This is a genomic window from Pseudomonas sp. AC355, from assembly GCF_979258205.1.
Window position 1 is genome coordinate 1,301,385 of sequence record NZ_OZ409843.1, and the last position, 113,480, is coordinate 1,414,864.

The window sequence follows — 113,480 nt, forward strand, 5'->3', positions numbered from 1 at the left end:
CTGTACCTATTGGCATCAAAGGGAAAAGCCAGCCAAACGGATGCATCGCGCAGCCAATCGCCAGTTCCCGGACAAGCCAATGTCCCTCGACGGTGTACTCAGCTCAAGCTCCATCAGCATGCACCCACTCGTATAGCAAAAGGCTTACACGGTGTTGTGTAAGGTGGCTCTGGTGACAACCCAAGCGGCGCCTTAATCTATGCCTACCTTGCAGCACAGGACGTGCTCAGGGTCATGGATGATGTGACCACAGTCAGGATGGTGAGCCAACAGGATGTTGGCGTTGGTCAGTAAAGGCCCGCTTCGGCGGGTTTTTTATTGCCTGAAGTAAAGTGCGGCAGTCAGAAGACTCCCCATTTAACTCACCTTAAAGGCGTCATTCCCCCCCCTACTTTTCCGTCTCGCTCACAACGTTGTAATCGTCGGCATTGAGCGGTTTTACGCCGCCAGCACGTGTGATGCCATATACGACGACTCCCACAAACAGCAGCGTCCCCGCTCGAAACCAAGTTTCCAGATCTTGTTGCGACATTAGCAGCAGGCACGAGGCAATGCCCAAAACCGGAACCCAGGTGGGCACACGGAAATGGTCGGTTGAAACCTTGTCACGCCTGAGAACGAGAACGGCGAGGTTAGTACTGATGAATACGAATAACAGCAGTAAAACGACTGTCTTCGCCAACGTCGCCAGCGAACCGGTGAGCGTGAGCGCGATGGCCACCAACGTCGTAATCACGATGGCCACGCCTGGTGTACGACGTTTTGACAATACATTGGCGAGAGCGCTTGGCAGCAGCCCTTGCTGGGCCATGCCATATGCCAGACGGCTGGCCATGATCATCGTCAGCAGCGCGCCATTGGCAACGGCGATCAGAGCGATAAAGGCGAACAGTTGCGGTGGGATCCCGAGGCCCGAGGCTTTTACTACTTCTAACAGTGGCGCTGAGGAATTCACCATGTTTTCGACTGGCATCACCACCGCCGCGGCGATGGCGACGGCCATGTAAATCGCCCCGGCAGCGATCAGCGCCCCGAACAGCGCACGGGGATACGTTTTGCGCACATCTCGAATTTCTTCAGCGAGGTTGGCCGATGTTTCAAAGCCGACGAATGAGTAGAACGCTAGCAGCGCTGCAGCGAGCACCGCAAAAGCCGGACTGACCCCCGCTTTGAATTCGATGACTCGGCTGAAATCCGCTTCTCCAGTACGGAAAAACCAGGCAGCGGCGAATATGACCAGCAGCAGCCCTGACAGCTCAACCATGGTCATGACCACGTTCGCCGACAACGACTCCTTGATACCCCGTGCATTGAGCAACGCGATAAAGATCAGAAATATCGTCGCGGCGATGTACGGCGAGATGTCGACGAAGGCAGCCAGATAGTCCCCCGCGAATGCCAGCGATAGCCCTGCCGCGCTTGTAACCGCAGCAGCAAGCATGCAGAAGCCCACCAGGAATGAAACCAGCGGTGACCTGTAGGCCTTAGCCGCGAATACAGCCGAGGCACCTGCATGTGGATACTTGGTTACCAGTTCTGCATAGGATCCAGCAGTCAGCAGCGCGAACCCCAGGGCGACCAGCAGTGCCACCCAGATCACCCCACCTACCTCCCCGGCAATAGTGCCAACCAGGGCGTAAACACCAGCTCCCAGAACGTCCCCGAGAATAAAAAGCATCAACATTGGTCCCGTCACGGCGCGCTTTAACGTGGAGGTGGGCTGTTTCTTCGGCACAGGCATGCTCGTTACCTTGTATGTCTGAATACGATTAGCTCCCGGCTTAGAAGCCTGGATCTTCTCGGCCACTTCTTTGCATCAGGGGCCAACTGCTTGAGCTCTGGCTCGCCAGAGGCGTCCAGGCCGAAATAAGTAGATGGTGCTGTGCGGCCAGATGCCACTGAGGATGGTGCACAACAGTCGCTCTAACCAAGCCACTCATCCTGCCAACGGCCGCCCTCAGTGCTCGCCATGGGCATTGGTCGGATCGTCAATCTGGAATGCCCGGCCTTTCTGCCAAGCATCGGCTCCAGGATCAACTGCAGGTGTTTCGATATCGGCACGATCAAGGCGTTTTTGCTTACTGTCGATGCCAAAACGCTGATCGCGCTCGTTAACTATTTTGGGATCTGCCTGGCCGTCGGCAGTGAACCCCATCATCAACTGAGGTACGCCCAACGGCAGGCTCTTGTGCTGGTCGGTGTGCCAGGTATGCCAGGTTTTACCGTAGGTACGCACCAGCTTACGCATCAGCGCATGTTCCGCCGTCTGCGCAATGCCAGGTGCGATCAGTTGACCTGATTTCACCTCATGCACGTGGCTGTGCCACAGCGCCTTTTCCTTTTCGGGCAAGGTTTTGAACAGCTGTTCGCTGATGATGTATTCGACGCCCATGAGTTTGGCGTCCTCGACATTGCCATCGTAAATCACGCACTGAATCAACTCTTCGCTGAGTATTGAACAGTAATGATGCGCTTCCATCTGCGCGTCGGGTCGACCGCTGTAGAAATGGAACCCGTCCAGATAAGCGTTCAACGCAGCGACAGGCGGACGGGATTGCAGCAGTGCAGCACCAGCGTCAAGCAACTGCGTATCGACTTCGGTAGGCCTACCCTCAACGCCAACATTTGAGGGGCTCTCACCGCCGGCGCAGGCGCTGAGTGCTAACGCTGCCAATAAGGGTTGCAGAACGCTGATGCGACTGTTCATCGGGGTCTCCTGTTACTGAGGAACGAACTCTCTTTGGAGCGGCGCCTACTGGACACTCTGCGCTGGAGGAGTACGTTGATGAGTCAGCTCTCGCAGGTCACGAGCCATTTCCAGATGGTGTTTAAGCTTCGGCAGCACCTCCTTGGCCCAAGCGCTGAGCTCGGCATCCTCAGAGGCTGCAGCTTTTTCATAAAGCTCGATCGCCTGCTCGTGAGCTTCTACTTGATTGTTGGCGTAAGCATCATCAAAGCTCTCACCTTCACGCACCTGCAGAATCTTTGCTTTTGCCTGGTTCATCAGGTCGGCATCAGTAGAGATCTTTAGCTGTTTTTTCTCGGCCAGAGCCTTGAGCTCTTCATTCGCGCGGGTATGGTCATCGACCATGGTTTGCGCAAATTTCTTTACTTCGTCGCGGGTGCCCTTTTCGAGTGCCAGCTTGCCGGTCTCGATCTCAGCAATGCCTTTTGCCGAGGCCTCTTCGGTAAAATCTTCAGGAGTTATCTGGGAGGCCGCATGAGTGGCGTTGCTAAGCCCCAGCAACAAAGCCAAGGCTGTACCAAGCAATACAGCGGACTGTTTCATATCGAAATCTCCTATGGAGCGTTGGTTTGAGGATGTTCGTCTGCAAAATGATTTCCAACTAATCAAAAATGCAGCGATCTCGGTGGCTGAAAAGAGCTTCAGCATTCGAACTGCCATACCTTAGGGTCAATGCGAAATGACAGATTAGGGCGATCTGGGCATTAGGCTTCCTCTCTATTCGCCTGCTCTTAGTGGCAGCTAAATCTATGAGAGGAAGAGCGCTCTGAATGTTCTGGTCAAAAATTCGCTCTACCGATAAGCGGTATTTTGATATCGCAGTGCAATCATTTTTTTGGCCGCAAGACTATCGATATCTACCGTCCGTAAGATCGTGGAAACTGTCAGCTAACGTTAACGCTCTTAGCCTAACTGCCGCTCGAGCATTTCCTATGAACTCCCAGATAAAGCAATTTGAGTCTTTAGTCGCTCGCGATTACGTGATTTATACTCAGTCCGGCCCTAACGGCATGACTCTGCTTTGCAATGACCTCGCAGGCAACTTAGTCGGCTCAAGGATATTTACAGCAAGGCAGTTGAAGAACACCGCGCTGGTCAGCCTTGTGCTCACAGATCTCAGAACAACGCTATCCAGGAGCACTAATCAGACAGCTTTGCCAAGCAGCTAAAGCGTGTTGAGGCATTTCTAGCCAAACGAAGGGTTGGCTTTGCCGTTTCGATTCGCATGACACCGATTTCATACCTGGAAAATCCCTGAACCTTCTTCCGTAGGCACTCCCTAAATACCAAGTGCATACGTTGCGCTTGGCACTACTGCCCTTAAAGCCCCCTTTGGGCTTACCGTCTGGAGATACAGGAAATGACTGACATCCATAAAGAAACCATCAAGATTCTCAACGACCTGATCGAGACTTCCAAGGATGGCGAGGCTGGCTTTAAAGACCTGGCCGAAAACACTAACAACGAACAGCTTCGCGGTGTCTTCACTAAGCGCGCCGCTGACACCTCCGGCGCTGCCGCCGAACTGCAAGCCCTCGTGCGTACCCTTGGCGGTGATCCGGAAACTACTACCAGCGTGAGCGGTGACTTGCACCGCCGTTGGGTTGATCTGAAGTCTGCCATCACCGGTAAAGATGATGCTGCATTGCTGAATGAAGCCGAGCGCGGTGAAGACGTAGCCAAGAAGAGCTACTCCAAAGCGCTGGAGAATAATGATCTGACTCCGGACGTGCGTGCAGTCATTCAACGACAGTACGACGGTGTGCTGCGCAACCACGATCAGATCAAAGCACTTCGCGATCAGGCCCGTGCTCAGAAGTAAACTGATTCAGTAGCGAGAAAGCCCGGCCGCAGCGCCGGGCTTTTTATAACTTAATCGGCTTAATCTGACTTATTTTTACGAACATGTCGATTTTCGATTACATGAATAAAGCCTGGAGACTTCCCCAGGCTTTTTAAATCATTTGTGAAGCTCGAATATTTGCCGAATAGTTCTAGTGACATGCTGCACATATATTTTCTTGATTGTAATGCGAACTTGACCCTCGCGCACCACTCGCTTTTTTGCAGTTGGCAGCCAATTGCTTCGTACGCAATAAATCCCCAATTTGGCTGATGTTACCTATTCTGTCACGCGAATGAGCTTCGTCCATCCGCCGAGCGCAGTCATCTACTCAGATCAGCAAAGCCCTAGCACGGTTCTGAATTCTCAACGGATTCCATAGTCGTATCGCACGATGGATACCCGAACTTTATCTATACCGGAACAATTTATGAAGCTACCTGAGATCAGTACCTTTATAGCAAAGTGGCCCTCGCTAGGTTTGGCCCTCTCCTCCGCCTGGCTCGTTTCTGAAGACTGCGAAAACCAAGTCTTAGCCTTGATGGCTGGCCTTGGAGCGGGTTACCGACGCCATGGAAACTGTGCCATACACGAGACTGCCGTTGTAGAGCAAGGGGCTGTACTGAAGGGCGCAATCATCATCGGTGAGGGATCATTTGTGGCGGCGGGAGCTTATCTGCGTGGCGGAGTTTACCTGGGAAGCAACTGCATTGTTGGCCCTAGCTGCGAAGTCAAAAGCAGCTTCATGCTCGCTGGAAGCAAGCTTGCACATTTTAACTTTGTCGGCGATTCACTGATTGGCGAGAACGTAAATATTGAAGCAGGTGCAATCATTGCCAACTACCGTAACGAATTGGATGGTGCGGATATTAAAATCCGTTATTTAGACAGCGTGATCGAGACGGGTATCAAAAAATTCGGTGCTTTAGTAGGCGACCGCTGCAAAATTGGGGCAAATGCAGTGATTGCTCCCGGTGCGATACTGGCGCCTGACACCCATGTTCCACGTCTGGGTTTAATTGACCAGTTTGAACACGATTAAGCAATTTCAATTGTAGTACTGGCCAGGCTTAGTACCGTGAGTGCTGTTTGGCCATCATGCCTTGCGGATCGCGCATCGCTATTTGGCTACATCTGCCGCTGATAACTCAGAGGGGTGCGCTGCAGCACAGCCAGATCCTGGCGAATCTGTAGGACAACCTTGGATATTGCCCGTGATGAGCCCAGTTCGGAACGCTTCAGGCCCGCGACATTCAGCAGCACAGCCTCTGTAGCAGGATCCCGAATTTGAATCGTCACTGAATCATCAGGCGCTAAGCTGCAGGTGCACTTCATCGGTAGGAACGCCGACTCAACAATTTGGCGAAATTCAAGCGGTGACATCATTCGTTAGGAGTCCTTTCCAAAAGTAGGGTTTTCTGTCGAGATCGTAGCAGTGGCATCAACAAATGCAACGACGATTTACGATCTGTACTCATTTGCATCCGACAGTCCAAAGCTGATCAAGACGCGTCGTATAGCTCGGGCTGAGCATCTCTCGTTTCATCTCCCATTCAGGTTGTAGCTCCACACGTCCAGGACGTAGCGTTCCCCTGCCCCACTTTCCGTTGATCTCATCGAGTACGGCCATCACCTTCGTTGACTCAACGGGTTGTTGAGGTGCGAACAGGTCGCCTGTGATTTCGGTGCGCTGGCATAGATCAAGCAGCATTACCTCGGCCTTGCTGTACGAATACCCGGCGCGATACGCCTGCTCCAGCGCATGTATGGCGTAGTGAGTAATCATCCTCGTGTCGTCTGTCGCCCGGGGCAGCTGCACTGCAACGCCCTTGGCGTACTTCGCCTCGTCAGGATTGTGCATGCCAGTGCGCACACCAACGCGGATCTGGCGGCACACGGACTGTTGCGCCCTCAGTTTCTCGCACGCGATTGCGGTATAGGTGGCCACGGCCTGGCGAATCGATTCGATGTCCTGCAGGCGCTTGCCAAACATTCTGCTTGAGCAGATCTCCTGTTTCGGCGGCGCTGCCTCCTCAAGCTCCAGGCATGGCGTGCCGCGCAGCTCGCGGGCAGTCTTCTCGATCACGACACTGAACTGCTTGCGTAACGTCCAGGCGTCGGCCTGAGCGAGATCCCATGCCGTGTTGATACCTTGGGCATTGAGGTGCTCGGTCATGCGGTGGCCGACACCCCAGACCTCGCTCACAGGCAGAACCCGCAGAACCTTGTCGCGCCGTACCGGATCGCGCAGGTCGACCACACCGCCGGTTTGCTTATGCCACTTCTTCGCCGAGTGATTGGCCAGCTTTGCCAAGGTTTTCGTATTGGCGATCCCGACCCCTGTAGGTATACCCGTCCATTTCAGGACGCGTGTGCGGATATCGCGGCCGAGCTGCTCAAGGTTTCCAGGCATCCCGGTCAGTTCAGCAAAGGCCTCGTCAATTTAAAGGAAAGATGCAGGGGTATGGACATCGCCAAGCTTCATGCTACGTAGCGCTCTCAACGGAGCTCCCAATGTCCATACATTCGTCTATTTTTTTGCGCAACGTCCATGTGATGTCCATAGCTAGGACGAGCTAGCCACAGTCGGTAATTGGCCAGCAGCAGCGAGTCGTGACCGGCAGCATCCGGCCAAAAGCTGCCTTTCGTTTCATTCACGAGCTATCCAACAGGTCGTGCTGTAGATCATCGCCCGAGCGTAAGTATTTAATCGAATTTTTGCCGCATGGTGTTGAGCTCTAGGATCACTCGTTCTGGCTCCTCTTCCAATGGCAGATTGGGCTTATCGCCGATGGCGTCGTGGTCGCTCGCGATGTCACTTGGAAGTGCCGAGAAAAGCGGATCTAAATCTGACTGTGCTGCACCCTGTTCTGCGACGAGCTCAAATGTTTTTCGACTTGCGCCGGGTGACGTCAATGACGCGACGAGTACTTCTGCTATCTGGGCCCTAGAGACCACTCCATCTGCCGGAGAGCCGGCCCAATGCGTATCACCCTGACGCATTACCAAGCGGTGCTGGCCTGCAGAGTTGTAGTCAAACCAGCCAGGTCTAACGACGGTATAGGGTAGCCCGCTTGCTCGAACCAATCGCTCCCCCCTGCGTTTCCAATCATGGCCCACCGTGGGCTTCGTAACTCCAACCGTTGTCATCAGTGCGATATGAGCAGGTTCTTTCAGTACGCTCAGAACATTCCTCACCGCACCGTAGTTCACGTCTTCTGCGCCGCGCGCGTTATTGCCACTTATGCCATGGGTAAAGATGATTCCTGTCGCCCCACCTACCGCTTCAGACAGCGTCTCCGCACGCGTCAGGTCACCAACGACTGTCGTCACGCCTTCTGGAAATAATGTGGCCTGATCTGGATCTCGCACCAGTGCCCGCGTCTCATAACCTCTTCTGAGCGATTCTGCTACCGCAAGGCGCCCAACACTGCCGCTGGCACCGACGACTAAAACGACAGGATTCTCTCTGTCAATGTCTGTTACTGGAGCGTCATGCTCGGTAGCTGCGCTGCTAAAGACTGGTTTGCTCGTCGCCTTCGGCTCAGCGGTAGACGCATGTACGGCCTCGGCCACCACAGCCAGCAGCGCTGTAATTAGGTAATTGATGGTCAAGCGGTTCATATGGCGTGTCCTCTGAGGGCGACAGCTACGCAACATCTCTTGGCGCGATCAACCGATCGCACATTCTGGTGCGCTCCGCAGTGGAATACTGGGGCGATAGATCACTGCGCGAACAAGAGCTGCACATCTTAAAAAAACCAGGCATGTCACCACGAGTGGTGATGCCTGGATGCGCTAAGAAGCACCAAAGGAGTTTCTCAAGCGAAGACCTCTGGTGAATTACTTCAGGTTTTTGCCATAAAACTGATCGAGCTTATCCATCGCCTGATTCACGTATTGAGGCTTCCAGTACGTATCGATATGGGTAGCCCCATCGATCAGAAACAGTTCTTTATCTTTCGCTTTGGTGGCCAGCTCAAAAGCGCTCTTCGACATGTACAACGAATCCGCCTTGCTGCCAGCCATCATGAGAAGCGGCTGCTCAATCAATTCCATATTGGTCGCGGCATCGAAGTTCATCAGCTCAAGCAAGCTGCTCATCGTGTAACGGAAAGTCGAGTTGGGGTGAGCGTGAGTCTTGCCGTAATACTCGAAACCCTGGCGATACAGGTCGAATGGGAGTGCAGCGATTTGCTCATCAGTGAGCTTAGCGTCTCCCGTATAAATCACGTCGCCACCAGCCGCTTCTTGAGCGCGGGCGTCTGACGCCTTCTTAAGGCGCTCCTGAATAGTCGACAGCTGCGAATCCATGTAGCCATTGCGGCGAACCAAGCCCGAATTGAACATGCTGAGCGTTGCGACTGCTTTGAAACGCTTATCGGTCTGGGCAGCTTTCAGGGAATAGCCACCGCCGCCGCAAATGCCAAGCAGTCCTAGGTTGCTATTATCGACCCCGCTGTACTGGCTGATGTAATCAGCCATACCGTGGATGTCTTCGATGCGATGGGACGGCTTATCGACGCTACGTGGCTCGCCACCGCTTGCTCCCTGATAGGCAGCATCTGCAGTGATGGTGATATATCCCTGTTCCGCCAGGCGCTGGGCATAGAGACCCGCCACTTGCTCTTTGACACCACCATTAGGGTGGGCAACCACGACTGTTGGATACTTCTTGCTTGGGTCGAAATTGGCCGGTGTATAGACGTTCGCAGCAATATCGAGCGAATTGAGCTTGTAGGTAACTGGGTGGATATTTACCTTGCCTTCTTCGTTTTTGCTGATAGCGCCTTCATAGACCAGTGTGAATGGATTGGCTTTCGGGTCAGCAGCCGTTGCGCCGCCTGAAAAGCTCATAACAGCTGCCATTACCGTAGTACCGAAAATGTGTGACTTCATCTGGATTTCCTATACAAGCGCTGCCGCTTAATCGCTGCAGCCCGCTTTATTGGGTTGATTCTTAAAGGGTGCAGAGCGTGTTGGGCAGGACACGCTTCACGGACGTGCCCCCGAATACACGGCATCCGAGACTTTCTCTGCCCAGGTGACGGTCGTCCCGCCCTCAGCCTCAGATACTGCAATGTGGGTCATGCCGGAGCTTGCTGTAGCCCCATGCCAGTGGCGAACGTTCGGCGGAATCCAAACGACGTCACCCGATCGAATCTCCTGACGCTCACCGCTCTCTTGCTGCACGTAACCAACCCCGGCGGTGACGATTAGCGTCTGACCAAGTGGGTGGGTATGCCAGGCTGTACGAGCTCCCGGCTCGAAGGTCACGGTGCCACCGCTGATACGCGCAGGGGCTTCGCCCTTGAATAGGCCGTCGACTCGAACCGAACCGGTGAAATTCGTTTCTGCGCCCGATATTGACGGCTGGCTGCCGGCCCGGTTGATGAGCACTTGTTCCGATGCCTGAGCGTTGGTTTCAGCGGATAAGAGCGATAGCGCAATAATCGGGGCGATCAAGGATTTCATGGGTGACACTCCTGTGAGAATGCAGGCTTTGTAGGCCTGCGCCGGTGTACAAGGTTGAGTCAGAGGCCCGTCATTTTCAGGGCGGCATCGGGCAAACGTTCCCCCGCTAACTGAATCCCGGAGATCTGTTTGGTGATTTCCTGCACGTCACCTGCGCTGAGATTCAGCTCGATGGAACCGAGGTTTTCATCCAGACGATGCGCCTTGGTGGTACCTGGAATCGGAACTATCCAGGGTTTCTGGGCTAGCAGCCAGGCCAAAGCGACCTGCGCCGCCGTTGCGGACTTACGCTCAGCAACGGCCTGAATCACCTCGACCAGCGCGAGGTTAGACTTGCGTGCCTCCGGGGAAAAACGCGGCACTGCGTTACGAAAGTCGCCAGCCTCGAACTGGGTCGACTCATCTATCTTGCCGGTTAGAAAGCCTGCGCCGAGTGGACTGAACGGGACGAAGCCAATTCCCAATTCTTCGAGCACAGGGAGCAGTTCCTGCTCGGGGCCGCGCCAGAACAGCGAATACTCGCTTTGCACAGCTGTGATCGGCTGAACCGAGTGAGCGCGCCGAATCGTTTCAACGCCAGCCTCCGACAAACCGAAATGCTTGACCTTTCCCTCGGCAATCAAATCCTTGATAGTTCCAGCCACATCCTCGATCGGCACCAGAGGATCCACCCTGTGCTGATAGAACAGATCAATGCAGTCCGTACGCAGGCGTTTCAGCGAGGCTTCCGCTACAGCGCGTATACGTTCAGGGCGGCTGTTGGTTCCGGCCCCACGTGCCCCCGTGATGAGGTCGATGTCGAATCCAAACTTAGTCGCCACGACGACCTGATCACGTATGGGCTGCAACGCTTCCCCCAGCAACTCTTCATTACTGAAGGGGCCATAAGCCTCCGCCGTATCGAAAAGCGTCACGCCACGATCATGGGCGGTGCGGATTAGTTTGATCATGTCCTGTTTATTGGCGGCGGGGCCGTACACAGAAGTCATACTCATGCAGCCAAGGCCGAGTGCGGACACTTCGAGGCCGCGACCCAATGTGCGAATTTTCATTGCGCTACTCCGTTGATAGGTGGGATGAAGGTCGAGGGTTAGTCAGGTGATGAGGTTGCTGTCGCTCAACCATGCATTCACGCGTTCCATCGTTTTGCGCTCTTGCTCACCTTCCATGACCAAACCGTCTGCGACCTTTGATTGGGGCGCATGGGTGACAAGCACCGACCGGCTACTACCCAAGCCGTACCCGCCATGAGTGTTAAAGGGAATGATGGTTTTGCCGCTGAGGTCGTGTGCCGAGAGAAAGGAGCGCACTAGCGGAGGCATCGTCCCGCCCCAGATGGGAAACCCCAAGAACACAACCTCGTAGTCGGCTAGGTCGCGAACCCCGCTTTTCAGCGGTGGCTCTATGCGCGCGTCTCTTTCCTGGCGAGCCTGTTCCACTGTCTGCAAGTAGTCCTCTGGATATGGTGTTTGCGGACATATCTCGAACAGATCCGATTCCATCGCCCTATGGATGAGGCCTGCAACGACACGGGTGTTTCCAGAACGTGAAAAATAGGCCACCAATGTGCGCGCCCCAGAACCATGGAAGGCCTGATCGCTGGAACTCGTCTGTGCTACTGCCAGGAGCGGCGTACTCGCCAGAGCGGCGATCAGCGCGCGACGAAGAGGATCGTGCTGGTCACTCATCTCAATTGCTCCTTAGCGACCTACGCGTGCTTTAAGAGAATCGGGATAGCGGTCTCCCTGGATTTTGATCTGAGCCAGAGCTGTATTGATGGCATTCAGCTCCGGATCAGCCAGAGCGATGTCGGCAGCACCAATATTCTCCTTAAGACGGTGCAGTTTGGTCGTTCCCGGAATCGGCACGATGCAAGGCGCCTGAGCCAGCAACCACGCAAGTGCGATCTGAGCCGGTGTGGCGCCTTTCTCATCAGCAATTTTTTTCAGGGCACTTACCAACCCCTGGTTGGCTCGCAGCGCTTCGGTAGAAAAACGCGGCACGATGCTGCGAAAGTCGTCAGCTGCGAATGCTGCATCCGCCGTGATGGCGCCCGTCAGAAAGCCCTTACCCAGTGGACTGAACGGTATAAAGCCGATCCCTAACTCTGCGAGCGTCGGAATGATCTCTTTCTCGGGCTCCCGCCACCACAGGGAATACTCGCTTTGTAGAGCAGTTACCGGCTGTACGGCGTGAGCACGGCGAATGGTCTGCGCGCCGGCCTCCGATAAACCAAAGTGCTTCACTTTCCCCTCGGCAATAAGCGCTTTCACCGTACCGGCAACGTCCTCAATGGGCACATCTGGATCCACCCTGTGCTGGTAGAGCAGATCGATAACGTCTGTTCTCAAGCGCCTCAACGAACCTTCTACTGCTGTTCGAATGTGCTCTGGACGGCTGTTGAGAATCTGCTGTTTGTTGTCGTCACCGAACGTGAAGCCGAACTTTGTAGCAATCACCACCTTGTCGCGTATCGGTGCCAGGGCTTCGCCTACAACCTCCTCATTCAGATAGGGGCCGTACACCTCGGCGGTGTCGAAGAATGTCACTCCTTGTTCGGCAGCGGCGCGTATCAGTGCAACGGCCTCGGATCGGTCAGTGGCCGGGCCATAACCATGGCTCAGCCCCATGCAGCCCAGCCCCAAAGCAGACACTTCAAGAGATGCGCTACCCAGTTTGCGATGTTGCATGCCAATTCTCCTGCTGAAGAAGACCCAATACTCCGCCGGCACCTGAATTGAGATGAGCGACCGTGCGACGTCGTTGATAGGAAAAGTAAGCCAGCAGGGGTATCTCGACTAGACGGTTAAATCAGCAAGGACTTATGAGGGAGGCTAATCAATAAAAATGTAAGGCTGAGTGTCAGGCGTCATTCCGGGAAGCAGAAACAAATGCCTTAACTCATGAATTTTACTCACATGGATATGCTGATTTATTGGCTTAATCGATAAGAAATCAGCCTCTACGATATCTCGCCTGTCGAACCGGAGAACATTCGTGCTATGTCATTAGTAAACTCAGCAACGACCGAGACTCGGCCACGCGTCGGTAATCTGCGGCTGATGCTCAACCTCAGCGCACTGATGTCATTCGCGTCGATCTCGACCGACATGTATCTCCCGGCATTGCCGACAATCAGCCAGGCACTCCATACCGACGCAGCAAGCATCGAGCTGACTTTCTCCGCTTTTCTAGTGGGATTTAGCATCGGCCAATTAATTTGGGGGCCCCTCAGCGACCGTTACGGGAGAAAGTTGCCCATAGCACTCGGGATGATTCTGTTCATCATCGGCTCTGTAGGTTGTGCGCTCTCGATGACCGTGACCCAAATGATGGTGTGGCGCGTGATTCAGGCACTGGGCGCCTGTGTCGGCCCCGTTCTGTCTCGCGCCATGGTGCGCGATCTTTATGGCCGCGAGCGATCAGCCAAGATGCTTTCGACTCTGATCCTGATCATGGCTGCCGCACCGTTGGCGGGCCCATTGATAGGAGGCCAAATCCTGCTGTGGTGGTCATGGCAGGGGATCTTCTGGTTGCTCGCGGGAGTAGGCCTGATCACTCTGCTTTCGTTCAGGACGCTGCCTGAAAGCCTGCCATTGGAGCAACGGGTGCAGGAGCCGCTGATTCAATCGTTCAAGACCTATCTGCAGTTGGTGCGAGACCCGCGCCTAATCGGCTATGCCGTGTCAGGCGGCTTTTTCTACGCAGGCGTATATGCGTTCATCGTAGGGACGCCTTTCGCCTACATCGATTATTACCACGTTTCCCCACAAGCCTATGGTTGGCTGTTCGCTATCAATATCCTCGGGATGATGATGGCCAACTTCGTAAACGGGCGGTTACTCAATCGCGTCGATAGTGAACGGATTTTCCACCTGGGTACCTGGGCTCTGGCCTTTGTTGGCGTAGCACTCAGCGTGTGCGTCTGGTTCGGCTGGGGTGGCATCTGGGGAGTGGTAGTGCCTGTGCTGTTCTATGTGTCGTTGAACGGCTTTATCGTCGCCAACTCAGTGGCCGGCGCGCTGGCATTTTTCCCACAGCGAGCGGGAGCTGCCTCCTCCTTGATTGGCGCAATGCACTATGGCAGTGGCATTTTCAGCGCTGCACTCGTCAGTTGGCTTTCCGATGGAACGCCACGTGCGATGGCACTGGTGATGGGGGCCGCTGGTGTCGGCAGCTTGGTAACGGCCCTATGGTCTGGCCGTGCTCGGCGCCGCTTTCTAACGGCGCATCAGTAACTCGGTGATCGGCTGGTTAGGGCTGATGCCTAAGGGCATCGACCACTACCCCGAAAGCCGACGAGCGCGCCCGCCGGTTCGGGTAATACAGATGGTAGCCGGCAAACGGCTGACACCAGTCTTCGAGCACGCGTATCAGAGAGCCATCGGCGAGCTGTTTATGCACCATGTCATCCGGGAGAAATGCCAACCCAACGCCAGCAATCGCCGCTTTCAAAATCGGCAGGCTGCTGTTGAATGTCCACTGACCATCAACCCTCGCTTTCAATTCGTGGCCGTCTTTTTCGAAGTCCCATTGCAGCAAACTGCCGTAGGTGGGCAGTCGCAGGTTGATACAGCTGTGACTAGCCAAATCACCAGGAACTATCGGTGGTTTGCAGCGCCGGAAATACTCTGGGGAGGCCACCACCGCCATGCGAAGTTGGGGGCCAATTGGTACCGCGATCATATCTTTCGCGACCTGATCCCCGAGACGTACCCCGGCGTCGTAACGCTGCGCCACGATGTCGGACAGGGCATAGTCGACCGTTATCTCGACCTTGATATCGGGGTAGTCCGGCAAAACCTGATGAAGTTTTGGCCAAAGGATGTTGTTCGCGGCGTGCTCTGACGCAGTTATACGCACATTGCCCACAGGCTTGTCCCTGAACTCACCGACTGCCGCCAGCTCCAGCTCGATCTCTTCGAAGCGAGGCGCCATCGAGTCGAAAAGCCGCTGCCCTGCTTCTGTAGCCGAAACACTTCGTGTGGTACGTGTTAGCAGGCGAACGCCTAGACGTTCCTCTAACGAGCGCATGGTATGACTCAAAGCAGACTGAGAAACCCCCAGTTGCGCCGCAGCGCGGGTAAAGCTGCCCTCGCGAGCGATGGCCACGAAGGCTTGAAGATCGTTGAGGTTCGCTCGGGACATTGATGAGTAGCTCTCATGTAGGCATGCGGATTCAGCTATCTAATCATGCTCCGTTGTACTCGGTACATTTCACTTTCTCCACGAAACATTTCATATCCATCCGGCGGCTCGGTGAGCTTGGAGAGTAAAGCGCAGCGCTCTAGCCAGGAAATTGGAAATGGATCTAGACCAAAAAAGGAGATCTTGAGCGTGCCATCAAAAAATGAATTTCCAATCAGCCGGCGCAAGTTGCTAGGTGTAGCTGGTGGGCTGGCGGCGATGCCACTGGTAGCTAGCACCGGGGCTTTTGCTTCTACCTCTCTGTCCAGCAGCGCGATCCCAGCTGCCAGCGACAAGCCCATCTCCGCAGGCAAGCGGCATCTCGGTTCTCTGGCGGTTTCCAGTGTTGGCCTTGGTGTTCAAAACATGAGCCGCACCTATCAAACCACTATTCCCAGCCGCCCTGAGATGCTCAATATCATCCGCAGGGCGTTCGATCAGGGCATCACATTTTACGACGCAGCGGAGGCCTATGGCCCCCACGAGGTTGAGCGAATCCTCGGGGAAGGAGTCGCGCCGATTCGAGACAACGTTGTTATCGCCAGCAAGTTTGGCTGGAACATCGATCTAGAGACCGGACAGCGCCTGCCAGGACTAAACAGCCGCCCCGAGCACATCAAACTCGCCGTGGAAGGCATGCTCAAGAGGCTGAAAACCGATCGAATCGATCTGCTTTACCAACACCGTGTCGACCCGCAAGTACCGATCGAAGACGTCGCTGGAGCCGTCCAACGTTTGATGTCAGAGGGAAAAGTTCTGCATTGGGGCCTTAGCGAAATGGGGCCTCAAACCTTACGTCGCGCCCACGTAGCGCTGCCGTTGAGCGCGGTGCAGAACGAGTACTCAATGCTATGGCGCGGGCCCGACAAAGAGATCATTCCACTGTGCGAAGAGCTGGGAATTGGCTTTGTCCCATGGAGTCCAATGGGCGTTGGTTTCCTCACTGGCGCAATCGATGCCAGGACGCGCTTCGCCGAAGGCGATATCCGCCAGGTCGAGTCGAGATTCTCGCCAGAGAACGTCCCCCACAATCTTGGTTACGTGGAGCTGCTCAAGCGTTGGTCTGAACGCAAAGGATCAACGCCAGCACAGATTGCACTCGCGTGGCTTATGGCTCAGAAGCCATGGATTGTTCCCATTCCCGGCACTACTCAGATGGCGCACATGCTCGAAAACCTCGGCGCATCTGCCGTCACCTTCACCAGCGGTGAAATCACTGAACTGAACCAGTCTGTGGCCGCGATTGAGACACATGGTGCTCGTCTTCCCGACCAAGTATTGGTGTTTTCTGGAGTAGAGGCGCCAACGAAGTAGAACGCGTTTCTTGATGTTGGGGCAGGAGATGCGTTCCAGGGGGCATCAATGCTCTGGCCCTTAAGATTCTCATCACGCACTAAGAACCGTCTAAAGGCGAAGGAGAGACTGAATGAAAAAGTGCATACCTACCGTACTCGTAACGCGGAATCTTTTGATGATCGTTGGTGCATTGGTTGCGTTTAACTCCAATGCGCAGACAAAGCCAACAGAGCCTCAAGCCAATCAAACGCGAGCACAACAGCTCATGGGTGATATTGCCCCCAAGATGGCTGAGCTGACTGACGAGGTATTGTTCGGCGATGTGTGGGAGCGCCCCGAACTGTCGAAGCGCGATCGCAGCTTGGTCACGGTAAGTGCTCTTATTGCGATGAATCGACCAGAGCAGCTCCGATCTCATCTGGCTCTTGCGAAAAAGAACGGGCTGACCGAGAAGGAATTGGTCGAGGCAATGACTCATTTGGCGTTCTACACCGGATGGCCAAATGCAGTAAGCGCAATATCGGTGGCGAAGGAGGTTTTCGCGCAGGAATGAGCCGGCCAGCCGTGCCGAGACAGCCACCTATCTAAGATGAGGATCCGACCAATGATCGATCTTTCTTCAGCGCGCCTTTCCCGTCGCGGCTTCCTGATCCTGGGTACCGTCTCAGCTTCAGCGTTGATACTGCCTCCGTTCCTAACAGCCGAAGCAACTGCTGCAAATCGATATCAACCATTTTCATCGAGGCTGTCACTGACCATCAATGGTCGGCAGCGTCAGCTCGACGTAGATACCCGAACGACTCTGCTGGACACATTGCGCGAAAACCTTGGGTTAACGGGCACTAAGAAGGGTTGTGATCATGGCCAGTGTGGCGCCTGTACTGTCATCGTCGATGATCAGCGCATCAATTCCTGCCTGACGCTCGCGGTCATGCATGAGGGAGCGTCCATCACCACCATTGAGGGATTGGGTACCCCTGATGCATTGCATCCCTTACAGGCGGCCTTCATCAAGCATGACGGTTATCAATGTGGTTATTGCACGCCAGGACAGATCTGCTCTGCAGTAGCAGTGATGAAGGAGATCAAGGCCGGGGTACCTAGCCATGCAAGCTCATCACTGATCGATGCACCTACATTCGAGCCACGAGAAATTCGCGAGCGTATGAGTGGCAATATCTGCCGCTGTGGCGCCTACCCCAACATCATTGATGCAATCACCGAAGTTGCGGAGGCCAGCGCATGAGACCATTCAGCTATGAGCGCGCAGGTTCTCCAGCGGAGGCAGCTGCTGCGGTTGCAAACATGGTCGGTGCAAGATTCATCGCCGGCGGTACCAATCTGCTTGACTTGATGAAGTCTGGGATCGAGGCGCCGACCCACCTGGTCGACATCAACGGTATCGGTCTCGATTCGATCGAGGATACCCCTGAAGGCGGGCTGCGAATTGGCGCGCTCGTACGCAACACCGACCTAGCAGCTGATATTCGAGTAAGGCGCGATTACAGCGTGCTTTCTCGGGCTCTGCTCGCAGGTGCATCGGGGCAACTACGCAACAAAGCCACCACTGCCGGGAATCTGCTGCAGAGAACCCGGTGCCCCTATTTTTATGACACCAACATGCCCTGCAACAAGAGGAGCCCAGGCAGTGGATGCGCTGCGATAGGAGGTTTCACTCGGCAGCTGGGAGTGATTGGTACCAGCGAAGCGTGCATCGCCACCAACCCAAGTGACATGGCGGTCGCCATGCGCCTACTCGACGCCCAGGTCGAAACCGTTCGCCCAGATGGATCAACACGTTCTATCCCAATGGCTAATTTCCATCGTCTGCCTGGCGCTACCCCAAACATCGAGACAGCGCTTACGCCTAGCGAACTCATCACTCACGTGACATTGCCTCGGCCATTGGGCGGTACTCATATCTACCAGAAGGTACGAGACCGGGCTTCGTACGCTTTCGCTTTGGTGTCGATTGCGGCAGTGCTGCAGCGCGACGGGACTGGACGAGTAGCAGTCGGAGGCGTTGCTCATAAGCCATGGCGGATTGAGCCCGCAGAAGCGGAACTGCCGAACGGGGCGAAAGCGGTGTCAGCTCGGCTCTTCGCCAGCGCTGTGCCGACCCATGAAAACGAATTCAAAATCACGTTGGCTGAACGCACACTGGCCGGAGTGCTGGCAACTGGGAGGGCTTCGGCATGAACTTCGATTCTCCCGCGTCCAAAAACCCTATTGATCAGCTGAAGGTGGTCGGACAGCCAGTTGATCGAATCGACGGCCCTCTGAAGACTACCGGGCAAGCTAAATACGCCTACGAACAACAAGATGTCGTGGCCAATCAGGCTTACGGCGTAATTGTCGGTTCATCAATTGCTAAAGGCAGCATCCTGTCGATCGATACCGAGCAGGCACGGCAAGTGCCTGGTGTACTTACCATCGTCACCTTTCAAACCGTACCCTCTCTGAAACCCGGCGACTTTTACTCCGCCATGGCGTTGGCGGGCCCGAAGGTCGAGCATTATCACCAGGCGGTAGCCGTCGCCGTGGCCGATTCGCTTGAGCAAGCGCAGGCCGCTGCAGAACTGATTCGAGTGACGTACCAGCGAGTGCCGGGTCAATACGAACTGTCAAAGGTTCTAGATACAGCTGATGTCGCATCTGGTAGCCCAGATACAGATATCGGTGATTTCCAAGCGGCGTTTCGAACCAGTGCTTTTCAGGTCGACCAACGCTATAGAACCCCTGATCAATCCCACGCGATGATGGAGCCGCACGCGACAGTTGCTGCTTGGGACGGTGACCGGGTAACCCTGTGGACATCGATCCAGATCATTCAGTGGGGTATGAGGGATCTGTCCAAGGTATTGGGGATATCAAGGGAGAATATCCGCATCGTTTCACCTTATATCGGGGGCGGATTTGGCGGTAAGGCAAGTGTTCTGGCGGATGCGGTATTGGCTGCAGTCGCCTCGCGCCAAGCCAAGCGTCCGGTGAAGATCAGTCTTTCTCGATCGATGATGTTCAACAACACCACTCACCGCCCCGCAACCATTCAGCGAGTGCGACTCGGGGCCGACGGTAACGGCGTTCTGCAGGCGATTGGTCACGAGACATGGTCGGGAAACCTTCCGGGTGGCCCAGCCGAAAAGTCAGCTCTGCCAACGGCGTCTCTCTACTTTGGCGAAAATCGCATGACGCGCACGCGCCTGGCGATACTGGATCTTCCCGAAGGGAACGCAATGCGGGCTCCCGGAGAAGCACCAGGGCTCATGGCCTTGGAAATTGCCATGGACGAGCTGGCCGAAAAGGTCGGGATCGATCCTGTCATTCTGCGACTTAGGAATGACACACCTATCGATCCTACATCCGGGAAACGTTTCAGTACTCGTCGTTTCGCCGACTGTCTTCGTATCGGAGCAGAGAGGTTTGGTTGGTCTGCGAGAGCTTCGATACCAGGAAGTAAATCCGACGGTGACTGGCTTGTTGGATACGGTGTCGCAGGTGCTGTTCGCGGCAACAACGTGACCAACTCCGGAGCAAGAGCCAGGCTGGGTTCGGATGGAATTCTCACCATCGAAACGGATATGACCGACATAGGAACCGGGAGCTATACGATCATTGGGCAAACAGCTGCCGAAATGCTCGGTATTCCATTGGAAAATGTCCGGGTCAAACTCGGGGATTCTAATTTCCCGAAAGCGTCAGGCTCTCTTGGCCAGCGTGGCGCGAACAGTTCGACGTCAGGTACTTATGCCGCTTGTGCAATGTTGCGTGACCGCATCGCCCAAGTAGCAGGCTTCCAAGCTGGCGAGGTCAGCTTTCAAGATGGGCAGGTAATACAGGGAGATCGGCGCGTATCGCTATCGGAGATCGCTAGCAAAGGAGAACTGGTTGCTGACGACACCATGATATTCACCGAAAAGCGCGACGAACTAGAGCACCAGACATTCGGCGCTCATTTCTGCGAGCTACGAGTGCACCGCTATACCGGCGAGGTGCGGGTAGATCGTATGCTCGCAGTCTGCGACTGCGGCAGGATTCTCAACCCCAAAACTGCACGTAGCCAGGTCATTGGTGCTATGACGATGGGGCTGGGGGCAGCGCTGATGGAAGATCTCGTTGTCGATCACCGGATGGGTTTTTTCGTCAATCACGACCTAGCGAGCTATGAGGTGCCTGTTCATGCAGACATTCCCGATCAAGAGGTCATCTTCATTGACGAGGTTGACGAAAACTCGTCCCCGATGAAGGCGAAGGGTGTCAGTGAGCTAGGTATCTCGGGGGTAGCCGCTGCAGTTGCTAATGCCATCTATAACGCCACCGGCATACGCACGCGCAATTACCCGATCACGCTGGACAAACTAATCCAGCATCTGCCACCTATCACATAGATGCAGCGGCCATATATCGCGCAGAAAACGCCTACACGGGAAAGGAGTACAAGAATACCTTGAGCCGCAGCGATAGCGACGTTGCGGCTATATGGCCAAGAGAGTATTTGTCATCGGTTAGTAATGACCGTTTTTGGCCGAAAGCTGCCTGCCGTCACTGGCTGCAACCGGCTACGAAGCTGCCCTTAGCGACCGGCAGAGGCGGACGCTCAAGAATGCAGCAACCGACGTCCAGCCCTTCGTTGCGCAAACTGGCTACTGCCAGCCCACCACAGATTCGGTCGCGACCGACTACCCACACGGAAAAGCGCAATTCTGCTAGCCCCTAAGGGAATTAAGAACAATGCCCGTCAGGCGGTCTGCGCTACCACATCCCTCTGGGCCCCTTTGACATGATGTTGAAGGCCCCCTGCAAAACGCAGCGTGACCTCCCGCCGGGTGAAGCGCCATTCCCCGTCAATCCGCTCAAACTGATCAAGGTACTTGCCAGTGCAGATAGGCTGTAACGGGAAGTCATCGACCTGCTGATGAACTGTATAGTAACTGTCCGAACTCGCCCTTTCATCGGATGGGTCCACATCAATGAGCTGGTTAGTAATGGAGTGCCACGTACGCGGAGTGCCATCCCCATGGACGAGAAGACCTGCGTTGAAAAACGCCAGCAGTCCTTCGACAGTCGATGCCTCGTTGCCTAGCACATGAATAACGGCATGTTTTAGAACCTCTGCCACGCCCTCAAAGTCACCGTTGTCGAGACGATGGATATAGGTGGCGTGGAGGCGATGGATCGCGCTCTCGGCATCCAGGCGTGCCACGAGATCCCGTTGGTTGATGCTGTCAGTCATACCAATTGCTCCAAGGATAATGTCGGTAAACAAGAGCCATTTTGGAGCCCCCTCGGCGAATAGCTCGACGCGATGATATGGCTGGTCGCATCGCTGGCTAAGAACGACGCCAGTTAAACACCCGTTGTGGGCTCTGGCGCTTAAGTCGTCAGCTGGCAAACAGCCTCCAGATTCGCTCCGTCAGGTCCAATTACATAGGCCGCGTAATAATCAGAGTGGTACTCAAGCCTGATCCCTGGTGCGCCGTTGTCCTTTCCGTTAGCCGCCATGGCAGCCGCATGGAACGCATCGACCTCCTCATGAGTCTGCGCGATCAGCGCGATATGGGCCCCGTGGCTGGGGACAGGAGCGTGGTGCAGCCAGAGGAATGGCTTTCCTGCGAAACCGAACCCCAGTCGCCGTGGCGTCGATTGCGGAGGGTCGGTCTCGATGCTCATCATCAACGTGATCCCCAGCGGCTTGAGCGCCTGTTCGTAGAAATCACGTGCATACAGAATGTCCGACACACCGATGCCCATATGATCGATTGCCGACCCAGCAAACTTACTCATCAGGTAACTCCTTAAGGCGCCGATTGTTCGGCAGATTCGTAAATTCGCTACCTAAGGCGAGCATCGCCGACAGCACGGCGCGGCTGTATTAGGAGCAGGTTAGGTTTTCCTAGGGTTTTATGGAGAACAGCGAGGGTCAAAGCGGCTACTCCTAGCCGATCAGACCTGGGAGGCGCCGCCGTCGGCGAACAGCTCGGCCCCGTTGATGTAGCTCGACGCATCGCTCGCCAGAAAGAGCGCGGCTTGGCCGATCTCATGCGCCTGGCCGATCCTGCCGAGCGTGCTCTTCTCCTTGAATACATCGATCACCTGCTGCGCGTTTTCGCCAAGCACGTCGCGCAGTGATGGGGTGTCCACCGGCCCCGGGCTGAGCAGGTTGATGCGTACGCCTGAGCCTTTGATGTCAAGAATCCAGCTCCTCACCATCGCGCGTAATGCCGCCTTGGTGGCTCCGTAGACGCTCATGCCAGGCCCAGGATTGATCGAAGAAGTCGAGCCGATGATGACGATGCTACTGCCCTCGCCCATCAACGGCAGCGCCCCCTGAACGGTGAATGTGGTGCCTTTGACGTTGGTCGCGAACACCCGATCGAAACCCGCTTCAGTGATTGCCCCCAGAGGCTCGACTTCACCCATCCCGGCATTGGCGATCAACACATCGATACGGCCATGGACTGCGCTTATGTGCGTGAACAGCTCGTCAAGGTCGGCAGGGTTAGAAATGTCAGTCCGCACGGCAGAGGCATTCCCACCGAGGCGGCTCACGGCTTCGTCGAGCTGAGGCTGGCGGCGACCGGTGATGATCACCTCGGCACCTTGACTGACGAACACTTCGGCGATCGCGAAGCCTAGGCCCGAAGAACCGCCAGTGATCAGCACAACCTTGTTTTTTAACTGCATGAAAAATACCTCAATGATTGAATATGTAGCGAACACTACATAAACCCTGGACTGCTCGCAAGCTATTTAGCGATCACTAAATTAACGTTCAAAGCATCGCGATTGAACATGGATGTAGCGATCGCTAGAGTTGTCGTATTGAGATGAGAGATATCCATGAACGAAAAACCCAGGCAGCGCCGCCCCGCCTTTGACCGGGAGCAAGGGATAGCCATCGCACAGGCACTGTTTCATCAGCGCGGTTTCGACGCGGTCAGCCTGGCCGACCTGACCGAGGCCATGAACATCAAGCCGCCGAGCTTTTACGCCGCCTATGGGAGCAAGGCCGAGCTGTTCGAACGTGCGATGCATCGCTACGCCGGCGAAAACGCGCTACCGATGGACAGACTGCTGGCACCGGATCGACATCCCGCCGAAGCGCTGACCGCGCTGCTTGTCGCCGCTGCCCAGCAGTACGGACGAGATAGTGCTTTGCGGGGCTGCCTGATCACCGAAGGCTTGCGCGCGGACGATCCAATCGCTCGAAACATGGCTGAAAAATTGGGCGACGCCGGAATCCAGGCGATCCGCCGTTACTTGAACCAGGTCCGCCCGGACGCTGCGCAGACCCTGGCTGACTACATGCTGATCACCCTGCGGGGGCTGTCTGCGGCGGCATGCAGCGGCATGCCCGGCGAGCGTCTGGTAAACGTGGCACGGATTGCAGGAAGATTTATTGCCCATGAGTTCGAGGTAAACGACAGCGCTGTGGAATCCTGAGCAAACTGCATTGCCGCTATCGCCCGATCGATTCAGCGATCAGTGATGGTCGTACCGGCAATGCGCTCGGCGAATCCAATTCCCAGCAGCTTTGCCGGTGTCTGGAAACCTGGTCGTCGCTCGCCACCCAATACGCAGCGTGCAGCCTCCATGGCAGCGATCGGCGTGTAGGTGTAGCCGTTGACGGTCTCGATAACTGAACGCGCCATGGTGCCGTCAGCGCCGGTTACTTCGGCCACTGCCCGGGCGCGATGAGCTTCACGCTGGCGCGCGTCTGGGCCGTCGGGAAGCTGTGAAAGGTCTCCTTCGGGAAAGGGATCACCGGAAAAATGCACAAACATTGAAATGTTGGGAATGCCGGTCGAATGCCAACCGGTGACCAGATCACCAAACGACAGCGGTGCACAGAGTTCTTGGCCTCCGCCAAAATCGAAGTGTCGCGGTTGCGCATCAGGAGTTGGCACGAGCTGTCCGTCAATCCGGGCCAGCAGCCCCGCTCCAACAATTTCGCCCACGCTCAGTGCCGAGCCACGTGACATGGAACCCGCGACCCGCAGGGCCATGTTCAGCGACTGCGGATTCTTCACCCGACGAGCGACATGCACCGCCAGGCAGTCTGTCGGCACCACGTCCCAGCCGACGCCAGGCAGAAGCATGACCCCTGACTCAGCCGCCTCAGCGCCTAATCGCTCGGCCAACCGATATACATTGATCTCGGCTGTGATATCCAGATAGTCGACTCCGGCCTTGATACAGGACCGCATCAAGGCATCGGCCGTACTCGCGAAGGGTCCGGCGAAGTTCACCAGAACGCCGATGCCTTCCAGAGACCCAGCCGTCAGTGAACCAGTCGCGAACACGCGATAGGGAACGTCCAGCTGTGCAGCCAGATCGCGCAGCTTTTCGTCGCTACGCCCGGCAAGGACAACGTCCAGCCCTTGTGCCTTGGCATACTCCGCCGCCATGCGCCCCATGTAGCCGGTTGCGCCATAGATCATTAATGTCTTCATTGGATGTGCTGCCAGTTCTTGTAGACGAATTCCAGGCTGTATCCGTCAGGATCCAGAACATTGGCCGCGTAGTAGTTGGGGTCGTAGTGCAGACGCGCCGCCGGTGCGCCGTTATCGACCGCTCCATGAGCCATCGCGGCCGCATAGGCCGCTTCAACTTGAGCTTTGCTGTATGCGACAAAACCGACATGCACCGCTCGGCCTTCGACATCACCCTGGCGTAGCCAGAAAAACATCCGGCCATTGGCGCCGAACCCTTTCAGGTCCGGGTGCCCAGGCGGGCCATCCTTGCCGTCGTAGTCCAGGCGCGCGGTGATACCAAGCGGCACCAAGGCCGCCTCGTAGAAACGGATGGAGCGCTCAATGTCACTCACAGACAGAAAAATATGATCCAGCATGGCACGTCTCCCGATCGTTCAGATTATGTAGCCGCCCGCGACTTCAATGGTCTGGGCGTTGATCCAAGCCCCCTCCTCGGACAGCAACGTGGCGATGACACGGGCCACATCTTCGGGCTCACCAACTCTGCCCAGCGCCGTTTGCGCAGCCAGCATCGCCTCGAACTCGTCATTAAGCCCGCCACCCAACTCGGTTCGAATCGCCCCAGGTGAAACCGCATTGGCACGGATATGCCGATCGCCGAACTCCTTGGCCATATAGCGCGTGAGCACTTCCAGCCCACCTTTGAACGCCGCGTAAGGTGCCACTCCTGCGGTGGCCACACGCGTGGTGGCGCTGGTCAGGTTGACGATGCTGGCGTTTTCTTCCAGTAGTGGCAGCAAGGTCTGCGTCAGGAAGAAAGGGCCCTTGAGATGAACATTAAACAGACCATCGAACTGCGCCTCGCTGACCGATGCCAACGGGTTGAACAGGCCGTAACCGGCGTTATTCACTAGGCCTGCTAGGGTGCTTGCGCCCCATGTCTTCTGGAGCGCCACCAAGACGGCCTCGCGGAACGATTCGAAACTTCCGACATCCGCCACGTCGAGTTTGAGCGCAACGGCCCTGCTGCCCGCTTGTTCGATGCGCCGCACCACCTCGTTCGCATCGTCCGGATGCTGGTTGTAGGTAAGGATGATGCCCATACCGCGCCGGGCGGCGTGCTCTGCTGCACTGGCGCCAATCCCTCGACTGCCTCCGGTAATGACGATTATGCCCATGACGTGTTCCTTGGCCGATGAATGAGCCTCCACGTTAAGGGACCTCGTCATCGCGAACGCAGCAGTTCCTACTCGAAACCTGCCTGTTTCTGCTTTTTGCTTGCGCCACTCCCGTTCTGCCCTTCAGCATGGGCAGCATGAACGATCAGCTTAAAGAACTCCGTATCCTCGCCGCCAAGGCTGAAAACCGCCGCACAGAGACGGGCATTCCACGCGTCGCTATGGTTCAGGGCAAAATCCCTGAGCATATGCTGGCGGCTGTCTATGACCCTATGATCAACCTGATTCTGCAGGGCAGCAAAACCATGACTGTGGGCGACAGCACGCTGCGGTACGACCCGGCGACCTATTTCGTCATGTCCATTGAGCTGCCCGCGGTGGGCACGGTGCATCCTGCGCCGACTGGCGAACCCTATCTAGCAATAAGCCTGACGCTTGACCCCACCGTGTTATCTGCACTGCTGGCTGACCTGCCCAAACCTGTCGATCGCCATGAAAGCGATCCTGGCTTCTCAGTGGCAGCCGTAACGCCCGAACTGATGGACGCATGGGTTCGCATGTTGCGATTGATGGGCAATCCGGACGCCATCGCAGCCCTGGCACCTGCTTATGAGCGCGAGATTCTGTTTCGCGTACTGCAAGGCCCCAACGGCTGGATGCTGCGGGAAATCGCAGCGCCGGATACCGCCATGGCCAGAGTGAACATGGCCATCCAGTGGATTCGTCGAGATTTTGCTGAGCCCATCAGGGTTGAAATTCTGGCGCAGAAAGCAGCGATGAGTGTCTCCGCTTTTCATCGTCACTTCAAAGCTGTGACGACCTTAAGTCCTTTGCAGTATCAAAAGCGCGTGCGTCTGCTACAGGCGCGGATGCTCATGGTTGCCAGCGGCAAAAGCGTTACAGCCGCAGCTTTCGAGGTGGGCTATGAAAGCCCGACGCAATTCAGCCGGGATTACGCTCGGGTATTTGGCCTTCCTCCTGCCAGGGATGCAGGAAGAATTCTCGCTGAAACGAAGGCATTCAGAAACTAACTTGTAGAAGGAGACGCACATTCCTGGGGCTTTTGCCTAAGCGAACAGTGATAGGCAGCAAAGGCAGCAATCGGCCAAAAGCGGACTTATAGAGGCTCGGATGCCTTCGAGGTCGGAGTCAATGGATCGCACAAGCCTATGGCCGCCATCATTGGCCAGTTTGACCAACCCATCCTGTGCCCGATGTAGCAAGCCGGCGCGCCATTGCCGAAGCAGTCGTAAGCAGGGGAGTCTCCAAGGAAGAGGTCAGCGAGATTGTCGAGAAGGCACCTCGTGAGGACCGCAAGGCCCATAAGAAAAAACCGACCACCTCAGCTGCTAGGCGAGGCATCTCCACCCCTGGGCATTCCCGGCTGTATCTGCCGAGTGATTGTCGTTCTGGCGGCTGCTGTAGAATCCACGATCTGGGGATTCCCAAACAATGCATACGTCGAGTCACAAGGAATTTTTGATGCTGAGCAAAGGGCAAAGGCTTGAACTCTTTTATGAGGCGCTGGAGAAGGCACCTCGTCCATCCAGCCCTCAGGAGTCGAGGGCTACTGCTGCGAGGGTCTTGGAGCAGATAGAGAATGAACACGCTCCCGACGGCCAGGAGAAAATGACGGTTCCGGAGTTGGAGCACAGGTTTAATGTTCCGTATGGCAGAGGTGGCGTCTACATCCCGCTCATCAACGGCGAGATCCACATCAACGCCACTGGCGCGACCGGCTATCACGACTCCAACAAGGGTATACCCTTGTATCGACTGGTGCTGGAGTCTGCCGACGGCACTCCTTTCGAGCCGATCCCTGACTTCAAATATCCACTCCGCTCTTGAAGTCTGAGTCCTCCTGCCGCACGGCGGCGCCTATCTGATCAACGCCACAGGCCAGCCCCCAGGCTCACCTCGAAGGCCTTACGGCTTCACGACATTCACCGTGGTCATGCGTTTCCGGCGCTTCTCGTTACCAGCACTACGCCCGGCAAGCTCCTGCAGCGCCTGAGGTTCCAGCAGTTCCCGCAACGGGGTCAGATCGTAGAGATTGGGTTCGCTTCGATCGTGAGTGCGATGCGCTGTTGAGTGCATGCATGGCAATTGACGAGTCTCTGGCCCTGCTGTCGGGTCTCTACGCCTAGGGGCTGGTCCCTGTCTTTACGGCCTGATAACCAAAGGTGCTCAGTTGCTGCGCCTCCGCGAAACCGTCAGGTGAAGTTGAAATACTTTGGGTAGACGGTGTTCAGATAGCCCTTGCACCGGCCGGTGATGAAGGCGTGAGCCTCCTGCAGGCTCATGGCCGTTTCAGTGTTCTCACGTTCGCTCAGCGCCTTCAGACCGTGGCGCGCGTCGTAGCCCACGAGCGAGAAGTTGTTGGCGTTGTTGGTGAATCTGCCTCTTTCGGCCTTTGTTCCAGGGATCTCCTTCCCCTTCAGCTTTGCATGGGTTTCCATCGTTTCAAGCAACTTGTAGTAGTTGGACCAGCTCGCCTCGAATCCGAGGTACTTCAGCATCATGTAGATGTCCTCATTTTCGGTGGCGAGGATCAGCAACCCCAGGCGAGGTGACATCTGCAGGGCCTTGCCCAGCTGTTCTTCCCACTTGTGCTGATGCATGCGTGGCCGGCCCAACAGTGCAATCACCCGTGCCTGCTGCCTACGACTTACCCTCTTTCCGAGAAAGTAGATCTCACGAATAGACTGCTTCCTTGCCTGGAAGGAGAACAGCTCGCTGGCACCGTTGAAGATGTTCACTAGCTCATAGGCCAGCTGCCAAATCACCTCTGGGTCCCGCTGATCATTGAAGTACAGCGAGTTGAAGCTGTAGTCATTGCTTGGGCAGTCATTTACGTGATCTATCCCACCCCAGATTCTGAAGTAGTCCGGTGAACCACCACGGCCAGTCATGCCGTAGAGATCCTGGCCATCACCGGTTAACTCAACCTCCCAGTCTTCTTGCTTGAAAAGCGCTTCGTAGCCAGCCTTGGCATCGGCAAAGTCATCACTTGTAGCATCCAACTGGGGAAGCGGCGTCCCGTGCACTGCTGACTCCTGACCACGCAGAAACATCTTTGCAGCCGCGTCCGTTGCATCACACACAGTCATTCGCACACCGTCACGAACAACGAAGTCTTCTTGGCTATCGGTCGCCCCGTGTGGGTTTTCGATCATTCAGTCACCAGTCTTGCGGCATCTGTCATTGAGTTAGGGAAAAGGGCCATATGCTGCAGGTAACGTTCCTGCTGGGACGGCCGACTTAGCTGAGTATGATGGCATCTTTGAACGTACTCACGCGACGCTTCCACCTACCCACGCAATTACTGGTGGGCCACCGATCCAAGCTTCGGAGCTTTCGACGCGGGAGACGATCAACATCATATTCAGGGCCCGCGGGGCAAATTCGTCATGGCCGGCACAAAAACTCCAAACTCAGTAGGGATCAAACCGCGACTCGTGAGCCTAGCGACCAAGTCACCGGCCGACGGGGCGTGGCGCTGGGAGATCAAAATCGATGTTTTTCGATTTTTGGCACGCATCGATGGCCGGGTCGTGCAGTTGTTCACCAAGAATGGCCATGATTGGACGAACAACGTGCCCCGCCTCGCACGTAGCCTTGCCCGGCTGGCTGGCTGGCTGTGCACTCAGTATGCTTGGACGGCGAAATTGTGTTTCAGCAAGAGGATGGTCGGCCAGTTTTCCACGCGCTTAGACCGGCCTTCGATTCCGGCCAGACGCTCTATTGGTTCTGGCCGATTGCTGCTGGTCACGACGGGCAGCGACCGGCCGAGGCTGTGTAAAAACTTTTTTGAGCGCGACAGGTACTCAAAACCGGACTGGAAATCGCGCATCTGGGCGAAATCCACATCTGCTGACGCGCCGATAAATTTCAGATTTCACGTAGAGATGCGCACTTCAATTTTGACGAAGCGTTTTTACACACTCTGGGCCAGAAGCAGTCGCTCAAAAGTGTTTAGGAAGACAGGGCGAATAAGGGAGCAGCTAGAAGCCCCCCAATCGCTGCTATCTAATGGGCGATCGCGGCAGAGAAGCACGTTATGTACAGCGTCGATCAGTCAACGATCTCAAAGCCCAAACCAGCTATCCGATCTCGCTCGTCTGGCTTCAATGCTTTGACCCCCCAAATGAGTAAGTGTCGGGGTCTCGAGCTGGCGACGTAAGCGAATCGTGCAGCTTCCGAAAGCGGATCTTGCAGCCAGTCCTTCCAGTTTCCCTGGGAGCCAGCCTTGAGCGAAGAGAGGAGCACTGTAGCGTCATGGGATTCGCCTTTAACCTGGTGGATGGTGGCGACCCTATGGTTGGAGATGGATTGCTGCCCTACTTGAAGTAGTTGTTTGGCGAGCGCGTCAGCTCCTTTACCTGCGGGGGCAGACAGACTCATGCCCCTAAGTCCCTCTAGCAGCGGCACAATAGCTCGCGGTACGAACAGCTGATCAGGGAGCGACTGTATCACCCGCTTTGTTTGAGCTGCCCACTCTTTCCAAGTGAGCTCAAGATTCGAGGCGCCGCAACTGCTCAGGAACTTGAGACATTGGAAGATGAACTGGCGCCATTCCAGATTCGACTCGACCTGTATGGGGCATGAGAGACTGCCCGGCGAAACGTCAAAGCTCAGCTTGGAAGCCAACCATTCCGCAAATAATTTTAGCGCCTGCCGTACCTCCTCAAGGTTTTGGCTCTCGATCAAGACGCATGACAGGGCCAATTCTTCTATGGCCGCAAGCTCAGATGTTCCGCGGGTGAAGCGCTGGAGCGTTGTGTACCCTCGAGCAACAACGACGACGTTTTGGTAAGCATGTGTGAGCTCGGTTATCTTCGGAGTGAGTTCCGATGGACATTCTTGGTACTGAATCAGTAGGGGCTTCAAGGGTTCGATGCCTGGATTCCCCGCGCTTCTTGCTACACGCAGCAGATCACTGCAGAGATCTACGATGGCTTGGCCGCTTCTCCAGTTAGCTGTCAGCGCGTACTCAGTAAAATTGAGCTCCTCAAGCAGTATGCGAACCCTGGCAGGATCTGACTTTCGGAATCCATAGATGGATTGGTTCAGATCACCCACGAAGTGAAATTTCATGCCTCTTCGGGCCAGCTGCCGGACAATCGATAGCTGCTCAGCAGACAAGTCTTGGCACTCATCAATGACCACTATGGGGAATCTGCGAACCACCTTCGCAAAATAGCCCTCGAAAGCAGCGTCTCTCAGGGCTTTGAGCGCAAGCATGTCTATGTCGCGATATGTGGCAAATCCCCCACGCCAAAATCGTCGCTTGGTCTCGGTTAGGTCATCAATCATTTCAGGGCTTTGTTCAACGGCGTTCAGCTTGACCTCGGTCAGATCCCCCGTCGTGAATTCGAAGCGCCTAGTCACAATGTCATAGTCGTACTTGCAGGCAGATATCCTCCTTTCACCGATCTTGGTACGGGTCAGGTAAATGTTGGAGCTCTTATCGAGTAGCCTGATCCTGTAATCGCCATCACGACCCGGATACCCTGTCAGGTGGGTAGCGATATTCCCTACGACGTGGTTCAGCAGAAAACTGTCAAAAGTTGAAACGCGGTGCGGATGCGGTAGCGCTTCGCCCAGGTGCTCATGCAGCCGATCCTTCAGCTCATCGGTCGCGCTGTTGCTGAAGGTCAGAACCGCAATGCCCGATGGTGACCGCTGCCATACCCGAGAGGCGTTCGCGATCATCGCGGCGACTACCTCGGTTTTCCCACTCCCAGGGCAAGCTCGCAGGTATACATGCTCACTCAGCGATGCCCTGATATAGGCCCGCTGTTCCGGGGTGAGAGGCGTCATTCGTGTTTCTCTAGCGTGAGCTCACAGGCCCACAGTACGGCATCACGAATGTAGTTGGGAACGAGGAACTCACCCTCCTGGTTCGCCGCCAGTTCATCTGCCAGGATCTGTGCGTAGAGCCCCTTGCCCATGTCATCTGAGTCGATGCGCTCTAAGAGCTCCCACGCGTAATTCGCCCGTTCCTGATTCCCCATCTCTGCAAACTTGAGCTCTGATCTGGCGTGAAGCCCCTTTTTCACTGGCCCCTGAGTAGGCCAGTAGCTGGATGCAGCTTTAAACATTCGGGCGAGATTGTTCCCCTCAAGTGCGAGGTCATACTCGAACGTCTTGTAGCTTCCGGCAAACAGCCTTCCATGCTCAGATTCCGCAATCAGTGGAACGAGCTTGAGGGCGTGGTTTTCACCCGCCATGAAGCTATCGGCGTGTGGAAGATAAGGGACTGCAGTCTTCTTGCCCTCGGCATCCTCAACTGTCTCTACGGATTTCGGTGGATCGTTATCAGTTAGCCCCGCACATCGAACCGGAATGTTTAGGCTTTTCGGCTCCCCATCGACATCGCAAAACAGCTGCATGAAGTGCTTGAAGTAGATGCCGTTCAGGTTAATCACCGAGACACCAAAGTCCTCTAGGGTGTTGCGCCCCTCCCCATTTTCTTTCAGGACAATTCGCGCAAGCTCAGGAACAACAATGGCCTCAGCGATGCCTTCGACGAGGATTACCCCCCTCGAGAAAAGCAGGTTAGATTTGGTTACGTCGAGCCAGCGATCAATGAATTTCCTGCTGGGATCTGAGAGGCCACAGCTGCGCAACGGTACTGCTACCGGTGCGTCCTTCCGCGACAGATGAATGATGTTCTCCACCGATACAGCAGAGGATATGACTGTCGAGTGAGTGGTCACGATGACCTGGATCCCTTGCTTCTCCGCGACAGTTTTCAGATGTTTGAGCAGGCGAATCTGAAGCTGCGGGTGCAGATGTGCTTCCGGCTCCTCGATCAGCAGTAGCCGTAGGTAAGTATCTTCTCCGCGATCCTCGTCAGCCTCCAGGATCAACTCGGCCAAGATCGAGGCGATGTATAAGAGGTTGTTGTAACCCAGGCTATTTTCTTCAAGCGACCTGAACTGGGTCGCGGCCGCCTCACTCAGGTCGGGGTAATACAGGAGCCTCAGACCTTCGACGATTTTGGAAAAGTTGACCTCAGAAAACTGAATGAGAGTGCCCTGGGATAAGTTCATGCCCAGCGCTTGCTTGAGGTTGTCCCCAATTCGCTTATTGGCCTGCTTGATAGCGTACTTATCGCTCTCAGAAAGCTCTTTGTTGAAGTCGCCAACATACTGCTCCAATGGATGGGCAGTGCCTTCCTTTCGACAGGCGTCCAGCTCCTTGCGACACAGAGCCTTCAATAGCCGGGCAAGGCGAGATTGCCTCCCTTCACGAAGCTTTATCTCAGCATCGCGTAGTGGTGGAAGGTAGATGCAATGAATTAGGTCGAGCGTTTCTGGATCGACCGGTTTCACGCGCTGATGCCCCCCCAAAATCTGATGCCGGTAACGGCCGCGGGACTCTCGGTTGATTGCGTCGAAATTGAGTTTGGCTTCCGGATCCTTGCCGCACCAATCTATGAAAGCGGTGCTTTCCTCCTGGTTTAGATCGCTGAAGGTAGCCGCAATACGCATGGTCTCGGTAGGCACCGCGTCCGCTTCAAAGCCGCGATAGAAATCTCGCTCGTGGATCGAGCGCTTGCCTGACTCCGAGTCATTGAACAACTGGCGTATTGCGCTGACGACGCCAGTCTTACCGGCTCCGTTCTCTCCAACTAGCACGTTCAGTCCATTGTGGAATTCGATAGAGAAACCAGCGTTGAAGCACTTGAAGCCATCGATCTCTAACGCTCGCAGAAACATGAAAATCCCTTCACACAGAGTCAAACGGAGGTAATGCTGACTTAGCTTCTACACAACCTAGATCGTGCACAATAGCGCGGAAAAAGCCCTCGTGGATTGCCCTGGCGCAAGGGAGTGCGGATAGCAGCTTCAGCAGCCGGCGCCAGTGGCTAGCGAAATTACGGATAGGTGCCTGTCTGGCGCCTTCTTGTGGGACATGCCGATGGGCAGCCGTTCCCTTGTAGGCAGCAGGTGCATGAGCCAACGAGGCGGAGGTATAGTCGAAGCGACTGATAAGCGGATGGTCGGAATGGAAGACCTAGCCACAAAAATAATACCTCTCGTGCAATTCCTTATCCCCGGATTTGTAACCACGGTGATCTTCTATTGGCTTTCTGAGTCACCAAAGCCAAGCCAATTTGAAAGGACGATTCAGGCTCTAATAGGCACTGGCCTGATAAGCATCCTGGTGCTCGGCATTGAGCTGTTCGCAAAGTGGATAGGGACTAACTGGCAGGTTTTGGGGCCGTGGAATGACTACGTCGCCACCATTTGGTCGGTTGTATGCGCGATTCTCCTAGGTCTGTCCTTGGCGTTTGCTGCCAACAACGACACGTTGTATGCGCTGGCACGAAAGCTTCGCTTCACCTCCCGTGCTTCGTACTCCGAATGGTGCCTCGTCTTCAGGAAGTACCCTAAACGTTGCCTAGTGCTACATTTGCTGGATGGGCGGCGGCTATGCGGGTATCCAAGAGTTTGGCCAACGGATCCAAGCACAGGGCATTTTTTGCTCGAACAGGCAGCGTGGATTGTTGATGACACTTACTATGAGTGTTCGGGTGAGTTCGTTCTGATTGGAAATAGTGACATCCATTTCGTTGAGGTTCTGAAGTAGGAGTAAGCCTGTGAGCGATTCAGAGAAGATGGTCAGTTCGCCTGGCTCAGGTGTACAGACTAATGGAGCAAATCCCCCAGCCCCAGCAAATGTCCGCCCTGCGATGGCGCCGACAGCCCCGCCGCCGCCTAAGAAATGAGTGGTGAACTGTATGGCTAGCAGAACTGATCAGGGGAAGTCTGGTTGGGTGGGTACTCAGGATGGCATTAATGTAAATCCGCCTGCTCCGACAAACATTCGACCGGCTCAGCCTCCGAAAGCACCGCCCCCGCCACCGAAACGAGATTCGAAATGACGAAGAAGATTGGTGGCAACCCTGGCTCCCCGGTTCAGGGTGGGGTCAATAAAGAGACGACAAGCCAAAGGCCTTCTGCGCCGCCTTCAGCACCGCCGCCACCGCCTAAAAAAGGTGGGTGACAACCCACGCCTGAACCACGTTGGTTTGCTAAGTATTGTTCTTGACCCATATGGGGTAGCCAGTGTCCGCTTATGGCCGAGGCTGTGTAAAAACTTTTTTGAGCGCGACAGGTACTCAAAACCGGACTGGAAATCGCGCATCTGGGCGAAATCCACATCTGCTGACGCGCCGATAAATTTCAGATTTCACGTAGAGATGCGCACTTCAATTTTGACGAAGCGTTTTTACACACTCTGGGCCGGTAGCTGCATGTCGCCACCGGCTGCAATCGGCCAAAAGCAGCACTACGATGTGGATATCTAGTTCGGGAGGGTCCCAAGCAACTCACAGAGTGTATGGGCGCTTGAAAGTAAGCAGCTCTAACGTGGTAAAGTCACTCATTCCCTGGAAAATCCACCTTCACAAATCATCAAATAAATGACAAATACTTAGATATTGCGTCAAGCTTATGATTGGGCTTGAGCTTTCGGCCCAAATAGCAAAACTCCATTAGCGAGTTAAATTCATCAGCTTCGGTTGAGCTTTCATGGATGTGCCCCTTACGCTTGAATAAATCCATGGCGCTTTCAAAATCATTGTAGAGCAGTCCATTCTCTTCAAGAGTAGACGCGACCTCTGTCAGTCTGTCCATACAGCAATCAAACATATTGGGCGCATTATTCATAACATCGCGCGCTACCGCTGCGCCAAGATTTTTTTTGATTTCCTCTATACCCTTCTCGGTAAAAGCTGGCATTTCAATCAAAGATTCTTTCTGTTCTTCAACCCACTTCTGGGCCTGCGCAAGGTCAAAAGCTTTTAGTATAACCAGGGAGTATTTGTCAATAACCGAAATATTGTGCGAATCAAGGTGGTTTAATTCCTTTAGCGCTTTATAACGAATGATTGGTGGCAGTATAGAGAACGCTGAAACTATTTCTTCATGATGTCCGAACGTGTGTTTGGTGAAGAAATCCACAAACAGATAAGCATACATATCAAACAAAGCATCAAATGCCTGTTCTACGTCACAATCTGTTATTGGGCCGAGTTCTTGAGTGTGAGTGCACTTGTTTCCCATGCTTCGAATTTTTTCAATTGCCAAGCTCAGTGACTCGTTTCCGCGGCTAGCACTCTTCAATCCTGATTTTACTGCCTCATCACCTAGCATCATGCGTTTGTTTGTAGGCAGGTCCAGAATCCGGCGCACTATGACTTCAGCATATTGCCTGATGGTTGATATAACTCCTCTGTTAGATCTACCATCTATGTAGAGTGCATCATTGAGCAAGTCGGCAACCAAGTCGCTATAAGCTTTGTTGTCAAAATTGTGCATCGAAAGTCCCTCTCTCATTATTGTGTCGTGATTTGATGGGTGGTAAATTATTTGGTGTGGCTTTAAATGGCCTGATTTTTATTCCTGGGGTTTATTTTCTTGCTTGTCCAGAAATGCGGACAGATGCTCACTCTTTACTAAATTGCTTGCCTTGCTGAATTCTTCAAATTTTTGTGCGGGCAGGACAATGTAAGGTAGATCGGTTTTACCGCGTATTGACCCTAATTGGTAAGCATGGGTTTTTGGTATCTGCTTATCAATCTTTATGAAGATAAACATGCCTCCAACAAGTAGCCGGTAACCATTCATACCTTCCTGTCGATCTGGTTTTGGTGTGCGATATGCAAAAACTCCGTCATCCTTATCGTGGCTCTTCAGGCGAAACAGCAGAGCATCAATACTCGCTGGTATTGGGCTTTGGTTGAATGCGATATTTCTTAATATTTCACCATAGGGGCCTAAATCAATTCGGCCATTCTGCTCGGAAGCAACGCTATATTTCCACAGGATGCCTGCAGCAAATCGCAATATATCATCCCCCGCCGAACCTGGCAGCGCGTAGCTGCCAATAGCAGCACCTATTGCAGAACTTCTTATTTTTCGGAATGTTTGAGCAGCAATGTTTTCAAGTTTGCCCAAGCTGTTGTCGCAGTCTTTGCAGAGTATGTCTTTCTCGAAAATCCCAGACTGGGTATGATCAAAATCCTCAGGGCTTCTGACTAAGGCGTGAGCTTTTCCTACTTGCACCTCTCGGGCAAAAGTTTTTGGTAGAAGGTGGGATTTTATTGTGGGTGTGATTCCGCAAATAAGACAGCTCATCAGAGGGTTCCGTTTCTGGGGTAATAGAGCAGGGCTAATCGGGTATTTCGAGAAGAATCAGTCTTAGATAATGTATCTTCGGCCCTTGCGGCAGATAGTAGCATTTTGCTTTCATGAAAAAAATTCAGGGTTCGGTACGGAGAGATCGTATCTGCCGAAAGTTTCACTCTCTGACGGTTCAAATAGGTTATCCAAGGATCAGCTCAGTCATCTGGTTCCCTGCTCGGCCTACCTAATCAGTGGCTGCATTTGGCCGATCGCTGCCCGTCGTCGTGCAGTTTCGCGCGCCATAAAAAAACCCGCCATCAAGGCGGGCTTTCAGGTGTCTCCAAGGGGAGGCTGGTGCCAACTAATTCTCGGAGCAAGCAAGGTAAGGCTACTCGCTTTCTCGACTAGGTGCTAACAGCAAAATTGCTGGGTTACCGACCAAGGATGATGTAGGACTTATCGAAACAGCCGCCCCCAATCCCTAGATACAAGCTGCCGACAGGCATCGAGAGCTCCCCCAAAACATCGAGATGAGGCGAGCTTCATTCTAGACTCCGACTCGTAACAAACGGGGCTACCATCTTGATCGAGTAGCACGCCGCAGGCGCCGATCAACAACGCATGGCCTCCCACAACATCATGTGCAGATACAGCAACCAGAGAGACACCAGCTACCGCATCTCCTACGGCAACACGAGCAAGACGGTAGGCGATACTTGGCATAGGAACAAAGCCGGCTGGATCGCAAAGCTCAGCATTAAGAGCAGGCTGTTTCAATGCGCCAATACTTACTAATACAGCGCTCCCAGGCTGCAATCGCAGTTGCGATAGGACGTTCGCTACGGCTCGTCCATTGCGAATGAGGCTAGGCATTCCCTGTGCCCATGACACGCAATCTCTTCCGCGATCCGACGTAATAGGCGCATAAACCACTCCGAGCACAGGGGTGGCGTTGCACAAAAGACCTACGGAGACGGCTGACCCTGGACGTCCTTGCAGGAAGTCAGCGGTTCCGTCGTTTGGATCAACCACCCAGCAGTATTTATTGCCGGTCATACGGGGCGCCGTCTCTTCACCCCAGAAGTCACAATCAAGAATTTCTAGTAGCCCCGCACGCAACACCTCTTCGATCTCGATATCAATAAGCGCTTTGTCGCCCACGCCTCGCGGCCCATCTACACGTGACCACTCTGCAGATAGAAGCTCGCCCGCCATCAGAACTCTGTCGACCACTGAAGGCAATACTTCCATAAATTTCATAGCTCTCCTGTCGAACTGATCAAGGTGAAACGACGAAGTTGCATAGTTGGATCAGCAATTCTTAGCAACGCTGTAAACCGTCATCCATGCATCGGAGCAGTAACGTGCGGCTTCCGGGCGCTCAAAGTAAACGTTCCCAGATTTCACGGTGTATGAGTAGGTAGTACGGTTTCCTAGCGCCGTCGTCTGGATAGCGCTAAGCCCTTCCATGAGCCATCGCCCCTCACCGTTGATCTGTCCAGAGCTAACTAACTGAATCTCCTGGATCTCCCAACCTCTGGATTCCTGAATCAGCTCTAGCAAGTCATGAACGGTGTTGATAAGCAGCACCGTTGGCCTTCCAATGTCTTCGTCCAAGTCCAAAACAGTGACGTGGAAATAGGGAAATGAGGGCAAGTACTCAACGTAACGCCAAGTCCGGCCACCACGAATTAAGGCGCCGACGGGTATTTCTGCGTGATCAAAAGTCAGAAACATAACGCCACCCCTCAAAATGCACATTATAACGTGTAGCGTTATAAGGCGCACTACCGCTTCATCGTTCCTTTTGTGAGAGAAGCAAATGGAACTGAATGAAGGATTTGGGAAAGCTCTGCGTCTACTACGAAAAGACGCAGGTCTAACCCAGGAGGGCTTCGTGAGAGTCAGTGGGCGGACGTATCTGAGCGCACTGGAGCGAGGACTACAGTCTCCAACGCTTGAGAAGGTCCAAGCACTGAGCGAAACCATTGGTGTTCACCCTCTCACTCTGCTTACAGCAAGCTTCGTCCTCAGTGAAGAAGTCGAGGTAGATGACCTCTTCGCTACGGTTAAACGCGAGCTGGGCGCCCTAGACCTGGGCGTCGGCGTCGGCGTCGGCGTCGGCGGGGGGAATTAGCGCCCACGCGACTTGCTGTATGTGAGCTGCAATCTCAAAGCTTTCTCGGCCCACGCGGATCCAACGAAATTATGTTGGACGCAGGCAACTGCTCCTCAAGCTGAGCGATACGGTCATACAGCTCTAGGATTTTCGCATCCGCTTCACTCAATAAGCTTGCGAGCTGGTCGCGCTGCCGGGCAACGTGCTCAATCCGATCACGCAAGGCGCGACTTTTCTGACGGGCAAGAATATTTACCTGATTCAACGACGGAGGTCGCTCCTCCGCATGTTGCTCTACGTACTTTTTTATCTCTGCGATGAGACTCGGGAAACGCGATTTCTTCAGTGCCGACGGATCGCTCCCAGCCTCTCTCGCCACGTTGTTCTGGGTGACCGGAGCCCCCTTCGCCAGAATTCGTGGCCTATCAAGCTTCAGGCGCTCAAAAGCGTCCCTGTATTGATCAGCCGCGCTGCGACGAGCAGTGGGTTCAATGTCCATTTCCGTCCCTTATGGCACGACGGAAGCTCTGCACGCTTCGCTGTTGAGCCATTAAAGACTCCATGAGCGGGCTTCCATCCTGAGCAGTAGCAAGCCGTTCCTGGAGGATATGTTCAAGATCATCTACCGAATCCAATCGTTCTGAGTCATACAGCACATCGGGGCAAGGTTTTGCGTCCTTTGAGTCGCCGCCCCCGCAGTGGGCAATGTTGTCGATTCCTCCATATGGACAAGGCGCGCGACTCGAACAGACCCCAAGAAGGATCTGGCGACATGCGACCGAGCCCGTCTTCGCCAAACCGATCACCTTCTTTGCATCCTCGGGCGAGATCAGTCGAACGATCTCAGCCTTACGTTTATCCCCATGGGGACTGACAAAACGCTCACTCGCAAGCTGCTGTAGCTCTCTTCCAAGCGTCTCGTACATTGTGCGAACGTAGAGAGTGTGAGCCTTCTCCTCCAAACGCACCCGCGAGTGATTTTGTCCGTAGTAAAGGCTCATCGCGCGTGTGATGTGCTTGAGCTGGTACTGAAGCGAAGCATCACTTACTAGCCCGGAAGCCTGCATGTTTACTGCCCCGGTTCTACGCAACTGATGCCATGCCAACGGCCATACAGCGCCTACCTGATAGTCCTCCGGCAGCGTTGGGGTAGCTAGCCTGGCTAACTTCAGATCCTCAGCCGTAATACGCAAGCGGTCCAAGTCAAAGAGCTTGTCGTATTGCCGCAAAAGTTCAGAATATGACGGAATGCTCGGTCTCAGCGAGTGGTCATCTTTTTTGCGCACTGAGAGCCACGGCTCATGATAAGAATCGGTCAAATAACGCCCAGCAAGACCTCTCGCTTCTAAGGCAGATGAGTGTAATGAGCGAAACAGAGAGATCACCTCCATCGCCGTCACTGCGACCTCTGCAGATGGGGACGTGACCCACAGGGCGTCGCTATCAGACAGCGTTTTTGTCGTCTGCCCACGTAACAAAAAAATATCGCCGAAACTCTTGTCGTGCTCGACGTCAAGGCACCCGGCTCGAAGATTCCAAGCTTCTTCGACCCGCATGAGACTGAAGTTAAGGATGTAAGCTAAACCAACGCGGTTGACCAATTTCAGATAGCTAGTCAGCTCACGTATTTGCAAGGCACCATCATGCCCGACCCAACGTTCAAGTAACTCACAGATGCCGAAGCGCTTCGCGGTATCCGCAAACGATCCGTGAAACCGAAGCCCCGTCTTAGCGCCCGATAACTGGTTGCCATGGCCGCAAAAAGGCGGTGCGTTTGAGCACTCCCATCTTCCCGAAACTCTCTGGTTATGTTCGTAAGCCGCGACACTGAACCGATAACAAGCTTCAATCTGTTCTCGATGGGATAAGAAGCCATCAAGACACTCTCGTAGCCTCGTGACTTGGTAGTGCCAGATACGTGGAGGTATGTACGGCGTTTGAGATATTTGGTGAACTGGAAACAGCGCAGCCAGACGAGTTAGCGAGCGTGAATCCAGCAACGTAAACCCTACGGATCTCCGTGACGCGTAAAGCTCATGCATTAATGACAGAAACTCGGTCTTTCTTGAGGCATGAAGAAAATTAGGAATTCGTTCGCATACACGTGGAAATTGGCTCAATTCGCTGGCAAGTATTCCGGCCTCTTCGCAAAGCACAAAAAGCCGCCGGACCTGGTCGAAGCGTGTCTTAAGGGATCTGCAACTTCGAGCGCCATAAGGTCCGTATAGCCACCAGCCTGTGACTACCCTAAGAAGATTAGCGTTCTCAGGACTAATAGGCGCCACCGACTTTCTCTCTGGCCCGTCTCCAAAGTTGAGAGTCATCGCTTTTTTCGCCCATGGGTCGAGCCTCCAAATCGGATCGGCCCAACGACTGACCACATTACCTTGCGCATCGATAACAACAGGCCAATCAGGTGATGGCGGCCAGCTTTCGGGACGATAATTTGGTCCTTCAGGAGCAGCAAGAGGCGACTCGATTGAGAGTCCAAATGAGGTCAGCATATTCATATCGAAGACCTAGTTCTAAGTTCCGCGAGGCGGATGAACCCGTCCCATGCCGGGTGGTAGTTTTCCTCGGCAATACGCGCTCGCGCCTCATCTACCCAGAGTCGACGTACCTCGCCGCTTTCTTGAAAGAACCGCAACTTGGCACTTAAACGCTCTACAGCAAGCATCGCAGGATGCTCAGCAACAGTCCCCTCTCCATTTGCCGTTGGGCGATACCTTGCAAGCTCCAAGCTTTTGAGCACCCGCAAGCTGCTTAGAGACCAAACGTGATCTTCGCTTTCAATATCTCGGTGATTCACGCAGAAAAGACAGCCGGACGCATTGATGCAATCTGGCACAGGGGCACTGGTCGGAGCATCTAAAACCGATTTGGGTAAGGGTGTCACACAAGTACCTGGGGCAGGTGAACAGATGGCTGGATCGGCTTGTTGGTGGAATCGACTGATTTCAACCATAGCGATTTGCGGATTTGGTTCAGCGTAAACCCTAATGAGAGTTTCGGCCGTGTGCTGCGCAATGTCAGCCACTTGGTGCGGGTTATGCGATTCTCGTAAGAGCCAATTGATGCGGGCACCGCGTAATTTCCGAGGCTTGATCATCTTAACGCCAAGTTCAGCACAAATCCGCCCTAGTGCTGTGAATTGTGGGGCCTCCAAAGCAAGGCGTCCACCAAGACGAACGAGAGGGAAAAGTAGACCGTCGATATCATCTGGGAACCATGCATTCCGCCATTTGATGTAACGCTCGAACCAATCCCTGTAGCTGGAAAAAATTTCAAATAGAACCTCACCGCCACGTCGGTTTTTATAAGTCCGAACTTGGTAACCATCAAGGTGACTGGTGTAGTTGAATTGATCCAATCGTAGTTTGTGCGCCTGTGAAAGATTCAGTCCGGTTTGAGCAATGAACATCAGAAGCTCGGCTTCGATTCGTAGGTTTACAACAGAGTGACGGGTACCGATTGAGGTATCGGAACTCCGAAGCTCCACGTTCCGGGCAATCGCCTCGATCTCACGCGGGCATCTGGGAGTTTTCTTGTGCGTGCTCTGTTTCGATTTACACCAAAACTCCTGCTGTTGACCGCTTCGCAGTGTGACCAATACAGGCAGTCTCCCAGTAGTAGCCTCGTAGCTTAGGGACTCGCAGATATCAGTGAGAAAATGGCCAAATGCAAAACTATCTTCCAGGCTTTGCTTGTCCGCACACCCGCTGTTCAACTTTCCCTTACCTCTGGGCTTGCGAATCCGTGTGCTGTACAGGACGGTTGAACTTCGGCCTAACACTCGATCAAGCATCGTCGCTGTCAAACTGGCTACGTCGTATAACGATTGGGCAGTCATGTATCCGGCTACGCGGTGACGCTGAAGAAGATGCTCAGTCCACCTCAAGTATGCTTCCACGACAGTATCAATACTCAATGGATGTTCGAACTGATCCACCCACTGAAAAAAATTCCTCAACGCACCGATCTTGTTAGCCGCCGAAAACCGGCTTCCTCCGCCGGAAAGGTCATCGGTCAGACAATCATGTAGCCTTTTCACAAGCTCCGACCGCTCCAGTAAAGGATCCCCTAAAGCACCTGAGGCGATTTTACTGCGTACTGCCTTCACTTTTTCCGCAGCACCACCGCTGTATAAAAGCGGTGCAAGATCCCAAGGCGTCTCGTTTTTCCCGTACTCAAGCATCGGAAACGTCAGGTATGACGACGTCAGCTTACTCATCTCTCGCCTTTTGCCTCGAAGTAATCCCTGTAAACGCAGTCATGAAGGTGTTCGCAATGGCCTGCTTAGCGGGGGCGGCCTGCACAAACTTGATGTATTTGAAGGTGGTGGCCTCCGAGTTTCGACCGTGAAGCAATGCATTGCTGACGATTGCTATCACTATCGCTACATCAGCGCAATTTGCTAAAGCTAGCTTAGCTAGCTCGGACCCAAAAGTGCATCGGGACTGGTGGAAGCGAAACTTCCTGAGCGCCTTGATCCCAGCTGCGGTACCTGATTTCCTGAGCGATGACATTTCAACGTTTATGGCCGAAGACTGATCGCTGTTGCGACGTCCGAATGGATTTCCGAAACGAGTCAAGAACACTAGGTCTTGATTCTCACGCGCAGCAAATGTTTCGCGAGTCAACCTGCGAAGATTCTTGGCGTATTCCAAGACTTCTGAACACAAAGATTCGGGAATCCATACCTGGCCATTCACTCCAAATTTTGTATGCACCGCCGGGGACGCTCCTGGTCCTACCGATATCCGAAGCAGACCTTTAGCTGCCGGATCAGGTATAGCACGCTCCAAAGTATCGATACGAAGATCGCAGATTGTCCCCAGCCGCATACCCGTGAAAAAGCCTAGAGCTAGCATCAGGTAAAGCTCGGGTGAGGCATTACGCTTTGCGAAGTCGAGAATGGTGTCGCGATCAGATGACGACACAGGAAACAGCCCACCTTCCAAAGTGATCCCAATGCGTTTGCGATTGGGAATACCCAAATCGGTAGTAGTACCACGCAGGGTTCGCTCAAAGCCGACCTGATCGAAGTATTTGATGAGAAAGCGCTTGTCCTGCCACAGCGGCAAACGTGGGGATAGGAGACCACGCCTCTTAACCCATCTGTAGAAGCTGATGCAGTTACGCATGTACTCAGAAGCCGTAGCAGGGCTGATATGACCAGCATCTCGAGCCTTGATGAGAGACCCACGATACTGGACGAGACACCGATCAGCCTTCCGAGACGGAAACTCAAACCATTGAAGCCCGCGACTCTCCAAAAACTTCGCATAGTTCAACAGCCCGTTCAGGTTGCTCGAAACGGTCTTAAGGAGTGCCTCACCACTGGTAACTCTCTCCATAGCCCAAAGATTGGCTTCTCTCCAAGGCAAGCAATCTTCCCAGAATATTTGTGGTAGTCCTTCGATCACTACACGGGAGTTATTCGCCGAGTAGGTAGTCAGGCGGTCTGTGACAGAAAGGTCATGCGGACTGAAGTGAATGTGCTCGACGGTAGCCACGAGATATCCCTGTAAGAAAACGCGTCAATGTCCATGGTTGCCCTATTTCACTTTAGGCGTCCACAGTATGCAACTTACTCTTATCAATGCTGTAAACCTCCACACCGGGAACCATGCCCTCTATCACCGCCATCACCCGCTCCGACATATCGCCGTACAACGCATAGTTCGAGCTGAAAGCCAAAATGCCATGCTCTCGCAACACCTTTTCCACCAGGTGGTACGGTTCACCCATTTTCACAAAGGGCTTGGCATCGGCAGACCTGGCGATCACACAGCCGTCATTGTTGCTGAGTACCACCAGCGGGACTCGGCGAAGATCGGGGCGGAATACACGCTCACAACTGCAATAGAACGAGTTGCAGTCAATCAGCGCGACGACAGGCTCAAGCATGACCGCGGAACATGCGCAGCCCACCTTTTACTACGCCCCACACCTCGAACTGCTCACCCTCAAGCACGTACCGCGGCGCATAAGCTGGATTCTCTGATCGGAGAATCACCTGGTTGCCTTCACGGGTGTAGGTCTTTACCAGTGGGTCGTTGTCGATCGCGCCGATGATGACGTCGCCGGAAACCGCTTCGAGCGAGCGATCGACGATCACCACATCATCATCGAATAGGCCGACGCCGATCATGCTGTCGCCCACGACACGTACGTAGTAGGACTGAGGCGCAAAGACGTTGAGAAGCTCATCCAGCGAGATCTTCTTCTCGATGTGATCTTGCGCGGGGCTCGGAAAGCCGGCAGGAACCCGGAAAGAAAAAAAGGGCAGCTCGATATCGGAGCTGCCCAGCGGGCCAAGAATAGTTGCGTTGCCCATGAGAGAGACCTGAAAGAATACTGTATATATATACAGATACCAAATCAGTTAGCTCGCGGTCAAAGGATCATGATGGCCATCTGACGACCGGAGGGTTTTATGTGTGGACGATTCACCCAGTACCGAACCGTTGATGAGTACGCAAAGGCCCTGCAGCTCGGCCTGCTTGAGGGGGATTGGTCGGACCATCCCCTAGAGCGCTACAACGTGGCACCGCGCTCTCGGGTGCTGATCCTTCACCAAAACGATCAAGGGGCGCACGCCCTACCCGTTCGCTGGGGCTACGCGCCACACTGGGCAGATGGTAAGCGTCCAGCAGCGACCTGCGCCAGGATCGAGACAGCCAGCACGAGTAGGTTCTGGGGAGCGATCTGGAAAAAGGGCCGTGTGCTAGTGCCCTCAGATGGTTGGTACGAATGGAAGAAGCACCCTACTGATAAGAAGCTGAAACAGCCCTACCTAATCCGGTTGAAGAGCAAGGAACCGATGTTCTTTGCAGCGATAGCCGACCTCCCCTCGGCAGCGCATGAGGACGGTGGATTTGCCTTGATCACAGCTGCGAGTGATGTGGGCATGATCGACATCCACGACCGTCGGCCCGTTGTGCTTCGTCCTGATGTCGCGAGGGAATGGCTTGAGCATGGGCTACTGCCAGAGCTCGCAGAGGATTTGGCAAGACACCACGAGACGCCGGTCACTGAGTTCGAGTGGTTTCCGGTTGGCAAGGCAGTTGGCAACGTGAACAACCACGGCGTGGAGCTCATACAGGAGATCAGCAACCCGCTGCTTTAACGCTGCTGAATTGTGTGAGTCGCGGGTGATCGCCAAGTGCGCTGCAGGCGCCTGTTCAAAGGCGTTTGCCCCCTTACTCAATCAGCCATTTTGCCAGCATCCGCTGGTCGCTACTTTCGAACCACGGATGGCACCGCCTCTTCCAATATCTGCATCGCAACCTTTTATTTCGCATCCATCGAGGGGATAGGGAAATGGCTAGTACCAACTCTGGCAACTTTGCAAATGACCGTGAACGAGCCTCTGCCGCGGGCAAAAAAGGCGGATCTAACAGCGGGGGTAACTTCGCCAATAATCGGGAGAAAGCCAGAGAGGCTGGGCGAAAAGGCGGTATGCACAGTCCTAAACGAAAGCCTGCAGAAACGCCGGATTAGATAAATTTCAAGCCAGATGAAAGGTGCGAAATTGCTTGTTTAGGACATATTGCATCCTGCAAGGCAAACTCGCACCCACCCTTGCATCATGCAAGATCTAAAACATAGAAAAGCTGTTTGTTTACTTATAAATCAACAGGTTGGAATAATAATATTTTTGGCATGCTCTCTGCTAAATAGGTGATACATCATCAACCTTACAGAGGGAATCGGACATGGATCACGCCGCTCAATTTCTGACTGACAATCTGCCTGGACATGACGTGAAAATCGCTAAGCGCCCCGACGGCAAGCTATTGGTGACGTTGAGCAGGAATGGCGAAGCCGTTTTTATGAAAGCTGTTGAGCCGCAGTCTGTTATTGAGGAAGGGCTGAGAAGTCTACTGCGTGAAATCCAACGTGATCGCAAGCTGGTGAGTGGCGAGGTCAGTTGGAAGGGGGCTGGAGCGCAATGGGTTCACCGCAGTCTTCCAACCTTCACCGGCGCGCCGGTCAATCCGACCGCAGCTAAAACCATGTGGAAACGGCGTCAGGCCAATTCCTACAGATCATCAGCCGTCAGTTTCTGACAACTACTGCTGGCGTCCGAAACTCGGTACGGCAATTTACCTGAACATTTCTCGCTCCTGAGCCTTCTATCTCATACATGCCCTTTCGGGCTTCTCTGAGAAGAAGGCTCAGTCGATGTTCACATCCATGTTGTTCCTCGCTTTCGCATTATTGATCATGATCACTGTCGGCTTTTGTTCTGGTATAGCGATTCTCCATCAAATGGATTGAGACCCTTACAACGTCTCAGCATCTCATCGGACTTGTGGCGCGTGACTGACCTACCCTGTGGAAGAGTCATGGCGGATGAGTAGCAATTCTAGGTTCGCCTACCTTTCTAGTACCGCTTGCTGCGACCCTGCCAGAGTCAACTCCCGCAACGCCCAAACATGCGTTTCTGAAACTCTCGTTGATTGCTTAAAAAATTTGGCACCGCCTCTTGAAACCCAGTGAGCCGCACCTAAATACGCCTTACGCGATGCCGAAATCGGGTCGTGTGTAAATCACTTGGAGAAATCTCAGGAGATTACGCAATGGCTAATACCCTTTCGCTGGCCCCGCTGTTCCGCCAGTCTGTAGGCTTTGATCGTTTTAACGACCTTTTCGAATCGGCGCTCCGTACTGAGGCCGGGAATGCCTATCCTCCTCACAACGTCGAAAAGCATGGCGATGACGAATACCGAATTGTCATTGCTGCCGCTGGTTTGACTGAGGCTGATATGGATATTCAAGTTGAGAAAGGCGTTTTAACCGTCGCCGGCGGTAAGCGCGAAAGCGAGACGAATGTGACCTACCTCTATCAGGGAATCGCACAGAGGGCGTTCCAGTTGTCTTTCCGCCTGGCGGATCACATCGAAGTCCAGGGCGCGTCACTCAGCAACGGATTGCTCAGCGTTAACCTGTTGCGTGTTGTGCCGGAGGAGGCCAAGCCTCGGCGCATCGAGATTGGTGATGCGACCAAGCCAGAGCTCAAAGCAATAAGTTCGCAGTAAGACAGTAAAGAGGCGCTCTTAGGAGCGCCTCTTTCATCAGGCATCGCATGTAAGTAATCAGCTTGTAGCAGGGGCAGTCAGCATGGTCTAGATTGCTATTTTACCGATTGGATCAGAGATGCATCGTGGATAATCCGAAGATTCAAGCCTTCGCGAGCAGGTATGCAGCTGCGCTGATTAATAGCGCCCCACCGAGCGAAGCAGATCTCTCACATGAGGGGTTTTCCCATGATGAGCGTGAGGCCGTTTACCGGGTGCTCAATCAGATCCGCGAGCGACTAATTACCGAGGCCAAGGTTCTGGAATCGCTTTAAGCGAGCGAGTCAGAATCATCCATGGAGTCAGCTGCTACACGTGTTGGCTTCAGGGCAAATGGTGAGCAGGTGCGCGCCTCTAGAGCGGCACCACCAGCGCGGCGCGGGCTATAACACCCTCGGTTCAGAACTCGAGAACGAAGGCCCCCTCACCTACCACCCAGCGACTGAACCATCAGCCGTGATGACGCGCGGGCAGTGGAGCAGCTCAATATTGCTAGCCCTTTGAGGCGGTCAACTGTAATGCGCCGTACGGTCTATATCAAAGCGGCCCATGGCCTTCGAGGCTATGGCAGTTCGGAGCACATCCAGTAAGTACCGTGTTCGAGCGATACCTGCCTCGCCCATCCAGCAGCTGGATGGCGAGGCGGGGTTTTCGTCAATCCAACACATGCATTTTCAGCCCAGAACTCAGGGAATGCCGTATCCGTGTAAGAGAGTGCAAGGTGTAGTTAAGGAAGAGGATTGCCGCCCGTTACACCAAATACCTCGCCAGTGATGTAGCTCGATTCCTGTGAAGCGAGCAGGACATACAAGGAGGCGCACTCCGCAGGCTGGCCAGGTCGCTTCATGGGCGTCTGCGAACCAAACGTGGGAATCTTCTCGGCGGGTTGACCTGCGGTTGGCTGCAACACTGTCCAGATAGGCCCCGGGGCTACGGCATTGACCCGAATGCCCTGGTCGATCACCTGGCCGGCCAGGGCTTTTGTGAATGCGACGATAGCGGCCTTGGTGGATGCGTAGTCGAGCAGCGTTTTGGAAGGGTCGTAGGACTGAATCGAGGCGGTGTTGATGATCGTGGCGCCGGCGGGCATATGCGGGACGGCAGCCTTGCACAGCCAGAACATCGCATAGACGTTGGTCTTGAAGGTGTCATCGAACTGCTGCGTGGTCAGGTCTTTAATATGATGCTGGGCTATCTGCTTGCCTGCGACGTTGACGAGAATGTCCAAACCGCCAAGGGCCTCAACCGCATTCGCGACCAATGAAGTGCAGAAGGCCTCGTCCTTGAGATCCCCGGGTAAAGCAACGGCGCGCCGCCCTTCCGCCTCGATGAGTTCCACAACCTGCAAGGCATCAGCCTCTTCCTCCGGCAGATAATTCAACACAATATCTGCACCCTCACGGGCATAGGCGATGGCAGCAGCGCGCCCGATTCCGGAATCCGCCCCAGTGATCAGTGCCTTGCGACCAACCAAACGACCAAAGCCGACGTAGCTCTGCTCACCGTGGTCTGGCTCCGGCACCATCCGTTGGCCGAGGCCTGGCTCTGGTTGTTTCTGGGAGGGGAACTCGGGTTGTGGGTATTGAGTGAGGGGGTTTTGCATAGCGTATTGATTTTGCTGGTTGCGAGTCATTACATACTCCTTCGAGCGGGTTCATCATTGAGCCGTCAGGTGCCACCGCGATCACTTGAGCCATCGCTGCGGAGCGCCGACGTTAAAATTAGGAAGCAGCTCGCCGAGATGAAGTTCAACCCATTGGAGTAGCGGTAGTACTGCTTGCGAGAGCTCAGCAAAACCATTCCGAGAAAACGCTCACTGGAATCGTTGAAGGAGGCCCCACCGACTGTTCGATGAGTTTTTTCGGCCAGAGCTAAGCCGGTTATGGATGCCTGACGAGGCATCAATCAAGCAGCCAGGCTGCAATGTAATCTGCACGTCGACTTATTCGCCGGCTTTGCACTTGCTCAAGGATGCCACCGGAGAATTCCCTCGAGCGCGTAAAGGGCGCTGTTTAGTTGAACCTCTTTACGACTGCCGAAAAAGCGATGTTGTCGGGTGACGAACCGGGTGTTGCCTTCATATTGAAACGCCCAGGCGAACCAAACCGTACCAGGCGACACACCGTCCATCGCTTCGTCACCAATGACCCCGGTAGTGGCTACAGCAATATTGGCAACGCTGTTCATCAGCGCCCCCTTCGCCATTTCCACTACCACCTCTTCGCTGGTCAGCCCAAACGTTTCGATGGTTACTTGGCTGACCCCGAGCTCCCGCGCTTTTGCACAGGGTGAATACACCACATAGCCGCAATCTAGACAGGTTCCGCAGCCAGACGCTTCAGTAAGCAGAGCGGCAATGCGCCCTCCCGTACATGACTCAGCGGTTGTTAATATGCTGTTGCGTTCTAGTAAAAATTCGACGACTAACTGCGGGACGTCCATTTTTACTGCCTCTTTGTTACTACTGATTACATAAAGGCATCCCAAACATGGTTTTGTTTCGGTCTGATGGATCAACGGTGCGAGGCATGACCGCTTGAACCACTACGGAATACCCGGAGGTGTTCAGACACTCAATCAGAGAGGCCCACTCGAACCAAAGCGGGGAGCGTGCGAGATGAAGAAGGTAGGAAGAATCGGGCTTAGCTGGAGATCCAAGACAGGCAGGCGGAGGCCGATTATCACACCGATGAAACCCCGCCCTAATGGACTGAGTGCGTGTATTTCAGTACTGGGATTTCCCAATTTACTCCGCGACGTTGCCTGAAGCGATGTCGGTATGAGGATATGCTGTTCCAACTCTGACTGAGTAGTGAGCGTCCTGTAATCACACCCTGCCGCCTTGTGCATAGCGGACGCTACAGCAGGCGTTTGGTGACCATCGACACTGCTTGCACCGGTGAAGTCATCGCCGTGTCTATCGAAAACGGGGCTTCGGCCCACGCTTCATATTCGTGATCCAAGACAGATTGCCAGGTTGGTGGAGTGAGCCCAGGAACATCACTCAGCCTTGTTTCTACACGACGCTGATGTTCATCTTTATCCGAGCAAATTACTTCAATATTTATCAACCGAGCGCCGGCCCTTGAGGCGATTTCGCTCCAGGCCATTCGGCTTTCGATCACTGGATTTACACAATCAACGATGACTGTACGCCCGAGATTAAGATTACTCAGCGCAAGCTCATTAGCGACCATGTAACCACTGCGCCCCACATCTTGCGCAAGCGCGCCGGAGTTTCGTATCGCTTGCTCAATCGTATCGATCCGCAGGTAAAGAGCACCTATCTGATCGACGAGCCCCTTGGCGATCGTGGTCTTTCCGGTGCCAGGAAGGCCGCTGAATACGATAAGCATTGTCCGTCCGTTGAAGTGTGTTACTCAGCATTGGCCTTGGCCGGGCGCTCACCCTGGGCACGCCGTGCCTGCACTCGCTGCTTCTTGGCTTGCTGCTTTGCATGCAGCGCCTGGATCGCTGTTACCGCACCGACGGCTTGTCCATTCAGATCCAGGCGCGGCGCATTCTCCGTCATGCTCGCCCAGTAGCGACTTCCGCGGCACCAGGAAGCGAGACCCAGTTTGAGCTGTTCGCTGGAGACGCCCAGCAACTCAAGGTGTTGTTCCGCGTCCTTGAGGATGCCTTCTTTCAGCGGAACCTTGGGGGCCGGATTGACCGGAAACGCCAATGGAAAATGCTTCTGCAGTCGCCAGATCGCCTCTACTGCAGGATCTTGCTCACGAGGCTTCGCTTGCGCGGAAGGCGCCCGCTTGCGCTGCTTGGCGCCATCCGTCTTCGGCTCTTTTTCAGCCCGCAGACGGTCACGCAGCTCAGCTAATTGCTCAAAACCCATCGTTCATTTCACCGCTTCATGGTTGATACGAACGGAAGCTTATCCTACGTAGTCCTTTAGAGCAGCCTGTAGGTGCATCTACTGCTGGGTTTCGCCGCTAGCGATTCAGGATATGGCTGCTCACCTCCCGGCATCATCTCGTGTGATGGTGAGGTACGACCGTTTCAAGCAGCGCTAAGAACATGGGCTGAAGCCAAAGCTGCAGCCCATGTACCATCTCTTCAGAGTTTAAGCCCGCATCATCTCGGCCGCTTGTTCGGTGGCCTCTGTAGTCCTGGTGGCCAGCTTACGAACTTCGTCCGCAACGACTGCAAATCCCCTCCCCGCTTCACCTGCACGGGCGGCCTCGATGGCGGCGTTCAACGCCAGCAGGTTGGTCTGGCTGGCAATGCTTTGGATGGTGCCCACGATCTGGGTGAGCTTGACGATATTCGCTTCCAAGGTGCGTTGGTGCACTGCCTCCGCCTCACGCATGGCGTTCTGCTGATGCTCAAGGTCAACGTCGACCAGTGCCCCTACTACGCGCAGCGGTGCGCCAGAGGCGTCGCGCTTGGTCTGCCCGCGCGCCCTGAACCATCGGTACTCGCCACTTTTCATTTTCAGCCGATACTCGATATCGAACGGGGTTTTGCCAGATCGGTCAGTCAAGTGCGCTTGGAAAGCATTGAGGCTGTATGCCTTGTCATCCGGGTGCAGGCGCGATGCCCAGCTATCGAGCACGTCAGGAAACTCCTCAACCGTCTCGAATCCCAGCAAACGGCGGAATTGCGGAGACCACCAGAACGGATTTTTAGGATTGACCGGATCGCCCGCAATCACCTCCATGTCCCACAGGCCGTCCGACAGCATTTCGCGGGCCAGCTCGAAGCGGGTGATGATCACGTCATGATGCTGCTCCCTCTCGAGTTCATCGTGGATATCACGCAGTGCGCCGGCCACGCGCAGCGGGACACCGCGACTATCACGAAGGGTTTCACCTTGGGCAAAAAACCACCGATAGCTGCCGTCCTTCATCGCTAGGCGGTTTCTGACTCTGTAAGGGGTCATACCAGACTTGTCGTTCAGATGACGGGCAAAAGCGTCGAGCGTGGCGGCTTTATCGGCGGGGTGCAGGCGATCAGCCCAGCTGGCCAGGACGTTGGGGAAGTCCTGCTCATTGCGAAAGCCGAGCATCTCCCTGAACTGCTGCGACCACCAGAATCGGTTGCGCGGATTTACCGGATCTCCAGCAACAACCTCCATGTCCCAGAGGCCTTCGCTTGATGCGCGGTTGACCAAGTCGAAGCGAGTTTCTGAAGCTCTGGCGCTGGCATCGGCCTCAGCTAGCAATAAACGTGCTGACTCCAGTTCGCGCTCAAGCTCTGCAACACGTGCATCGCTGTGCACGGCCTTCTGTTCGCGTGAGGTTCCGATTCACGAAGCACGACTGCCCACTTGGCTGCACCTCTGCCAGCAGCATCTTGGGAAGAGTTCGGGAGTGAGGCGAACAATTGATTGAGAGCTTGAAGCTCACTGCGCTTGCGAAATAGATGCAGCATGGTCGGTACTCGAGGGAAGACGAAAGATGCCGAATCCATGGCTCAAATTGCGGTGCAGGAAGCTGATGACGCGAGACCCTTGACGAGTCATTTCTCAGCGCCCAGTTCGACAGGTGTGATCTGCGAAAGGTTGCGTCTTTTTGCCATCATTATGATATCGAGCTGGAGAGGGTTTTACTCTGGCGTTTTTGCTAAGGCGATCAGCGGCTTTTGCCACTCGATTGGCAGGCGGCTGAGGTGTCGCTCTGATGCCAGTCGTAATGTTCGGCGGAGTGCTTGGGCGTCAGGTGCTCGAGCACAGGCTGGTAGCCTCACGCTGCCGCTACAATTTCAGAAACTGCAGAATACTGGTGGCTTCTGTAATTATCGAAATGTACCGATCCTCGCCTCGGCGATAATCTGTCGCCTCACCACGAGAACCCTTACACAGACGCTGAATGCGTTGGGTGTGGAGATTCCTTAAGGGTAAGAAAAGTCCTCTATCGGCCGATTCTGTTGAAAAAGTCGGCCCTGGTTACCACGGCGGAAAAGTTGGCGCCTGAGATTGAAATCCTAAAATTCGGCAAAGGTTTGTAGGCTCAGATTTAACGTAGCGACGCGCAGAAAAGGCATTTTTCATCGGTCACTATTGGGGCCGTTTAGGCAACGCGACTTTTTCAACAGAATCGGCCAGAAGCAGCCACTCGCGAACGATATCTTTCGACCTATAGCTGCCTTAAGCAAAAGAACCTAAAAGGCCAGGGGAGGACGAGATCTAATCTGGCTTGGAAGGCTTATCACTTTTAGCTAGATTATTCATCATGTTTGGAATCAGCCGCTCAATAAATCCAGACATCATTGCAATCATATAAATCCCATAGTGATCTGGGGATTTCGCTATGAACGTGAATGCTATTTCGGATTTAATCGCAAAGTACGAAAACACTGCCGCTGTAATTGCGATCAATATACGGGACTGCCCAATCAGGCTATTAGTTTTTCCGTCAGCATCCAAGTCTATCTCCAGAGTTGAAAACCCAATAGATGTGGACAGCAATCCACCTAAGCTTCCGCACAGAATGACATAGAGAAAGGTTTTTGCGTCTTCGGACTCGATATTATGAATTGCAGAAAGTAGTAGCACCACAATTATAATAACTAATTTCAGTGCGCTGACTGTATATTCTAAGCGCCCTTTCAGCGTTTTTGTTTTTAATATCCGCTCTTCAGCATGCTTGAGTAGCTGTTGTGCTTTTTCATGATGACCACAAGCATTGGCCGTCATCGCTCTAGCAATCTGCTTATTGACCGGCTCTGAGTTTATGAGTTGCTCTGGGAGCCAAGAATAAATTCGCCCTAAGTCAACTGAGATCCCCATATGGAGCGACATGATTTTCTTGGCATCTTCATGATTATCATCAATGTCAATACGGATCGCGTTTTTTGTTCTATACACTACAAACTCTGGAAGCTTGGAGTAAATTCTTTCTATGTTCTCTCCATCATTGTCTTTTTCATTAACGACATAATCATATGGTTTTTTCTGAGCTTTTTGGATTGCTGTGACACATTCAAGTGAGTTTGTAGGCTCTGCATCGAATGGCGGGTCGATTGAGGTTACTGTATTCATCTGATCACAAAGGGAGTGTCGGAACGGATGGGGCACTGAGCAAATTGCTAGGCCAGGATTTTTATCGATGATAGCTCTTGGCCATACGAAAATCTAGCTCGTAATTTGCTCGTTGGAGGCTGCCTACCCGTTTGTCGTGGTACAGACCGTCAGGTGATTTGAGCGATTGCCTGCTATCGACCCAAACCTGCCTGTCATTTGTGCGCAGCTTTTCGAAATCACCGGGCCAGTATTGCGCTTTCTAAAACTATGGCATTAGGGGCATAGCGCTGGACGGCCTGCAGTACAGCTTCGCGATCTCTATCGCTAATGCCTGATCCCAACGTTACTTTCATGTGATCAAGCATTGAGGCGTCTATCGGCAGATCGATAAAAGTCAGCTCTGGCGGTAGTGCTCCTGTTCCCGAGGAATACCACTTCTCCATTAGATTGAGGAGTTGATGCTCATACTCATCAGGATTATCTTCATAAGTTAGCTCTGGCCCTCGAATAGCCATTAGCGTGTACCGAAACTCAGATTGGTCTTCCCAGTGCGCGGCCTTTATCCGGCATAACCTAGAGCCTCCAGTAATTTCAGTTATCTCTGGAGTTGAGCGAACGAACTGCTTCACATAGGCAGTAGGATCTTCCACATATAGAACGTCGCCACCGAAGGATTCCTCGTCTGCCCATGGCATAAGCACAAAGCCTTTACCAAACATTGTTTTTTTTATAAATGGTGCTGGCGTATCATTGAGTCTAAGTCCCACCGTTTTTAACTCGTCGCCCTTGGTTTTATATGGGCGACTAAGTTCAAGTTGCAATTTATTCATCGGAAACGGTGAGCTTTTGAAACTCAAGCGAACGCCTCGGTGCTGATCTGCGTATCGGTACCACTGCCCTGATTTCTCAACACCTGATTTCACCCAGGAGTTTATAAAGTAAGCCTGCCGCGAAAGGTGAAATGTTTCAAAAGGGAGCTCCGCGAGGTCATCCAAATGATCAGATCTTGTGAACCGGATCTTGCCACTTTGAAGGATTAACGGAAGGGTAGAGGCTCGCGTGTAGTGGTGAATTTCCATTTTTCAGCTCCTAGACAGATTTTTAGACGTCAATACATCCCAAGTATGAAAAAATGATTGCGCTTTGCCACAGTTGTACGAGGTTGATGAAAACCAGCTCGGGCTTAAGCAGCTATCTCCAGATGTCTTCTTTTGGCCGATTTCAGTTGGTGACCGCGGGCATTTTCGGCAAAAATCAGTCATTCGGTTTGTCTACAAAACAAGAGGCGATTCACAGAGCCATTTGTGAGGGGCTACCGAGCCCGTCCTGATCGGCGCCGGCAGGTACTTGAAGCTCCACATTTGCGACACCTAAAGCAGGATCCTGTGGCTGGTTGGCAGAGATGCATTGCTCGATGTATAGCAACTCCTGAGTAACCTCTGTCACACGGTCTTTAAGCTCCTGCAGTAGTCGGGCATGTTGCTGTTGCACTTCTGTCGGGGCACCGCCGAGCCCCGCGATTTTTCGAGTTCCACGCTCTATGCGCTGATTCAGCTCGATGAGAAGCTTCTCACTAGAGGCCTTCTTCGAATCAGGATAAAGCTGGCACTGGAGCAGTCGGAGCGCGTCGTAGATCTTGACGACCTCTTTGCTGGTTTTTGAATGGACGAAGTTCAGACTGCCCTCTTCAAACGCATGATGTTCCTGATTCTGCCCGCGCCAATTCACCAAATCGCTTTTGATCAAGCCGAAGTGAGTAAGGTCATAGGAAATACGCTGCTCGACTAGTCTGAAGGTTTCCTCGAGGCTGAGCTGTAGGTACATATTCTGCTTGAGCTGTGACTTTCCAAATCTGGCAGTTACAGGCAAACCGCTTTCCACGCAGTACTCCAGCACCATCGACTCAAACCAAATGCGGCAGTACACCAAGGCTTGCCTGATATCGTATACAGCCAGTGCCCGGTAGACCTTTTCCTGAAAGCCCCCGGCATGATCTACCAGGACGATGCCTTTATTCGTGTAACTCATTACGCTACTGGCGTGTTGATCTGCCTGCCGGCGCCGTTCAGCGATGATGCAGAAACGCTCCCAGAAAAGACGATCATGTGTCGTCACAACCATCTGAGTACGGCGCAGGTAGGGGTCTGAAAAAATCAGGTCGATGATGTTTGACCTGTGGTCACTATCGATGGCATTGACCACATCGTCAAAAACAATCAGCGGAAATTTGTTCTTCTCTGCCACAGCCAAAAGAAGCGAAAGGCCGAGCGCTCGCAAATGGCCTTCGCTCAAAACCGAGAAGGCGTCAATTGAAGTACCGTCACTGTTGGAGATCTTTATCCGGTAGCTGTCACTGGCCTTTTCAAAGCAAAGAGTATCAATGCGTTCGTGCTCATCATCGTGATTGTTGATTGCTTTGTAGTACTCGGCAGCTTTCGCCTCTATACCTGAGAGGCGGGCTCTCTCAAGTGACAGCTTGTAGCTGATCAGATCCTGATAGAGATTTCCGTACTCGACCTGAAGTGCCTGGATGAATGAATTGAAACGCACATTGTCCGCATCACTGGCAATAAGCTCAGCTAGTTGGCGGGCGATATCGGCCATTTGAGCTCCTGTCGGAGCCAAGTCTCGTTGTGCTATTTTTTTCTGATCAAAAAGCCCTCGAAGAGACTCCTCGGTTAGCTTGATTGCTTTGACCTCGGCATCGAGCTCAGCAATAACGGCATCAGCTTGGGAGACTTCGGTGAACTTACGGCCACACGCACTGATATACTGTCTTAGCTTGTCGTCGCTTCCTGCCATGAGCTGATTGAACGACTCCAAAACCAGCAACGCTGGATCTGTCCTCACGGTGGAGTTTTGAAAGGCTGCAGCCCTTACTCGTAATGCTTCAAGAGAGAGAGTGCATGGCACGCCCTGCCTGGTATTGGAGTCCACTCCGAGCAGTCCAACCGAAATTCTGTTGGCCAGTTGGACGATACGAACCTGATTTTGTCGATTAGCCTCTTGCAATCTCGTTAGATCGTTGAGGGCCTGCAACTCTCGCCGAGCCTTTTCGAATGGATTCTCGGTAACGTTGCGCAATGGCGTCGCACAGGCGGGACAGGTATCACCGGCATCAGCGTGTTCTATTGCCTGTATGGCCTCGAAGACCGCTCTGTAGTTCAGCGCCGAGGCGTTCCGAAGGAGTGCCGCCTCAATCTTAGCTTTGCGTTCCAGCAAACGTGTTGAGACGGAGGTCGCACGGCACAACTGCTTCAAAGAAAATTGGACGGGTGACTCTGAATTCTTGAGTCTCTCGGCTGCTTTGACTTTCAGTTCCCTGAGGGTTTCAAGGCGTTCAAATCTCGCCTTAACTGCGTGATGGTGACGAATCGCCAAACCAAGTACCTGGCAGACTCTAGAATTGAGCGCAGAAATTGACTCAAAGATCGCACTGCGTTTGTCGATAAGTGCGGCCCTTCGCTGCGTCAATGCGGCCATAGCCACTGTATTGTCGGGTCGCAGGTATGTATTCAAGTTGAAGCTTTCTGGCCTAACGAAGCGAGAGATGACTTCCTGAAACTCTTCCAATCCGAACAGGGTGGCAAGGACATCGCTTTCTGCGCTGCCGGTATCCTTGGAGCCCAGTAAGGAAAACTCCTGTAAGCGATTGCGATCAATGAAGCAGCTTGACCAGGTGATGCTTTGTACAACGCTCTTCTTGTTAGTACCCGTAAGAATTAGGTTCGGCCTGGCCGAACCTCGCGCAATATATGCACGTATCCTCGTTTTGCGACGATCTGCCTCTTTGATATGTCCCGTTGTGCCGTACTCCAGCACCTCGCACAGGGACGTCTTACCACCGCCATTAGGGGCGTAGAAGATATTTTTGCTCTTACTAAATCGCAGGAGCGTTCCTTTGTCGTCGTGCCCAAGGTCGCCAAACCCTCTGAAGTTCTTGACCTGCAAACTCGCCAATGGCGTAAGACCCGAAGGCGCGACCCGATCCAATTCGGGCTTTGCATCAAGGATGGTCTTTATTCGACGGGCGAGTTTCTGGTAGTCGGTGGCAAGCAAGCGCTCGGACGCTGCACTCAGGTGCGATTTGATGTGGTCTGAATACCGGCCCCGAGAGCCATTTACTTTGTAAATGCACCACAGCAATGCCATATAGGCATCCGGCTTATCGCTAAGTTTTTCCCTGGCGAAGCTCAACAGGTACTGGCTCATCCCTGCTCCTCCTTGATGGCGATATCGAGCCTACTTGGCCCGACATCATAATGCCACCAATCATCGCCCCTCTGTAGCGGTTACGCTTTTTGCGCCGAAAGCGGCCACTTTTGATGTGGGGGGCGCCACCGCTTCTACTACGGCTTATGCCCTGCTAATCCACAGTATGTTGCCATCCTCAAACCCTCGGGCTAGAGTGCTCCCGTCGTGGTAAATCCCACGACCGGGTGTGGTAGCCCGATTCACACGAGGACGCGGCAGCGTCATAACGAGAGCCAGACTTCTACGTCTGCGATTTCTTGTGCAGTTATGGCGGGCCGTGTGAGGCAGGCTTCGGCCTGGCCGGCATTCCTTCGTGGGTCGGTCTACCACCCTTGCACGGCTCGCCTCCATTCGTGTGGTAGCGAATGGTAAGCGGCTCCTTAACTTCACGAAGGAGCATAAGGAAAATGCACTACCCCCTTTTTACCCAAGAGCTCCGCCTTAGGCTTTCGGTCTTGCTGTTCGCCTCTGATCAGGAGGTGCGCCATGGCTGAGCTCGAACCCTGTGTAATCCCCTTTCCGCTGCGGCCCAGTCCGCTGCATGAATCTGAACGCTCTCCCCTACCCTCTGAAGCCGCTGCCGAGACGCGAGCAGTCATGCTCGGTAATCTGCTTGATCAACTGGCTGAGCCCGAAGGGCTGCAGCCGGAGAATCTGCGCGTGCGCATCACTGCTTACTCCGCTCTGGATCTGCTGGACGAGATGGTCGTTCTGTATCGCCGCGCGCTTTCTGAAGCGCGAGGAGGTGCGAGATGAGCAAGGGCGTCACTACGTGTCTGCCGCCTCACGATGGTCACCCGGGCACGGAGATCCTCTGGGCAGCTGAATGCAGGGAGGCATTCGATCAGGGCGTTAAGCTCGCTCAGACCTGGCTCGACGGCTCCCGTAGCGGCTGGCTCTGGGCAGCGATGATCGCGGAGCGCGATCTGCTGCCGCGGGCCATTGAGAGGCGCGCGTTTGAGGTGGGCTTCCTGAGTCGCATCCATCAGCGCCTGCGGTCGAACCAAGACAGCAATCCGCCGGAAATCCGATGTACGTCTGGTGACTACATCGTTCGAAGGAAGGCAGAGCCAGTGCTCGAGGTGTGCTGTCACGGCTGACCCTCAGTCGATGTCAGATGACTGTTCGATCGATCTGTTCTCACGCCGGAAAGGCAGGTTCTGGGCTAGCGGAGTGTGTGGCATGGGCACCGGACATGCCCGCGCTTCGTTAGCTCAGCGCTGGACGTTTGCTGGCAACGACCTGCCGCCCGCAGTGGGCTGTGGGCAAGTCGCGTGCGCTCGCTTGTCGCCTTCGGGACTTTGTGGATGCATGCCGTGGGGCATGCCTGCTGCTCGCCAATACGCCTTATGCGTTTTGGCTGGGTAAAACCTGCGCGCTGCGCTTGCTGGTGGCGCCTGTGAGATCGGTGGAATAACGGTCTTGCTGTTTCCTCTGACCCTATCACGGCGTTCTCGCCGTCAAGGGCTGCACGCGCTTCGCGCGCTTGCGGCTGGGCCGGCTGTCGCCCCCTGACTGCTGCGCTGCACCGTGCTTGTGCCGGTTCCGGGCAATTCCGCCCGTGCAACTGGAGAACGATCATGTCGCAGCTTACTCTCGCCTTTGACTCCTCCCTGCTGGTTCGCGACGAGCAGGGTCGCTACGCGCCAGCCACTGCCGAGCAGATCCTGGCAGCAGCTCGCAAAGTCATCGATCAGAAAATTCAACGAGGTGAGGCCTTCACTTCGCCAGAGCTGGTCAAGGAGTACCTGATCACCAAGCTGGCAGGTTTCGAACACGAGGTATTTGCGGCACTGTTCTTGGATGCCAAGCACCGGCTGATCCAGTACGTCGAGATGTTCCGGGGCACCATCGATAGCGCTTCGGTCTATCCGCGGGAAGTGGTCAAGGAGGCACTGCGATTGAATGCTGCTGCAGTGATTTACGCGCACAACCACCCCAGCGGTAACCCAGAGCCGAGTCAGGCAGATCGGACGCTCACACAGCGGCTGAAAGAGGCGCTAGCACTGGTCGAAGTTCGATCACTGGATCACATCATCGTGGCAGGCCAACGTACAGTGTCGTTCGCTGAAGAGGGCTTACTGTGAACCTAAGGGGGCTTAGCCCCCTTTTTGCTGCGCCGCGTGGAACTTGGTATTTCTCTGCATCAGCATGCTTCCCTTTCACGGGCTGCTGATGGTCTGCGTTTCCACTGTTGAGAGCACGAGCGGAGACGCACCGCGCACCGCAGCAGGAGCAAAGCCTGACCGAAAGCCCCCTGCTCCGAACTGATTGCGCGTTTTGCAGACAAAGGTATCTGCCGCGAGCGGTGTGATGAAATTTATACCGCTGTACTCGATTGGATCTGCTCGCCTCGATGGGTTGCCCACTCAAAGCCCCGAGCAGGTCAGGTCGACCCACTTAGGCGTCCTCGCTAACCGACGCCCCGATCAAAGGACTGATTATGTTCCGTTACATTGCCATCGCATCGGCTGCTCTGCTTCTCACCGCCTGCAATATCCAACATAAAACTCCTGAAGCTCGGCAGCAGATCCAGCACGATCTCAAGCTGGCAAACATAACCGACACGGCTCAAACGAGCTTCTGTTGGTTACAGATTGGGGGACAGGCTAATTGCAAGTACACCTCCGCGATCAGCGTCCTGACTTCTGATAGCCTGATTCTCGTGGACTATGAGAGCGGTGCCTACGTGCAAAAGGACATCATCAAAACCGAGGATGTCAGATGCATCAGTGATCACGACGGGCAGAACTTCTATATCTTCAAAGATCAGTTGGCCGTGTCCGTGATCCCCTACACCGAAGTGCACAGATCGCTGCCAGTGAACAATCCCGAGTACCGGGCCAAGGCTCTCAAAATGCTGTTGAGCAACGGCCAGCCCTACCTGACCGGTGATGCTGCCACCTTCACCCGGGAGACCGGCAGGAAGGATTACAGCGTTCATAACATCTCCGCTCCGAGCGGCCCGATTCCCATCGTGGTAGGCACGGAAATGCGAGAAGTGTTTAGTCCATGCTCTGAGGGCAAGCCATGATGCGAGCATTGATATCGCTGATGGTTGCCACACTCGTGACTGCTTGCGCCAGCGTGCGTCACGATACGCCGGAGGCACAGGAAAAGATCAGGCAAGACTTGAAGCTGACGACCATCGTGGACTCCTCCCGCATGAACTGGTGTATCCACTCCTACGGTAGCGTCCCTGGTTGCCAGCCTGAAAAAGGAGTTGGCGTCGTGACCCCTGACGGCTTGGTCATGGCTCACTTGGTCGAGGGAAGATACGTCGAAGCGCGCACCCTCAAGTCTGACGATGTGGTCTGTTCGACCGTCCCGGGAGGCGGAGCTGCGGACGGCATTTTCTTCGCTTTCACCAAGAACGAAGCTTTAATGCTGGGTCCACTGCAGGCCGACCGAGACGAAATTAATACTGGTTTCAAAGCGCGGCTTTTCGATTACCTACACAGTAACGGTCAACAAAGCTTCGATGGCCCTGACGTGAATTTCCAGCGCCCAACCGGTGAAACGGTCGAGAAGACGACTGTAATTCAGGCGGGTTATGCCACTCGAGTCATCAAGGAAGAAGTCGATGTGCTCGAGATTTACAGTCCTTGCTCAACGCCTAGGTGATCATCGGCTGTGCGAATTATGCTGCGCTTAATGGGGCGGCAGCGAGCTACGTCTGGAAGTCGAGTCAGGCTGAAATAACGGTCTAGCGATCATCGAACGAGGGGCTTGAGCGCCTGGATGCACGCTCACCAGATCGCATCAGCTTGGTCGTCTACGCACGGTTTCGTTCGCTGAGGAGGAATTGATCTAAACGCAGGTCTTTCTAATGAGCTAGTGGGTAGTCCATCATCGTTACCCGCAAGCTCAGTACCCAATTCTGCCCATGACGATAGCTTAGGAGCTGAGCACTCAAACGTCGGGTCAGATGGGCCTCAATTGGATTGGCACATTAAACTCCTTCCACAGTCGTCTTGGTGGGTTGAAGGCCAGTGGCCTAGGCAACAGCTCTCCCGTGCAAGGTGGCGTCAGACATGAGCAAAGCACACAAGAGCACTGCAGCAGCGCTGCAACTAACCATCCTGACCGCACCAACAAATCTTTTGGCTGCCCATCCTCAGAGTAAGTGAATGCATACAATCTGGTTTCTCCTCCTTCCAGGAACGCACATCCTAGACCTTGGAGGCCCACTCCAGACGATGACTAGCATTGCCGAGCTCGAGCTAGCACCCATCGAGGTGCGTTGTATTTCACTTGAGAAAGAGGTTACGAGCTTCCAGGGGCTCACCTTGAGCGGGCTGGAAACGCTACCTCAGCAGTTAGAGCCCGACGACGTGTTGTTTGTAGTGGGGAACAAACTCTCTCTATCTCCTGCTGAAAACCTCATCTTCGCGAAGACGGCAAAATGGTTATCGAAGATTACGGAAATATCGGACGGTGCTCTGATCTGCTCCATCTGTACCGGTGCGTTTTTGCTAGGTGAGGCGGGCTTGCTCGATGATCGCCAGTGCACCACTCACCACCGCTATGTTTCTCTTCTGCAAGAACGCTACCCGAAGGCGAACGTTCTTGATAATCGCCTGTTTATTGAGGACGGCCGTATATTCTCGTCTGCTGGTGTTTCGAGCGGTACTGACTTGGCATTACACCTGGTCACCCGCTTATTTGGCCAAGATACCGCCAACCGGATAGCTCGAGAGCTGGTTATCTATCGTAGGCGCGCAGGTGAAGACTCTCAGCTAAAAACAGTAGATCTGACAAGAAATCATCTACACCCAATAGTGCATGCCATCCAAGACTATATTGACGCTAACCTGAGTTCGGACTTCAAGTTCGAGTCACTCGCAAGCCAATTCAACATCAGCTATCGCCATGTAGCGCGTTTGTTTAGAGAGAACACCGGCCACACGCTGCACGCTTACCAGCGCCTACAGCGCATGGAACATGCCCGCAACCTCCTCTGTACCACCAACCTTAATGTCGAGCAGATCGCTGAGCATTGTGGCTACAGCAGCAGCCATGCATTCCGTTTGGCGTGGCGACAGGAGATGCAGGATACGCCGTCACAGTTTCGTAATGCCGCCGGCATGACGTCCAGCTAGAACACCAATGGATCCCGGCGTTGAGTTGTAGACATGAATTGACTATGAGCGACACTGGTATCTTTTTGCTCGAAAGCGTCAGTGAAGAAATCTCTAACAGCCTGACGTGATGTCTCTCGCGCTATCGCATGTGGGGCCGAGGTTCCTACGCCGCCCTTACCTCTATGTAAAAAGGGATCTTCATACTGCTGAGCAGCTTCAAAGCCATTGAAGCCATGCTGGGCCCCCTCGTAGACATGAATATCAATTTTGATTCGCTCCGAATGCGGTAGTGCCGAAATAAGCGATGGGCAGGCCGCAGGATCGTCGTCGTATTGATCGTCCCCGCCGGTGAGCACGATTAATCGCACTGGGGCTAACATCTTGAATTCGTATCCGGGTACTCGATTGTACCCCCAGCACACGGGATAAAACGCTGCCAACGCGGTGACACGAACCCCAGTCTTCTTGACCAGTTCCGCGCTGACAGTAGCGGTTGATGCAAGCATGGCCTGTACCCCTCCCCAAGAAAACCCCACTACCCCAATGCGAGCCGGATCAATGCCTGGGTATTTCGCTAGATAACTCAACGCGCCAGCCAAGTCAGGGAGTGTGTCGTGGACTCTGGTAGGCCTTCCACTTGCACCGCCCTCGATCCCACGCGCGCCCCACATGTCGAGCTCCAAGGTTGCTATCCCAAGCTGATTGAGATCACGACTGTGCAGCTCCCCTCTGGAGTCCATACCCGCCGAGCCATGAAGAATGATGACTGCCGGTACTGAGTTGTTACGCCGAGCGGGGATGGAAAGCACCGCAGGAATACTAAGGTCGCCCTGGGCATCGAATAAGGGTAGTGGCTGAGAATTAAAACTTACCAAACGCTTGCTCACAGGCGCCAGACTTTCATCCTCAGCCGACCAGGACGGCAGTGGTCCATATGCGAACATCAAAACGCCGGCCAAGATGCCCCTCAAAACCAATACCTTTGCCATTACCTACTCCCTAGACTTATACGAGTAAAACAATCATGACCTTTGGACTAAGCCACCAACAAACCGATTCGTTATTTGGAGCCGCGCTGACAAGAAACTTCTTACCCGCAAAAAGAAGAAAAATATATGTCGTACATGCTCCACGCAATGCTGGAAAACGGTGAAAAGATCCCAAGCCATAGTAAAAACAAAACAGAAAATACAATGGCTACTGCAAAAGGTAGGGAAAACAAAACATCTTTTCTATACACTGCAACCAACGCAAGCATCTGAACTACAACAGCAGATGCTCCGACACCTGCACTAAAAACTATAACCTCATGCATCACTGGCAGCTCTCGGCATGAGTGTGATTTTCTGAGTTCGAAGGGTATTGACGCTCAATCACATCAAACGCTTGGCGTAAGTCTTTTTTAAGATCCTTAAGGCTCTCCAGCCCGACGGACATCCGAATCATGCCATCGGAGATACCCGCCATCTGTCTTTCAATCTCACTCAAGCGGCAATGGGTAGTGGTGGCCGGATGGGTCACCATACTTCTCGTATCTCCAATGTTGGTACAACGCGCAACCAACAACAGAGCATCGATCCATCGCCATGCCGCCTCTTGCCCGCCCTTAACCTCAAAACATATTAGCCCCCCATGACCCTGCTGCTGGCGACTGGCAAGCGCAAACTGAGGATGATCGGTCAGGCCAGTGTAGTGAACTGAGCGCACACACCCTTGGCCCGAGACCCAGTTTGAAAGCTCGATCGCGCTGTCCTGCACGCGGAGCATTCTCACTTCAAGCGTTTCAAGTCCTTTGAGTATTAACCAAGCGTTGAAGGGACTACACGAAATTCCGAGGGTTCTGAGAACACCCCGTAGTTCTCTGGTCATGACTGTCGAGCCGGTCACTATGCCAGCCAAAACTCTGCCTTGACCATCCATGTATTTACCGGCCGAATGGATCACCAAATCAGCCCCGAACGTATGGGGCTGTTGAAAAACAGGGGTCAGCATTGTGTTATCGACTACAAGTAACGCCCCCTTGGCGTGGGCAAATCGGCTGATAGCCTGAATATCACCGATTTTGAGAGTGGGATTTGAGGGTGACTCCATAACGACTAGACGGGTATTGCCATCTATGGCGGCATCCCACTGGCTCAGATCAGTTAAATCGACAAACCGCGACTCGATGCCAAAACGCCCCATGTAATTGCGAAAAGCGTTTACAGTCGTTCCAAACACGTCACGACTGCAGACAATGTTATTGCCCTGTTGCAGAAACGCGTGGCATAGGCCCGCAAATGCGCCCATACCGGAGGCAAATGCAACGGCGTCTTCTGCTGACTCCATCGCGGCCACACGACGTTCCAAGGCTGTGACCGTCGGGTTGGTGAACCGTGAATACACGTTCCCTTCTTTCTGACCACTAAAGCGCTCCCATGCATCCTGAGCTGATGTGAAGGTGTAGGCAGACGTCATTGCCAGCGGCTCGCAAAACACGTCTGATACGTCAATCTCGCGTCCTCGATGCAAGGCAGCTGTACTATCGAAACCAGCCAAGTCGACCATGTCCTTATCCATCGATCCCCTACTCCTTTCCCACCACGTGCTCATATAAATTTCCAAAGCATGGTCGCTCAGTCAACTTTGGCTGCGGCTGCCCCGCAGTCATTCTCTCCCTGCCTGACTGATATCAGCGTCAAGGAAAGAATGGCTGCCGCCACAGTCGACAGAACCAAGGCCATAATCGTGAATTCATAAGTCTGGCTTCTGTCGTACTCCATCGCACCCAACTGCGTGGCAGCCAGCGCACCCAGTTGATGCACAAGAAACAACATCCCAAAAACCTTACCTTTTTCTTCACTGCCATAAATGGAGAAGCAAAAGGCGGATGTGAGCACCACAGTGCCGAGATAACTGGCACCAAAAAGTGCAGCAAATACGTACGTAGTTAGAGGTCCTGGATCCGTTAGCAATACCGCCACTGCCCCGGCTCGTAACAAGTAGAAGCCCGCGAGGAGCATGCCCTTGTTGTAGCGCGTGGCCAGCCATCCAGCCAGCAGACCACTCACCAACTCCAAGATGCCAAGAAGGCTCAGGCCACTGGCTTGAATTGAAACGGGTAACTCAGCCTCCTGCCAGTACGGAACCAAGTGAACATCAATGAATGCCATCGTCGCGCCACAACTGGCAAAGCTCAGCGCGAGTACAAAGAAACGGGGGTCGCGAAGGAGGAAACTCAGCGATCGCTTGGCCTGCGCAATCTTTGGCTCAGGCAACAGCGGAACAACACGGGAAACGAGAAACAATGAAAGGCTCAAAGGAATCAGGTATATCAGGCCGACCGAAAAGAACACCTCCTGCCATTCCACAGATTGCTCAAGAAATATCCACAGCGGTGAGAGAACAATGAAGCCAATTGCAGTGCCATTGGTGACGAAAGCAAATGCAAATGCCTTTGAATTTTCAGCAACCAGACGATCGACAAGAATGCCCATAGGCACGTATGTCATCGCAGCGAGCGCGAAAGCACCAAGCAAGCCGTAAAGCAGCGTGAACAGCATCAGGTCGCTACCGATGAAGGTTGCCCCCGCCAGCACGACGCCACCACATAGGCTTCCAATCGTCACCGTTCGCAATGGACCTACACTGTCACTCAACCAACCAACCACTGGTGATACCAAGCCAATGGTCAAGACGAAGATTGATCCTGCAGTTGCCAAAGCTGCTCGACTGCCTCCAAAGTGAACAGCCAAGTCCACAAAGTACACTTGGTATAATCCCTTCAGTGCACTGGCGAAAAACATCACCAGAAACCCGACTGTCAGTACCGAACCAATTACCACTGGGCTGAACTGTCGATTCATGCGCTATTCCCTCTATCAACAAAAACCACAACAAGCTGAGTTAGCAGTAGGAGCGGTACATATCTTCATACATTGCATAAAACAGCCTGCATGTATGATCCACCGCTTCCAACGCCTCGCGCTGCATGTCTTCTGTTGTGCAAAGCTCAGAAACCAAGTCCAACCCTTCGTTTACATGACCCACATCCTCTTTCTGATGTACAGAAAAAAACAGCAGATCATTTTCCGTCAAACCGTATGCACGGCCTAACAGAACATGGCGTGCATCCCCTGCCACCGTCTCAAGATTTTGGCCCTCGCTGGCAATCATTACTGCGGCGGCACCAATGTGGTACTTGGCGGGATTTTTTACCGCATTTAGCCGGTATTCGATGAGTTCCTTCGTTGCAGGCAGCGGTTTTTCCAACTCCCTTTCAGAATCACTGATTCCAAGCGCCCGTAGAAAATTCTGCATTAACACAACGTGATTATCGGTTCGAGACAAACGTCCCGTTTCTTCTTCGAAGCAATTGGTTATTAATGCCCGCTTGTGGGAAGGCAGGGGACAATAGAAAAAAAGATTTTCAACATAACTCAGGAAATACTTTGTCAACTGGTAACCTTGAAGCGCCACCTTCCGAAGCAACTCAATATTTCCTTCAGGCGACAACAGTTCTCGAAATATCGGGTGAGAAAGCGTCAGATGGTGATGTAACTTTTGCTCCAGCGCATCCCTGAAATCTTTCGTATCCATAGCCATAAAGAACTCTCTGCAAAACGTCCGCGCAGCCGCACTCAAAAGCGCTTCATTGCGATTTGATTAGAATAAATAATTAATGTATCTTTTGGTCAGACTCAGTTCGCTAACCGTAGTCTTTTTGCCAGATTTTCAACCGATTGCGACATGTAATGTCCTCGATACTTCACACCGTTTACTCGTGCATAATCATCAAGCACGCCAAACGATCTAAATCCTAGCGTCTCCCAAAGAAGATGAGCTCGCGTCCCTTCTCGAACATCAAGCGTAAGCAATTCGATATCGTGTGCTTCAGAAAAATCGACAATTTCCCGAAATACCTTTGCAACCAACCCCATACCGCGGTGACTAGGGTGCACAACCCCCTTGCTCAAATTTGCGATGTGGCGGCAGTTCGGCATTCGGCTTTGCATGATTACCGCAAAGCAGGCCGGGCCGACGGGGCTGCTGCCCAAAATGGCGTAAGAATCGCCTTTCTGTATTTCATCCTGAAGAGATAGGCTGAATTCGGCACACTGATCGGGCGTCATCGGCTTGTCGTAACCAAGTGTGCCGCCATCCTTAGTTGTACTGTTGATCAGTTCCATAACTTGCAATGCAATAGTGCTGTCAATCTTCTTAAGCCAAGTCAGGCTTACTACGGTTTCTTCTCTCAACTTAGCCTCACCAACTCGTCCCATCCTAAGCCTGCACATGCAGCACGTGCCTTGATTAGACTGCTTTCGTCATCAAGGTCGAAAGGTAGGAACATGCCAAGAAGCGTAAGAATAGTGCCTTTGATAAGATGAATAAGACCATCGAGGTGTTGAACGTGTAAGCGTACCCGGCTCAGTGCTACCGCGACTCAGTCATCCCAGAAAAAGTCGACGTGCTTGAAATTCACAGCCCCTGCTCAATTCCCAAATGATCATCGGCTGTTGTGAATGAGGCTGAGCTTGATTTGGCCGCAGCGGACGATGGCTGGGGGCTTGGACAGACGTAAAGAATGCTTTAAAGCAGTAGCTGAAAGAGGCTCTTGCAGCCGCTTGCTGCATCACAACACCATGGCAGGCCAACGAACGGTGTCTTTTGCCGAGCAGGGCTTGCTCTGAACCGCAGGGGGCTTCGGCCCCCTTTTTTGCTTCGCTGTAGGTCAGGTGTGCGCCGCGCCTTTCAGTTGCTGCCTGACGGCGAGTTCCACGCCGCGCAGTTCTGCCAGACCCTTGAGGCGACCGATGAGCGAATAGCCGGGGTTGCTCTTGCGGTGCTGGTCGTCGAGTAGCTGATGACCATGGTCGGGACGCAGCGGCAGGAGCGGGCCACCGTCCCGTTCACGGCGACGCTCTTCCTCGACCAGGGCCGTGATGACCCCGACCATGTCGACGTCGCCGTCCAGATGATGGGCCTCGTGAAAGCTGCGCGGGTCGGCCTCACGGCGAGTGGAGCGCAGGTGGGTGAAGTAGATGGAGGGGGCGAACTGCCTGGCCATGGCCACCAGATCGTTGTCCTCACGCACGCCATAAGAGCCGGTGCAGAAGGTCAGGCCATTGGCCGGACTCGGCGCGGCGTCCAGCAACCACTGCGCATCGGCTGCGGTGGACAGGATGCGCGGCAGCCCCAGCAAGGCGCGGGGCGGATCGTCCGGGTGGATCGCCATACGCACACCCACCTCCTCTGCAACCGGTATAACGGCGCGCAGGAAATACGCGAGGTGCTCGCGCAACCGGCTCTCGTCGATATTGGCGTAGGTGCGCAGCAAGGCGCGGAAATCATCGAGGCTGTAGTGCTCCTCTGCACCAGGCAGGCCGGCGATCAGCGTGTTGACCAGAGTTTCGGTGCGCGCTGGCGTCAGTTGCTCGAAGTAGGTCTTGGCCTGGTCAATGTCCTCGCCGCTGTACTCGGCCTCGGCGCTCGGACGTTGGAGGATGAACAGGTCGAAGGCGGCAAACGCGGTCTGGTCGAAGCGCAGAGCCCACCCACCGTCGGCCAGCTCCCAGGCCAGGTCGGTGCGGGTCCAGTCGAGCACCGGCATGAAGTTGTAGCAGACGATATCGATGCCACAGCTGGCCAGGTTGCGCACGCTTTGCTGGTAGTTGGCAATGTACTCGTCGCGCCGACCGCAGCCGCGTTTGATGTCCTCATGCACCGGAATACTTTCCACCACCGACCAGCTCAGGCCGGCGGCTTCGATCATCTGCTTGCGCCCGGCTATGGCCTCGACCGGCCAGACAGCGCCGTTGGGGATGTCATGCAAGGCGGTGACGATACCGGTTGCACCGGTCTGGCGTACGTCCGCCAGCGAGATGGGATCCTTGGGGCCAAACCAGCGCCATGTATGTTCCATGATGATCTCCTCTTATTGTGGGGTAGCTACGGCAAAGGCGCGCAATACGGGGCCCATGCCATCACGCAACAGGGCGCTGTAAGCCGTTTGTACCGACTGGCGAAACTCGGTTCTGCCGGACAAGGCGGAGGGAAACACTTCTTGCAGGTCAAGAAAGGCATCTACCAGGGCTGGCCCTTTGAAGCATTCGGCAAGCGCGGCAAAGGTGTCACGCAGCGGATCGTCGATCACCGGCGCAGCAGCGCCAGGCAACGGCCGCGAGCAGTAATGAATCCAGGCAGCGATGCCTAACGCGGTACAGCTCAGGTCGCGGCCGTCGTCGAGCAATTGCTGCGCACCAAGCAGCCAGCGCTGCGGCAGTTTCTGCGAGCCGTCCATGGCGATCTGGCGCAGGCGGTGTTGCAGGCTGTCATTGGCAAAGCGTGCAGTCAGGGCGCGGGCATACACGGTCAGGTCAATGCCTTCCGGCATGTCCAGCGTCGGCGCCGCTTCCTGGGTCATGTAACGCGCGATGAAGCCCGCCATGTCCGCATCGGTGATCGCATCGAACACGGTCTCGTGTCCGGCCAGCAAGCCGACGTAAGCCAGCAGCGAATGGCTACCGTTGAGCATGCGCAGCTTCATGGTTTCGAACGGGCGAACGTCGTCCACCATCTGCACGCCCTCCACTTCCCAGTCCGGACGCCCAAGGGGGAACTGATCCTCGATCACCCACTGGCTGAACTGCTCGCAAACCACTGCAGCCGGGTCTGTACAGTCCAGGTGCTGGGCCAGCCGGGAGAAGGATGCGTCATCCATGGCTGGGACAATGCGATCGACCATGGAGCTGGGGAACGCGACGTGATCGCTGATCCATTGCGTCAACCCGGTGGCCTGCCCTTCCTCCTGTAACGCGGCCAGGGCACTCACTGCCTGGCGGGTGCGCTGACCGTTATCGGGCATGTTGTCACAGCACAGGACAGTGAAGGCCGGGATGCCGGCGGCGTGGCGGCGGCGTAAGGCTTCCAGGACGATACCTGGCGCCGAACGCGGTGCCCGGGGATGGGCGATATCATGGGCGATCACCGGATCGTCCACGCGCAGCTGCCCCGTAGTGGGGCTCAGGCAGTAGCCCTTTTCGGTGACGGTCAGGGTGACAATTCGGGTTTGCGGCGCAGCCATGCGCTGCAGCAGAACCTCCAGGTCATGGCCACCCTCGCCCACGTAAAGCGCCTGGCGTAACACGCTAACTTCGCGCAGCGTGACATGCTCGCTGTCGCGGTATTCGGCTACATGATAGCGGCCGCCCTGCTCGCTCAACTGGTCAACCAGGTGGCGATTGGAGCGCAGGTTCGCGCTGCACAGCCCCCAAGAACTTTCGCCGACACGTTCGAGGTGGCGTTGCAGGTAGACCGCCTGGTGGGCGCGGTGAAACGCCCCCAGGCCAAGGTGCACGATACCGATCTCGGGAGCGGAACCGATAAAGGGCACATGGTTAATGGCAGGCATCGACAGGTTCCTTGTGTGGGTGGCCGCTCATGGCCGACTCAAGGCCGAATTCGGGTTGGTGCTGGGTACTGCAGCCTTGCCGCTATCAGCTGCCGAAAGCGGTTTGACGTAGCGTGCCACGCACACCGCACCGATCACAGTCAGCAACCCGGCGAGCAGGAACGCCGTGGTGAACGAGCCGGTGAACTGCACCAGAAAGCCGGTCAGGGTCGGGCCGATGATGCCCGAGGTGTTGGCCAGAAAATGCATGAAGCCGCTGACCCCGCCGACCCGCGCCGCAGGCACGGTGTCCTGGATGATCGCCCAGTAGATCGCCCCGGTCAGGTACAGGAAGAACACTGCACAGGCGACGAGGATCACCGCCGGATACAGCGTCTTGACCAGACCGGCAAAGGCGATGCAAACGGCGCAGAGCAACAGGCAGGTCACCAGCACCACTTTGCGCGAGAACATAACCCGCCCGGTTTTCTTGAACACGAAGTCGGAGATGAATCCGCCTAGGGCTAGGCCCAGGAACCCGAGCAACCAGGGGATGACCGTGGCGATGCTCATGTCCTTGACGTTCAGGCCGTGGGCCATGGTCAGGTAGCTGGGGAACCAGGTGAGGAAAAAGAACAGCGTGTAGTTGTAGGAGAAGAACGCCAGGGCGGTGAACAGCACGGTCGGTTGCTTGAGGTAGTAGCGCAGCGGATGGACTGGCAGCGAGGAGACTTCGCTTTTTTCCTCGGCGCGGCGGATTTCCTCGGCGACCTTGCCGTCAGGCTTGTCCTTGACGAACTTGAACCAGACAACCGCCCACACGAGCCCCATCAGCATGATGATGATGAACGACACCTTCCAGCCGTAGCTGACGGCGATAAAACCCACCACCGGCCCGGAGATGGCGCCGCCCAGCGGGGTGCCGGACATCGAGGTGCCCAGCGCTCGCGCACGTTGCTTGGGTGTGTACCAGTTATTGACCATTTTGCTGGTGGTGACACTCAACGGCCCCTCACCCATACCGAACAGGATGCGGATGATCACCAGCGAGACCAAGCCGACGGTGAGCACCGTCAGCCCGCTGAACAGCGACCACAACACCATCGCCAGCAACAGCGTGGTCTTGGCTCCATATCGGTCGGCGGCCCAGCCACCGATGAAATTGAACGCCGCATAGCCGACGAAGAAACTGCTGAAAATGATGCCCATTTCACCCGTGGTCAGACCGAAGTCCTCCTGGATGAACGGGGCCGCCACGGACAATGCTGAGCGATCCAGGTAGTTGATGACGCCTGCCAGGAACAGCATGATGATGATTAACGTGCGACCTTGACCAAACATTGGAACCTCCCGCTTTTTGTGTTTATTCGGTGAGGGGTGCCCCGAGGGGGCACGAATCTCTGCACAGCGTTATGAGTGGGCCCTGCCCACCTCGACGAGCACCTTGCGGGTCTGTTCGGGGTGGTTTTCGATTAGCCCGATGGCAGCCGGCATGTCGTCGAAGCTCACCTGATGGCTGATCAGTTCCTGTACCTGCAGCTTGCCGCTGGCGATCAGCTCGATGACTTTCGGGAATTTGCGGTTGTTTAGGCGCGAGCCGACCAGCGTCAGCTCTTTCTTGATCATTTCCAGCTGCACCAGGTCGCTGGGTTCGGCGTTGAACCCCAGCAGGCCGATACGCCCAGCCGGTGCCGCCAAACGCACCATCTGTGGCATCAGCGCCGGAATGCAGGCCGCATCTACGATCAGCGGCACGCCCTCACCCTGGGTCACTTCGCGCATGTGCGCCTCGACATCGACCGCCTTGCCGTTGAGGACACGACTGGCGCCCAGCGACTTGGCCGTTTCCAGGCGCGTGTCGATGACGTCGGTCACTGTGATGTCGGTAAGCCCCAGGGCCCGGGCCATCTGCACCAGGGTCAGGCCGATCACGCCAGCGCCGTAGATCAGCAAGCTGTCGCCCGGATGGGGCTGCATCCGATCCAGCACGTTGAGAGCGATGGTGTAAGGCTCCACGAGCGCGGCGTGGCTGAGCGGCAGCGTGTCTGGCAGGCGATGGGCATTCTCGGCCGGCACGCAGACGTGCTCACTGAACCCGCCGTCGCGGTGTACGCCAATCACCTGAAGGTGCGTGCACACGTTCGGCCGGTCGATGCGGCATGGGTAGCAGGTGCCGCAGCTGATGACCGGGTCTATGCACACGCGGTCGCCCGCCTTGAGGTGCTCGACTCCCGGGCCTACTTCACGCACCACGCCGGAGAACTCATGGCCGGTGATGCGTGGAAAACGCACAAAGGCGTTCTGCCCGTGGATGATGTGCATGTCCGAGCCACAGATCCCGGCGTAGGCCACATCGATCTTGACCTCACCCGGCGCTACCTGCGGCACTTCGACATGGGCCAGCGCGAACTCAAAGGGTGCATTTACCTGAAAAGCTTTCATGGACAACTCCTGACAGGGCGGACGCCGCCCTGTGTGCTTGTTGTTATGGATCCGCCGCGGTTACCAGTGCCAGAGAGTGCCGTCTTCCAGGCGATTGACCGGTAGGCTTGCGCGCTTGTAGGGATATTTCGCCGCCAGCTCTTCGTTGATGTCGACGCCGTGTCCCGGGGTTTTGCCAGGGGTGAAGTGGCCATCATCGAAGCGGTAGGCGTGAGGGAAGACTTCGTCGATGCGCTCGTCGTGAGGCATGTGTTCCTGAATGCCGAAGTTGGGCACCCAGGTGTCGAAATGCAGCGCCGCGCCCATGCACACTGGCGACAGGTCGGTGGCGCCATGAAAGCCGGTGCGCACCTGATAGAGCGCGGCAAAGTCGGCGATGCGCCGCACGTGGGTGATGCCGCCGGCATGCACCAGCGTGGCGCGGATGTAATCGATCAACTGTTCCTGGATCAGCTCGCGGCAGTCATGGATCGAGTTGAACACCTCACCTACCGCCAGCGGTGTGGTGGTGTGCTGGCGAATGAGGCGGAAGGCTTCCTGGTTTTCGGCCGGGGTACAGTCTTCGAGCCAGAACAGGTTGAAGGGCTCGACCGACTTGCCCAGGCGGCCTGCTTCTATGGGCGTCAGGCGGTGATGCACGTCATGAAGAATGTGCAGGTCGTCACCGAATCGCTCGCGCACGGCGGCAAACAGCTTGGGCACATGGTTCAGGTATTTGGCGGTGTCCCACACGTGTTCGGCGGGCAGGTCACTGTCGGCGGGCTCATAGCGCTCCCCGCTGCGCTTGGCCACGCCATATGTGGTGGCAATGCCCGGAATCCCGCACTGCACGCGCACCGCCTTGTAGCCCAGTTCGACATGCCGGGCGACTTCGTCCAGGCAGCCTTCGATGTCCTTGCCGGTGGCATGTCCATAGACCATCACCCGCTCGCGGCTCTTGCCCCCGAGCAACTGGTACAACGGCATCTGCGCGGCCTTGGCCTTGATGTCCCACAGGGCGACGTCCACGGCGGCAATCGCGGTCATGGTGACCGGGCCGCGACGCCAGTAGGCCCCGCGGTACAGGTACTGCCAGATATCTTCGATACGATGTGCGTCGCGGCCAATCAGTGCCGGCAGCACATGCTCTTCCAGATAGGCGACCACCGCCAGTTCCCGGCCGTTCAGGGTCGCGTCGCCGATCCCGTAGATACCGGAATCTGTGACGATTTTCAGGGTGATCAGGTTGCGCCCCGGGCAGGTGACGATGACGCGGGCTTCGGTGATTTTCATGGGGTCAGGCCTCTACGGCAGAAGAGAATGAAGACAGATCCAAAACGGGCATGGCATCTCGAGGGATCAGGGCCCCGCGGTGCTGGACGACCTGGGAGGCCAGTCGATGGCCCCAGCGCGCCGCCAGTTGCGGATTGCCACCCTGCAGGCGGCACGCCAGATAGGCCGCGCTGAACGAATCGCCCGCCGCCGTGGTATCGACGATCTGGCCCACCTGCTCCGCGGGTACTTCGAAACGGCCCGTGTCGCACTGGATCAGACACGATGCCTCACCGCGCTTGAGGGCGATTTCAGCTACGCCGAATGCGGCATAGGCCTGGAACAACGCGTCCGTATCGGCATACCCGAACAGCGCGGCATCATCTTCCCAGGTGATCAGGGCCAGATCTGTCAGGCGCAGTACATCGCCATAGGCGTCGCGCGCAGCTTGAGCGTCGGGCCATAGATGGGGGCGGTAATTGTTGTCGAAGACGATGCGGGTACCCGACTCACGGGCGTGGCGCAGAGCGTGCAGCAGGCGCTCACGGCCTGTGGCCGTAAGAATCGCTAGGCTGATGCCGCTAAGGTAGAGATAGTCGTAACCGGCGAGCGCCCGGAGCAGGTCATCGGCGGCGTCACCGTCGAACATCTGCCGTGCGGCGGCTTCACCACGCCAGTACAGAAAGCGTCGCTCGCCTTGGGCGTCGGTCTGAATGAAATACAGCCCCGGCAGCGCACCCTTGATTTCACGCACATGCTGGTCGCCGACACCCTCGTCGCGCCACAGCTGACGCATGGCGTCACTGAAGCTGTCGTCGCCAAGGGCGGTGACGTAATCCGCGCTTACCTGCCCCACAGGACTCAGCCGGGAGAGGTAGACCGCTGCGTTGAGCGTGTCGCCGCCGAAGGTCTGGCTGAACGCTGAAGCGTTGTCTCCACGCATCTCGATCATGCACTCGCCGATAAGCGCGACCTTGAGCCGGCGAGATGAATCGGTATTCGGGCATCGCCCGGTTATTGCATTCATGGCTACGCGCCTTTGTTATTTTTAAAACGGCGTTTCATTTCTAGCTTGTGAGGGCGAGTTTAATCCGAATTCTTGCCTCGTCAAGAAAAATGAAACAGCGTTTTGATTCGCTAGCGTATATCCTCTGGTTTTAGTTTCCGTTGGAGCCTTCATGGACAACAGCACCCTCCAGAACAACGAACTGGTCTCTGCCGTGGGCCGCACCATGGCTGTCCTTGAGGCGCTGGCCGAGCATCCCGAGGAAAGCGGCGTATCGGAACTCGCCCAGAAACTGGATATGTCCAAAAGCACGGTCTACCGCTTCCTGCAGTCGCTCAAGGCGCGTGGCTATGTGGTTCAGGACGCCGAGGATCGCTATAGACTCAGCGTCAGACTGTTTGAATTAGGCGCGCAGGCCCTGCCCCATCTGGACATCATCCGGGAGGCGGAACCGGGCATGCGGCGCATCAATGAATTGACCAGTGAGACTGTGCACCTGGGGATCCTTGACGAAGGCAGCATCGTCTACGTCCACAAGATCGACTCCAAATACAACCTGCGCATGTATTCGCGCATCGGTCGGCGGGCGCCGCTCTACTGCACCGGGATTGGCAAGGTGCTGATGGCTTGGCTTGAGCAACCGGAGTTGCTGGCCCACCTGCAGGAAGAGAGTTTCGAGCGCCGCACAGCCAACACCTTGACCAGCATCGAGGCCTACCTGCAGGAACTGGAGGTGGTTCGCGCCCAGGGCTACGCGGAGGATCATGAGGAGTTCGAGGACAACATGCGCTGCCTGGCAGCACCGATACGCGACCGCTTTGGCCATGTGATCGGCGGGCTGAGCGTGTCCTTCCCGTGCTTTCGCTTCCGCGAAGAACTCAAGGAGGATTACGTCAAACGGCTGATGGAAACCGCGCAACAGGTTTCTGCGCAGTTGGGCTGGAATAGGAAGTAGCTCATGCAAACCATAGCAACGGCTGCTTTAAGATAAATCGGTCAGCGCGGCGGCGTCAGTAGAGCGTGAGTGGTGTCACCGCCCTTTTTGCTATGCCGCCGTCACGCATGGGCCGTATTTTCCGCATTATCTTCGTCCTTGGCAGCCAACCCGACATTCCAATGCCCACCGTGCTCCTGAACCAAGTGCAGCAGATCATAGGTTCTGGTCATATCGAGTAGGCCTGAGTGGCCGTAGGCATTTGGCGAGAACGCCGGATCCGTCCGTTTGAGGTACTGGCCGAGGGCGCTCAAGCTCACCTTCCCTTCACTGGTTCCGCCTGCCAATAGCGACACGGCATCCACGACAAACTTGGGTCGCCGTTTGACCACCGGCTTGCTGGAGTCAAGCTTGATCGCCTCATGCTTGGCGCAGGCTTCAGTTTTTGTCAGTTTGTCGACCTGCTCCCCTGCAGCGTCCAAAAGGTGTTCTTCGCGACGCCATTCAAAAAATTGGTCGCTGGCGTTGCGTAGCGCATCCGGCGTCTTGGCCTCCCCAACTATGCACACAGTGGCGCCACGCTCCCTGAGTTTGCGGCACAAGTAGGCGAAGTCAGAGTCGCTGGTGACCAGACAGAACGTGTCTGCCCGGTGGTCAAACAGCGCCTCCATTGCATCCAGGGCCAAGGCGATATCGGACGTATTCTTGCCAGCAGCGTATTGGTACTGCAGGCAGGGCGTGAAGGCCAGGCGCACTAAAGCCTCCTGCCACTTGTTGGCCAAGGTGCCGTGATTGCCGTAACCACGCCTCAGAACAACACGTCCGAACTGGGCGACTACACGCAAAGCGTGTTCCAAGATTTCTGGTGACACGTTGTCGCAATCAACCAGAACAGCTACGCGCGTTTCTCCAGCTGGAGTGAAAACTCCCATCCTTGGCTCCTACTAACCCGAACAAGCTTCGTGATCGCTAACATAACGGCAGGTCTGACGAAGTCACTCTCTCCCATATGGTGCCACGTATCCCGCCGGGCTAAGAAATCCCCAGAGAGGGGTTACGTCTGTTCTCTCGTCTAACGTACTCCATTGATTGCGAAATGGTCGTCTGCAGCAGATCTACTCACCGACATTGACCCCCGCGCAATTGTGTCCAGACAGATCGAGGTTGGTGATCGTCTTCTGCTTGTTGACGAAGATCGAGACCCTGCACCCGGAGTCTTGAATGTAGTCTTCGTAATACGTGGTGTTTACTCGCACGCCGCCCTGAACATCAGTGGTACGTCCGGTTTGGCGAGTGCGCCAGTATGAAGTGTCCCTGCTCCAGATCAGAACTGCCTGCCCTTCGCCTACTGGCTTCATTTCGTCAGGTGCGCCGAAGAACTCGATGGCTTCAGCCGCACTACGTCCATTCCATTTACTGCGTGCGCCGTATTCGGGAACACTGGGTATCTGACCGCATCCAGCTATGATTACCGCAACCAGAGCGCCGACAAGTACGTTACGCATGCTTTCTGCTCCGCTACTGTTTAGGGCTTGGTATTGCCAAGCATTTCATCGAGATCTTTTAGCGTCTGATCCCTTTGCTCCAGCGGAGCCTGCTGAATGAACATCTGTTGGGCGAGGTTGATCATCTGACCAGCGTCCATCTTGCCAGCAGATAACATCTGGTTATTTGTTCGGTTGCCAGGCGCGCAGGCAAACGCGAACGTCCTTTGCAGCCAGTACTCTTCGACACCGCGCCATCCGGGCGAGAACGGAGCTTCTCGTACTCCGAGGTCAATACGATTGAAAACCTTGGCGCTGGTTAAGCGTGTCTGCCGTTGTGAGCACTTAACCTCGACCTCATAAGCCGCGAATGCCGGCATCGTAACGTCTTGGAAGATGTGCAAGATCAGGAGAGACAGGACATCCCCCGGTTTCTGCAAGATGCCCGTAGCATCGGCTACGTACATCTCATTTTTCCGACCCTCACCCTGACCGTAGATGATCCAGTAATCACCGTGGGCGGTCTGGGCATAAGCCATTGGGGCGCAAACGACCAGGGCAGCAGAGAGCAATAGGTACCGAAAATGCGTTGAAAGCAGCATTGAGATCTTCCTTGAATTTGGCACTGCACCATCATCTGCAAGTTTGCAGCCTTACAGACTGAGGATGAAGCTCGACCCAGCAGGCTAGGACTCAGAGACCGGCAGCTCAATAGCACACATGAGCTATGGCGGTTCAGCGCCCCGCTCAGCACCCTCTCCCACACCTTTTGCGTGAGCCGGACAGTTGCCAAGAGCGTAAGACGGATTCTGGCTTTCGAATACCAAGCAACCATATCTTTAAGAACAGACGGAGTGTTTTCGGCGTTTTTTGCCGAGATGGCGGCAGTCTGAAGTGCAAGGAGATCAACAATGCTGCGATTGGCCATGATGGGATGTTCTGCACTGCTAGTTACGGGTTGCGGATACCCAGATTTCGAATGCACCCAAGAACAAGCCTACAAAGTCGCGACCGAATACATAACCGAAAATCTGGAAGCACCAAAGTCGTTGGTGTTCCCCGCTTTTGGTGCTGACGGGATCCAGATTACTCAAGTCGAAAGCTGCAAATTCGACGTGTCGGCGTATGTAGAGATGGTGGATGCTGAAGGGGCCAAGGTACGCCGACAGTTCTCCGCACAGCTCCTCGGTGTGAGGGCAGATCAAGACTGGATAAGGCAGCGGCTGAAAATCGAAAAGTGATGCACTTTCCGCGTGACCTTCACTCTAGGAGATCACGCAACAAGCCCATGTCCGCTGAGCTGTTGCATTTGCCCGGATAGCACTACTGGAAACCTACTGCAGCTTTCCAGTTACCGAGACCGGCCGACCCTGCGCAGTCTGATGACGAGACTTCCCTGTAGAAGTCGAATTCTTTGTCAATCAACCCATACATCAAAACGCAATCCCGGGTTTTCTCACCGTCCTCTAAGTCTGTTGATAGAAAGTCCGTTCTCGCAACAACGGCCGGCAGCGTACGTCCGCTAGAGGGCTAAATCGCGGGCTCTGCCGACAATGCCATAGCGGGCTGCCTGACGGCGGATCATGGCCCCAATCTCCCCGATCTAGATCAGCGCCTGGCTGCTCAGCAGTCAAAAATCCACCCTACGAAACCCGGCGCAAGCTCGCAATTCCCAGTCTCTCCCTAGCTGTGCGAAGCCCAATTAATAAGGAGAACTTTTCGTTAAATTCGCCTACAAATTTGTATCAGTACTCAACCTGCAGGAGCACAAAATGGCTGCACGGAAATACCCAAGTGGCTTAAAGGATAAGTTCGTGGTGCGCATGCCTGATGGGATGCGTGCAAAGGTCGCTCAACTCGCTGGCGAAAGCGAAGTAAGCATGAACAGCGAAATCGTCGAAGCCATTGAGGCGCACCTTGAAATCCACGCAAGGCAGAATTTGCTGATAGACGCACTGCAAGCACAGCAGATCCAGCCTCAGCCAAAACAACCCAAGCCGAGCATGAAGCCAGCGACTGAAGACCTCGACTACCTCGACGGGCTGAAAAAAACCAAACGCTGAGCCGACGAATTGCCCTCGACCCATTTCATGGCCGGACTTAGAATAACTGTATATACATACAGACTAGCTATGGTGCGGCCATGCATTATGAAGTCCTCTCTCTGTTCGAACGCGGCAAGCGCAAGCCTAAGAAAGCCTACAGCTCCGAACCCCGGTTGAGGGCTGATGTACGAATTGAGGAAGCGCTGGAGACGCCTTTCGGGCGCCGGTCAAGCATTGCCATTACCGTCCCATCTGCTCAAGGTGGTAATCCCTTACCCCAGCTCTATGAGGCTCGTATCGGCGGCATGGCGATACTCGCCCTCACCATTGAGGGCGTGGAGTTCGTTGATGGCGTTATGTACCAGCAGGAATGGCACTGCCGAGAACCTGAACACAAGATCCAGGTGCCCTGGACACTCTGCCCCCGCGGCCCGCTGGACGAACTGCTCTGAACAACCCGCTCTATCAACCAGAATCACGCAGCGCATATAGGACATGACGCGGCCGCGTCTAGGATTGTCATGAGGGCTGCCTGTGCCCTTTTCGTTTCGCCAGCGACATCTTCCGCGCCACACATCGCGTGCGGAGCCTTAGATAAGGCCAGCCGGGCTCTTGTGGCCATTCAACCAGGCCACCAACTCGGCCGGCGATAATGGCTTGGCAAAATAGTATCCCTGGCCCTGCTGACACCCCCAGCCGCGCAGCAGGTGGTAGTGCAGTTCGGTTTCAATGCCTTCGGCCACGACCGTCAGACGCAGATCCTTCACCAGACTGATCAGGCCGCGGATAATGTGCCAGTCGCTGTTACCCGGTTGGAGGTCGGCCAGCAGCGAGCGGTCGAGCTTTACGCTGGTGGCAGGAATCTGCCGTAGATAGGCCCAGTTGCTGTAGCCGCTGCCGAAGTCATCGATGCCAATGGCCACCCCCAGGTCACGAAAGCGTTGCAATTGTGCTTGCACGGCTGGGAAATCGGTTACCAATACGCTTTCAGTGAACTCGAGTTCGATGTGCTGAGGCGCCACATCGAAGTCGTGTAGCGCCTGAACCAGCTCATCGAACAGCAGGCCATCGGTCAAGTCCAGGGCCGACACGTTCAGCGATGTGGTCATTTCCAGCCCTTCGCTTGCCCACTGCGCCAACTGCTCGCAGACACGTCGAACGACCCACCGCGTGATGTGCCGGATCGAAGCGGTGGTTTCAGCAAGAGGAATGAATTCGGCGGGACTGATTTCCCCCAGCGTTGGATGCGTCCAGCGCAACAGTGCTTCAACGGCCACGCAACGATTGCTCGCCAGATCGACCCGTGGCTGGTACACCAGCCTGAACTGATCCGCAGAGATAAGGGCTGATTCGATGGCGTTGAGCAGCTCGGTGCTGCGCCTCAGACTTGAATCGATCGCGGGGTCGTAATCGAGCCAGCGACGTTCACTTGCGCGCGCAGCATCAGTGATGCTGGCCATCAGGCGCAGGATATCCATTGGTGCAGCAGCCTCACGATCCAGCTGCAGCACGCTGATCCCCACATCGGGGAACACAGGCACGTCCGCGCTATACAGAGGTCGAGCGAGAGCGTCCACGATGCCACTGAGCAGGCTCTGCAATGACAGCTCCTGCGAGGGCGCAAAGAGGGTTACGAAACCTAATGTGCCTGAGCGGTATAGGCGTCCGCGCTCAGGCAACACCGCCAGCAAGACCTCCTTGACTGCCAGCATGAAGTTAACGAAGAACTCCATTCCCAACGCCTTGACCAATCGATCCATACCGGACGCGGATAGCGGCTCCACCAGAATGGCAACCCGGCCATCCCTCGCCGATTCGGTCAGAAGATCTGCTTCGAAGCGTTGCCGATTTGGCAGGCCTGTTGTCAGGTCATAGAAGTGCTGACGATGGATCGACTCAAGGCGTGCCACGACCACCTTGGCAGCGTCTCGCAACAGAGCCTGGCCCTGCTCGTCCATCGGGCGGTGGGTTTCTCTGTCGATGATGCACAACCTGCCAAGGCTCAGCCCGGGCTGGATAACCAGGGGCGCGCCTGCGTAATAGCGGATGAAAGGGTCACCATTGACCAGCGGGTTACTCGAAAAACGCGGGTCACTGAGAGGGTCGCAGACTTCCAGCACGGCCCCTTCGTCGAGGTTGTGGGCGCAGAACGACATCTCACGCGGTGTGCGCTCGGGCTCCATGCCAACCCGGGCCTTGAATACCTGGTAGTCGCGCTCGATGATGCTCACGAGCGCAGTAGGTACCCCGAAGTACGCGGAAATCATTGCGACGACGCTGTTGAGCACTGGATCCGAGCCGATTTCCAGCTCCGACGTCAAACGATCCACTTCGGCCAAGCGTGCGAGTTCTTCTTGCGGGGTAAGGATGTTGCACGAGGTCATGTTGGCTACTATCGGGAAAGGCGTAAGGGGAAATATAGCGCTGGGTTGTCTAATGTTGCATGGCCGATCCTATCGATGACGCGTCCGGTTGGACAATTGGGCTTTGCTCACATGCCAGATAGATCAAAGCTATAGGCCGCACCTGCATGTTTCCCGCGCAGGCTGAAGCAGGTTGTACAATTAGTCGAAAGGGCCTGTACTGACGTATCGATTGCCCTCGCGCGTTGTCACTCATCCCTGTTGCACATCCGAAATTCCGGATCTGGCCCCTGGAGCCCTATTTGATCAGTATTTTGTCACGGGGCCTGCAGTTGGTCCGCCGCTTGGCGCGCACTCAGCCAAGCAAGCCGAGCCGTTATGCGGGCGCAGTCCTAGTCGTGGCGTTCTGCTGCGCGCTGCGTGCACAACTTCCTTTTGCAGCACTACCGTACCTGTTTTTCATTCCCGGCTTGATGTTCATCGGTTTCTGTTTCGGCGTTGGCCCTTCACTGCTAGGTTGCATGTTGTCGGTACTGGCGGCGCACTACTTCTTCATCGGGGCGATCGGCTTCCAGGACGGTTTGACCGCATGGATCAGTAGCGCGAGTTTTGCTCTGGTCACCTTCGGTATGGCTGTCGTCTGCACGCTTTTCCGCCGAAGCTTGAACGCACTCTCTGACATCAACGAGCGCCTTGAGCATGAGGTCGAACGGCGCACCCTAGAGCGCGATGGCATCTGGAATGTCTCCCCAGACCTGATCTGCACCCTGTCCGAGGGCGGTGAGGTGGTGGCGATGAATCCGGCCTGGCAAACCGAGACCGGCCACACTGAGCAGGTTCTCAAGGATGGAGCTTTTTCCGCGTTCATCTCTCCTTCCCAATTGTTCGACGCCCTGCGCAGCCTAGATCAGCGGCCGATCGCAGAACTCGACACCCAGGGGACTCGCAGCAATGGTCAGCCGCTGCACCTGAACTGGCGAATCGCACGTCGTCAGGGCCACTACTTCGCGGTCGCCCGGGATATCACCCAACACAAAAAGCGCCAGGAAGCCTTGGAGCAAGTCAGGGCACAGTTGCAGCAAAGTCAGAAGATGGAAGCGGTGGGTCAGTTAACGGGCGGACTGGCGCACGACTTCAACAACCTGCTCACGGTGATCACCAGTAGCCTGGACTTGCTCGACCAGCGTATCGCTCAAGGGCGGCACAGCGAGCTCGCGCGATACGTTGCGCTGGCCCGCAACGCCTCCGCCCGGGCGGGCTCCCTCACCCACCGCCTACTCGCCTACGCCAGGCGTCAGACATTGGCGAGTACGGTGGTCGACCCAGGATTGCTGATCCAGGACATGAAAGAGCTGATCAGCAGAACGCTGACACCGCGTGTCGAGCTGGAGGTCGCGACACCAAAGGAATCCATCTTGTGCTTGTGCGACGCTCATCAGCTTGAAAATGCGCTACTGAACCTGTGCATCAACGCACGCGACGCCATGCCCCAAGGCGGACGATTACGGATAGAGGTCAGCAAGCAGCGCATCGAGCCGGCGCAAGCCACCGAGACGCTAAAAGCGGGTGAATATGCTCGCTTCCAGGTAACCGATACCGGCATGGGTATGCCACAGAGCGTGGTGGAGCGCGCGTTCGATCCATTCTTCACTACCAAGCCATTGGGCTCAGGTACCGGTCTTGGCCTCTCCATGGTGTACGGTTTTACTCGGCAGTCATCCGGCGACGCCCAGATCGAATCGGAGGTGGGAAAAGGCACCACGGTGAACCTGTTTCTGCCACTTCACTCCGGCACGCCGACCACTGCCAGCCTCGCCGCGCCATCCACTTCGGAAGATGCGTCTCACACGCCGAGCGGTCTAATTCTCGTGGTCGACGATGAGGACGCAATCCGGGATCTCGTCGGCGAAACACTGGAAGACATTGGCTATGAGGTCGCCAAGGCAGCGACTGCTGCCGAGGCGCTGCAACTGCTTGAGCAACTGCCTGAGATGGGTCTGATGATTACAGACATCGGCCTGCCGGGCGGCATGAGCGGCGATGAGTTAGCCGTAGCCGCGCTGAATGCACGTCCAGCGCTCAAGGTGTTGTTCATTTCCGGCTACGCCGAGAACGCCGTACCCGCGATTGCCATGAAAAGCGGCCAGACCGAATTGCTACTCAAACCATTTGAAGTCAAGCAGTTCAAGGTGACGGTTCAGAAACTGCTTGCTCCGCGCTGAAATCACTCATTAGCCTTCCCACCATCCGCGCTTAGGTTAGGCATCATGGTTACAGCGTCCCATGCGACCACCGCAAGGCGGCATCAAGCCGAAACGCAGCACGACGATAAACTACTCTATGGCTATCCACTCTGAGTCGGTCAGACGGTCTCGGGTAACGAGGATGTATGCCAGCGCCTGAGCGGAATCATGTGGGCCGCGCTCTTAACGCGCTTTGAATACTCCGCTCACGACAAAAGCGTAACGCTCTGGACGGATGAAGAAGGTGGTGCGGTCACAGCAGGTGCTGTCTTCGAACCACGAGGTGCGCTCCATGACCAGCAGCGCCGTGCCGCGTTTGACGTGCAGATGCCGGGCCAGCACGGTATCAGCCTCACGGGCACGAATGCCCATGTCCGCCCGCACCACCGGGCGGCCTGTCACCCGTTCGAGCACCGAGTAGAGCGGTACCGATTGCATCGCTTGCCAATCCACCTCGGCCAGGTCGCCGATCAGGTGGCTCACCGCGAAAGCGATGGGCTCGTCATCGACGAAATGCAGGCGCTCGACCCGCACGTTCTGCCCGCTGAACAACCCCTCCAGCTCCGCCGGCACGGCCTGCAACTGATGGCCGAGCAGGCGCATGCTCGGCTTGAGGCCCTGCAGTAACAGCGACTCGTGGAAGCTGCGCAATGCGTCCAGATCATGCCGCACCTGCTGAGCCGCCACGTAAGTGCCCTTGCCCTGCTTGCGCTCCACCACGCCCTCATCGCCCAACTTACCCAGCGCCAAGCGGATGGTCACCCGGCTGACCGCGAAGCGCGCCACCAGCTCGGCCTCGGAAGGCAGCTTGCCCGTAGGGCCGAACGCCCCCTGCTGGATCTCCTGCAGCAGCTGTTGGGCAATCTGTTCGTAGAGAGAGGTCGAGCTTTCACGCTGAAGATTCACGAATCGCGCATCCCTGTGGGCGAAGCATGGGAGATGGCCCTTTGCTTCTAAGGTTATGAATATTCAATATTGGGACAGCTTGTATTAATACGTATTATACCAACCACACCTATTGTAAATGACCTGACGCGACTTTCCATGCCCTCTATCGCCGCCACAACCTCACCCGCCAGCGACGCCCTCAGCGTACAGGCCGTGGACTTCACCTACGGCAACGGCCATAGCGTATTCCGCAACCTGAGCCTAAGCGCACGACAGGGCGAGTTCGTGGCTATTCTCGGCCCGTCCGGGTGTGGCAAGACCACCCTGCTCAATCTGCTCTCGGGCTTTCAGCAGCCGCAGGCCGGGCAGGTTCTGGTCAATGGTGCGGCGACCCGGCCCGAGCGGCCGGAACTGGGCTATGTGTTCCAGAGCCCGCAGCTGTTTCCCTGGCTGAGCGCGCTGGAAAATGTCCGCTTCGGCCTGCGCATCGCCGATAAATACGATGAACGTCAGCAACGTGAACAGGCCCTGCGCTATCTGCGCCTGGTTGGCCTGGAGAGCGCTGCCGAGCGCCTGCCCCGGCAACTTTCCGGCGGCATGCAGCAGCGCGTGTCCCTGGCCCGAGCCCTGGCTCTGGAGCCCAACGTGCTGCTGATGGACGAACCCTTCGCCGCCCTCGACGCGATCAGCCGCGCCAGCATGAACGAAGAAACCCTGCGGCTGTGGGCCGAGCTGGGCCAGACCGTGCTGTTCATCACCCACGACATCGACGAAGCGGTGTTCCTCGCTGACCGCGTGGTGGTGCTGAACATCGCGCCCGGTGGCATCCATAGCGAGCTGGCCATCGACCTGCCGCGCCCGCGCAACAACCTGGAAACCCGCCGCCTGCCGGTCTTCCTCGATTACCGCAACGAACTGATGCAGCGCATCGCCGAGGTTATGGCGCGCTCGCCGTTCGCACTCGATTCCACCACCTGACAACGAGCCTCACATGATCAAGAAACTGCTTGTGCCTGTCGCCCTGGCGGCAACCTCCTGGCTGGGTGCAGCCAACGCGGCGGAACCGCTGCGCATCGGTTACGTGTTCGCCATGGCCAACGCGCCGGTGCTGATCGCCGAGAAACAGGGCTACTACAAGGACGAAGGCCTCGACGTGGACATCAAGGCCCTCGGCGATGGCCCGGTGATTCAGCAAGCACTGGCTGCCCACGAGCTGGACGTCGCCTACGTCGGCACCCCGCCGGTTTACCAGTGGTACGCACGCGGCCTGAAGAGCGTGATCCTGGCCAAGGTCAACTACGGCCAGGCGGCCGTGGTCGCCGGCAGCCAGACCGACATCAAGCAGCTCAGCGATCTCAAGGGCCACAAGCTGGCCGGCGTGAAGAAAGGCAGCGGCATGGACGTGCTGCTGCGCGGCTACGTGCTCAAGGAGCACGCCGGCCTCGACCCGGACAAGGATCTCGACATCATCGACCTGCCGCCCGGCAACATGAACGCGGCGCTGGATCGCGGCATCGTCGACGCGGCCTTCTCCTGGGAGCCCTTTGTCAGCCAGGCGCTGCTGCGTGGCTCGGCGCGCCTACTGCTGGACGTCAACCAGGCTCTGCCGCAATACCCCTGGTACGTGGTGATCGGCCTGCCAGAAACCCTGCGTGAGCGGCCTGACGATGTGGTCAAGCTGCTGCGCGCCCATCGTCGCGCCATCGATTTTCTCAACGAACAACCGGAGCAGGCCAACAGGATCATCGCCGAAGCCTTCAAGCTGGAAACCATCCAGCGCCCCGACGGCAGCCAGGCCAGCGGTGAACAGATCGTCGCCGAGGCACGCAAGCGCCTGGGCTGGTCGGCCGAACTCAAGGAGCAGGATCTGCAGTTCATCCAGCGCCTGATGGATTACTCCAACGCACTGAAATTCATGGACACCAAAGTGCCCCTGAACGACCTGGTCGACACCTCCTACCTGCAGAAGTCTGCGCACTGAGTCGATGATGAGATTGCCAACACCCAACTGCGGCTGGGCCTCGCTGCCATTTTTGCTGCTGGTCTGGATCGCCCTGGCCAGCCGCTTCCCCAGCTACGTGCTGCCGCAGCCCTGGGTGGTTGCGGCCGAAGCCCTGCGCTGGCTCGAGGACGGCTCGCTGTGGAAGCAGTTCAGGGCCAGCGCCCTGGAAGAGCTGGCTGGCTTCACCAGCGCCGTGTTGGTGGCCGTGCTGCTCGGCACCACGGCCGGCATATCGCGGCGCTTTCGCGACTTCATCGCGCCGCTTAACAGCCTGTTCATGGCCATCCCGCCGATTGCCTGGGCGCCGCTGATCCTGATCATCTTCGGCTTCGGGTTCTTCTCCATCGTGCTGGTGATCTTCATCGCCGCGGTGTTTCCCATGGCGGTGACCATTCAGGAGGGCGTGCTGGGCATTCGCGATGGCGAAGTGCGTGCCGCGCGAACCCTGGGTGCCAACCGCCGGCAGTTGCTCTGGTACGTCTACCTGCCGGCGTCCCTACCGTTTCTCACCGCAGCCCTGCGCATTGGTTTCAGCCAGGGCTGGCGGGCGCTGGTAGCCGCAGAAATGATCGGCGCCTCCCAGGGCATCGGCTGGATGGTTTCCATGGGCGGGCAAATCGGCAACGCCAGCCAGGTACTGCTCGGCATCGCCATCATCGGCCTGCTCGCCTGGCTGATGGAGAGTCTGGTGTTCCGCCGCATCGAGCGTCACTACCAATCCTGGCGCGCGGCCTGAGCGGCGCGCCCCTTCACTTTCTTCACCTTGCCATGCATGAGGTAGCACCGTGACCCAGACCTTCGACCCCAAGGATGCCGGCCACTACATCGCCCCGATCGGCCTGTACGAACGCAACAAGGCGCGCCCGTTCCTGGGTAGCACCCGCTGCGACCGGCAGACCCTGACTGCCGGGCAGTGGGATGAAATCACCTTCGTCTACGAGGTGGGTGCCAGCGGCCTGGCCGACGGTGCCTGGCTCAAGCTGGCGTTCAAGTTCTACTCGGACTGGGCGCTGTTCCAGACCAGCGACCCGAGCGCCGCCAACTACGTCAGCGTCGAATACCAGGCCGGCGAGCTGGTGCCCGGCCAGAGCCCGGCGACCGTCCAGCACCTCAAGGCCCGTTTCGACCAGAAAGGCCACGAGCGCCCGTTTCAGAAGGCCATCCTGATCGACATCGTCGACGGCTACATCAACCCCGGCGACCGCATCATCATCCGCCTCGGCGATCGTCGCCAGGGCGGCCCGGGCACGCGGGTGCAGAGCTTCGTCGAAAAGGACTTCCGCCTGCGCCTGTTCGTCGATCCGCTGGGCAGCTCGAAATTCGCCGAAGTACCGGGCGACCTGCTGCTCGACATCGTGCCTGGCATTCCCGAGCGCCTGCTGGCGATCGCCCCCCGCCTGGTCGGCGAAGCGCAGCCGTTCGATGTGCTGGTGCGTGCCGACGACGCCTGGGGCAATACCTGCCGTGGCCTCGCCCTGCACGGCGAGCTGCTGCTCGACGGCCCCGATGGCAACAACCTGCGACTGCCCTTCGAGCTGGCCAATGAGGGCTGGGCAGTGGTGCGCCTGCCAGCGATCACCCTGACCGAACGCGGTGAGTGGTCGATCCGCGCCTTGGCGAACGACGCCGGCATCCAGCCGGCACAAGCCTACGTCAACGTCGATGCCGCGCTGACCGGCCTGCGCCCGCTGTACGCCGACCTGCACGTGCATTCCGATGACACCGTCGGCACCAACGACACTATCTACAACCTCAGCTATGGCCGCGATGTCGCCGGCCTAGACGTGCTGGGCTACACCGCCAACGATTTCAACATCACCGAAAAGCGCTGGGACGCCGCCGTGGCACTGATCCACGCGCTCAACGAGCCCGGCCGTTTCGTCTGCTACCCCGGTACGGAATGGTGCGGCAACTCCTGCGCCGGCGGTGATCGCAACGTGGTGTTCCTGCATGAAGGCAAGCCGGAGTTTCCCTTCGACAATCAGGGCCGCCTGGTGCGCTCCTTCGAGTGGAACGAGTTCACCGCGGGCACCATCAAGCCCGGCGCCTGGCCCGTCGACGAACTCTACGCCGCCTACGCCAAGAACCCCGAAGGCCACCTGATGATGCCCCACGTGGGCGGCCGCCGCTGCAACCTCGACTGGCACCACCCCGAGCTGGAGCGCCTGGTGGAAGTCGGCTCGGCCTGGGGCCAGTTCCACTGGGTCTATGCCGAAGCCCTGCAGCGCGGCTACCGGGTCGGCGCCGCTGCCAACAGCGACGAGCATCAGGGCCGCTGTGGCGGCGGCGTACCTGCCACTGCCGTGTTCGGCTCCCGTGGCGGCCTGACCGGGGTGATCGCCGAGGCTTTCGACCGCGCCGCCGTGGGCAAGGCCCTGCGCGCCCGGCACACCTTCGCCACCACGGGCGAGCGCAGCTATGCCCTGCTGCGCCTCGGCGAGCATCTGATGGGAGATGTGGTCACAGCCCAGGCCGGCGCCCCACTCGAGTACCGCCTACTGGGCGACAGCGGCTGGGAGCAGATCGACCTCTTCAGGGGCGAGCAGCGCATCTGGTCGCGCAACCTGCATCAGGAAGCCGGTCTGTCTTCACGGCACATCCGTTTGCGCCTCGGTGGCGCGCGTATCAAGGATCGCTATCGTGGCGCCTACTGGAGCGGTGAAATCAGCATCACCGGCGCGGTGATCAACGGCTTCCACTTCCTCGGTGCCGACCACCCGGAGCAGACCGTGTGGCGCAAGAACGCCACCACTCTGGCCTTCCGCACCGACACCAATGGCGACATCGACAGCCTGGAAATCGAGCTATCGGAACTGGCCGGGGCGCGTATCAGCCTGACCAGCCGCGTCGACAGTTACATCAAGGTCGGCGACCCGCTGACGCCACAACCCCACGTTCATGGCCCAACAGTGAACCTGGAGGTAACCGGCGCCCAGCTCCTGGAGCGCAGCGAGGTGGTCGAGCAATTGGCCGGCGCAGAGCTGCAAGTATCGCTGGAGCAGGTCACCGACCAGACGCTACCCCGTGACGTGCAAGGCCACATCGAACTGGCTGATCTGGCGCTGGAACAGGGCCGTGAACACCCACTGTTCATCTGCGCCCGGCAACGTGATCAGTCCCGCGTGTGGACGTCTGCCCTGTTCGTAACCCTATAAACCAATTGGGTCTCTAATGGAGGAGTCGTTGATCGACTGCTCCGTTAGAGGCCCGTACCGTCGCCCCCGGCGGCGGATATATTTCATACCTCAGCTCCCCGGCAGCACAACGAAGCACTTCACTCCTCTGGTTGCGTGCTTTCCTCGAGCTGCTTGAGCGCATGGGACAGACTCGCATGCGACAACTCGCCGAGGTGGCTGCCCACCTGGCGACCCTCGGCATCGAAAAACAGCGTGGTCGGCAGCGCGCTTGATCCAACGTGTTGGCCCAGCTGGCCGCCCGGATCCAGCAGTACATTGGCCAAGCCTAGCCCTTCAGTAGCAAAGAACCTGGCAACAACCGCGTCACTCTCGCCCTGATTGACGAAGAGAAACGTGACACCTGACAGCTCACTTTGGGCTTTCGCCATGACCGGCATCTCGCGGCGACAGGGCGGACACCAGGTTGCCCAGAGATTGACCACCAGCGGTTTGCCTGCGAAGTCACGCAGCGTTACCCGCTCACCTTGCTCATCGTGAAAACTCAGATCGGGCAGACGATTGGATTGTTCGACGGTGTGTAGTAGGAACGAGCCCGATACCCAGGTCAGCATCCCTACCGTAATCGCCCAACCAAGTGGCTTGCGCAGCTTGCCGTCGCGCCAGCACATCCACGTGCCGAGACCCAGCGCCGCTAGCAGACCCGGCCAGGCGATGAAGCCAGCATCACGAATGTCGACTGCTCGCCAGGGCTCGTCGCTGAAATGCTCCAGATACGTGATTACAAATGCGATTCGGGCGACGACCAGCGCCACCAGAAGCAGCCTGAATACCTGCTTCTCTGGGTCAACTTTGCTTTTCCGCCCCAGCCACCAGCCGGTAAGGATCGATAGGGCCAGGCTCACCATCAGGACGACGTGCGGCATCGCTAATGCCAGCGGCCCCAGGTTGATAGTCAAGCTCAGTTACCCTCCTTAACTCAGTTATCCGGCTTCAGCGCTGAACCGCGGCCCTTCGAATCGCCTTCGTCAGAAAGCTGGACAACTGATCAATCGAATAGGGCTTCTGAAGAAGATCGAAGCCATAGCTACCATGTTGTGCAAGCACCTCGCTATAACCGGAAGTCAGCACGACCGGTATCAGCGGATACAGCCTGCGGATCGTTTTGCCAAGATCGATACCGTTCATTCCAGGCATGACGACGTCAGAGAAAACCACGTCGAACTTGCCCGGTTGCTGTGATAACAGCTCCAGTGCCTCTTCCGCGTTGGCCGCAGTGGATGGCTGGTAACCCAGCTCGACCAGCGCGGTCTGGCAAAACGCACTGATGTCGGGATTATCTTCGACCACCAGCACGCGTGTGGCATGGTCTGTTGCCAGCGGTTCAGGGGTTGGGGGCTTTTCCCTACGAGGCTCGACTCGACTATCTACTCTCGGTAAATACAGAGTAAATGTTGAACCCTCGCCAACTTTGCTCTCGACGATGACTTCCCCGCCCGATTGTTTGGCAAAGCCAAAGACCTGCGATAGCCCGAGTCCAGTGCCCTTGCCGAGCGCTTTGGTCGTGTAAAAAGGCTCGAAGATTAACTCCAGTTGCTCAGGCGCTATACCGGTTCCCGTGTCGGAAACTGATATAGCGACATAGCGACCTTCTGTGGGCGGATGGAGCCGAGCTGCCGGAATTTGATCCGTAGGCGCCACGCGAATCGCGATCCGGCCACTGCCACACAACGCGTCACGGGCGTTGACGGCCATGTTGACCAGGGCGGTATCAAACTGGCCTGAATCGGCATAAACGAAATACGGTGTGTCAGGCGACTCAATATCAATTTTGATACGAGGCCCGCTTAACGTCGCCAGCATTTCTGCGAGCGAGCAGATATTCTCGCGGGGGACAAAAACCTCTGGCTTCAGGGCTTGTCGCCGGGCAAACGCCAGCAACTGGCCGGTCAGACGTGACGCGCGATCCACCGTGCCCGAGATTGCTTCGATGTAACGTAAGCGTTTTTCTTCAATAAGATTAGGGCGCCTTAACAGATCACAAGAAGATCTGATAATGGTCAGAAGATTATTGAAGTCATGCGCGACACCGCCGGTCAGCTGGCCGACAGCTTCTATTTTTTGCGCCTGACGCAGGGCGGCTTGAGCCCGTTCAAGCTCAACCTGAGACTTGATTTGCTCAGTGACGTCGTTGGCAAAACAGAAGCCTCCAGTGACGGAGCCGGAGGGATCACGTAAGGGCGTATAAGCGAGTTCATAGCTACGTCTCAAAAGGCTGGGGTCACCGAACTCAGCGGATACCCGAAAGGTCTCGCCACTCAAAACACGCCTCAGTTGTTCGCGTAGGACTAGTGCTTGTTCCGCCGGTAATAGCTCTGGCAATAATTCGCGTCCCTCTAGCGAATAACCGTAGATCGCTCGAAAAACCTGAGAATAGGCCTCGTTGAAGGCTATAAGGCGGTAATCGGTGTCGAAGATGCAGGTAGGCACTGCATTGGCCTCAATTACATCGCGGTACAAACGTAGCTCTGCGGTACGCTTGGCAACCTGCTTTTCAAGGGAGGCGTTGAAATCGCGCAGCTGGGCCTCGCTCTGCTTCAGGAGCGCTTCAGCGTTTTTCCTGTCCGTGATGTCGGACGCCGCGCCCAGCCAGCCAGTATTTTTTCCGCCTTGGTCAAAGAGCGGTACCGCACCTACCTGTGCCCACCCGACACTTCCGTCGACGCGGTTGACCGGATGTTCGATGCTGTAGGTCGATCTGGTACTGATGGCTCGGGCAATTTCTGCACGCACCGCATCGCGCGCCTCGACAGGGATGTAGTCATTAAGCCAATTGGAATTGTCCGTGTCCGTGTCCGGAATGAAGTTGCCGCCCTTGAGCTGATGGAGCTGAGTCCAATCAGCATTGATTGAGAAACGAACCTCACTCGATGACCGTACTAAGGCGTCCAACCGCTGCTCGCTTTCAGCGAGTGCCAGCGTAGTGTTCACTTGATCGGTCATTTCCCGGGTGTAGCAGAGGACACCACGGATGGATCCCTGATCATCGCGCAGTGGCGAAAATGAATAGCTCCACCACGTTTCTTCTGGCACACCTTCTCGCGCCATGATGATCGGCGCGTAATCGGAACGGATCGACTGCCCTGACAGTGCTTTGCGCATTGAATCACGCACCGCATCCCACGCGTCTGCCCACAACACCGGCAGGGATTGACCCAACGCTCCTTCCAGGCGAGATCCAAGGAGTGGCCGATAGGCATCGTTGTAGAAAAAGGTAAGCGCCTCCCCCCAAACCAGGTACATGCTCTCCGGTGAATTGAGCATGAGTTCCAGGGCATTGTGCAGGGACTGCGGCCAAGCATCTTGCGAGCCTATCGGTGTCGAAGACCAATCGTGCCGACGGATGAGTTCTCCCGTCCCACCACCTCCGATCAGAAGCCTGTTACCAACTCTGCCCACGGTCTCCTCCCTATGAATTCATGCGATCAAACGAATCCAGCACAAGGTCACCGGCCACTCGAAACGGCGCTGCCATGCCCAGACTCAGTAAGAAGACACGGACTTGGGGCTAATTCTCCAACTCAATTGTCGCTTGATCAACGCATGGGGTGGGTCATCGACTGTTCAAAATCGAGCCGAGAGGTCGACGCGAGGAAATCGCCTGCCAACAGCCGGTAGATTCCTAACACTGATTGCAGATCCTCTAATGCCCCACACGTACGATCAACTAATCATCTGGGCCCACTAATTACGCGTCTAGCGTAACGTTCAACCTGGACTCCATGCTGAGCTGTCCAGCGCTGGTATTAGTATGCTCGGCACTGGCCACACGGCATCAACCACTCACCATGGCTTGAATTTCAACGTAAAGTAAGCCAAATAAATTGTTCAGCTCTCGACCCAAAAAGGTTATCCATGTCCAAAATTGCCGAATTCAAAGCCCTAGAGGCTCAACTCGCTGCTCAACTTTCACAGCTTGATGCATTGAAAAATGATGGTGGATTGCAGCGCGAAATCGAATTTGAGAAAAAACTTCGCTCGCTGATGTCCGATTACGGCGTCAGCCTTGGCGGCATCATTTCTCTACTCGATCCGCAATCTCCCCGGAGCGCCAAGCTCTCATCTCAAACTGCCCGGGGCCCGAAGCGAGAGCGCACAATCAAGGTGTACAAAAATCCCGAAACAGGTGAGATCGTTGAGACAAAGGGCGGTAACCACAAGGTGCTCAAAGCTTGGAAAGATCAGCACGGCGCGGAAGCGGTTGATGGCTGGCTTCAATAAGCTCTCTAAGCACTTTGGAAGTGAAAAAGCCGGGCATTACCCGGCTTTTCTTTATCGCAGGTCTAGCACGGCTCAGGAAGCCGTCCTGCAGGACGAACCGAACCGGCAGGCGGCTCGTTGAGGATGGCCCAGAATATCCCGAGGCCCGATATCGCCTTCACGAAATCAGAGAATTCGACAGGTTTGACCACGTAAGCGTTAACTCCTAGACGGTACGCCTCTTCCAGATCCGGTTCCTCCTCCGACGACGTCAGCATCACAATGGGAATACTCTTGAGCTGATCGTCAGCCCTAATAGCCTCGAGTACCTGCAACCCATCAAGCTTAGGGAGTTTTAGATCCAACAGCACGACTGCAGGATTACCCTCGTGGCGCGCGGCATATGCACCAGTGCGCCTCAGGTAGGCCAATGCCTCTTCGCCATCCCGAACACAGATCACTTCGTTAGAAAGCCGGCTGCGCTCAAGCGCTATCAAAGCGAGTTCTAGGTCGCGTGGATTGTCTTCCACAAGAAGAATCGGTTTGAGCATGTTGTCCTCTCACTTCTACGTGAGCCAGGTTTGAAGTCGAGTCATCCTGTCGGATGAGTTTTGGGTCAGACCCGAGAGCAGCGTTGCCGTTCCGCAACGGGCTAATGACCGGAATCGGCTCGACGGGCTGATCAGCCCACTGGTGATGCGAGTGGATCGGCGCCAGAGGTCACCTAAATGCCATAATGCGGCCCCCAAAAGCCAAGTCTTCGCCATCCATGAATCACGTTTTTTCAGCCTTCGCCCTCTCCGTTCTCCTCATCACCACAGCCTTTGCCAGCGCCCCATCGACCTTCACCGAAGCGAAAGTCGTGGCCAAGCGGCAGGTTTTCTTCGACCAGGCAGACGGCTCGGTGGGCGATCTGTACTGTGGCTGCAATTGGACGTGGGTGGGTAAGTCGGGCGGCAGAGTCGATGCGAAATCCTGTGGCTATGAGGTCAGGAAACAGGCCACGCGCGCCGAGCGCACCGAGTGGGAACATATCGTCCCTGCCTGGACGTTCGGGCATCAGCGGCAGTGCTGGCAGCAAGGCGGCAGAAAGAACTGCGTCGCAAGTGACCCCGTGTTCCGGGCAATGGAAGCAGATCTTTACAACCTCTACCCCTCGATCGGCGAGGTCAATGGCGATCGCGCGAACTACAACTACGGGATGGTATCGAGCAGCGAGCCGCAGTATGGCGCCTGCTCTACGAGGATCGATTTCAGCAGCCGAACCGCTGAACCGCGAGACGAAGTCAAAGGCCTGGTCGCACGCACAACGTTCTACATGTTTGACCGGTATCGCCTCAACATGTCGCGCCAGCAGCAACAGGTGCTGATGGCCTGGGGCAGGCAGTATCCGGTAACGGATTGGGAGCGCGAGCGGAACGCCCGCATTGAGAAGATCGTCGGACACTCCAACGAGTTCGTGACCGGTGAGCGCATGTGGACGCAAGGCTACAAGCCTACCGGCGATGGCGTGTCGAAGGTCGCTAACGCGAAATCCACACCGTCAGCACGCAGCAGTGTGTCCGTCGAAAGCTCATCAAGTTCTGTGATTGGCAATCGGAACAGCGGTCTCTATCACCTGGCATCCGGATGCCCAGGCTATGGGCAGGTTGCCTCTAAAAATCGCGTTCCTTTCGAAACCGAGTCCGACGCCATCGCCGCTGGCTTCCGGAAAGCCGGCAATTGCAAATAGCAGTTCCGATCGGCCGAGGCGTCCATTCAACGAACGGCCTCGGCCTGGAGCTTGAGGTTATGCCAAGTCCTTGGGACGTTGGTTCGACGTCCACGGATGAGGCGCCTTCTGAAGTATCAGGCAGCTGGCTTCATAACGACTTTGGTCCAGCCTTTGTCACGGGCGTCAAAGTGCTTGTATGCACTTGGGCCCTCAGCCAGCTTGAGGCGATGGGAGATGATCAGCGATGGCTTGGCGCGGTCGTGGTGAATCAGCGCTGCCAGTTGACGGTTGTACGCCTTGACGTTGGCCTGCCCAGTACCGATTGTCTGGCCTTTGAACCAGAACGCACCGAAGTCAAAAGCCATCTTCCCTTCCTTGGCTAGCTCATTTTCAGCACCAGGATCCTGGGGAACGAATAGCCCAACAACACCTATCCCACCAGTTGCTTTGGTTGAGGCGACAAGGTTGTTCATGGTCAGGTGATTCACCTCGTGGCCATGCTTGTCACAGCATTGGTAACCCACGCATTCGCAACCACGATCCGTGCCTTTGCCGTCGGTGTAATTCAGAATTTCATCGACAGCCTTCTGCTCAACGGAATTGATTGGTGTTGCCCCCATCTTCGCAGCCAGCTTCAGACGGTCAGGCTGATCATCAATGACGAACACCTGCGAAGCGCCTTGGATGATAGCGGCGTGTGCCGCCATCAAGCCCACTGGCCCTGCGCCGTATATGGCGATGGATTCGCCAGGCTGTAGCCCTGCCAACCTGGTGGCATGCCATCCAGTGGGGAAAATATCAGAGAGCATCACATAGTCGTCTTCCCGCTCTTTGGCGTCCTCAGGTAAAACGAGGCAGTTGAAGTCTGCGAAGGGAACTCGCAGCAGCTCGGCCTGGCCGCCATCATAGGTGCCCATTTCAGCAAACCCATAGGCCGCGCCGGCGCTGCCCGGGTTAGCCGTCAAACAATACCCGGTGAGGCCTTTTTCGCAATTTTCGCAAAAGCCGCAACCGATATTGAACGGCAAGCAGACCATGTCACCAACTTTGACCCGTTCGACACCGGCACCCACCTCAATCACCTCGCCAAGGTTTTCGTGACCAAAGACACGGCCTGTTTCAAAGGTGGTGCGGCCTTCGTACATGTGGAGGTCGGAGCCACAGATATTGGTGGAGGTGACTCGTACTAGGGCGTCGGTGGGTTTTTCAATCTTTGCATCCGGGACGTTTTGTACGCTGACGTCACGTGGTCCGTTGTAGACGATTGCCTTCATGTGGGTTCTCCAAGTTAGTTCAAAGGAGCGCCATACGCGCTTTCGTTGCTACATAAGTTGGTGTTCAGCGCAAAGGAGGCCGTTCAGGAAAATTGCGGCGATTCCTGACCGGTGGCATTTCATAGCCAGTGATGACAAACCGTTTTCTTCCCCGCGGCTGCGCCCTTCGGGCAGCGTAGATGGCCAATTGGCTGTTTGATCCGACACCCGATGCGGATATATCCATTAATGAGTCAACTCGTACCGTTATGGTATAACGTTGTTATCATTCGCGATTTCGCCACAACAATATTGAGGAAGTCTGCTTCATGTACGGATCTGCGCATCGCGGTAGGGATTGGATTCTTGGAGGCGCCGCACTGACCTGCTTGGTCTCGTGCACAATGGTATGTGCGGCAGAGGCAGAACAAGCCACTGAGCTGGAAGCCATCGAAGTCGTTGGTGAGGGAAGCAATTCGGGACGTATCAAACCGCTGGCACGAAGCAAAGTGAGCAATGCTCCCAACAGCTTGCCAGCTGCGGTGACCACGATCACGGACGAAGATATTCGAACACTCAACGTAGATCGCGATATCTCCAACATCTATCGTCGTGTGCCAGGCGTCGTAGCCAACAACATCGACCAGGGCGATACCGGCAATGGCTTCCGTATGCGCGGCTTCACCACCAATGGCACTCACGGCGCCGACGTGGCCGTGTACGTCGACGGCGTGCCGCAGAACATTCCCTCAAGCCAGGGTGGTGCAGGCCACGGCCCGGTGTTCCTTGAGTGGTTGACGCCTCAAATGATCAAGCGCGTCGACGTCATCAAAGGCCCGATATCTGCGCTGTATGGCGACCAGAACCGCGCAGGCGCGGTGAACATCGAGACGCTCGATGGTGGGGACGTGGCCTCGAGCATTGGTGTGGATATCGCCAGCTTTGATGGCCGTCGAACCAACCTGGTGCTGGGCGGGGAGCATGAAGGTTTCGAATCGCTGTTCGTGGCCGATATCTACAAGACCAATGGCTACCGCAAAGCGGCTGAGACCAACCGCGACAACTACTTCTGGAAGCTCTCTAAGGTCTTTGGCGATGCGAAGTATTCGGCGCGCTTCAGCCACTACGAATCGGATTTCAAGAACGATGGCTACCTGAACCTACCCGCTCTCAAGGCCGGTACGATCAGCCGCCGCGACACCGACAATCTTTATGGCTTCGGCAATGCCAACCGAAACACCTACGTCTTCAATCGCGCGCCCGCAGAAGGAGACGAGGGCCTGTACTACACCGCTTACTTCGAAGATTTCAAACGTGTGCGCGGCATTTCCAATGGTACCAACACCCATAATTACGGCAAGGATGATCGTGACATCTACGGCGGGCGCCTGGCTTATAACTTCGTTTATGAGGACTCGGCATCGTTGATGGTCGGTGCCGACGTGCGCCGCGACAAGGGCGACGCCTACCGCCAGCAATATCGCAACTTCGAACCCACACCCAATTTCTATTTTGACTTCGACCAAGACCTGATCACCTATGGTGTGTTTGCCCAAGGACAATACAAGCCGGTCGACTCACTGAAGTTGCTGGGAGGCATTCGCTACGACCGCTTCGACTACGACATCGACAACCTCAAGTTTCGCAACGCCGATACTGGCTACCACAGCTCGGTAACCACACCGAAACTCGGCCTGGTATGGACGCCGATCGAGCAGTTCGAAGTGTTCACCAACGCTTCTCAGGGCTTTCGTTCGCCAGCTGCGGAGTACATCAGTTCCGGCAGCAGCGGTGCTCTGCCGCCGAGCGAGACAGGTGGTCGGATCAACGGTAGCGTACGGCCCAGCAAGGTCACGTCCTATGACATCGGCTTCACCGTACGCCCGACTGAGCGCTTCTCCAGCACCACCGAGTTCTACTACATCCAGAACGATAGCGAGACCTTGCAAACTTCACCGGGGGTCTTCGAGCAGGTCAGCGACACCACACGTAAAGGCGTGGAAACCAGCTTCAACTACCAAGCCACATCCACAGTCAGTACCTACGCAAGCTATGGCCGAATCATCGATGCGGTGATAGACAATCCGGCTGCTGGTACCGGCGACAGGTTGGTAGTCCCAGAGCACACCTATAAAGCCGGCCTGCAGTATCAAGATGCCTTCATGGCGGGGCAGCTGACGCTCAATGCCGATACCTACCACCTCACCGGGATCCCTTACTACGTGGGGACAGAGAAGAGGGAAATGCCGGTCTATACCCGGTATGACCTGCGCGCGTCATATGACTACAGCGACTACCAGTTCAGCGTGTATGGGACTTTTCAACCCCACCGTTATGGCACCGAAGTAGCCTACGGCACAACAAGTGGGCTGGTGATCGTTCCGCAGCCATCGACAACGCTGGGCGCATCGGTCAGGTATTTTTTCTAGCCATCGTCCTACTGCTTAACGTCACACGCTGTCAGGACTGGTGCATGTCGCTGTCGTCGACCTAGTCATCACAAAAGATGCGCCAGCGACTGCTCAGTTATCGACGTACTCAAAACACTAAAGCGGCTTGGTAGAGCTTCAAAGTCTCCTACAGGTACTTGACCGAGGACAGGGTTCTGTTTCCGGTCAAACGATGGTGTCTGACCTATAGGTCTAAGAGGCGCAACGGCCATGACGTCCACAGAGCTCAGAACGAGCAAGAGCCCAGCACAACACAATTACGGCCCTTTCGCTTTGCTGCGTATAACGCCTGGTCGGCCGCCATTACCACCTCCTCTACGCTACTAAAACTGGATCCAGCACTGCCCGCGACGACGCCAATACTCACCGTTAGACAGTGGTAGGGAGACTCGCGATGCTCAATGGCTAAACGTTCTACTGAGCCGCGCACTTTCTCCGCGATGGCAAAAGCCTGCCCGCCATCCAACCCGCAGAGAATCAGTGCCATCTCCTCACCACCGTAGCGGGCTGCCAGGTCGGTGCCTTTGCGCACATGCAGCCGCATCGCCCGCCCCACCTCGATCAATGCTCTGTCGCCGATCAAATGACCATACGTGTCGTTGTAGAGCTTGAAGTAATCCACATCGATCAGCACGAACGCGAAAGACGCGCTCTCGGTAAGGCTTTGTTCAAAGGCGCTTTCCAGGCGCTCATCCAAGTGCCTTCGATTGGCCAGGCCGGTTAGCCCGTCCTCAGATGCCAGCGTTGCCAAGGTCTTGTTCGCTGCGGACAACGACTTGTGTGCAGCAAGCAGCTCGATTGCCAACTCCGACTGTTTTCTCAGAGCACGCAAGACCAGTGCACCCATAGCGACGACGATCAGAGTCGCTATAACTGCAAAAGACCACATCGTTCGGGCCCGCTGCTTCCATGCAGTCAACGCGTCGACCTCGGCCATCGCCACGGCGACAAGCACGGGATACTTGTTACTCGCGTCAAATCCGTAAATTCTTCGCACACCATCCACGATTGCGGTGAGGGCAACCGAGCCTTTAGATACGCCCTGATTCACCATCTTCAGCATTGGGCTCTCGGAGATATTGGTGAGGTAGGTTTCAGCATTGCTGTCCGACCGAGCGAGGATTGCTCCATCGCGCTTTGCCAACACCACGATGCCCATCTCTCCGAGTGGAAGCGATTGGTAGAGGGTAACGAAACGGTCAACGTTCAGCGTCGCGAGCACCACGCCCTGGAAATCACCCTCACGTCCGTACAAGCCCATAGACAGAGTGATGACCCAGTCCCCTGTGGTTTTGCTCCTCACCGGTTTGCCAATATAAATTCCAGGATCGCTAGTGGTCTGGTGATACTGAAAATAAGCTCGATCCCGATTATTCAAAGCCTTGTCAGTCGCATTGGTAGTGAGAAAATAGCGCCCGGCCGCGTCTGACATAAACAGCCCATCCAGCTCGCCGAGCTTCTGAATCTGGGCTGCCGCGATTTCGTTCAGCTCCTGCAGGTTCGCATCGCGATGACCGCCCAGACGATGCTTGGAAGCCAATGCGGTCAGTATTGTCTCAGCGACCCGTATAGTAGATTCAGCCTGGCTACTCAGTGCCGTTGCAAGCGTCTGCATTGCTTCTGTGTTTTGAGCTATCGCCTGCGATTTGTCCCATCTCACATGCAGTGCCGTGGAAGCTATTAGTAGCGCGCACACGAAGGCTACGACGAAGACGAGCATGCGCCGTGTATGACTGCTCTTGGGTGGCGTATCCGTTTGCCTCCTGGCGAAATCCTGCACGTCTGCCTCCCTAGGGAACGTGGAAAAATTCAGTACGCAATGCCAGCCGCGCCTGGCCAGCTATGGACAGCTCACTTCATGCCAATCCCAATGGGAGCTGTTCCTTGCTTCATATCCAGCTTCACTTCTACACCCTGATTTGAGCCTGATTCCCTGCCACTCAGAAAACCACCATGAGATACTAACCCCTGTCATCGCTCGGCCGGCGCGCCTGGCAAGGAGAGGCTGGTTGGGCGGTGATAACCCATCAATGCATCTGACGCTAACGCTCGCCGCGCTCATTAATGGCGTGTCTATCGCGCTCTGCTCCGCGACCAGACCTGCGCCGCAGGCGCTCAGTGTCACTGCTTAAACCGCCCACTAAGACCATTGCGGCAATGGTCTTTTCCGTAAATGCGCAATTCCGCCCCGACTTATTTCCTCGAATTCGTAAAAGCTCAAAAGCGGTATTACAGATTTACAGAAATCCGTGCCTACGGTTCTGCGGATTTCCCGAGAACCTTGAATCCGTAACTCCACAGCTACGTGCCGTTGCGTTTTTACGGCCGCGGATTTTCCGACTCGGCCACTATTGATCCCACTCCCGTCTAGCTTCTGACTGTTCGCGCATCAATTGCCACATCCTTTGCGCTCGAAACCGCCATGACCCAATCCGGCATGATCACATGCGCTTGCTGACGCAGCCTGCAGCTCCCAACTTCATCGGAGGATGCATTGTGTCGCACGTAGCAGAACCCAACCGCAGTGACCGGCGTGCAGATTTTGATCTCAAGCGTTTGTGCAAAGCAGGTCCTCACTCTCACGCTCTGAAACCCGCATCAGATGAGCGGCAGCCTGAAGCAGGCACGACCAATCAAAAAGCGGGATATCTCACCAACAACGAAGCAGCAGCCTACCTACGCCTTTCACCACGCACGCTTGAGAAACTGCGCATCACCGGCGGCGGACCTCGTTTTCACAAGTTTGGCCGGCGGGTCATGTATGCACTCATAGACGTAGAGGCATGGGCCAGCGAACGCAGTTTCGAGACCACCTTCGACCCTGAATACGTAAGCCGTCATCCAGGAGCGCATCGCGATGATCTGTGAGGTGGTGTTACATGAGCAATTCTCCGCTCGCGCAAGGCGAGCAGATGGACATGTTTCGTGCCCTGCCCGGCGATATGGCTCCGAGAGATGCACAAGATCTGATGGCGCACCCGTTCTTCTCGCTGGCCAAGTCAAGGCGGACGGTACCCATCAACTTTCATGCGGGATCGGTGACCGTTCACGTCGAGGGGACGCTGGAGCACGGCATCGCCACCATCTGGGATGCCGATATTCTGATCTGGGCTGCCAGCCAAATCGTCGAAGCCCGCGATGCCGGTATACCAACGTCTCGGCTTATGAGGGCAACGCCTTACGAGATATTGCGCTTCATCGGCCGCGGCAGCTCGTCGCGCGACTATCAGCGCCTGAAGGCAGCGCTCGATCGCCTGCAATCAACCAGCGTGGCGACCTCTATCCGGGAGATAACGGGTCGACGGCTGCACCGGTTTTCGTGGATCAACGAATGGAAAGAGCTGGCTGCCACGGACGGTCGCCCTATGGGTATCGAGCTGATCCTTGCCGACTGGTTTTACAGCGGCGTCCTGGATCAGGCGTTGGTGCTGACGATCGATCCGGCCTACTTCCGTCTCAAAGGCGGCATAGAGCGCTGGATGTACCGCCTGGTGCGCAAGCATGCGGGCCGGCAAGAAGACGGCTGGCAGTTCGACTTCCGGCACTTGCATCGCAAGTCGGGAAGCACGGCACGTTACTCGGATTTTGCTCTGGATCTGCGAGCCTTGGTAGCTCGACAGTCACTGCCTGGCTATCAGTTGGAGATCGTCAGTCTCCCCCCTCCACCGAGATCCTCGCCTTCAAGCCCGTGCCGCAAACGGCACGGGGATAACCTGCGCAAAAGCTGTGAAACCCTTCGTGCTATCAGGCGCAAGCAGGCTCGTGCTATCAGGCGCACGACTATCGTGCTATCAGACGCAACGAATCCGCTACAGCCCACGTCCTGCGGGGCTTTGCACGCCCCTTAACTTAACTAACTTAAAAGCTCTAACTTTTTGTTGTAGGGCACCCTGGGCGAGAGGAAATAGCGCCGCATCGCGTAAGGGCATCAGGGAGGTAGGCGCATGATTCTTGCTCTGCTCAATCAAAAAGGCGGTGTGGGCAAAACCACACTGGCCACACATGTTGCGGGCGAATTGGCGCTTCGCGGCTATCACGTTCTGTTGCTGGACGCAGACCCTCAAGGCTCGTCTCTGGACTGGACACAGCGACGCAGCCAGCAGGGATATCCCAGGCTCTTCAGCACCGTAGGTCTTGCGCGAGAAACACTGCATCAAGAAGTGCCTGAACTGGCCAAGCGCGCCGATCACGTGATCATTGACGGGCCACCTAGAATCGCCGCCCTCGCCCGCTCTGCGTTGCTTGCCGCTGACCGCGTATTGATCCCTGTTCAACCAAGCCCCTACGACCTCTGGGCCAGCGCCGAGATGCTCAATCTGATTCGAGAAGCACAGGTCTTTCGTCCCGCGCTTCACGCAGCGTTTGTCATCAATCGGCGCGTCAGTACCACGATCATCGGAAGGGAAGCGCGCAGTGCGCTTGCCGAACAATCATTGCCCGCTATGCAGGCCGAAATCCGTCAACGCATCGCGTTCGCCGAGAGCGTGGCAGCTGGTCGGCTGGTACGTGAACTATCGGCAGACAGCATCGCCGCGCGTGAGATCAGTGCCTTGGTCGATGAGCTTTTGAGGAGTCCGTCATGAGCAACAAACGTATCGCTATAGGCGCTCGGCCTTTGGCCAACCCGGATGCGGAAGCGTGGATTGTGCAAGGCTCACTGGATGACATCGTCAACGCCAGACCTTACAGCGCACGCCTGACATTGGACATCACGCCAGCCCTTCGCACGCGCATCAAACGGACTGCGTTTGATCGCGGCATCACGATGGCAGCAATGCTGCGCGATGTGCTGGAGGATGCCTTTCCGGAGGGCTCATCGTGACCCGGCGAGCAATTGCGCTATTGCTGCTCTCAGTAGCTGCGGTCATTGCACTCGGTTACGTTTCCCTCGACCGCCCTCATCCCATGCTGGTCTACAACGCGTCAACGAGTGTTCCTAAGGGTTGGTACCGCATCAATGCGGCAAGCCTCTTCAAACCTGGCGACTGGGTGCTCATTCGGCTGCCCGCGAACGCTTCGACACTCGCGATGCAACGCGGCTACCTACCGACGACGGTTCCGTTACTGAAACCGGTGGCAGCGGTCGCACCGCAACGAGTGTGCGTGGAGCAACGGAACGTAATCGTCGACGGCAAGGTTGTTGCCAGACAGTTGCGCCACGATCGGCTCGGTAGACCACTGCCTGCTTGGCACGCATGTCGGCGGCTGTCTGAAGATGAGCTGCTCCTGCTCAGCACTTTAAACGCTGAGTCATTTGATAGCCGCTACTTCGGCCCCGTCCGTATCAATGCGGTGATCGGACGTGCGTTGCCATTGCGACAGCCGAAACACCAATGAGCGCGATCACCAGGTGTCGGTCGCTGGCCTCTGCTGACCCATGGCTAGGCCTCGGCACTACATGCGGATCGAGCGCTTCATTGGCGTAAATGTTAGCGAGGACATGACGAAAATACCGGGTAAGAGCAGAGGGCAAGATAAAAGAGCGCAGCACTACGTTTGCGCATGAGGCCAGCCTGTACGAGGGGTATGCGCGGCACTGCCAGTGCGCGCTGAGGTGTCATCAATGGTGCTAAGCGCCAGTGATCAAGGAGTCGACGCGAGTTTCGTTCACTCTGGAGGATCCTTCAGGATGGAAAAAGAAGTAGGAGAAAACCATGAGGCGGGCTTTCGCCTGCGACCAGGAAAGGTCAAACAAGGGGATCAGCGCTTCATCAATCAGGTACTGCGACAAACAAACAAAGCCGGGTTCGGCAGTGGCGGTAAATCTGGCCACCAGCCGGGCGCTCGGCTTGGTCGAGGTCATGTTGCTGCGCGTTTCAGCGCTCAGCAGCTATCACCCCTGGCTCGCCGCGTAACCATCAAGACCCGGTTGGTGAATTTGCAGCGCGCAGGCAAGCATTCTACTCGGAGCCACTTGCGCTACATCGAGCGCGACGGTGTGAGTCGCGTGGGTGATCCGGGCCAGGCTTATGGCCCGCAAACGGATCTGGCCGACCTTGAAGCATTCGAGATAAAAGGCCGAGACGACCGGCATCAATTCCGCTTCATCGTCTCTGCGGAGGATGCTGAACTGCTTGACGACTTGCGCACCTACACCCGCCATCTGATGAGTCGGGTGGAAGCCGACTTAGGCACCCGCCTTGAATGGGTAGCCGTCGACCACTGGAACACCGATAACCCCCATACGCACATCGTCCTACGTGGTAAGGACGACACAGGTAAGGATCTGGTAATCGCCCGCGATTACATCGCAACAGGCATGCGCAACCGAGCTGCTGAGCTCGCGACGGAATGGCTTGGCCCTCGGACTGAGCTGGAAATTCAGCGTGGACTGCAGCGCGAGGTGACACAGGATCGCTGGACGAGTCTGGATCGCATGATCACTCGTGAGTGCCAGGCTGGGGTCTTGCCGATTAAGGCGTTAGCCGGTCATGGCAATCGACAGATGTTGCTAGGCCGTTTGCAGCACCTTGAGCAACTGGGTTTGGCACACCAGAGCGGTAATACGAAATGGGTTCTGCACCAGGACGCGCAACGCACGCTACGCGCGATGGGCGAACGCGGCGATATTGTTCGAACGATGCAGCGTGCCATGAGTGGCATCACCCGCGAGTTGTCCGTATTTCAACCCGGCGTAGGCAGTCACGAGGTTACGGGCCGGGTTGTAGCCAAAGGATTAGCAGACGAGCTCAACGACCGTGGCTACCTGATCGTCGATGGGCTGGACGGCAAGGCCCACTATCTCCAGCTCCCTCCACGTGAGGAGTTGGCCATGTATCCAATCGGCGCAGTGGTGCAAACTCGCACGCGCAACGAACCCCGAGCAATCGACTCCTCCATTAGCAAACTGGCCCAAGCAGGTGTTTACAGCGCAGAACATCACCGAGCCTTGATTCGGATCGGAGGTAACCACTCGAAAGATCCCGACGCGATAGTCGAGCGGCATGTTAGGCGTCTGGAAGCCCTGTGTCGGGCTGATATCGCACAGCGCGTTGGCGAGGGGCTTTGGCAGGTGCCTAAAGACTTGCCTGAACGGGGCCATCAGTACGACAAATCCGTAGCTGGTGGCACAGCCGTTGAACTGCGTACACCACTGCCTATCGAGCGGCAGTTGCGCACTGTCGGAGCCACCTGGCTCGATGAGCAACTGCTCAGCCGTCGGCAAGATATCGCATCAACCGGGTTCGGAAAGGAAGTGCGGGATGCTCTTGAACGGCGCTCTGACTTCCTGGTTGAACAGGGACTCGCAAAGCGCGAGGGGCAGCGCTTGATGCTTACTCGCAACCTGCTCGCCACGTTACGCGACCGGGAGCTGACTGCGACCGCACGCGAGATATCAAAGAACACCGGCTTGCGGTATCGCGTCCCAGTCAACGGTGAACGTGTTAGTGGCATTTACCGGCGCAGCCTACAGTTAGCCAGTGGCCGCTACGCGCTGCTAGAGGACGGCGCGGGCTTCTGCCTGGTGCCATGGAAGCCTGTAATCGACAAGCGACTTGGCCAGAACTTATCAGCAGTGATTCGAGGTAACAGCGTGTCATGGCAGATCGGCCGTCAGCGAGGCCCCGCTATCGGCTAAGGCTACTGAGGAGTGGGCAGTCTCTTCCTTCAGCCACTGTTCAAAAACATTGCTTTGGGGCTCACCTTCCTTTGCTGCGTAGTAAACCAGGCGTAGGTGTCTGTCTTCATCGATGGTGAGTGTGGTGTGCTCGAACTCCACCTCACCCACGCCCTGGATCCGCAGGTAACGAATGCCCTGACAGGGTCCGTGAATATCCTGTTGCCGCCACCACGACTTGAAATCCGGAGAGACTTTTTCCAGGTTTTTGACCAGCGCTACGATATCCGCATCTTGAGTGGCACGAACGAAGTCGCGGCGAAAACTGGACAGCATCTGGAGCGCCTGCTGGTTCCACGGCTGAAACAGTTCACGCATGGCAGGACATGTGAACAACAACCAAAGGAGGTTGCGCTGTTCGGCAGGATGGCATGACAGATCGAATACCCGATCTGCGGCACCGTTCCACGCCAGCACATCCCAGCGCAGGTTAAGCACGTAAGCAGGCCGAGATGGTAGGTCGGACATCAGCCTGTGGATCAACGGCGGAACCACACACCAAGTGCGCCCAGGTTCCGGCGGTAGGCGCTGGTGCGCTAACAAGAACAGGTGACGCCGCTCGGTCGCATCGAGCTTGAGCGTACGCGATAGGTTGTCCAGGAAAGTAGCTGACACGCTGATGTCTCGGCCCTGCTCCAGCCAGGTATACCAGGACAAACCCACTCCCGCCAAAGCGGCCACTTCTTCACGGCGCAAGCCAGGTGTCCGCCTACGCCCGCCGGCACTCAATCCAACATCTGCTGGCGACAACCGTTCACGCCTGCTGCGAAGAAACTCGGCCAACTCTAGTCGCGTGCGCTCAAGGGTGCGGGGTGCGCTCATCCGGTTACCTCCAGTAATAGCATAAACAGTCAAATTGTAACCCCCATAAATCCGAAGAAGAATACCTCGACCTGGCCGTAATAACTCGAGCTAGGGGCTTTTGCTTGATGAGGAAACGCACGTCGACGAGCATTACTTGCTAAGGAGATATACGGATGTACCAGGCACTTCTTCAAAAACAACTTGAGACCCTAAAGTCATCGAACCAATACCGCACCTTCACGACGCTCAGTCGCATTTGCGGTCAATATCCACTTGCCCGTCTTGAGGATGGCAACCAGGAACCCGTGGTGGTTTGGTGCAGCAACGACTACCTCGGGATGTCCCAACACCCCGCCGTGCGTGGACAGATGCACAAGGCATTAGATGCCTACGGGGCTGGTTCAGGTGGCTCGCGCAATATTGGCGGATCACACGAGGTGTATACCCGCCTGGAAGCTAGTCTGGCGGAGTGGCACGGAAAGGAAGCTGCGCTGGTATTCCCCACCGGTTTTGGATCCAACGACGCGACGCTTCAATGTTTACTGCGTCGCATTCCGGACTGCGTCGTGATCAGCGATGAGCTAAATCACGCCTCTATCGTCAACGGCATTCGCTCGACACCCAACGAACGCAAAATCTTTCGCCACAACGATGTAGAAGATCTTGAGTTGATCCTTGCCGGTTACCCATCGAATCGGCCGAAAATCGTGGTGTTCGAGTCGGTGTACTCAATGGATGGCGACATCGCTCCCATCGCCGAGATTATCAGTGTCGCCAAACGTCATAACGCCCTTACCTATCTAGATGAAGTGCACGCGGTGGGCATGTATGGGCCACGAGGTGCCGGGGTTGCCGCTGAACTTAGCGTGGCGGATCAGGTTGATGTCATCCAGGGCACAATGGCCAAAGCCATAGGCGTCATCGGTGGCTACATAGCTGCCAGCCAAATCATCATTGATTCAGTTCGCTCGTTTGCTACCGGCTTCATCTTCACCACCTCGCTACCGCCCGCAGTCACCGCTGGCTGCTTGGCGAGTGTGGAACACCTAAAGGCAAGTAGCTCGGAGCGTGAACGCCTGCACGCCCAAACTGCCTTGCTACGTGAGCGTCTCAAGCACTACGACATACCGGTGATGCCGTGTTCACAAACGCACGTGCTCCCGGTGTTGGTTGGCGAAGCAACACGGTGCAAGGCAGCGGCGGAACGCCTGCTGCGCAAGCATGGTGTTTACCTACAGCCGATCAACTTTCCCTCTGTGCCGGTCGGCACTGAACGCTTCCGCGTCAATGCGACACCCAATCACAGCGAAGAACAGATCGAGCATCTAGCCATTTCGCTTCGCGAGACCTTCGATCATTTCACCATCCCCCTGGCATCGCAGGCCTTTGGTACGGAGGTGGCCTGACATGCAACAGCCTCTTTTCATCGTGAGACCTGCTAGCACGGCCGATCTGGCCTGTTTAGTGGAGCTGCGTGCGCAGCTCATTGAAGGAACCAACGCAAGCTACTCGAGCAAAACACCTGAAGACTCAACGCGCTGGCGGGCGGCCTATCGTAGCTGGCTTATCAGCCATTTGAGCGAGAGCGATAGCGTCCAGATAGTAGCGGCTGAACACAAGCTGTCCGGCCAGGTACTGGGCTGCGCGACGGCCATCATTGACCAGCGTGCACCTGCCCCCAGCTGCCTCAATGGTTTGTCCGGTTGGGTGCAATCGGTGGTGGTCGAGTCTCAGTGGCGCAATCTCGGCATTGCTCGGCAGATGATGCAGCACCTGCTCCGGTGGTTTGCCAACCGTGGCGTTACGGCAGTGGTACTGCAAAGCACCAAGGTCGCTGACTCTCTGTACCAGGATCTGGGTTTTATCAGGAGTGACGAGAGCCTGATGATCCGACAGGAGACCTTGCCATGAAGATCCTGATCATAGGTTTAGGCTACGCCGGCAACCGCTACCACCGAGCTTTCGAACACATCGCCACCAGCACAGGTATATCGGTGAGGCTGGCGTATGTCAGTCGCCAGAAAAGAACAGCCGACCTGCCCTACTACGACTGCGTCAGTCGAGCGGTGACCGAGTTTTCCCCAGAGATCGTGGTGGTCAGCGTTAATGATCACAGCCATGCCTCGGTTTTGCAGCAGTTGGCCGGATACCAGGGATTCGTCATTTGCGAGAAACCGCTGGCGACACCCGATGACGACCTAGATGCGATTTCAGATGCAATGCGAGATGTCAGCGGCTTCGCCCTAGATCTGGTTGAACGTTATTCGGACGCCTGCCGGCAACTACGAGAGTGGGTCGAGCGGCACAACTGGGAACTGGTTCGGGCCAGCTTTCACTGGGGCAAAGATCGCATCAATGACTACCGGCCTACCTGCGGCGTAATCAGCGAAGCGAT

102 protein-coding genes and 6 pseudogenes (1 of these 108 only partly in view) are annotated in these 113,480 nt (G+C 55.8%); 45 read left to right on the plus strand and 63 right to left on the minus strand.

Going from position 1 to position 113,480, the window contains the following annotated elements:
* Positions 1–388 precede the first annotated feature (388 nt).
* The 3 genes from ACZ0AI_RS06190 to ACZ0AI_RS06200 all read right to left on the minus strand — a co-directional run bounded on the left by ACZ0AI_RS06190 (position 389) and on the right by ACZ0AI_RS06200 (position 3,289).
* Positions 389–1,741 (minus strand): APC family permease, encoded by a 1,353-nt coding sequence (locus ACZ0AI_RS06190; protein ID WP_463565015.1) that lies wholly within the window; start codon positions 1,739–1,741, stop codon positions 389–391.
* Between the two features lie 216 nt (positions 1,742–1,957).
* Positions 1,958–2,707: an OBAP family protein gene (locus tag ACZ0AI_RS06195; protein WP_463565016.1), complete on the minus strand. Its 750-nt coding sequence runs from the start codon at positions 2,705–2,707 to the stop codon at positions 1,958–1,960.
* A gap of 45 nt (positions 2,708–2,752) precedes the next feature.
* Positions 2,753–3,289, minus strand: coding sequence for a DUF4142 domain-containing protein (locus ACZ0AI_RS06200; RefSeq protein WP_463566060.1), 537 nt, complete (start codon positions 3,287–3,289; stop codon positions 2,753–2,755).
* An 817-nt stretch (positions 3,290–4,106) separates the two neighbouring features.
* On the opposite strand from ACZ0AI_RS06200, the gene ACZ0AI_RS06205 reads away from it, so the two are divergent.
* Positions 4,107–4,568, plus strand: a complete 462-nt coding sequence (locus tag ACZ0AI_RS06205; RefSeq protein ID WP_042552949.1) for a PA2169 family four-helix-bundle protein — start codon at positions 4,107–4,109, stop codon at positions 4,566–4,568.
* Between the two features lie 451 nt (positions 4,569–5,019).
* Positions 5,020–5,631, plus strand: a complete 612-nt coding sequence (locus tag ACZ0AI_RS06210; RefSeq protein ID WP_463565017.1) for a DapH/DapD/GlmU-related protein — start codon at positions 5,020–5,022, stop codon at positions 5,629–5,631.
* Between the two features lie 86 nt (positions 5,632–5,717).
* On the opposite strand, the gene ACZ0AI_RS06215 is transcribed toward ACZ0AI_RS06210, so the two are convergent.
* From ACZ0AI_RS06215 to ACZ0AI_RS06250, 8 genes and pseudogenes are all read right to left on the minus strand, one after another.
* A complete protein-coding gene (locus tag ACZ0AI_RS06215; RefSeq protein ID WP_463565018.1) occupies positions 5,718–5,975 on the minus strand; it encodes a DUF1652 domain-containing protein in 258 nt (85 codons plus the stop codon).
* Positions 5,976–6,063: 88 nt separating this feature from the next.
* Positions 6,064–7,032: pseudogene (locus ACZ0AI_RS06220) on the minus strand (DUF4113 domain-containing protein); the annotation flags it as partial.
* A gap of 263 nt (positions 7,033–7,295) precedes the next feature.
* On the minus strand, positions 7,296–8,213 hold the full coding sequence (locus ACZ0AI_RS06225) for an SDR family oxidoreductase (RefSeq protein WP_463566254.1): 918 nt from the start codon (positions 8,211–8,213) through the stop codon (positions 7,296–7,298).
* 219 nt (positions 8,214–8,432) lie between these two features.
* Positions 8,433–9,488 carry an alpha/beta hydrolase gene (locus ACZ0AI_RS06230; RefSeq protein WP_463565021.1) on the minus strand — a complete coding sequence of 352 codons (1,056 nt, stop codon included), beginning with the start codon at positions 9,486–9,488 and terminating at the stop codon, positions 8,433–8,435.
* Between the two features lie 96 nt (positions 9,489–9,584).
* Positions 9,585–10,064, minus strand: coding sequence for a (R)-mandelonitrile lyase (locus tag ACZ0AI_RS06235; protein WP_463565022.1), 480 nt, complete (start codon positions 10,062–10,064; stop codon positions 9,585–9,587).
* A gap of 59 nt (positions 10,065–10,123) precedes the next feature.
* A complete protein-coding gene (locus ACZ0AI_RS06240; protein ID WP_463565023.1) occupies positions 10,124–11,116 on the minus strand; it encodes an aldo/keto reductase in 993 nt (330 codons plus the stop codon).
* A gap of 42 nt (positions 11,117–11,158) precedes the next feature.
* Entirely contained in the window at positions 11,159–11,752 is a 594-nt protein-coding gene (locus tag ACZ0AI_RS06245) for a flavodoxin (protein ID WP_463565024.1), read from the minus strand.
* Between the two features lie 12 nt (positions 11,753–11,764).
* Complete coding sequence (locus ACZ0AI_RS06250) at positions 11,765–12,754, minus strand: aldo/keto reductase (protein ID WP_463565025.1); 990 nt, start codon at positions 12,752–12,754, stop codon at positions 11,765–11,767.
* Positions 12,755–13,126: 372 nt separating this feature from the next.
* On the opposite strand from ACZ0AI_RS06250, the gene ACZ0AI_RS06255 reads away from it, so the two are divergent.
* A complete protein-coding gene (locus tag ACZ0AI_RS06255; RefSeq protein WP_463565026.1) occupies positions 13,127–14,302 on the plus strand; it encodes a Bcr/CflA family multidrug efflux MFS transporter in 1,176 nt (391 codons plus the stop codon).
* A gap of 16 nt (positions 14,303–14,318) precedes the next feature.
* Here the strand turns inward: ACZ0AI_RS06255 and ACZ0AI_RS06260 are convergent, their stop codons facing one another.
* Complete coding sequence (locus ACZ0AI_RS06260) at positions 14,319–15,212, minus strand: LysR family transcriptional regulator (protein ID WP_463565027.1); 894 nt, start codon at positions 15,210–15,212, stop codon at positions 14,319–14,321.
* A gap of 183 nt (positions 15,213–15,395) precedes the next feature.
* Here ACZ0AI_RS06260 and ACZ0AI_RS06265 point away from each other — a divergent pair, with 183 nt between their 5' ends.
* The 5 genes from ACZ0AI_RS06265 (at position 15,396) to paoC (ending at position 20,935) form a co-directional block, all read left to right on the plus strand.
* On the plus strand, positions 15,396–16,565 hold the full coding sequence (locus ACZ0AI_RS06265) for an aldo/keto reductase (protein ID WP_463565028.1): 1,170 nt from the start codon (positions 15,396–15,398) through the stop codon (positions 16,563–16,565).
* Positions 16,566–16,677: 112 nt separating this feature from the next.
* Positions 16,678–17,100, plus strand: a complete 423-nt coding sequence (locus ACZ0AI_RS06270; protein WP_463565029.1) for a carboxymuconolactone decarboxylase family protein — start codon at positions 16,678–16,680, stop codon at positions 17,098–17,100.
* A 51-nt stretch (positions 17,101–17,151) separates the two neighbouring features.
* Positions 17,152–17,793 (plus strand): aldehyde dehydrogenase iron-sulfur subunit PaoA, encoded by a 642-nt coding sequence (gene paoA / locus ACZ0AI_RS06275; protein WP_179484605.1) that lies wholly within the window; start codon positions 17,152–17,154, stop codon positions 17,791–17,793.
* Positions 17,790–18,746 carry an FAD binding domain-containing protein gene (locus ACZ0AI_RS06280; RefSeq protein WP_463565030.1) on the plus strand — a complete coding sequence of 319 codons (957 nt, stop codon included), beginning with the start codon at positions 17,790–17,792 and terminating at the stop codon, positions 18,744–18,746. Before paoA ends, ACZ0AI_RS06280 begins: the two co-directional genes overlap by 4 nt.
* Complete coding sequence (paoC, locus tag ACZ0AI_RS06285; RefSeq protein WP_463565031.1) at positions 18,743–20,935, plus strand: aldehyde oxidoreductase molybdenum-binding subunit PaoC; 2,193 nt, start codon at positions 18,743–18,745, stop codon at positions 20,933–20,935. The genes ACZ0AI_RS06280 and paoC overlap by 4 nt, the downstream gene beginning before the upstream one ends.
* A 350-nt stretch (positions 20,936–21,285) precedes the next feature.
* On the opposite strand, the gene ACZ0AI_RS06290 is transcribed toward paoC, so the two are convergent.
* The 3 genes from ACZ0AI_RS06290 to ACZ0AI_RS06300 form a co-directional block, all read right to left on the minus strand.
* Positions 21,286–21,780 (minus strand): nuclear transport factor 2 family protein, encoded by a 495-nt coding sequence (locus tag ACZ0AI_RS06290; protein ID WP_463565032.1) that lies wholly within the window; start codon positions 21,778–21,780, stop codon positions 21,286–21,288.
* Positions 21,781–21,920: 140 nt separating this feature from the next.
* The gene (locus tag ACZ0AI_RS06295; RefSeq protein ID WP_463565033.1) at positions 21,921–22,331 is read right to left on the minus strand and encodes a VOC family protein; all 411 of its coding nucleotides are present in this window, start codon (positions 22,329–22,331) and stop codon (positions 21,921–21,923) included.
* Between the two features lie 159 nt (positions 22,332–22,490).
* The gene (locus ACZ0AI_RS06300; RefSeq protein WP_463566061.1) at positions 22,491–23,231 is read right to left on the minus strand and encodes an SDR family NAD(P)-dependent oxidoreductase; all 741 of its coding nucleotides are present in this window, start codon (positions 23,229–23,231) and stop codon (positions 22,491–22,493) included.
* Between the two features lie 156 nt (positions 23,232–23,387).
* Here ACZ0AI_RS06300 and ACZ0AI_RS06305 point away from each other — a divergent pair, with 156 nt between their 5' ends.
* Complete coding sequence (locus ACZ0AI_RS06305; protein WP_463565034.1) at positions 23,388–23,990, plus strand: TetR/AcrR family transcriptional regulator; 603 nt, start codon at positions 23,388–23,390, stop codon at positions 23,988–23,990.
* A 32-nt stretch (positions 23,991–24,022) separates the two neighbouring features.
* On the opposite strand, the gene ACZ0AI_RS06310 is transcribed toward ACZ0AI_RS06305, so the two are convergent.
* Genes ACZ0AI_RS06310 through ACZ0AI_RS06320 form a run of 3 tightly spaced genes read right to left on the minus strand, consistent with a single transcriptional unit; the run spans position 24,023 to position 26,160 of the window.
* The gene (locus ACZ0AI_RS06310) at positions 24,023–25,000 is read right to left on the minus strand and encodes a saccharopine dehydrogenase family protein (RefSeq protein ID WP_463565035.1); all 978 of its coding nucleotides are present in this window, start codon (positions 24,998–25,000) and stop codon (positions 24,023–24,025) included.
* Complete coding sequence (locus tag ACZ0AI_RS06315; protein WP_463565036.1) at positions 24,997–25,398, minus strand: VOC family protein; 402 nt, start codon at positions 25,396–25,398, stop codon at positions 24,997–24,999. Before ACZ0AI_RS06315 ends, ACZ0AI_RS06310 begins: the two co-directional genes overlap by 4 nt.
* 18 nt (positions 25,399–25,416) lie before the next feature.
* Positions 25,417–26,160: an SDR family NAD(P)-dependent oxidoreductase gene (locus tag ACZ0AI_RS06320; RefSeq protein ID WP_463565037.1), complete on the minus strand. Its 744-nt coding sequence runs from the start codon at positions 26,158–26,160 to the stop codon at positions 25,417–25,419.
* 137 nt (positions 26,161–26,297) lie between these two features.
* Here ACZ0AI_RS06320 and ACZ0AI_RS06325 point away from each other — a divergent pair, with 137 nt between their 5' ends.
* Complete coding sequence (locus ACZ0AI_RS06325) at positions 26,298–27,191, plus strand: AraC family transcriptional regulator (protein ID WP_463565038.1); 894 nt, start codon at positions 26,298–26,300, stop codon at positions 27,189–27,191.
* A 451-nt stretch (positions 27,192–27,642) separates the two neighbouring features.
* Positions 27,643–28,008 carry a hypothetical protein gene (locus tag ACZ0AI_RS06330; protein WP_463565039.1) on the plus strand — a complete coding sequence of 122 codons (366 nt, stop codon included), beginning with the start codon at positions 27,643–27,645 and terminating at the stop codon, positions 28,006–28,008.
* A 365-nt stretch (positions 28,009–28,373) separates the two neighbouring features.
* On the opposite strand, the gene ACZ0AI_RS06335 is transcribed toward ACZ0AI_RS06330, so the two are convergent.
* From ACZ0AI_RS06335 to ACZ0AI_RS06350, 4 genes are all read right to left on the minus strand, one after another.
* Positions 28,374–29,336, minus strand: a complete 963-nt coding sequence (locus ACZ0AI_RS06335; RefSeq protein ID WP_141566775.1) for a hypothetical protein — start codon at positions 29,334–29,336, stop codon at positions 28,374–28,376.
* A 470-nt stretch (positions 29,337–29,806) separates the two neighbouring features.
* Complete coding sequence (locus ACZ0AI_RS06340; protein ID WP_003279917.1) at positions 29,807–30,013, minus strand: hypothetical protein; 207 nt, start codon at positions 30,011–30,013, stop codon at positions 29,807–29,809.
* A gap of 221 nt (positions 30,014–30,234) precedes the next feature.
* Positions 30,235–31,983 (minus strand): UvrD-helicase domain-containing protein, encoded by a 1,749-nt coding sequence (locus ACZ0AI_RS06345; protein ID WP_003282989.1) that lies wholly within the window; start codon positions 31,981–31,983, stop codon positions 30,235–30,237.
* Positions 31,980–33,887, minus strand: coding sequence for an ATP-dependent nuclease (locus tag ACZ0AI_RS06350; RefSeq protein ID WP_003282991.1), 1,908 nt, complete (start codon positions 33,885–33,887; stop codon positions 31,980–31,982). Before ACZ0AI_RS06350 ends, ACZ0AI_RS06345 begins: the two co-directional genes overlap by 4 nt.
* 289 nt (positions 33,888–34,176) lie before the next feature.
* Between ACZ0AI_RS06350 and ACZ0AI_RS06355 the strand changes: the two genes are divergently transcribed.
* A complete protein-coding gene (locus ACZ0AI_RS06355) occupies positions 34,177–34,761 on the plus strand; it encodes a DUF6338 family protein (RefSeq protein ID WP_036991525.1) in 585 nt (194 codons plus the stop codon).
* 827 nt (positions 34,762–35,588) lie between these two features.
* On the opposite strand, the gene ACZ0AI_RS06360 is transcribed toward ACZ0AI_RS06355, so the two are convergent.
* From ACZ0AI_RS06360 to ACZ0AI_RS06375, 4 genes are all read right to left on the minus strand, one after another.
* Positions 35,589–36,494, minus strand: a complete 906-nt coding sequence (locus tag ACZ0AI_RS06360; protein WP_463565040.1) for a hypothetical protein — start codon at positions 36,492–36,494, stop codon at positions 35,589–35,591.
* Between the two features lie 78 nt (positions 36,495–36,572).
* Entirely contained in the window at positions 36,573–37,313 is a 741-nt protein-coding gene (locus ACZ0AI_RS06365; protein WP_463565041.1) for a hypothetical protein, read from the minus strand.
* A 444-nt stretch (positions 37,314–37,757) separates the two neighbouring features.
* Positions 37,758–38,561: an inositol monophosphatase family protein gene (locus tag ACZ0AI_RS06370; RefSeq protein ID WP_463565042.1), complete on the minus strand. Its 804-nt coding sequence runs from the start codon at positions 38,559–38,561 to the stop codon at positions 37,758–37,760.
* 51 nt (positions 38,562–38,612) lie between these two features.
* Positions 38,613–39,038 carry a hypothetical protein gene (locus ACZ0AI_RS06375; RefSeq protein WP_463565043.1) on the minus strand — a complete coding sequence of 142 codons (426 nt, stop codon included), beginning with the start codon at positions 39,036–39,038 and terminating at the stop codon, positions 38,613–38,615.
* A gap of 85 nt (positions 39,039–39,123) precedes the next feature.
* On the opposite strand from ACZ0AI_RS06375, the gene ACZ0AI_RS06380 reads away from it, so the two are divergent.
* Entirely contained in the window at positions 39,124–39,438 is a 315-nt protein-coding gene (locus tag ACZ0AI_RS06380) for a helix-turn-helix domain-containing protein (protein WP_463565044.1), read from the plus strand.
* Between the two features lie 34 nt (positions 39,439–39,472).
* On the opposite strand, the gene ACZ0AI_RS06385 is transcribed toward ACZ0AI_RS06380, so the two are convergent.
* The 6 genes and pseudogenes from ACZ0AI_RS06385 to ACZ0AI_RS06410 form a co-directional block, all read right to left on the minus strand.
* Positions 39,473–39,919: a hypothetical protein gene (locus ACZ0AI_RS06385; protein WP_463565045.1), complete on the minus strand. Its 447-nt coding sequence runs from the start codon at positions 39,917–39,919 to the stop codon at positions 39,473–39,475.
* Entirely contained in the window at positions 39,909–41,930 is a 2,022-nt protein-coding gene (locus ACZ0AI_RS06390) for a hypothetical protein (protein WP_463565046.1), read from the minus strand. Before ACZ0AI_RS06390 ends, ACZ0AI_RS06385 begins: the two co-directional genes overlap by 11 nt.
* Positions 41,927–43,651, minus strand: coding sequence for a site-specific integrase (locus ACZ0AI_RS06395; protein WP_463565047.1), 1,725 nt, complete (start codon positions 43,649–43,651; stop codon positions 41,927–41,929). The genes ACZ0AI_RS06390 and ACZ0AI_RS06395 overlap by 4 nt, the downstream gene beginning before the upstream one ends.
* On the minus strand, positions 43,644–44,936 hold the full coding sequence (locus tag ACZ0AI_RS06400; protein WP_463565048.1) for a site-specific integrase: 1,293 nt from the start codon (positions 44,934–44,936) through the stop codon (positions 43,644–43,646). The genes ACZ0AI_RS06395 and ACZ0AI_RS06400 overlap by 8 nt, the downstream gene beginning before the upstream one ends.
* A 76-nt stretch (positions 44,937–45,012) precedes the next feature.
* Positions 45,013–45,330 (minus strand): annotated as a pseudogene (locus ACZ0AI_RS06405) (Y-family DNA polymerase); the annotation flags it as partial.
* Complete coding sequence (locus tag ACZ0AI_RS06410; RefSeq protein WP_042552955.1) at positions 45,323–45,760, minus strand: LexA family protein; 438 nt, start codon at positions 45,758–45,760, stop codon at positions 45,323–45,325. The pseudogene ACZ0AI_RS06405 and the gene ACZ0AI_RS06410, both read right to left, overlap by 8 nt.
* A gap of 99 nt (positions 45,761–45,859) precedes the next feature.
* Here ACZ0AI_RS06410 and ACZ0AI_RS06415 point away from each other — a divergent pair, with 99 nt between their 5' ends.
* The 5 genes and pseudogenes from ACZ0AI_RS06415 to ACZ0AI_RS06435 all read left to right on the plus strand — a co-directional run bounded on the left by ACZ0AI_RS06415 (position 45,860) and on the right by ACZ0AI_RS06435 (position 48,781).
* Positions 45,860–46,552 carry an SOS response-associated peptidase family protein gene (locus tag ACZ0AI_RS06415; RefSeq protein ID WP_463565049.1) on the plus strand — a complete coding sequence of 231 codons (693 nt, stop codon included), beginning with the start codon at positions 45,860–45,862 and terminating at the stop codon, positions 46,550–46,552.
* 209 nt (positions 46,553–46,761) lie between these two features.
* Positions 46,762–46,926, plus strand: a pseudogene (locus tag ACZ0AI_RS06420) (con-10 family general stress protein); the annotation flags it as partial.
* Positions 46,927–47,141: 215 nt separating this feature from the next.
* Positions 47,142–47,495 carry a hypothetical protein gene (locus ACZ0AI_RS06425; protein ID WP_042552957.1) on the plus strand — a complete coding sequence of 118 codons (354 nt, stop codon included), beginning with the start codon at positions 47,142–47,144 and terminating at the stop codon, positions 47,493–47,495.
* Positions 47,496–48,008: 513 nt separating this feature from the next.
* Positions 48,009–48,467, plus strand: a complete 459-nt coding sequence (locus ACZ0AI_RS06430) for an Hsp20 family protein (RefSeq protein WP_463565050.1) — start codon at positions 48,009–48,011, stop codon at positions 48,465–48,467.
* A 125-nt stretch (positions 48,468–48,592) separates the two neighbouring features.
* The gene (locus tag ACZ0AI_RS06435) at positions 48,593–48,781 is read left to right on the plus strand and encodes a hypothetical protein (RefSeq protein WP_463565051.1); all 189 of its coding nucleotides are present in this window, start codon (positions 48,593–48,595) and stop codon (positions 48,779–48,781) included.
* 452 nt (positions 48,782–49,233) lie between these two features.
* Here the strand turns inward: ACZ0AI_RS06435 and ACZ0AI_RS06440 are convergent, their stop codons facing one another.
* From ACZ0AI_RS06440 to ACZ0AI_RS06480, 9 genes and pseudogenes are all read right to left on the minus strand, one after another.
* The gene (locus ACZ0AI_RS06440) at positions 49,234–50,139 is read right to left on the minus strand and encodes an SDR family oxidoreductase (protein ID WP_042552959.1); all 906 of its coding nucleotides are present in this window, start codon (positions 50,137–50,139) and stop codon (positions 49,234–49,236) included.
* Positions 50,140–50,471: 332 nt separating this feature from the next.
* Positions 50,472–50,948 carry a CinA family protein gene (locus ACZ0AI_RS06445; protein ID WP_463565052.1) on the minus strand — a complete coding sequence of 159 codons (477 nt, stop codon included), beginning with the start codon at positions 50,946–50,948 and terminating at the stop codon, positions 50,472–50,474.
* Positions 50,949–51,364: 416 nt separating this feature from the next.
* Complete coding sequence (locus ACZ0AI_RS06450; RefSeq protein ID WP_463565053.1) at positions 51,365–51,862, minus strand: P-loop nucleotide/nucleoside kinase family protein; 498 nt, start codon at positions 51,860–51,862, stop codon at positions 51,365–51,367.
* Positions 51,863–51,882: 20 nt separating this feature from the next.
* Positions 51,883–52,356 (minus strand): ProQ/FinO family protein, encoded by a 474-nt coding sequence (locus ACZ0AI_RS06455; RefSeq protein ID WP_179538286.1) that lies wholly within the window; start codon positions 52,354–52,356, stop codon positions 51,883–51,885.
* 252 nt (positions 52,357–52,608) lie between these two features.
* Positions 52,609–52,776 (minus strand): annotated as a pseudogene (locus ACZ0AI_RS06460) (methyl-accepting chemotaxis protein); the annotation flags it as partial.
* Positions 52,777–52,914: 138 nt separating this feature from the next.
* Positions 52,915–53,598 (minus strand): annotated as a pseudogene (locus ACZ0AI_RS06465) (PAS domain-containing protein); the annotation flags it as partial.
* A gap of 1,050 nt (positions 53,599–54,648) precedes the next feature.
* Entirely contained in the window at positions 54,649–55,503 is an 855-nt protein-coding gene (locus tag ACZ0AI_RS06470; RefSeq protein ID WP_463565054.1) for a hypothetical protein, read from the minus strand.
* Positions 55,504–55,721: 218 nt separating this feature from the next.
* Positions 55,722–56,564: a hypothetical protein gene (locus tag ACZ0AI_RS06475; protein ID WP_463565055.1), complete on the minus strand. Its 843-nt coding sequence runs from the start codon at positions 56,562–56,564 to the stop codon at positions 55,722–55,724.
* A 211-nt stretch (positions 56,565–56,775) separates the two neighbouring features.
* Entirely contained in the window at positions 56,776–59,697 is a 2,922-nt protein-coding gene (locus ACZ0AI_RS06480; RefSeq protein WP_463565056.1) for an AAA family ATPase, read from the minus strand.
* Positions 59,698–60,225: 528 nt separating this feature from the next.
* Here ACZ0AI_RS06480 and ACZ0AI_RS06485 point away from each other — a divergent pair.
* The 6 genes from ACZ0AI_RS06485 to ACZ0AI_RS06510 all read left to right on the plus strand — a co-directional run bounded on the left by ACZ0AI_RS06485 (position 60,226) and on the right by ACZ0AI_RS06510 (position 64,841).
* Positions 60,226–60,495, plus strand: a complete 270-nt coding sequence (locus tag ACZ0AI_RS06485; protein WP_463565057.1) for a hypothetical protein — start codon at positions 60,226–60,228, stop codon at positions 60,493–60,495.
* On the plus strand, positions 60,492–60,839 hold the full coding sequence (locus ACZ0AI_RS06490) for a LasR-specific antiactivator QslA (protein ID WP_463565058.1): 348 nt from the start codon (positions 60,492–60,494) through the stop codon (positions 60,837–60,839). The genes ACZ0AI_RS06485 and ACZ0AI_RS06490 overlap by 4 nt, the downstream gene beginning before the upstream one ends.
* 480 nt (positions 60,840–61,319) lie before the next feature.
* Positions 61,320–61,826: a RadC family protein gene (gene radC, locus ACZ0AI_RS06495; protein ID WP_463565059.1), complete on the plus strand. Its 507-nt coding sequence runs from the start codon at positions 61,320–61,322 to the stop codon at positions 61,824–61,826.
* Positions 61,827–62,182: 356 nt separating this feature from the next.
* Positions 62,183–62,773 (plus strand): hypothetical protein, encoded by a 591-nt coding sequence (locus tag ACZ0AI_RS06500; RefSeq protein WP_042554242.1) that lies wholly within the window; start codon positions 62,183–62,185, stop codon positions 62,771–62,773.
* The gene (locus ACZ0AI_RS06505) at positions 62,770–63,363 is read left to right on the plus strand and encodes a hypothetical protein (RefSeq protein ID WP_463565060.1); all 594 of its coding nucleotides are present in this window, start codon (positions 62,770–62,772) and stop codon (positions 63,361–63,363) included. Before ACZ0AI_RS06500 ends, ACZ0AI_RS06505 begins: the two co-directional genes overlap by 4 nt.
* A gap of 506 nt (positions 63,364–63,869) precedes the next feature.
* Positions 63,870–64,841, plus strand: a complete 972-nt coding sequence (locus tag ACZ0AI_RS06510) for a GlxA family transcriptional regulator (RefSeq protein WP_179538303.1) — start codon at positions 63,870–63,872, stop codon at positions 64,839–64,841.
* Here the strand turns inward: ACZ0AI_RS06510 and ACZ0AI_RS06515 are convergent.
* The 11 genes from ACZ0AI_RS06515 to ACZ0AI_RS06565 form a co-directional block, all read right to left on the minus strand.
* Complete coding sequence (locus ACZ0AI_RS06515) at positions 64,838–65,812, minus strand: dienelactone hydrolase family protein (RefSeq protein ID WP_179538304.1); 975 nt, start codon at positions 65,810–65,812, stop codon at positions 64,838–64,840. The two genes, ACZ0AI_RS06510 and ACZ0AI_RS06515, sit on opposite strands and share 4 nt — an antisense overlap.
* A 325-nt stretch (positions 65,813–66,137) precedes the next feature.
* The gene (locus ACZ0AI_RS06520) at positions 66,138–67,415 is read right to left on the minus strand and encodes an aminotransferase class I/II-fold pyridoxal phosphate-dependent enzyme (protein ID WP_463565061.1); all 1,278 of its coding nucleotides are present in this window, start codon (positions 67,413–67,415) and stop codon (positions 66,138–66,140) included.
* 23 nt (positions 67,416–67,438) lie between these two features.
* Positions 67,439–68,668 (minus strand): MFS transporter, encoded by a 1,230-nt coding sequence (locus ACZ0AI_RS06525; protein ID WP_179538307.1) that lies wholly within the window; start codon positions 68,666–68,668, stop codon positions 67,439–67,441.
* A gap of 40 nt (positions 68,669–68,708) precedes the next feature.
* The gene (locus ACZ0AI_RS06530) at positions 68,709–69,407 is read right to left on the minus strand and encodes a TenA family transcriptional regulator (protein ID WP_179538308.1); all 699 of its coding nucleotides are present in this window, start codon (positions 69,405–69,407) and stop codon (positions 68,709–68,711) included.
* A gap of 95 nt (positions 69,408–69,502) precedes the next feature.
* On the minus strand, positions 69,503–69,991 hold the full coding sequence (locus ACZ0AI_RS06535; RefSeq protein ID WP_257026858.1) for a GNAT family N-acetyltransferase: 489 nt from the start codon (positions 69,989–69,991) through the stop codon (positions 69,503–69,505).
* A 545-nt stretch (positions 69,992–70,536) separates the two neighbouring features.
* Positions 70,537–71,727 (minus strand): mannonate dehydratase, encoded by a 1,191-nt coding sequence (gene uxuA, locus ACZ0AI_RS06540; protein ID WP_463565062.1) that lies wholly within the window; start codon positions 71,725–71,727, stop codon positions 70,537–70,539.
* A gap of 12 nt (positions 71,728–71,739) precedes the next feature.
* Entirely contained in the window at positions 71,740–73,215 is a 1,476-nt protein-coding gene (locus ACZ0AI_RS06545) for a mannitol dehydrogenase family protein (RefSeq protein ID WP_179538311.1), read from the minus strand.
* Between the two features lie 27 nt (positions 73,216–73,242).
* Complete coding sequence (locus ACZ0AI_RS06550; protein WP_179538312.1) at positions 73,243–74,535, minus strand: MFS transporter; 1,293 nt, start codon at positions 74,533–74,535, stop codon at positions 73,243–73,245.
* A 69-nt stretch (positions 74,536–74,604) separates the two neighbouring features.
* A complete protein-coding gene (locus tag ACZ0AI_RS06555) occupies positions 74,605–75,636 on the minus strand; it encodes a Zn-dependent oxidoreductase (RefSeq protein WP_179538313.1) in 1,032 nt (343 codons plus the stop codon).
* Between the two features lie 60 nt (positions 75,637–75,696).
* A complete protein-coding gene (manD, locus tag ACZ0AI_RS06560; protein ID WP_179538314.1) occupies positions 75,697–76,908 on the minus strand; it encodes a D-mannonate dehydratase ManD in 1,212 nt (403 codons plus the stop codon).
* Between the two features lie 4 nt (positions 76,909–76,912).
* A complete protein-coding gene (locus tag ACZ0AI_RS06565; protein WP_463565063.1) occupies positions 76,913–77,914 on the minus strand; it encodes a sugar kinase in 1,002 nt (333 codons plus the stop codon).
* Between the two features lie 151 nt (positions 77,915–78,065).
* Between ACZ0AI_RS06565 and kdgR the strand changes: the two genes are divergently transcribed.
* The gene (gene kdgR / locus ACZ0AI_RS06570) at positions 78,066–78,848 is read left to right on the plus strand and encodes a DNA-binding transcriptional regulator KdgR (protein WP_179538316.1); all 783 of its coding nucleotides are present in this window, start codon (positions 78,066–78,068) and stop codon (positions 78,846–78,848) included.
* A 101-nt stretch (positions 78,849–78,949) separates the two neighbouring features.
* Here kdgR and ACZ0AI_RS06575 read toward each other — a convergent pair whose 3' ends face one another.
* From ACZ0AI_RS06575 to ACZ0AI_RS06585, 3 genes are all read right to left on the minus strand, one after another.
* The gene (locus ACZ0AI_RS06575; RefSeq protein WP_179538317.1) at positions 78,950–79,759 is read right to left on the minus strand and encodes an NYN domain-containing protein; all 810 of its coding nucleotides are present in this window, start codon (positions 79,757–79,759) and stop codon (positions 78,950–78,952) included.
* Between the two features lie 183 nt (positions 79,760–79,942).
* Positions 79,943–80,332, minus strand: coding sequence for a hypothetical protein (locus tag ACZ0AI_RS06580; protein WP_179538318.1), 390 nt, complete (start codon positions 80,330–80,332; stop codon positions 79,943–79,945).
* Positions 80,333–80,352: 20 nt separating this feature from the next.
* Positions 80,353–80,913, minus strand: coding sequence for a hypothetical protein (locus ACZ0AI_RS06585; protein ID WP_179538319.1), 561 nt, complete (start codon positions 80,911–80,913; stop codon positions 80,353–80,355).
* A 309-nt stretch (positions 80,914–81,222) separates the two neighbouring features.
* Between ACZ0AI_RS06585 and ACZ0AI_RS06590 the strand changes: the two genes are divergently transcribed.
* The 3 genes from ACZ0AI_RS06590 to ACZ0AI_RS06600 all read left to right on the plus strand — a co-directional run bounded on the left by ACZ0AI_RS06590 (position 81,223) and on the right by ACZ0AI_RS06600 (position 82,808).
* Positions 81,223–81,552: a hypothetical protein gene (locus ACZ0AI_RS06590; protein WP_463565064.1), complete on the plus strand. Its 330-nt coding sequence runs from the start codon at positions 81,223–81,225 to the stop codon at positions 81,550–81,552.
* Positions 81,553–82,083: 531 nt separating this feature from the next.
* Positions 82,084–82,374, plus strand: coding sequence for an Arc family DNA-binding protein (locus ACZ0AI_RS06595; protein WP_463565065.1), 291 nt, complete (start codon positions 82,084–82,086; stop codon positions 82,372–82,374).
* A gap of 80 nt (positions 82,375–82,454) precedes the next feature.
* Positions 82,455–82,808, plus strand: coding sequence for a hypothetical protein (locus ACZ0AI_RS06600; RefSeq protein ID WP_463565066.1), 354 nt, complete (start codon positions 82,455–82,457; stop codon positions 82,806–82,808).
* Positions 82,809–82,946: 138 nt separating this feature from the next.
* On the opposite strand, the gene ACZ0AI_RS06605 is transcribed toward ACZ0AI_RS06600, so the two are convergent.
* Entirely contained in the window at positions 82,947–84,740 is a 1,794-nt protein-coding gene (locus tag ACZ0AI_RS06605) for a sensor domain-containing phosphodiesterase (RefSeq protein WP_463565067.1), read from the minus strand.
* A gap of 281 nt (positions 84,741–85,021) precedes the next feature.
* Here ACZ0AI_RS06605 and ACZ0AI_RS06610 point away from each other — a divergent pair, with 281 nt between their 5' ends.
* Positions 85,022–86,941, plus strand: coding sequence for an ATP-binding protein (locus ACZ0AI_RS06610; RefSeq protein WP_463565068.1), 1,920 nt, complete (start codon positions 85,022–85,024; stop codon positions 86,939–86,941).
* A gap of 204 nt (positions 86,942–87,145) precedes the next feature.
* Here ACZ0AI_RS06610 and ACZ0AI_RS06615 read toward each other — a convergent pair whose 3' ends face one another.
* Complete coding sequence (locus ACZ0AI_RS06615; RefSeq protein WP_463565069.1) at positions 87,146–87,868, minus strand: GntR family transcriptional regulator; 723 nt, start codon at positions 87,866–87,868, stop codon at positions 87,146–87,148.
* 138 nt (positions 87,869–88,006) lie between these two features.
* Between ACZ0AI_RS06615 and ACZ0AI_RS06620 the strand changes: the two genes are divergently transcribed.
* From ACZ0AI_RS06620 to ACZ0AI_RS06635, 4 genes are read left to right on the plus strand one after another with little or no spacing between them, the layout of a single operon-like run.
* Positions 88,007–88,828 (plus strand): ABC transporter ATP-binding protein, encoded by an 822-nt coding sequence (locus ACZ0AI_RS06620; protein WP_463565070.1) that lies wholly within the window; start codon positions 88,007–88,009, stop codon positions 88,826–88,828.
* Positions 88,829–88,841: 13 nt separating this feature from the next.
* Positions 88,842–89,831 (plus strand): ABC transporter substrate-binding protein, encoded by a 990-nt coding sequence (locus ACZ0AI_RS06625; RefSeq protein ID WP_463565071.1) that lies wholly within the window; start codon positions 88,842–88,844, stop codon positions 89,829–89,831.
* A gap of 7 nt (positions 89,832–89,838) precedes the next feature.
* The gene (locus ACZ0AI_RS06630) at positions 89,839–90,588 is read left to right on the plus strand and encodes an ABC transporter permease (protein WP_463565072.1); all 750 of its coding nucleotides are present in this window, start codon (positions 89,839–89,841) and stop codon (positions 90,586–90,588) included.
* Positions 90,589–90,637: 49 nt separating this feature from the next.
* The gene (locus ACZ0AI_RS06635) at positions 90,638–93,007 is read left to right on the plus strand and encodes a hypothetical protein (protein WP_463566259.1); all 2,370 of its coding nucleotides are present in this window, start codon (positions 90,638–90,640) and stop codon (positions 93,005–93,007) included.
* A gap of 119 nt (positions 93,008–93,126) precedes the next feature.
* On the opposite strand, the gene ACZ0AI_RS06640 is transcribed toward ACZ0AI_RS06635, so the two are convergent.
* Together ACZ0AI_RS06640 and ACZ0AI_RS06645 are read right to left on the minus strand one after the other, a co-directional pair.
* The gene (locus tag ACZ0AI_RS06640) at positions 93,127–93,945 is read right to left on the minus strand and encodes a prolipoprotein diacylglyceryl transferase family protein (RefSeq protein ID WP_463565073.1); all 819 of its coding nucleotides are present in this window, start codon (positions 93,943–93,945) and stop codon (positions 93,127–93,129) included.
* A 34-nt stretch (positions 93,946–93,979) separates the two neighbouring features.
* Positions 93,980–96,310, minus strand: coding sequence for a PAS domain-containing protein (locus tag ACZ0AI_RS06645; protein ID WP_463565074.1), 2,331 nt, complete (start codon positions 96,308–96,310; stop codon positions 93,980–93,982).
* A gap of 591 nt (positions 96,311–96,901) precedes the next feature.
* On the opposite strand from ACZ0AI_RS06645, the gene ACZ0AI_RS06650 reads away from it, so the two are divergent.
* Positions 96,902–97,267 (plus strand): histone-like nucleoid-structuring protein, MvaT/MvaU family, encoded by a 366-nt coding sequence (locus tag ACZ0AI_RS06650; RefSeq protein ID WP_463565075.1) that lies wholly within the window; start codon positions 96,902–96,904, stop codon positions 97,265–97,267.
* 62 nt (positions 97,268–97,329) lie between these two features.
* Here the strand turns inward: ACZ0AI_RS06650 and ACZ0AI_RS06655 are convergent, their stop codons facing one another.
* Positions 97,330–97,797, minus strand: a complete 468-nt coding sequence (locus ACZ0AI_RS06655) for a response regulator (RefSeq protein ID WP_463565076.1) — start codon at positions 97,795–97,797, stop codon at positions 97,330–97,332.
* Positions 97,798–98,015: 218 nt separating this feature from the next.
* On the opposite strand from ACZ0AI_RS06655, the gene ACZ0AI_RS06660 reads away from it, so the two are divergent.
* Positions 98,016–98,978: an endonuclease gene (locus tag ACZ0AI_RS06660; protein ID WP_463565077.1), complete on the plus strand. Its 963-nt coding sequence runs from the start codon at positions 98,016–98,018 to the stop codon at positions 98,976–98,978.
* A 116-nt stretch (positions 98,979–99,094) separates the two neighbouring features.
* On the opposite strand, the gene ACZ0AI_RS06665 is transcribed toward ACZ0AI_RS06660, so the two are convergent.
* Positions 99,095–100,234, minus strand: a complete 1,140-nt coding sequence (locus tag ACZ0AI_RS06665) for a glutathione-independent formaldehyde dehydrogenase (RefSeq protein ID WP_463566260.1) — start codon at positions 100,232–100,234, stop codon at positions 99,095–99,097.
* Between the two features lie 488 nt (positions 100,235–100,722).
* Here ACZ0AI_RS06665 and ACZ0AI_RS06670 point away from each other — a divergent pair, with 488 nt between their 5' ends.
* Positions 100,723–102,642 (plus strand): TonB-dependent receptor, encoded by a 1,920-nt coding sequence (locus ACZ0AI_RS06670; protein ID WP_463565079.1) that lies wholly within the window; start codon positions 100,723–100,725, stop codon positions 102,640–102,642.
* Positions 102,643–102,889: 247 nt separating this feature from the next.
* Here ACZ0AI_RS06670 and ACZ0AI_RS06675 read toward each other — a convergent pair whose 3' ends face one another.
* Positions 102,890–104,443 carry a sensor domain-containing diguanylate cyclase gene (locus tag ACZ0AI_RS06675; RefSeq protein ID WP_463565080.1) on the minus strand — a complete coding sequence of 518 codons (1,554 nt, stop codon included), beginning with the start codon at positions 104,441–104,443 and terminating at the stop codon, positions 102,890–102,892.
* An 806-nt stretch (positions 104,444–105,249) separates the two neighbouring features.
* Here ACZ0AI_RS06675 and ACZ0AI_RS06680 point away from each other — a divergent pair.
* From ACZ0AI_RS06680 to ACZ0AI_RS06705, 6 genes and pseudogenes are all read left to right on the plus strand, one after another.
* A complete protein-coding gene (locus ACZ0AI_RS06680; protein WP_463566062.1) occupies positions 105,250–105,531 on the plus strand; it encodes a helix-turn-helix domain-containing protein in 282 nt (93 codons plus the stop codon).
* An 11-nt stretch (positions 105,532–105,542) separates the two neighbouring features.
* A pseudogene (locus tag ACZ0AI_RS06685) lies at positions 105,543–106,375 on the plus strand (replication initiator protein A).
* 232 nt (positions 106,376–106,607) lie between these two features.
* Positions 106,608–107,246, plus strand: coding sequence for a ParA family partition ATPase (gene parA / locus ACZ0AI_RS06690; protein WP_042554254.1), 639 nt, complete (start codon positions 106,608–106,610; stop codon positions 107,244–107,246).
* The gene (locus tag ACZ0AI_RS06695; protein ID WP_042554255.1) at positions 107,243–107,485 is read left to right on the plus strand and encodes a hypothetical protein; all 243 of its coding nucleotides are present in this window, start codon (positions 107,243–107,245) and stop codon (positions 107,483–107,485) included. Before parA ends, ACZ0AI_RS06695 begins: the two co-directional genes overlap by 4 nt.
* Positions 107,482–108,000 carry a S26 family signal peptidase gene (locus ACZ0AI_RS06700; RefSeq protein ID WP_463565081.1) on the plus strand — a complete coding sequence of 173 codons (519 nt, stop codon included), beginning with the start codon at positions 107,482–107,484 and terminating at the stop codon, positions 107,998–108,000. Before ACZ0AI_RS06695 ends, ACZ0AI_RS06700 begins: the two co-directional genes overlap by 4 nt.
* Before the next feature lie 292 nt (positions 108,001–108,292).
* Entirely contained in the window at positions 108,293–110,242 is a 1,950-nt protein-coding gene (locus tag ACZ0AI_RS06705) for a DUF3363 domain-containing protein (RefSeq protein WP_463565082.1), read from the plus strand.
* On the opposite strand, the gene ACZ0AI_RS06710 is transcribed toward ACZ0AI_RS06705, so the two are convergent.
* Entirely contained in the window at positions 110,201–111,103 is a 903-nt protein-coding gene (locus ACZ0AI_RS06710; RefSeq protein ID WP_463565083.1) for a helix-turn-helix transcriptional regulator, read from the minus strand. The genes ACZ0AI_RS06705 and ACZ0AI_RS06710 overlap by 42 nt on opposite strands.
* Before the next feature lie 155 nt (positions 111,104–111,258).
* Between ACZ0AI_RS06710 and hemA the strand changes: the two genes are divergently transcribed.
* The 3 genes in view from hemA to ACZ0AI_RS06725 are tightly spaced (at most 1 nt apart) and all read left to right on the plus strand, a layout consistent with a single transcriptional unit that may run on beyond the window.
* Positions 111,259–112,491, plus strand: a complete 1,233-nt coding sequence (gene hemA / locus ACZ0AI_RS06715; RefSeq protein ID WP_463565084.1) for a 5-aminolevulinate synthase — start codon at positions 111,259–111,261, stop codon at positions 112,489–112,491.
* Between the two features lies 1 nt (position 112,492).
* Entirely contained in the window at positions 112,493–112,996 is a 504-nt protein-coding gene (locus tag ACZ0AI_RS06720; protein ID WP_463565085.1) for a GNAT family N-acetyltransferase, read from the plus strand.
* A protein-coding gene (locus ACZ0AI_RS06725; RefSeq protein WP_463565086.1) for a Gfo/Idh/MocA family oxidoreductase crosses the window boundary here: on the plus strand, positions 112,993–113,480 show its 5' end (the start). It continues 583 nt past the right edge of the window; 488 of the gene's 1,071 nt are visible here — the first part of the coding sequence; the start codon lies at positions 112,993–112,995; the stop codon falls past the right edge of the window. The genes ACZ0AI_RS06720 and ACZ0AI_RS06725 overlap by 4 nt, the downstream gene beginning before the upstream one ends.

What these genes read in the sequence shown, in the direction of transcription:
- ACZ0AI_RS06330 (WP_463565039.1), top strand. Translation starts at nt 27,643, where the DNA reads ATGCTGAGCAAAGGGCAAAGGCTTGAACTCTTTTATGAGGCGCTGGAG.
- ACZ0AI_RS06500 (WP_042554242.1), top strand. Translation starts at nt 62,183, where the DNA reads ATGTTCCGTTACATTGCCATCGCATCGGCTGCTCTGCTTCTCACCGCC.
- ACZ0AI_RS06245 (WP_463565024.1), bottom strand. Translation starts at nt 11,752, where the DNA reads ATGAGTGACCAGCACGATCCTCTTCGTCGCGCGCTGATCGCCGCTCTG.
- ACZ0AI_RS06705 (WP_463565082.1), top strand. Translation starts at nt 108,293, where the DNA reads ATGGAAAAAGAAGTAGGAGAAAACCATGAGGCGGGCTTTCGCCTGCGA.
- ACZ0AI_RS06350 (WP_003282991.1), bottom strand. Translation starts at nt 33,887, where the DNA reads ATGTTTCTGCGAGCGTTAGAGATCGATGGCTTCAAGTGCTTCAACGCT.
- ACZ0AI_RS06510 (WP_179538303.1), top strand. Translation starts at nt 63,870, where the DNA reads ATGCATACAATCTGGTTTCTCCTCCTTCCAGGAACGCACATCCTAGAC.
- ACZ0AI_RS06505 (WP_463565060.1), top strand. Translation starts at nt 62,770, where the DNA reads ATGATGCGAGCATTGATATCGCTGATGGTTGCCACACTCGTGACTGCT.
- ACZ0AI_RS06195 (WP_463565016.1), bottom strand. Translation starts at nt 2,707, where the DNA reads ATGAACAGTCGCATCAGCGTTCTGCAACCCTTATTGGCAGCGTTAGCA.
- ACZ0AI_RS06525 (WP_179538307.1), bottom strand. Translation starts at nt 68,668, where the DNA reads ATGAATCGACAGTTCAGCCCAGTGGTAATTGGTTCGGTACTGACAGTC.
- ACZ0AI_RS06450 (WP_463565053.1), bottom strand. Translation starts at nt 51,862, where the DNA reads ATGCTTATCGTATTCAGCGGCCTTCCTGGCACCGGAAAGACCACGATC.
- ACZ0AI_RS06305 (WP_463565034.1), top strand. Translation starts at nt 23,388, where the DNA reads ATGAACGAAAAACCCAGGCAGCGCCGCCCCGCCTTTGACCGGGAGCAA.
- ACZ0AI_RS06645 (WP_463565074.1), bottom strand. Translation starts at nt 96,310, where the DNA reads ATGCTCAATTCACCGGAGAGCATGTACCTGGTTTGGGGGGAGGCGCTT.
- ACZ0AI_RS06565 (WP_463565063.1), bottom strand. Translation starts at nt 77,914, where the DNA reads ATGAATGCAATAACCGGGCGATGCCCGAATACCGATTCATCTCGCCGG.
- ACZ0AI_RS06590 (WP_463565064.1), top strand. Translation starts at nt 81,223, where the DNA reads ATGCTGCGATTGGCCATGATGGGATGTTCTGCACTGCTAGTTACGGGT.
- ACZ0AI_RS06395 (WP_463565047.1), bottom strand. Translation starts at nt 43,651, where the DNA reads ATGAGTAAGCTGACGTCGTCATACCTGACGTTTCCGATGCTTGAGTAC.
- ACZ0AI_RS06695 (WP_042554255.1), top strand. Translation starts at nt 107,243, where the DNA reads ATGAGCAACAAACGTATCGCTATAGGCGCTCGGCCTTTGGCCAACCCG.
- ACZ0AI_RS06240 (WP_463565023.1), bottom strand. Translation starts at nt 11,116, where the DNA reads ATGAAAATTCGCACATTGGGTCGCGGCCTCGAAGTGTCCGCACTCGGC.
- ACZ0AI_RS06360 (WP_463565040.1), bottom strand. Translation starts at nt 36,494, where the DNA reads ATGCACAATTTTGACAACAAAGCTTATAGCGACTTGGTTGCCGACTTG.
- ACZ0AI_RS06365 (WP_463565041.1), bottom strand. Translation starts at nt 37,313, where the DNA reads ATGAGCTGTCTTATTTGCGGAATCACACCCACAATAAAATCCCACCTT.
- ACZ0AI_RS06190 (WP_463565015.1), bottom strand. Translation starts at nt 1,741, where the DNA reads ATGCCTGTGCCGAAGAAACAGCCCACCTCCACGTTAAAGCGCGCCGTG.
- ACZ0AI_RS06585 (WP_179538319.1), bottom strand. Translation starts at nt 80,913, where the DNA reads ATGCTGCTTTCAACGCATTTTCGGTACCTATTGCTCTCTGCTGCCCTG.
- ACZ0AI_RS06230 (WP_463565021.1), bottom strand. Translation starts at nt 9,488, where the DNA reads ATGAAGTCACACATTTTCGGTACTACGGTAATGGCAGCTGTTATGAGC.
- ACZ0AI_RS06470 (WP_463565054.1), bottom strand. Translation starts at nt 55,503, where the DNA reads ATGAATACAGTAACCTCAATCGACCCGCCATTCGATGCAGAGCCTACA.
- ACZ0AI_RS06655 (WP_463565076.1), bottom strand. Translation starts at nt 97,797, where the DNA reads ATGCTCAAACCGATTCTTCTTGTGGAAGACAATCCACGCGACCTAGAA.
- ACZ0AI_RS06575 (WP_179538317.1), bottom strand. Translation starts at nt 79,759, where the DNA reads ATGGGAGTTTTCACTCCAGCTGGAGAAACGCGCGTAGCTGTTCTGGTT.
- ACZ0AI_RS06595 (WP_463565065.1), top strand. Translation starts at nt 82,084, where the DNA reads ATGGCTGCACGGAAATACCCAAGTGGCTTAAAGGATAAGTTCGTGGTG.
- ACZ0AI_RS06660 (WP_463565077.1), top strand. Translation starts at nt 98,016, where the DNA reads ATGAATCACGTTTTTTCAGCCTTCGCCCTCTCCGTTCTCCTCATCACC.
- ACZ0AI_RS06320 (WP_463565037.1), bottom strand. Translation starts at nt 26,160, where the DNA reads ATGGGCATAATCGTCATTACCGGAGGCAGTCGAGGGATTGGCGCCAGT.
- ACZ0AI_RS06555 (WP_179538313.1), bottom strand. Translation starts at nt 75,636, where the DNA reads ATGAAAGCTTTTCAGGTAAATGCACCCTTTGAGTTCGCGCTGGCCCAT.
- ACZ0AI_RS06235 (WP_463565022.1), bottom strand. Translation starts at nt 10,064, where the DNA reads ATGAAATCCTTGATCGCCCCGATTATTGCGCTATCGCTCTTATCCGCT.
- ACZ0AI_RS06410 (WP_042552955.1), bottom strand. Translation starts at nt 45,760, where the DNA reads ATGGGCAACGCAACTATTCTTGGCCCGCTGGGCAGCTCCGATATCGAG.
- ACZ0AI_RS06440 (WP_042552959.1), bottom strand. Translation starts at nt 50,139, where the DNA reads ATGACTCGCAACCAGCAAAATCAATACGCTATGCAAAACCCCCTCACT.
- ACZ0AI_RS06415 (WP_463565049.1), top strand. Translation starts at nt 45,860, where the DNA reads ATGTGTGGACGATTCACCCAGTACCGAACCGTTGATGAGTACGCAAAG.
- ACZ0AI_RS06200 (WP_463566060.1), bottom strand. Translation starts at nt 3,289, where the DNA reads ATGAAACAGTCCGCTGTATTGCTTGGTACAGCCTTGGCTTTGTTGCTG.
- ACZ0AI_RS06485 (WP_463565057.1), top strand. Translation starts at nt 60,226, where the DNA reads ATGGCTGAGCTCGAACCCTGTGTAATCCCCTTTCCGCTGCGGCCCAGT.
- paoA (WP_179484605.1), top strand. Translation starts at nt 17,152, where the DNA reads ATGATCGATCTTTCTTCAGCGCGCCTTTCCCGTCGCGGCTTCCTGATC.
- ACZ0AI_RS06600 (WP_463565066.1), top strand. Translation starts at nt 82,455, where the DNA reads ATGCATTATGAAGTCCTCTCTCTGTTCGAACGCGGCAAGCGCAAGCCT.
- ACZ0AI_RS06530 (WP_179538308.1), bottom strand. Translation starts at nt 69,407, where the DNA reads ATGGCTATGGATACGAAAGATTTCAGGGATGCGCTGGAGCAAAAGTTA.
- ACZ0AI_RS06340 (WP_003279917.1), bottom strand. Translation starts at nt 30,013, where the DNA reads ATGCGCGATTTCCAGTCCGGTTTTGAGTACCTGTCGCGCTCAAAAAAG.
- ACZ0AI_RS06205 (WP_042552949.1), top strand. Translation starts at nt 4,107, where the DNA reads ATGACTGACATCCATAAAGAAACCATCAAGATTCTCAACGACCTGATC.
- uxuA (WP_463565062.1), bottom strand. Translation starts at nt 71,727, where the DNA reads ATGGAACATACATGGCGCTGGTTTGGCCCCAAGGATCCCATCTCGCTG.
- ACZ0AI_RS06605 (WP_463565067.1), bottom strand. Translation starts at nt 84,740, where the DNA reads ATGACCTCGTGCAACATCCTTACCCCGCAAGAAGAACTCGCACGCTTG.
- ACZ0AI_RS06385 (WP_463565045.1), bottom strand. Translation starts at nt 39,919, where the DNA reads ATGGACATTGAACCCACTGCTCGTCGCAGCGCGGCTGATCAATACAGG.
- ACZ0AI_RS06650 (WP_463565075.1), top strand. Translation starts at nt 96,902, where the DNA reads ATGTCCAAAATTGCCGAATTCAAAGCCCTAGAGGCTCAACTCGCTGCT.
- ACZ0AI_RS06325 (WP_463565038.1), top strand. Translation starts at nt 26,298, where the DNA reads ATGAACGATCAGCTTAAAGAACTCCGTATCCTCGCCGCCAAGGCTGAA.
- ACZ0AI_RS06520 (WP_463565061.1), bottom strand. Translation starts at nt 67,415, where the DNA reads ATGAGCACGTGGTGGGAAAGGAGTAGGGGATCGATGGATAAGGACATG.
- ACZ0AI_RS06430 (WP_463565050.1), top strand. Translation starts at nt 48,009, where the DNA reads ATGGCTAATACCCTTTCGCTGGCCCCGCTGTTCCGCCAGTCTGTAGGC.
- ACZ0AI_RS06355 (WP_036991525.1), top strand. Translation starts at nt 34,177, where the DNA reads ATGGAAGACCTAGCCACAAAAATAATACCTCTCGTGCAATTCCTTATC.
- ACZ0AI_RS06620 (WP_463565070.1), top strand. Translation starts at nt 88,007, where the DNA reads ATGCCCTCTATCGCCGCCACAACCTCACCCGCCAGCGACGCCCTCAGC.
- ACZ0AI_RS06210 (WP_463565017.1), top strand. Translation starts at nt 5,020, where the DNA reads ATGAAGCTACCTGAGATCAGTACCTTTATAGCAAAGTGGCCCTCGCTA.
- kdgR (WP_179538316.1), top strand. Translation starts at nt 78,066, where the DNA reads ATGGACAACAGCACCCTCCAGAACAACGAACTGGTCTCTGCCGTGGGC.
- ACZ0AI_RS06295 (WP_463565033.1), bottom strand. Translation starts at nt 22,331, where the DNA reads ATGAGTAAGTTTGCTGGGTCGGCAATCGATCATATGGGCATCGGTGTG.
- ACZ0AI_RS06455 (WP_179538286.1), bottom strand. Translation starts at nt 52,356, where the DNA reads ATGGGTTTTGAGCAATTAGCTGAGCTGCGTGACCGTCTGCGGGCTGAA.
- manD (WP_179538314.1), bottom strand. Translation starts at nt 76,908, where the DNA reads ATGAAAATCACCGAAGCCCGCGTCATCGTCACCTGCCCGGGGCGCAAC.
- ACZ0AI_RS06345 (WP_003282989.1), bottom strand. Translation starts at nt 31,983, where the DNA reads ATGACGCCTCTCACCCCGGAACAGCGGGCCTATATCAGGGCATCGCTG.
- ACZ0AI_RS06300 (WP_463566061.1), bottom strand. Translation starts at nt 23,231, where the DNA reads ATGCAGTTAAAAAACAAGGTTGTGCTGATCACTGGCGGTTCTTCGGGC.
- ACZ0AI_RS06630 (WP_463565072.1), top strand. Translation starts at nt 89,839, where the DNA reads ATGAGATTGCCAACACCCAACTGCGGCTGGGCCTCGCTGCCATTTTTG.
- ACZ0AI_RS06250 (WP_463565025.1), bottom strand. Translation starts at nt 12,754, where the DNA reads ATGCAACATCGCAAACTGGGTAGCGCATCTCTTGAAGTGTCTGCTTTG.
- ACZ0AI_RS06390 (WP_463565046.1), bottom strand. Translation starts at nt 41,930, where the DNA reads ATGAATATGCTGACCTCATTTGGACTCTCAATCGAGTCGCCTCTTGCT.
- ACZ0AI_RS06535 (WP_257026858.1), bottom strand. Translation starts at nt 69,991, where the DNA reads ATGGAACTGATCAACAGTACAACTAAGGATGGCGGCACACTTGGTTAC.
- paoC (WP_463565031.1), top strand. Translation starts at nt 18,743, where the DNA reads ATGAACTTCGATTCTCCCGCGTCCAAAAACCCTATTGATCAGCTGAAG.
- ACZ0AI_RS06255 (WP_463565026.1), top strand. Translation starts at nt 13,127, where the DNA reads ATGCTCAACCTCAGCGCACTGATGTCATTCGCGTCGATCTCGACCGAC.
- ACZ0AI_RS06215 (WP_463565018.1), bottom strand. Translation starts at nt 5,975, where the DNA reads ATGATGTCACCGCTTGAATTTCGCCAAATTGTTGAGTCGGCGTTCCTA.
- ACZ0AI_RS06310 (WP_463565035.1), bottom strand. Translation starts at nt 25,000, where the DNA reads ATGAAGACATTAATGATCTATGGCGCAACCGGCTACATGGGGCGCATG.
- ACZ0AI_RS06550 (WP_179538312.1), bottom strand. Translation starts at nt 74,535, where the DNA reads ATGTTTGGTCAAGGTCGCACGTTAATCATCATCATGCTGTTCCTGGCA.
- ACZ0AI_RS06290 (WP_463565032.1), bottom strand. Translation starts at nt 21,780, where the DNA reads ATGACTGACAGCATCAACCAACGGGATCTCGTGGCACGCCTGGATGCC.
- radC (WP_463565059.1), top strand. Translation starts at nt 61,320, where the DNA reads ATGTCGCAGCTTACTCTCGCCTTTGACTCCTCCCTGCTGGTTCGCGAC.
- ACZ0AI_RS06580 (WP_179538318.1), bottom strand. Translation starts at nt 80,332, where the DNA reads ATGCGTAACGTACTTGTCGGCGCTCTGGTTGCGGTAATCATAGCTGGA.
- ACZ0AI_RS06370 (WP_463565042.1), bottom strand. Translation starts at nt 38,561, where the DNA reads ATGAAATTTATGGAAGTATTGCCTTCAGTGGTCGACAGAGTTCTGATG.
- ACZ0AI_RS06270 (WP_463565029.1), top strand. Translation starts at nt 16,678, where the DNA reads ATGAAAAAGTGCATACCTACCGTACTCGTAACGCGGAATCTTTTGATG.
- parA (WP_042554254.1), top strand. Translation starts at nt 106,608, where the DNA reads ATGATTCTTGCTCTGCTCAATCAAAAAGGCGGTGTGGGCAAAACCACA.
- ACZ0AI_RS06625 (WP_463565071.1), top strand. Translation starts at nt 88,842, where the DNA reads ATGATCAAGAAACTGCTTGTGCCTGTCGCCCTGGCGGCAACCTCCTGG.
- ACZ0AI_RS06490 (WP_463565058.1), top strand. Translation starts at nt 60,492, where the DNA reads ATGAGCAAGGGCGTCACTACGTGTCTGCCGCCTCACGATGGTCACCCG.
- ACZ0AI_RS06380 (WP_463565044.1), top strand. Translation starts at nt 39,124, where the DNA reads ATGGAACTGAATGAAGGATTTGGGAAAGCTCTGCGTCTACTACGAAAA.
- ACZ0AI_RS06445 (WP_463565052.1), bottom strand. Translation starts at nt 50,948, where the DNA reads ATGGACGTCCCGCAGTTAGTCGTCGAATTTTTACTAGAACGCAACAGC.
- ACZ0AI_RS06545 (WP_179538311.1), bottom strand. Translation starts at nt 73,215, where the DNA reads ATGCCTGCCATTAACCATGTGCCCTTTATCGGTTCCGCTCCCGAGATC.
- ACZ0AI_RS06315 (WP_463565036.1), bottom strand. Translation starts at nt 25,398, where the DNA reads ATGCTGGATCATATTTTTCTGTCTGTGAGTGACATTGAGCGCTCCATC.
- ACZ0AI_RS06375 (WP_463565043.1), bottom strand. Translation starts at nt 39,038, where the DNA reads ATGTTTCTGACTTTTGATCACGCAGAAATACCCGTCGGCGCCTTAATT.
- ACZ0AI_RS06480 (WP_463565056.1), bottom strand. Translation starts at nt 59,697, where the DNA reads ATGAGCCAGTACCTGTTGAGCTTCGCCAGGGAAAAACTTAGCGATAAG.
- ACZ0AI_RS06710 (WP_463565083.1), bottom strand. Translation starts at nt 111,103, where the DNA reads ATGAGCGCACCCCGCACCCTTGAGCGCACGCGACTAGAGTTGGCCGAG.
- ACZ0AI_RS06335 (WP_141566775.1), bottom strand. Translation starts at nt 29,336, where the DNA reads ATGATCGAAAACCCACACGGGGCGACCGATAGCCAAGAAGACTTCGTT.
- ACZ0AI_RS06515 (WP_179538304.1), bottom strand. Translation starts at nt 65,812, where the DNA reads ATGGCAAAGGTATTGGTTTTGAGGGGCATCTTGGCCGGCGTTTTGATG.
- ACZ0AI_RS06720 (WP_463565085.1), top strand. Translation starts at nt 112,493, where the DNA reads ATGCAACAGCCTCTTTTCATCGTGAGACCTGCTAGCACGGCCGATCTG.
- hemA (WP_463565084.1), top strand. Translation starts at nt 111,259, where the DNA reads ATGTACCAGGCACTTCTTCAAAAACAACTTGAGACCCTAAAGTCATCG.
- ACZ0AI_RS06665 (WP_463566260.1), bottom strand. Translation starts at nt 100,234, where the DNA reads ATGAAGGCAATCGTCTACAACGGACCACGTGACGTCAGCGTACAAAAC.
- ACZ0AI_RS06260 (WP_463565027.1), bottom strand. Translation starts at nt 15,212, where the DNA reads ATGTCCCGAGCGAACCTCAACGATCTTCAAGCCTTCGTGGCCATCGCT.
- ACZ0AI_RS06225 (WP_463566254.1), bottom strand. Translation starts at nt 8,213, where the DNA reads ATGAACCGCTTGACCATCAATTACCTAATTACAGCGCTGCTGGCTGTG.
- ACZ0AI_RS06475 (WP_463565055.1), bottom strand. Translation starts at nt 56,564, where the DNA reads ATGGAAATTCACCACTACACGCGAGCCTCTACCCTTCCGTTAATCCTT.
- ACZ0AI_RS06425 (WP_042552957.1), top strand. Translation starts at nt 47,142, where the DNA reads ATGGATCACGCCGCTCAATTTCTGACTGACAATCTGCCTGGACATGAC.
- ACZ0AI_RS06280 (WP_463565030.1), top strand. Translation starts at nt 17,790, where the DNA reads ATGAGACCATTCAGCTATGAGCGCGCAGGTTCTCCAGCGGAGGCAGCT.